107 protein-coding genes and 2 tRNA genes (2 of these 109 only partly in view) are annotated in these 114,090 nt (G+C 53.9%); 42 read left to right on the top strand and 67 right to left on the bottom strand.

From position 1 onward, the window contains the following. On the bottom strand, positions 1-368 hold the 5' portion of the coding sequence (locus FJM65_RS04820; protein WP_140620014.1) for an NAD-dependent epimerase/dehydratase family protein. It extends 607 nt beyond the left edge of the window; only the first 368 of its 975 coding nucleotides appear in the window; the start codon lies at positions 366-368; its stop codon lies beyond the left edge, outside the window. Between the two features lie 363 nt (positions 369-731). Between FJM65_RS04820 and FJM65_RS04815 the strand changes: the two genes are divergently transcribed. The 4 genes from FJM65_RS04815 to FJM65_RS04800 all read left to right on the top strand — a co-directional run bounded on the left by FJM65_RS04815 (position 732) and on the right by FJM65_RS04800 (position 3,789). Next, on the top strand, positions 732-1,955 hold the full coding sequence (locus FJM65_RS04815) for a hypothetical protein (protein ID WP_140620011.1): 1,224 nt from the start codon (positions 732-734) through the stop codon (positions 1,953-1,955). A gap of 49 nt (positions 1,956-2,004) precedes the next feature. Beyond that, a complete protein-coding gene (kbl, locus tag FJM65_RS04810) occupies positions 2,005-3,195 on the top strand; it encodes a glycine C-acetyltransferase (protein ID WP_140620009.1) in 1,191 nt (396 codons plus the stop codon). 96 nt (positions 3,196-3,291) lie between these two features. Beyond that, on the top strand, positions 3,292-3,579 hold the full coding sequence (locus tag FJM65_RS04805; RefSeq protein WP_140620007.1) for a hypothetical protein: 288 nt from the start codon (positions 3,292-3,294) through the stop codon (positions 3,577-3,579). Positions 3,580-3,582: 3 nt separating this feature from the next. Beyond that, the gene (locus FJM65_RS04800; protein WP_140620005.1) at positions 3,583-3,789 is read left to right on the top strand and encodes a protein BatD; all 207 of its coding nucleotides are present in this window, start codon (positions 3,583-3,585) and stop codon (positions 3,787-3,789) included. A gap of 234 nt (positions 3,790-4,023) precedes the next feature. On the opposite strand, the gene cdaA is transcribed toward FJM65_RS04800, so the two are convergent. Then, a complete protein-coding gene (gene cdaA, locus FJM65_RS04795) occupies positions 4,024-4,863 on the bottom strand; it encodes a diadenylate cyclase CdaA (protein ID WP_140620003.1) in 840 nt (279 codons plus the stop codon). After that, positions 4,860-5,726 (bottom strand): dihydropteroate synthase, encoded by an 867-nt coding sequence (gene folP, locus FJM65_RS04790; RefSeq protein WP_140620001.1) that lies wholly within the window; start codon positions 5,724-5,726, stop codon positions 4,860-4,862. The genes cdaA and folP overlap by 4 nt, the downstream gene beginning before the upstream one ends. Before the next feature lie 35 nt (positions 5,727-5,761). Here folP and FJM65_RS04785 point away from each other — a divergent pair, with 35 nt between their 5' ends. From FJM65_RS04785 to FJM65_RS04765, 5 genes are all read left to right on the top strand, one after another. Then, a complete protein-coding gene (locus FJM65_RS04785; RefSeq protein WP_140619998.1) occupies positions 5,762-6,316 on the top strand; it encodes a DUF1599 domain-containing protein in 555 nt (184 codons plus the stop codon). Between the two features lie 85 nt (positions 6,317-6,401). Then, positions 6,402-7,508 (top strand): BT_3928 family protein, encoded by a 1,107-nt coding sequence (locus tag FJM65_RS04780; RefSeq protein ID WP_140619995.1) that lies wholly within the window; start codon positions 6,402-6,404, stop codon positions 7,506-7,508. Beyond that, the gene (locus FJM65_RS04775; protein WP_140619993.1) at positions 7,498-8,235 is read left to right on the top strand and encodes a hypothetical protein; all 738 of its coding nucleotides are present in this window, start codon (positions 7,498-7,500) and stop codon (positions 8,233-8,235) included. Before FJM65_RS04780 ends, FJM65_RS04775 begins: the two co-directional genes overlap by 11 nt. 37 nt (positions 8,236-8,272) lie before the next feature. Next, positions 8,273-8,779 (top strand): shikimate kinase, encoded by a 507-nt coding sequence (locus FJM65_RS04770; protein ID WP_239022828.1) that lies wholly within the window; start codon positions 8,273-8,275, stop codon positions 8,777-8,779. A 101-nt stretch (positions 8,780-8,880) separates the two neighbouring features. After that, positions 8,881-9,492, top strand: coding sequence for a sterol desaturase family protein (locus FJM65_RS04765; protein WP_140619991.1), 612 nt, complete (start codon positions 8,881-8,883; stop codon positions 9,490-9,492). A 64-nt stretch (positions 9,493-9,556) separates the two neighbouring features. Here the strand turns inward: FJM65_RS04765 and FJM65_RS21150 are convergent, their stop codons facing one another. From FJM65_RS21150 to FJM65_RS04745, 5 genes are all read right to left on the bottom strand, one after another. Then, positions 9,557-9,727 (bottom strand): hypothetical protein, encoded by a 171-nt coding sequence (locus FJM65_RS21150; RefSeq protein ID WP_181163637.1) that lies wholly within the window; start codon positions 9,725-9,727, stop codon positions 9,557-9,559. Positions 9,728-9,905: 178 nt separating this feature from the next. Next, positions 9,906-12,581 (bottom strand): cation-translocating P-type ATPase, encoded by a 2,676-nt coding sequence (locus FJM65_RS04760; RefSeq protein ID WP_140619989.1) that lies wholly within the window; start codon positions 12,579-12,581, stop codon positions 9,906-9,908. A 339-nt stretch (positions 12,582-12,920) separates the two neighbouring features. Further along, a complete protein-coding gene (locus FJM65_RS04755) occupies positions 12,921-13,970 on the bottom strand; it encodes a hypothetical protein (RefSeq protein WP_239022827.1) in 1,050 nt (349 codons plus the stop codon). A gap of 307 nt (positions 13,971-14,277) precedes the next feature. Beyond that, the gene (locus tag FJM65_RS04750) at positions 14,278-14,760 is read right to left on the bottom strand and encodes a hypothetical protein (protein ID WP_140619986.1); all 483 of its coding nucleotides are present in this window, start codon (positions 14,758-14,760) and stop codon (positions 14,278-14,280) included. A gap of 87 nt (positions 14,761-14,847) precedes the next feature. After that, positions 14,848-16,986: a copper-translocating P-type ATPase gene (locus FJM65_RS04745; RefSeq protein WP_181163636.1), complete on the bottom strand. Its 2,139-nt coding sequence runs from the start codon at positions 16,984-16,986 to the stop codon at positions 14,848-14,850. Positions 16,987-17,286: 300 nt separating this feature from the next. Between FJM65_RS04745 and FJM65_RS04740 the strand changes: the two genes are divergently transcribed. Both FJM65_RS04740 and FJM65_RS04735 read left to right on the top strand, forming a co-directional pair. Then, on the top strand, positions 17,287-18,858 hold the full coding sequence (locus tag FJM65_RS04740) for a vitamin K epoxide reductase family protein (RefSeq protein WP_140619984.1): 1,572 nt from the start codon (positions 17,287-17,289) through the stop codon (positions 18,856-18,858). Continuing rightward, positions 18,842-20,161 (top strand): amylo-alpha-1,6-glucosidase, encoded by a 1,320-nt coding sequence (locus FJM65_RS04735; protein ID WP_239022826.1) that lies wholly within the window; start codon positions 18,842-18,844, stop codon positions 20,159-20,161. Before FJM65_RS04740 ends, FJM65_RS04735 begins: the two co-directional genes overlap by 17 nt. A gap of 208 nt (positions 20,162-20,369) precedes the next feature. On the opposite strand, the gene FJM65_RS04730 is transcribed toward FJM65_RS04735, so the two are convergent. The 4 genes from FJM65_RS04730 to pheS all read right to left on the bottom strand — a co-directional run bounded on the left by FJM65_RS04730 (position 20,370) and on the right by pheS (position 23,052). Further along, a tRNA-Asn gene (locus FJM65_RS04730) sits at positions 20,370-20,443 on the bottom strand. 133 nt (positions 20,444-20,576) lie between these two features. Beyond that, entirely contained in the window at positions 20,577-20,993 is a 417-nt protein-coding gene (locus tag FJM65_RS04725) for a Rieske (2Fe-2S) protein (RefSeq protein WP_140619982.1), read from the bottom strand. Next, the gene (locus tag FJM65_RS04720; protein WP_140619980.1) at positions 20,983-21,843 is read right to left on the bottom strand and encodes a 3-hydroxyacyl-CoA dehydrogenase NAD-binding domain-containing protein; all 861 of its coding nucleotides are present in this window, start codon (positions 21,841-21,843) and stop codon (positions 20,983-20,985) included. The genes FJM65_RS04725 and FJM65_RS04720 overlap by 11 nt, the downstream gene beginning before the upstream one ends. A 183-nt stretch (positions 21,844-22,026) precedes the next feature. After that, a complete protein-coding gene (pheS, locus tag FJM65_RS04715; protein WP_140619978.1) occupies positions 22,027-23,052 on the bottom strand; it encodes a phenylalanine--tRNA ligase subunit alpha in 1,026 nt (341 codons plus the stop codon). An 833-nt stretch (positions 23,053-23,885) separates the two neighbouring features. On the opposite strand from pheS, the gene FJM65_RS04710 reads away from it, so the two are divergent. The 3 genes from FJM65_RS04710 to FJM65_RS04700 all read left to right on the top strand — a co-directional run bounded on the left by FJM65_RS04710 (position 23,886) and on the right by FJM65_RS04700 (position 26,575). After that, positions 23,886-24,689: a LiaF transmembrane domain-containing protein gene (locus tag FJM65_RS04710; RefSeq protein WP_140619976.1), complete on the top strand. Its 804-nt coding sequence runs from the start codon at positions 23,886-23,888 to the stop codon at positions 24,687-24,689. A gap of 124 nt (positions 24,690-24,813) precedes the next feature. Further along, entirely contained in the window at positions 24,814-25,863 is a 1,050-nt protein-coding gene (locus FJM65_RS04705) for a sensor histidine kinase (RefSeq protein ID WP_140619974.1), read from the top strand. After that, on the top strand, positions 25,835-26,575 hold the full coding sequence (locus FJM65_RS04700) for a LytR/AlgR family response regulator transcription factor (protein WP_140619972.1): 741 nt from the start codon (positions 25,835-25,837) through the stop codon (positions 26,573-26,575). The genes FJM65_RS04705 and FJM65_RS04700 overlap by 29 nt, the downstream gene beginning before the upstream one ends. On the opposite strand, the gene FJM65_RS04695 is transcribed toward FJM65_RS04700, so the two are convergent. Further along, positions 26,572-26,802 carry a hypothetical protein gene (locus FJM65_RS04695; protein ID WP_140619970.1) on the bottom strand — a complete coding sequence of 77 codons (231 nt, stop codon included), beginning with the start codon at positions 26,800-26,802 and terminating at the stop codon, positions 26,572-26,574. The genes FJM65_RS04700 and FJM65_RS04695 overlap by 4 nt on opposite strands. Before the next feature lie 11 nt (positions 26,803-26,813). On the opposite strand from FJM65_RS04695, the gene FJM65_RS04690 reads away from it, so the two are divergent. Genes FJM65_RS04690 through FJM65_RS04670 form a run of 5 tightly spaced genes read left to right on the top strand, consistent with a single transcriptional unit; the run spans position 26,814 to position 33,819 of the window. Further along, complete coding sequence (locus FJM65_RS04690; protein WP_239022825.1) at positions 26,814-27,461, top strand: TetR/AcrR family transcriptional regulator; 648 nt, start codon at positions 26,814-26,816, stop codon at positions 27,459-27,461. 26 nt (positions 27,462-27,487) lie between these two features. Further along, positions 27,488-28,945 (top strand): TolC family protein, encoded by a 1,458-nt coding sequence (locus FJM65_RS04685; protein WP_140619968.1) that lies wholly within the window; start codon positions 27,488-27,490, stop codon positions 28,943-28,945. A gap of 32 nt (positions 28,946-28,977) precedes the next feature. Further along, the gene (locus tag FJM65_RS04680) at positions 28,978-30,129 is read left to right on the top strand and encodes an efflux RND transporter periplasmic adaptor subunit (protein ID WP_140619966.1); all 1,152 of its coding nucleotides are present in this window, start codon (positions 28,978-28,980) and stop codon (positions 30,127-30,129) included. Between the two features lie 18 nt (positions 30,130-30,147). Next, the gene (locus FJM65_RS04675) at positions 30,148-33,561 is read left to right on the top strand and encodes an efflux RND transporter permease subunit (RefSeq protein ID WP_140619964.1); all 3,414 of its coding nucleotides are present in this window, start codon (positions 30,148-30,150) and stop codon (positions 33,559-33,561) included. Positions 33,562-33,567: 6 nt separating this feature from the next. Beyond that, positions 33,568-33,819: an acyl carrier protein gene (locus tag FJM65_RS04670; RefSeq protein ID WP_140619962.1), complete on the top strand. Its 252-nt coding sequence runs from the start codon at positions 33,568-33,570 to the stop codon at positions 33,817-33,819. Positions 33,820-34,120: 301 nt separating this feature from the next. On the opposite strand, the gene FJM65_RS04665 is transcribed toward FJM65_RS04670, so the two are convergent. From FJM65_RS04665 to FJM65_RS04650, 4 genes are all read right to left on the bottom strand, one after another. After that, positions 34,121-34,825 (bottom strand): M48 family metallopeptidase, encoded by a 705-nt coding sequence (locus FJM65_RS04665; RefSeq protein ID WP_239022824.1) that lies wholly within the window; start codon positions 34,823-34,825, stop codon positions 34,121-34,123. 293 nt (positions 34,826-35,118) lie between these two features. After that, complete coding sequence (locus tag FJM65_RS04660; protein ID WP_140619958.1) at positions 35,119-35,337, bottom strand: hypothetical protein; 219 nt, start codon at positions 35,335-35,337, stop codon at positions 35,119-35,121. 16 nt (positions 35,338-35,353) lie between these two features. Next, positions 35,354-35,905, bottom strand: a complete 552-nt coding sequence (locus FJM65_RS04655) for a YkvA family protein (protein WP_140619956.1) — start codon at positions 35,903-35,905, stop codon at positions 35,354-35,356. Positions 35,906-36,109: 204 nt separating this feature from the next. After that, positions 36,110-36,724, bottom strand: a complete 615-nt coding sequence (locus tag FJM65_RS04650; protein WP_140619954.1) for a C40 family peptidase — start codon at positions 36,722-36,724, stop codon at positions 36,110-36,112. 234 nt (positions 36,725-36,958) lie between these two features. On the opposite strand from FJM65_RS04650, the gene FJM65_RS04645 reads away from it, so the two are divergent. Beyond that, entirely contained in the window at positions 36,959-37,336 is a 378-nt protein-coding gene (locus tag FJM65_RS04645) for a hypothetical protein (protein WP_140619952.1), read from the top strand. A 12-nt stretch (positions 37,337-37,348) separates the two neighbouring features. Here the strand turns inward: FJM65_RS04645 and FJM65_RS04640 are convergent, their stop codons facing one another. The 9 genes from FJM65_RS04640 to FJM65_RS04595 all read right to left on the bottom strand — a co-directional run bounded on the left by FJM65_RS04640 (position 37,349) and on the right by FJM65_RS04595 (position 48,125). After that, the gene (locus FJM65_RS04640; protein WP_140619950.1) at positions 37,349-38,191 is read right to left on the bottom strand and encodes a sulfurtransferase; all 843 of its coding nucleotides are present in this window, start codon (positions 38,189-38,191) and stop codon (positions 37,349-37,351) included. 77 nt (positions 38,192-38,268) lie between these two features. Next, positions 38,269-38,547 (bottom strand): YciI-like protein, encoded by a 279-nt coding sequence (locus FJM65_RS04635; RefSeq protein ID WP_140619947.1) that lies wholly within the window; start codon positions 38,545-38,547, stop codon positions 38,269-38,271. Positions 38,548-38,667: 120 nt separating this feature from the next. Continuing rightward, on the bottom strand, positions 38,668-39,198 hold the full coding sequence (locus FJM65_RS04630; RefSeq protein ID WP_140619945.1) for a GNAT family N-acetyltransferase: 531 nt from the start codon (positions 39,196-39,198) through the stop codon (positions 38,668-38,670). Positions 39,199-39,387: 189 nt separating this feature from the next. Further along, entirely contained in the window at positions 39,388-39,960 is a 573-nt protein-coding gene (locus FJM65_RS04625) for a sugar O-acetyltransferase (RefSeq protein WP_140619943.1), read from the bottom strand. An 821-nt stretch (positions 39,961-40,781) separates the two neighbouring features. Continuing rightward, positions 40,782-41,795: a hypothetical protein gene (locus tag FJM65_RS04615; RefSeq protein WP_140619939.1), complete on the bottom strand. Its 1,014-nt coding sequence runs from the start codon at positions 41,793-41,795 to the stop codon at positions 40,782-40,784. A gap of 135 nt (positions 41,796-41,930) precedes the next feature. Continuing rightward, positions 41,931-43,286 carry a serine hydrolase domain-containing protein gene (locus FJM65_RS04610; protein ID WP_140619937.1) on the bottom strand — a complete coding sequence of 452 codons (1,356 nt, stop codon included), beginning with the start codon at positions 43,284-43,286 and terminating at the stop codon, positions 41,931-41,933. A gap of 113 nt (positions 43,287-43,399) precedes the next feature. Then, the gene (locus tag FJM65_RS04605; protein WP_140619935.1) at positions 43,400-44,044 is read right to left on the bottom strand and encodes a DUF4369 domain-containing protein; all 645 of its coding nucleotides are present in this window, start codon (positions 44,042-44,044) and stop codon (positions 43,400-43,402) included. Between the two features lie 377 nt (positions 44,045-44,421). Then, positions 44,422-45,615: a PepSY-associated TM helix domain-containing protein gene (locus tag FJM65_RS04600; RefSeq protein WP_140619933.1), complete on the bottom strand. Its 1,194-nt coding sequence runs from the start codon at positions 45,613-45,615 to the stop codon at positions 44,422-44,424. Positions 45,616-45,689: 74 nt separating this feature from the next. Continuing rightward, positions 45,690-48,125 carry a TonB-dependent receptor gene (locus FJM65_RS04595; RefSeq protein WP_140619931.1) on the bottom strand — a complete coding sequence of 812 codons (2,436 nt, stop codon included), beginning with the start codon at positions 48,123-48,125 and terminating at the stop codon, positions 45,690-45,692. Between the two features lie 251 nt (positions 48,126-48,376). Here FJM65_RS04595 and FJM65_RS04590 point away from each other — a divergent pair, with 251 nt between their 5' ends. Continuing rightward, on the top strand, positions 48,377-48,934 hold the full coding sequence (locus tag FJM65_RS04590; protein WP_140619929.1) for a type 1 glutamine amidotransferase domain-containing protein: 558 nt from the start codon (positions 48,377-48,379) through the stop codon (positions 48,932-48,934). Positions 48,935-49,066: 132 nt separating this feature from the next. Here FJM65_RS04590 and FJM65_RS04585 read toward each other — a convergent pair whose 3' ends face one another. The 3 genes from FJM65_RS04585 to FJM65_RS04575 form a co-directional block, all read right to left on the bottom strand. Next, on the bottom strand, positions 49,067-49,609 hold the full coding sequence (locus FJM65_RS04585) for a DUF6992 family protein (RefSeq protein WP_239022823.1): 543 nt from the start codon (positions 49,607-49,609) through the stop codon (positions 49,067-49,069). Positions 49,610-49,695: 86 nt separating this feature from the next. Beyond that, positions 49,696-50,412 carry a YceI family protein gene (locus FJM65_RS04580; RefSeq protein WP_140619926.1) on the bottom strand — a complete coding sequence of 239 codons (717 nt, stop codon included), beginning with the start codon at positions 50,410-50,412 and terminating at the stop codon, positions 49,696-49,698. A gap of 92 nt (positions 50,413-50,504) precedes the next feature. Further along, complete coding sequence (locus tag FJM65_RS04575) at positions 50,505-51,131, bottom strand: porin family protein (RefSeq protein WP_140619924.1); 627 nt, start codon at positions 51,129-51,131, stop codon at positions 50,505-50,507. 556 nt (positions 51,132-51,687) lie between these two features. On the opposite strand from FJM65_RS04575, the gene FJM65_RS04570 reads away from it, so the two are divergent. Beyond that, entirely contained in the window at positions 51,688-52,590 is a 903-nt protein-coding gene (locus tag FJM65_RS04570) for a histone deacetylase family protein (protein WP_140619922.1), read from the top strand. 281 nt (positions 52,591-52,871) lie between these two features. Here the strand turns inward: FJM65_RS04570 and FJM65_RS04565 are convergent, their stop codons facing one another. The 4 genes from FJM65_RS04565 to FJM65_RS04550 all read right to left on the bottom strand — a co-directional run bounded on the left by FJM65_RS04565 (position 52,872) and on the right by FJM65_RS04550 (position 56,302). Then, the gene (locus FJM65_RS04565; RefSeq protein WP_140619920.1) at positions 52,872-53,078 is read right to left on the bottom strand and encodes a hypothetical protein; all 207 of its coding nucleotides are present in this window, start codon (positions 53,076-53,078) and stop codon (positions 52,872-52,874) included. Positions 53,079-53,255: 177 nt separating this feature from the next. Then, a complete protein-coding gene (locus FJM65_RS04560) occupies positions 53,256-53,963 on the bottom strand; it encodes a methyltransferase domain-containing protein (protein WP_239022822.1) in 708 nt (235 codons plus the stop codon). Further along, positions 53,938-55,065, bottom strand: a complete 1,128-nt coding sequence (locus FJM65_RS04555; RefSeq protein WP_140619918.1) for a type III polyketide synthase — start codon at positions 55,063-55,065, stop codon at positions 53,938-53,940. The genes FJM65_RS04560 and FJM65_RS04555 overlap by 26 nt, the downstream gene beginning before the upstream one ends. 121 nt (positions 55,066-55,186) lie before the next feature. After that, positions 55,187-56,302: an NAD(P)/FAD-dependent oxidoreductase gene (locus FJM65_RS04550; RefSeq protein ID WP_140619916.1), complete on the bottom strand. Its 1,116-nt coding sequence runs from the start codon at positions 56,300-56,302 to the stop codon at positions 55,187-55,189. A 174-nt stretch (positions 56,303-56,476) separates the two neighbouring features. Here FJM65_RS04550 and FJM65_RS04545 point away from each other — a divergent pair, with 174 nt between their 5' ends. Continuing rightward, the gene (locus FJM65_RS04545) at positions 56,477-56,854 is read left to right on the top strand and encodes a T9SS type A sorting domain-containing protein (RefSeq protein ID WP_140619914.1); all 378 of its coding nucleotides are present in this window, start codon (positions 56,477-56,479) and stop codon (positions 56,852-56,854) included. Between the two features lie 71 nt (positions 56,855-56,925). On the opposite strand, the gene FJM65_RS04540 is transcribed toward FJM65_RS04545, so the two are convergent. Together FJM65_RS04540 and FJM65_RS04535 are read right to left on the bottom strand one after the other, a co-directional pair. Beyond that, a complete protein-coding gene (locus tag FJM65_RS04540; RefSeq protein WP_140619912.1) occupies positions 56,926-57,270 on the bottom strand; it encodes a hypothetical protein in 345 nt (114 codons plus the stop codon). A 287-nt stretch (positions 57,271-57,557) separates the two neighbouring features. Continuing rightward, positions 57,558-57,629: transfer RNA gene (locus FJM65_RS04535), tRNA-Arg, on the bottom strand. A 255-nt stretch (positions 57,630-57,884) separates the two neighbouring features. On the opposite strand from FJM65_RS04535, the gene FJM65_RS04530 reads away from it, so the two are divergent. The 4 genes from FJM65_RS04530 to FJM65_RS04515 all read left to right on the top strand — a co-directional run bounded on the left by FJM65_RS04530 (position 57,885) and on the right by FJM65_RS04515 (position 60,824). Further along, on the top strand, positions 57,885-59,063 hold the full coding sequence (locus FJM65_RS04530) for an MFS transporter (protein WP_140619910.1): 1,179 nt from the start codon (positions 57,885-57,887) through the stop codon (positions 59,061-59,063). 125 nt (positions 59,064-59,188) lie between these two features. Next, positions 59,189-59,521 carry an ArsR/SmtB family transcription factor gene (locus FJM65_RS04525; RefSeq protein ID WP_140619908.1) on the top strand — a complete coding sequence of 111 codons (333 nt, stop codon included), beginning with the start codon at positions 59,189-59,191 and terminating at the stop codon, positions 59,519-59,521. A 36-nt stretch (positions 59,522-59,557) separates the two neighbouring features. Beyond that, on the top strand, positions 59,558-60,013 hold the full coding sequence (locus FJM65_RS04520; RefSeq protein ID WP_140619906.1) for a DUF6428 family protein: 456 nt from the start codon (positions 59,558-59,560) through the stop codon (positions 60,011-60,013). 34 nt (positions 60,014-60,047) lie between these two features. Beyond that, entirely contained in the window at positions 60,048-60,824 is a 777-nt protein-coding gene (locus FJM65_RS04515) for a metallophosphoesterase family protein (RefSeq protein WP_140619904.1), read from the top strand. 151 nt (positions 60,825-60,975) lie between these two features. Here FJM65_RS04515 and FJM65_RS04510 read toward each other — a convergent pair whose 3' ends face one another. Further along, positions 60,976-61,323: a histidine kinase gene (locus FJM65_RS04510; RefSeq protein ID WP_140619902.1), complete on the bottom strand. Its 348-nt coding sequence runs from the start codon at positions 61,321-61,323 to the stop codon at positions 60,976-60,978. Positions 61,324-61,367: 44 nt separating this feature from the next. Further along, the gene (locus tag FJM65_RS04505; protein ID WP_239022821.1) at positions 61,368-62,588 is read right to left on the bottom strand and encodes a PAS domain-containing protein; all 1,221 of its coding nucleotides are present in this window, start codon (positions 62,586-62,588) and stop codon (positions 61,368-61,370) included. 613 nt (positions 62,589-63,201) lie between these two features. Here FJM65_RS04505 and FJM65_RS04500 point away from each other — a divergent pair. Continuing rightward, a complete protein-coding gene (locus FJM65_RS04500) occupies positions 63,202-65,412 on the top strand; it encodes a PAS domain-containing sensor histidine kinase (RefSeq protein ID WP_140619898.1) in 2,211 nt (736 codons plus the stop codon). Then, positions 65,387-65,818, top strand: a complete 432-nt coding sequence (locus tag FJM65_RS04495) for a response regulator (RefSeq protein ID WP_140619897.1) — start codon at positions 65,387-65,389, stop codon at positions 65,816-65,818. Before FJM65_RS04500 ends, FJM65_RS04495 begins: the two co-directional genes overlap by 26 nt. A gap of 23 nt (positions 65,819-65,841) precedes the next feature. Here FJM65_RS04495 and FJM65_RS04490 read toward each other — a convergent pair whose 3' ends face one another. From FJM65_RS04490 to FJM65_RS04480, 3 genes are all read right to left on the bottom strand, one after another. Further along, positions 65,842-66,345, bottom strand: a complete 504-nt coding sequence (locus tag FJM65_RS04490) for a GAF domain-containing protein (RefSeq protein WP_140619895.1) — start codon at positions 66,343-66,345, stop codon at positions 65,842-65,844. Between the two features lie 67 nt (positions 66,346-66,412). Beyond that, positions 66,413-68,965, bottom strand: coding sequence for a PAS domain-containing sensor histidine kinase (locus tag FJM65_RS04485; RefSeq protein ID WP_140619892.1), 2,553 nt, complete (start codon positions 68,963-68,965; stop codon positions 66,413-66,415). Between the two features lie 132 nt (positions 68,966-69,097). Beyond that, positions 69,098-70,297 (bottom strand): Pycsar system effector family protein, encoded by a 1,200-nt coding sequence (locus FJM65_RS04480; RefSeq protein WP_140619890.1) that lies wholly within the window; start codon positions 70,295-70,297, stop codon positions 69,098-69,100. Positions 70,298-70,664: 367 nt separating this feature from the next. Between FJM65_RS04480 and FJM65_RS04475 the strand changes: the two genes are divergently transcribed. Together FJM65_RS04475 and FJM65_RS04470 are read left to right on the top strand one after the other, a co-directional pair. After that, the gene (locus tag FJM65_RS04475) at positions 70,665-74,480 is read left to right on the top strand and encodes a BamA/TamA family outer membrane protein (RefSeq protein WP_239022820.1); all 3,816 of its coding nucleotides are present in this window, start codon (positions 70,665-70,667) and stop codon (positions 74,478-74,480) included. Between the two features lie 75 nt (positions 74,481-74,555). Further along, positions 74,556-75,575 (top strand): DUF6268 family outer membrane beta-barrel protein, encoded by a 1,020-nt coding sequence (locus tag FJM65_RS04470; protein WP_140619888.1) that lies wholly within the window; start codon positions 74,556-74,558, stop codon positions 75,573-75,575. 81 nt (positions 75,576-75,656) lie between these two features. Here the strand turns inward: FJM65_RS04470 and ppk1 are convergent, their stop codons facing one another. The 4 genes from ppk1 to FJM65_RS04450 form a co-directional block, all read right to left on the bottom strand. Next, positions 75,657-77,762 (bottom strand): polyphosphate kinase 1, encoded by a 2,106-nt coding sequence (ppk1, locus tag FJM65_RS04465; protein ID WP_140619886.1) that lies wholly within the window; start codon positions 77,760-77,762, stop codon positions 75,657-75,659. A gap of 45 nt (positions 77,763-77,807) precedes the next feature. Beyond that, positions 77,808-78,302, bottom strand: a complete 495-nt coding sequence (locus tag FJM65_RS04460) for a SixA phosphatase family protein (RefSeq protein ID WP_140619884.1) — start codon at positions 78,300-78,302, stop codon at positions 77,808-77,810. A gap of 190 nt (positions 78,303-78,492) precedes the next feature. Beyond that, entirely contained in the window at positions 78,493-79,704 is a 1,212-nt protein-coding gene (hflX, locus tag FJM65_RS04455; RefSeq protein WP_140619881.1) for a GTPase HflX, read from the bottom strand. Between the two features lie 3 nt (positions 79,705-79,707). Further along, positions 79,708-80,433, bottom strand: coding sequence for a SirB2 family protein (locus FJM65_RS04450; protein WP_140619879.1), 726 nt, complete (start codon positions 80,431-80,433; stop codon positions 79,708-79,710). A gap of 117 nt (positions 80,434-80,550) precedes the next feature. On the opposite strand from FJM65_RS04450, the gene rfbC reads away from it, so the two are divergent. After that, on the top strand, positions 80,551-81,093 hold the full coding sequence (gene rfbC / locus FJM65_RS04445) for a dTDP-4-dehydrorhamnose 3,5-epimerase (protein ID WP_140619876.1): 543 nt from the start codon (positions 80,551-80,553) through the stop codon (positions 81,091-81,093). A 258-nt stretch (positions 81,094-81,351) separates the two neighbouring features. Here rfbC and FJM65_RS04440 read toward each other — a convergent pair whose 3' ends face one another. Beyond that, a complete protein-coding gene (locus FJM65_RS04440) occupies positions 81,352-82,638 on the bottom strand; it encodes a UDP-N-acetylmuramoyl-tripeptide--D-alanyl-D-alanine ligase (protein ID WP_140619874.1) in 1,287 nt (428 codons plus the stop codon). Between the two features lie 173 nt (positions 82,639-82,811). On the opposite strand from FJM65_RS04440, the gene FJM65_RS04435 reads away from it, so the two are divergent. Next, positions 82,812-85,043, top strand: a complete 2,232-nt coding sequence (locus FJM65_RS04435) for a T9SS type A sorting domain-containing protein (RefSeq protein ID WP_140619871.1) — start codon at positions 82,812-82,814, stop codon at positions 85,041-85,043. Continuing rightward, a complete protein-coding gene (locus tag FJM65_RS04430) occupies positions 85,043-85,429 on the top strand; it encodes a hypothetical protein (protein WP_239022819.1) in 387 nt (128 codons plus the stop codon). The genes FJM65_RS04435 and FJM65_RS04430 overlap by 1 nt, the downstream gene beginning before the upstream one ends. Positions 85,430-86,097: 668 nt before the next feature. Here FJM65_RS04430 and FJM65_RS04425 read toward each other — a convergent pair. The 7 genes from FJM65_RS04425 to mfd all read right to left on the bottom strand — a co-directional run bounded on the left by FJM65_RS04425 (position 86,098) and on the right by mfd (position 94,622). After that, entirely contained in the window at positions 86,098-86,871 is a 774-nt protein-coding gene (locus FJM65_RS04425; protein WP_140619867.1) for an amidohydrolase, read from the bottom strand. 68 nt (positions 86,872-86,939) lie between these two features. After that, complete coding sequence (locus tag FJM65_RS04420; protein WP_140619865.1) at positions 86,940-88,088, bottom strand: pyridoxal phosphate-dependent aminotransferase; 1,149 nt, start codon at positions 88,086-88,088, stop codon at positions 86,940-86,942. A gap of 59 nt (positions 88,089-88,147) precedes the next feature. Continuing rightward, entirely contained in the window at positions 88,148-88,726 is a 579-nt protein-coding gene (locus FJM65_RS04415; RefSeq protein WP_140619863.1) for a uracil-DNA glycosylase family protein, read from the bottom strand. Positions 88,727-88,844: 118 nt separating this feature from the next. Then, positions 88,845-89,261, bottom strand: coding sequence for a hypothetical protein (locus tag FJM65_RS04410; protein WP_140619861.1), 417 nt, complete (start codon positions 89,259-89,261; stop codon positions 88,845-88,847). 206 nt (positions 89,262-89,467) lie between these two features. Then, positions 89,468-90,286, bottom strand: coding sequence for a hypothetical protein (locus tag FJM65_RS04405; protein WP_140619859.1), 819 nt, complete (start codon positions 90,284-90,286; stop codon positions 89,468-89,470). 165 nt (positions 90,287-90,451) lie between these two features. Then, positions 90,452-90,859, bottom strand: coding sequence for a response regulator (locus tag FJM65_RS04400; protein WP_140619857.1), 408 nt, complete (start codon positions 90,857-90,859; stop codon positions 90,452-90,454). Positions 90,860-91,250: 391 nt separating this feature from the next. Then, positions 91,251-94,622, bottom strand: coding sequence for a transcription-repair coupling factor (mfd, locus tag FJM65_RS04395; RefSeq protein WP_140619855.1), 3,372 nt, complete (start codon positions 94,620-94,622; stop codon positions 91,251-91,253). Positions 94,623-94,975: 353 nt separating this feature from the next. Between mfd and FJM65_RS04390 the strand changes: the two genes are divergently transcribed. Next, positions 94,976-95,383 (top strand): transposase, encoded by a 408-nt coding sequence (locus FJM65_RS04390; protein ID WP_219855951.1) that lies wholly within the window; start codon positions 94,976-94,978, stop codon positions 95,381-95,383. A gap of 73 nt (positions 95,384-95,456) precedes the next feature. On the opposite strand, the gene FJM65_RS04385 is transcribed toward FJM65_RS04390, so the two are convergent. After that, positions 95,457-95,924, bottom strand: coding sequence for a VOC family protein (locus FJM65_RS04385; RefSeq protein WP_239022818.1), 468 nt, complete (start codon positions 95,922-95,924; stop codon positions 95,457-95,459). 209 nt (positions 95,925-96,133) lie between these two features. Between FJM65_RS04385 and FJM65_RS04380 the strand changes: the two genes are divergently transcribed. Further along, on the top strand, positions 96,134-96,592 hold the full coding sequence (locus tag FJM65_RS04380; protein WP_140619851.1) for a YybH family protein: 459 nt from the start codon (positions 96,134-96,136) through the stop codon (positions 96,590-96,592). A gap of 115 nt (positions 96,593-96,707) precedes the next feature. Here the strand turns inward: FJM65_RS04380 and FJM65_RS04375 are convergent, their stop codons facing one another. The 3 genes from FJM65_RS04375 to FJM65_RS04365 all read right to left on the bottom strand — a co-directional run bounded on the left by FJM65_RS04375 (position 96,708) and on the right by FJM65_RS04365 (position 100,146). Next, on the bottom strand, positions 96,708-97,778 hold the full coding sequence (locus FJM65_RS04375) for a coiled-coil domain-containing protein (protein ID WP_140619849.1): 1,071 nt from the start codon (positions 97,776-97,778) through the stop codon (positions 96,708-96,710). Positions 97,779-97,849: 71 nt separating this feature from the next. Beyond that, positions 97,850-98,476: a hypothetical protein gene (locus FJM65_RS04370; protein WP_140619847.1), complete on the bottom strand. Its 627-nt coding sequence runs from the start codon at positions 98,474-98,476 to the stop codon at positions 97,850-97,852. A gap of 260 nt (positions 98,477-98,736) precedes the next feature. Then, on the bottom strand, positions 98,737-100,146 hold the full coding sequence (locus tag FJM65_RS04365; RefSeq protein ID WP_140619845.1) for a mechanosensitive ion channel family protein: 1,410 nt from the start codon (positions 100,144-100,146) through the stop codon (positions 98,737-98,739). A 228-nt stretch (positions 100,147-100,374) separates the two neighbouring features. Here FJM65_RS04365 and FJM65_RS04360 point away from each other — a divergent pair, with 228 nt between their 5' ends. Continuing rightward, positions 100,375-100,890 carry a DUF2911 domain-containing protein gene (locus FJM65_RS04360; RefSeq protein WP_140619843.1) on the top strand — a complete coding sequence of 172 codons (516 nt, stop codon included), beginning with the start codon at positions 100,375-100,377 and terminating at the stop codon, positions 100,888-100,890. Between the two features lie 908 nt (positions 100,891-101,798). Here the strand turns inward: FJM65_RS04360 and FJM65_RS04355 are convergent. After that, positions 101,799-102,722 carry a glutamate--tRNA ligase family protein gene (locus FJM65_RS04355; protein ID WP_140619841.1) on the bottom strand — a complete coding sequence of 308 codons (924 nt, stop codon included), beginning with the start codon at positions 102,720-102,722 and terminating at the stop codon, positions 101,799-101,801. A gap of 207 nt (positions 102,723-102,929) precedes the next feature. Between FJM65_RS04355 and FJM65_RS04350 the strand changes: the two genes are divergently transcribed. After that, a complete protein-coding gene (locus FJM65_RS04350) occupies positions 102,930-103,895 on the top strand; it encodes a sterol desaturase family protein (protein ID WP_140619839.1) in 966 nt (321 codons plus the stop codon). 77 nt (positions 103,896-103,972) lie between these two features. Here the strand turns inward: FJM65_RS04350 and FJM65_RS04345 are convergent, their stop codons facing one another. The 9 genes from FJM65_RS04345 to FJM65_RS04300 all read right to left on the bottom strand — a co-directional run bounded on the left by FJM65_RS04345 (position 103,973) and on the right by FJM65_RS04300 (position 109,330). Next, entirely contained in the window at positions 103,973-104,488 is a 516-nt protein-coding gene (locus FJM65_RS04345) for a hypothetical protein (RefSeq protein ID WP_140619837.1), read from the bottom strand. Positions 104,489-104,683: 195 nt separating this feature from the next. Beyond that, positions 104,684-105,148 carry a 2-dehydro-3-deoxyphosphooctonate aldolase gene (locus FJM65_RS04340; RefSeq protein WP_181163635.1) on the bottom strand — a complete coding sequence of 155 codons (465 nt, stop codon included), beginning with the start codon at positions 105,146-105,148 and terminating at the stop codon, positions 104,684-104,686. 33 nt (positions 105,149-105,181) lie between these two features. Next, positions 105,182-105,628, bottom strand: a complete 447-nt coding sequence (locus FJM65_RS04335) for a GNAT family N-acetyltransferase (RefSeq protein WP_140619835.1) — start codon at positions 105,626-105,628, stop codon at positions 105,182-105,184. 79 nt (positions 105,629-105,707) lie between these two features. Then, entirely contained in the window at positions 105,708-106,325 is a 618-nt protein-coding gene (locus tag FJM65_RS04330) for a hypothetical protein (RefSeq protein WP_140619832.1), read from the bottom strand. Between the two features lie 97 nt (positions 106,326-106,422). Next, complete coding sequence (locus FJM65_RS04325) at positions 106,423-106,944, bottom strand: DUF6252 family protein (RefSeq protein WP_140619830.1); 522 nt, start codon at positions 106,942-106,944, stop codon at positions 106,423-106,425. A 32-nt stretch (positions 106,945-106,976) separates the two neighbouring features. Continuing rightward, positions 106,977-107,561: a porin family protein gene (locus tag FJM65_RS04320; RefSeq protein ID WP_140619827.1), complete on the bottom strand. Its 585-nt coding sequence runs from the start codon at positions 107,559-107,561 to the stop codon at positions 106,977-106,979. A gap of 126 nt (positions 107,562-107,687) precedes the next feature. After that, on the bottom strand, positions 107,688-107,996 hold the full coding sequence (locus FJM65_RS04315; RefSeq protein WP_181163634.1) for a hypothetical protein: 309 nt from the start codon (positions 107,994-107,996) through the stop codon (positions 107,688-107,690). Positions 107,997-108,547: 551 nt separating this feature from the next. Then, positions 108,548-109,102, bottom strand: a complete 555-nt coding sequence (locus FJM65_RS04305; protein WP_140619820.1) for a lipocalin family protein — start codon at positions 109,100-109,102, stop codon at positions 108,548-108,550. A gap of 9 nt (positions 109,103-109,111) precedes the next feature. Then, complete coding sequence (locus FJM65_RS04300; RefSeq protein WP_140619818.1) at positions 109,112-109,330, bottom strand: GNAT family N-acetyltransferase; 219 nt, start codon at positions 109,328-109,330, stop codon at positions 109,112-109,114. A 131-nt stretch (positions 109,331-109,461) separates the two neighbouring features. On the opposite strand from FJM65_RS04300, the gene FJM65_RS04295 reads away from it, so the two are divergent. The 4 genes from FJM65_RS04295 (at position 109,462) to FJM65_RS04280 (ending at position 114,038) form a co-directional block, all read left to right on the top strand. Then, positions 109,462-109,959 carry a YajQ family cyclic di-GMP-binding protein gene (locus FJM65_RS04295; RefSeq protein ID WP_140619816.1) on the top strand — a complete coding sequence of 166 codons (498 nt, stop codon included), beginning with the start codon at positions 109,462-109,464 and terminating at the stop codon, positions 109,957-109,959. A 174-nt stretch (positions 109,960-110,133) separates the two neighbouring features. Next, the gene (locus FJM65_RS04290; RefSeq protein WP_140619814.1) at positions 110,134-110,919 is read left to right on the top strand and encodes a TerC family protein; all 786 of its coding nucleotides are present in this window, start codon (positions 110,134-110,136) and stop codon (positions 110,917-110,919) included. Positions 110,920-111,037: 118 nt separating this feature from the next. Then, positions 111,038-113,344 (top strand): M20/M25/M40 family metallo-hydrolase, encoded by a 2,307-nt coding sequence (locus FJM65_RS04285; RefSeq protein WP_140619812.1) that lies wholly within the window; start codon positions 111,038-111,040, stop codon positions 113,342-113,344. A 124-nt stretch (positions 113,345-113,468) separates the two neighbouring features. After that, complete coding sequence (locus FJM65_RS04280; RefSeq protein WP_140619810.1) at positions 113,469-114,038, top strand: DUF4142 domain-containing protein; 570 nt, start codon at positions 113,469-113,471, stop codon at positions 114,036-114,038. 9 nt (positions 114,039-114,047) lie between these two features. On the opposite strand, the gene FJM65_RS04275 is transcribed toward FJM65_RS04280, so the two are convergent. Next, positions 114,048-114,090, bottom strand: partial view of a hypothetical protein gene (locus FJM65_RS04275; protein ID WP_140619807.1) — the end only. It continues 617 nt past the right edge of the window; only the last 43 of its 660 coding nucleotides appear in the window; its start codon lies beyond the right edge, outside the window; the stop codon is at positions 114,048-114,050.

The following is a 114,090-nucleotide window of genomic DNA, read 5'->3' as shown; positions in this document are numbered from 1 at the left end:
ATAGAGCTTGGCCAGTATACTTTCTCCACTTTGTGCTCCAGGGCCAGGTCCAGCACGTTAAAGAGGCCATCCATGTTCAGCTTCCAGGCAAACTTCGGGTTCTTCTCACCGGTAGCCGAGAGCACGGCCGCCAGGTGGTAAATCTGCTTGAATTTATACTTGGAGGCCAACTCGGCCAGCACGTTAGTGTCCAGCACATCCACCTTCTCAAAAGGGCCCGAATCGCGCAGGTCGGCTTGCTTGGGCGGGGCAATGTCTGCCGCCACCACGTTTGCCTCCCCATACATTTTGCGCAGCTCCATTGTCAGCTCAGAGCCCAACTGCCCGCAGGCGCCAATCACCAATACCGTGTCACTTGTGTTTGCCATAGCGTATAAAAAAACTTTGCACAAAGTAACCGAATTCAAGGCAATCCAAAAAATATACTGCTGAAAGAAACAGGCGCCGGGCCTTGGGGGGATGAGCGAAAAAAGGGCCGCTCCCAAAGGTATGCGGCCCATTATCAACCTACTCTAATACTAACCTGCACAAAGGTAAACCTGCCGCAGGCCAGGGCAAAGGGCTGCGTGGAGGCTTAACGAAATGTTAACTCTGCGTAAAGTATAGGTAACCTGCCACAGGGCAGCAGGCGGATTTTCTTATATTTGTAGGCAAGCGGTGCAAAACAGCGTACAGGTAGTCGGTTTTAGCCCGAAACCTTAACTTGCATTGCCATTAAAGGCCTGAAGCATATGACATTTGAGGAGTTCCTGGTAAAAAAACGGATAGACAAAGCCGCATTTGAGGCTTCGGAGTCGGCGCGCTTTGCAGCGTGGCAGGAGATGTACGCCCAAATGCACCCCAACAGCTTTCTGGTGCAGGTAAAGATGGTGATCAACGACGTGCGCCTGCGTTACCACCTGGCTGAGGAGAACATTCCGAAACCAGCGCCAGCCGCTGCCCGTCCGGCCGCCGTACGCAGGGCTGTTGCGGCTAAGCCAGTGGCAGAAGAAACCGCTGCCCCCGCCGCCGCATCAGAAGAAAGCACCCCGAAACCAAGGCCAGTGGTAAAGCGCCCTGCCGCCATACAAAGGCCAGCAACGGGAGAGGCAACAGAAAAGCCGGCCGCTGCAGAAGAGGCCAAGCCTGCCGCTCGCCCAAGGCCAGTGGTGAAGCGCCCGGTAATACCAAAGCCGGCGGCAGAGGAGACAGCATCAGCAGAAAAAGCAGAGGGCACGGAGCCAGCCAAGCCAGCTGCCCGCCCGCGTCCGGTGATCAAGCGTCCGGCAGCGCTACAGAAACCGGAGGGAGAAAGCGCAGCCGCCACGGCATCAGAAGAAAGTATAAAACCAGCTGCCGGGGAAACGCCAGAAGCCAAGCCAGCCCGGCCAAGGCCGGTGATAAAACGCCCTGTAGCGTTGCAGCAGCCTAAACCGGAGGAAGAGCAGCAGGAACAGACTTCGGTAGAGGCCCCGTTGGAAAACACACCTAAGCCGCCAAGGCCACGCCCGGTTATCAAGCGGCCAACCGCCCTGCAGCAACCACAGGAGGAAGAGCCAAAGCCTGAAGAAGCGCCAGCGCAGCCAACAGAAGAGGCCGCTGCGAAACCGCCACGCCCAAGGCCGGTTATGAAACGGCCGGTGGCACTGCAGAAGCCAAAGGAGGAAGAGCCGCAGGAGGAGCAAAGTATACCGGAAGCACCTGCAGAAGCACCGGCGCCTGCCGCGGAAGATAAGCCAAAGCCTCCGCGACCGAGGCCCGTTATCAAGCGGCCGGTGGCTTTGCAAAAACCGCCTGCCGAGGCATCCGAAACAGAGAGTACAAGTATAAATCAGCCTGAAAAAGAGCCGGAGCAGCCACAGGAGCCGACAAAGCCGGAAGAAGAACAGCCGAAACCAAAGCCGCCACGGCCACGGCCCATTATGCGTCGGCCACCGCCAAAGCCGGACGAGACCGGCGATGTCACGGGCCAGTGATCATACTTAAAAAGAGAAAAACGAGCAACGTATAACGAATAACAAAACTATGTACGAGACTTTAAAACCAGACTTAGAACAGCAGCTTGCCGAGATCAAAGAGGCAGGCTTGTATAAACAAGAGCGCATCATCACCACCCCGCAGGGCGCTGACATCGACACCACGCAGATGCACCACGTGCTGAACTTCTGCGCCAACAACTACCTGGGCCTGTCGGCGCACCCGAAGGTGATCGAGGCGGCAAAGGAGGCGATCGACACGCACGGCTACGGCATGAGCTCGGTGCGCTTTATCTGCGGCACCCAGGACATCCACAAAGAGCTGGAGCGCAAGATATCAGAGTTCCTCGGCACCGAGGATACCATACTTTACGCCGCCGCTTTCGATGCCAACGGTGGTGTTTTTGAGCCATTGTTCGACGCTGAGTCTGCGATCATCTCTGATACCCTGAACCACGCCTCCATCATCGACGGCATCCGCCTGTGCAAAGCGCAGCGCTTCCGCTACAGCCACAACGACATGGCCGACCTGGAGGCGAAGCTGCAGGAGGCGCAGGGAGCGAAGCACCGCATCATCGTGACGGATGGCGCCTTCTCGATGGATGGCACCGTAGCGCAGCTCGATAAGATCGTGGAGCTGGCCGATAAGTATAAAGCGCTGATCATGGTGGACGATTGCCATAGCACAGGCTTTATGGGCAAGACCGGCCGCGGCACGCACGAGTACCACAACGTAATGGGCCAGATCGACATCATTACGGGCACGCTGGGCAAAGCGCTTGGCGGTGCGATGGGCGGCTTTACCTCCGGCAAGAAAGAGATCATCGATATGCTGCGCCAGCGCTCGCGCCCATACCTGTTCTCTAACTCACTGGCTCCGTCTATCGTGGGGGCCTCCATCGCCGTGCTGGACCTGCTGAGCTCCACCACCGAGCTGCGCGACAAGCTGGAGTGGAACACCAAGTATTTCCGTGAGCAGATCACGTTGGCCGGTTTCGATATTAAGCCGGGCGACCACCCGATTGTGCCGGTAATGCTGTACGATGCCCCGCTGGCGCAGGAGTTCGCTGCCCGCATGCTCGACAAAGGCATCTACGTGATCGGCTTCTACTACCCGGTGGTGCCAAAAGGGCAGGCCCGCATCCGGGTGCAGCTGTCCGCCGTGCACGACAAGGAGCACATCGACAAGTGCATCGCCGCCTTTGTGGAAGTAGGCAAAGAGCTGGGCGTGATCCAGTAAGTATAGATCCGCACCAAAGTATAGAAAAGCCACTCCTGCCATGGGAGTGGCTTTATTTTTTCCTAACTTGTATCAAACTCAGGATACATCAGAAGTATGAACAACATAAAGATAAAGCCGGGGCAGGTGTTGTTGGGTACGGTGCTGTCGTGGATGGTGATCTCGTTTCTGGCTTACACCACGGCGGATATGCGCAATGAACCAAACGTGGTGTACACGCTGCTGCAGATCACGTTCTACTTCTCGCTGCTGTTGTCGGTGGAGGCGTACCTGAGCCTGCTGCTGAACCCGCAGTGGACGCGCCTGCACTTTGGCACCATTCTGCTGCTCATAGCGCCGGCGCTGCTGTACCTGATATGGTTTTTAAGCGAAACCCTGTTCTAGCCCATGGAGCTGCTCGCACGTAACCCCGAAATCTTCCTGCTGGTCACGCTCAACTACCTGCTGGTGGCCATCGCCCTTATGCACCTCATTTTTAAGTCTGATTACCCTGTTGGCTCGCGCCTTATCTGGATGGCCATACTTTGGGTTATACCCGCGCTTGGCATTGCGGCTTACTGGCTGGTGTGGTATAGGCGGCAGGGAAGGCTGTAAAGTATGAGTAAAAGAGTTTAGGAGTTAGGCTAGAAGGTTAGAAAGTATAAGTGTAGAGCCCTAGCGCCGGTATCTGACCGGTGACGCGCAGTGGGCGGCGAGTCACCAGACGCGCTTGTGCTGCACCAGGACAAATTCCTAACCTCTTTGAAGCGTCTTCTTCAGAAGCTATAAAAGCGCGTTTCCGCGGGAGCTTTGAAGATTCCCCAAGTATAAATTCTGCAAAGTATAAATCTACGCCGCGCTAACGGATTTCTCTGAAACGGCGGCGGCTGGCTTCTGGTCGGTGTCGAACAGGAACTGGTTAAGCTTCACGCGCAGGTCGGCGGAGGAGAGGTTGCGGTAGGCCTCTCCGTTGCGCACCAGCGCGATCTGTCCTGTTTCCTCGGATACCACCAGCACAATACTGTCGGTAATCTCGGTCAGGCCGATGGCGGCGCGGTGGCGCAGGCCCATGGATGCCGGGATCTCCTGGTTTTCGGAAACCGGAAGTATGCAGCGGGCTGCCTTGATGCGGTTGCCGGAGATGATCACGGCGCCGTCGTGCAGCGGGCTGTGCTTGTTAAAGATAGACATGAGCAGGCGCTTCGAGATCACAGCGTCAATCAGATCGCCCGACTCGGCATAGTACTTCAGCTCAGAGCTTTTGGCAAACACGATAAGCGCCCCGGTGTTCTTGCCAGCCAGGGATTTTGCCGCTTCAATGAAAGGCGTCAGGCTCAGTTTTTCGCTCTGCTCGCGGCGCCACGGAAAGCCCCATAAACGATCGTGGTTAAGCGAGGTGGTTTTGCCGATGAGCAGCAGGAAACGCCGGATCTCGGGCTGGAAAAGTATGATGGCGGCCAACACGCCCACCCCCATAAACTGCCCCAGGATAATGGTAAGCAGCTCCATGCCCGCGGCACGCACCACCAGGTACAGCAGGTATACCGATAGCAGGCCCAGGAAAATCTTCAGCGCCACGCTGCCGGTCAGCAGCTTGTACAGCTGGTACAGCAGCACCGTCACGAGCAGGATATCGATAATCTCGATCCAACCTATTTCTAAAAAGCCTATGCTGAATAAAAAGATCAAAGTTTTGTTTTCTCTAAAAGTATAACGGTTTGCTTAGCTTCTTTTACGTCATGCACCCGCAAAATGCTGGCACCTTTCATCAACGCCACAGTGTTCACAGCTATTGTGCCCGTCAGGGCGTCGGCCTGGTGTATGCCCAGCAATTTATAGACCATGGACTTGCGCGACATGCCAGCCAGCAACGGCAGGCCTAAGATACGGAAATCTTCGAGGTGGCGCAGCAACTCAAAGTTTTGTTCCACGGTTTTGGCAAACCCAAAGCCAGGGTCCAGGATTACGTCCTTCACCCCAAGTTGCTGCAGCCTGGCCAGTTGCCCCTGCAGCTCGTCCAACACATCCACCACTAAATTATCATACTTGGTAAGGCTGGCCATGGTTTGCGGCGTGCCGCGCATGTGCATCAGTATGTATGGCACTTGCAGCCGCGCCACCGTCTCAAACATAGCCTCATCCAGCAGCCCGCCGCCCACATCGTTAATCATGTGAGCGCCGGCGGCTATACTTGCCTCGGCCACGCTGGCCCTAAACGTATCTACAGAAAGTATGGCTTCCGGAAAATGGGCGGCAATGGCCTCGATGGCCGGCAGAATGCGGTCCTGCTCCTCCTGCGCCGATACTTCCGCTGCGCCCGGGCGGGTGCTGTAACCGCCAATGTCCAGTATGTCGGCGCCGTCGGTCAGCATTTGGGCAGCCTTGCGCACGGCCTCTTCTGTAGAGCTTAGGCGGCTGCCAGGATAGAACGAATCGGGGGTTAGGTTGAGGATGCCCATTACCTGCGGCACCTCCAGCGAAAGAAGCTTTCCACGGCAGTTTAGTGTGGATTTTTTCTTAAAAAGCGTATCTTTCGAATCTAATGTTGGCATGCGGGTCAATTATTTTTAAAATTAAAGCTAAAAAGTTGATTAGTCAAACACTGCAGGAATATAATAGGGTAGTACAGCGCTGCAAGGATACCTTTGTGAAGAAAACCCGCGACTACGGCACCGCCTGGCGCGTGCTGCGGCTGCCTTCCATCACCGATCAGATCTTTATCAAAGCCCAGCGCATCCGCTCTATCCAGGAGAAGGGCAAGCAAATGGTGGCCGACGACATCAACGGTGAGTTCGTGGGCATCATCAACTACTGCGTGATAGCCCTGATGCAGCTGAACCTGCCGGCCGATGCTCCGCTGAGCCTGTCGGCGGAGGAGGTGGAGCGCGAGTATACCCGCCACATTGAGGAGAACATAGAGCTGCTGAACGCCAAGAACCACGATTACGGTGAGGCCTGGCGCGACATGCGCGTGAGCTCCATCACCGACATTATCCTGATGAAGCTCTACCGCACCAAGCAGATCGAGGACAACGAGGGGCAGACGCTGATCTCGGAGGGGGTGGAGGCCAACTACCGCGACATGATCAACTACGCTGTGTTCGCGCTGATTAAGTCTGGCTTTGCGGAAAAGGTAGACTAAGAATCGAGCTGCAAGCCCGCACCAGCGGAAGCTGCTTTTAATTCTCTAACTCCCAAACTTTTTAACTCTCTAACTTACAAGGTTAATGAAGTTCATAAGTAATCTTTTCTGGCTGTTTGTGGCTGTTTTGTTCATCTTCTCCGGCCTGATCAAGATAAACGACCCGGTGGGCACGGCCATCAAGTTGGAGGAATACTTCGAGGTGTTCTCCACAGACATTGCCCCCTTCTTTAAGAGCTTTGAGCCCTACTCGCTGTTTCTGTCCATCTTTCTGAGTGCGGCGGAGATTGTGCTGGGCGTGGCGCTGCTGGTGCGCTACCAACTCAAACTGGTGCTGTGGCTGCTGCTCATCATGATCGTGTTCTTCACCTTCCTCACCTTCTACTCGGCCTACTTTAACAAAGTAACCGATTGCGGCTGCTTCGGCGATGCCATCAAACTCACGCCCTGGGAGTCGTTTACAAAAGACGTGGTGCTACTGATAATGATCCTGGTGCTGCTGTTTACGCAGCAATACCTGCAGCCATTTATGCGGGCCTCTTCGGGTGCTATCATCACCATCATCACGGCGGCCCTGTCGGTGGCAGTAGGCTGGTTTGCCTATGAGCACCTGCCGTACATCGATTTCCGCTCATACAAGATAGGCAATAACATTCCTGCCCTGATGAAGCCGTCGGAGCCGCTACGCTACAAGTACATTATGACCAAAAACGGGCAGGACGAGGAGTTTGAGGAATACCCGACCGATACCACGTATACTTTTAAAGAGATGGTGGCCATAAACCCGGAGGCGGGGCCAAAGATCACCGACTTTAACGTATGGAACGACACAGCCGACCTAACCCAGGAGGTGCTAACGGGCAAAAAGCTCTTGATTATTGTGCAGAGTGTGGCCAAGGCCAAGCAGGATAACTTTGATAGTATAAACGCACTGGTGAAAGCCGCTGAAGCCGCAGGCATCACGCCGATGGTAGTAACCAGCAGCAGCGCCGCTGAATTTGAGGCCTTCCGGCACGAGGTAAACCTGGCAGTGCCCTACTACTTCGGCGACGGCACCGTGCTCAAGACCATCATCCGCTCCAACCCGGGCCTCGTGCTGCTGCAGGACGGCACCGTAAAAGGCAAATGGCACCACAACGACACGCCAAGTATAGAGGAGGTGCAGGAGCTGCTGACAGAGAATGAGGAGTAGGCTGCTTGTTGCGCTGTTTATACTTTCGTTGGCTTCCTGTAGAGAGGAGAGTACAACGTATGAAGGATGTGAGTACGAAACGAGCGACCCGCAGCTACAGGTATACAACGACCTGCTCGTTGAGCTGGTAGAAAACGAATTCTATTACCTGTACCTCGGAGAAAAGGCGGAAGCGCTGAAAGATGAGTTAGATAAACTTAATGACCCGGATTCTGTAGCTGCTTTTAATGCGAGTAATCCGACACTGCAGAAGCTGAAGCAAGAAGTGGCAAAAGATACGTCAGGGCATAAGACGATCTATATTAGCCACAAGAATCATAATAAGTATGTATTCGAGGATTTTATTGCCGCGCTTTGGGGAAGGCAGGGGACAGATAGCCCTATGAGGCAGATGCTGAGAAAGTATGATGCAGACAGTAGCACTGTGTTTTTACGTCTGTATGACTCTCAACTAAAATATAGCGCTTCCGATTTCCAGGCCTGTACTTTCAAAATCGGTTCTTTAGAGGGCGCTGAGTTGATTTGGGACCTGGAACCTGAGCAGCAACAGGATGCCATCGGCCAGGTCAGCTTTTCCGAAATCCAATGGAATAAGCAGCAGAACAAAGGAGTTTTGTACTACGAGTTCATCTGTGGCACAAAGTGCGGAAAGGGAGAGCTGATAGAGTTTGAGAACGTGAATGGCCGCTGGACGATAACTGAACGTACGATGCTATGGATCTCTTAAGAATAGCTTCTTTAACTTTCTAACTCTCTAACTCCTGATGCGAATCTTCCTGATAGGCATGATGGGCAGTGGCAAGACCACGCTGGGGCGGCAACTGGCAGCCAGGCTCGGCTATACCTTCGTGGACCTGGACGAGTACCTAGTGCAGCGGCAGGGACAAAGTATAGCGCAGATTTTTGAGCGGCAGGGGCAGGAGCACTTCCGGAGGCTGGAGCGGGAGGCGCTGGAGGAGGTGGTGCAAAAGTATACTAAGGCCGTGATCTCTACCGGCGGCGGGGCTCCCTGCTTTTTCGATAACATAGATTTTATCAACCAGCACGGCATCAGTTTATACTTAGAAGTGCCCGTAGTGCAGCTGGTGCAGAGGCTCTTAGCCCAAGGGCTGGCACAGCGCCCGCTGTTGGCAGGCAAAAGCCCCGAAGAATTAAATTCCTACCTTTCCGAAACATTAGTTCTCCGAAAGCAGTTTTACGAACGCGCTACCCATACCTGCCCCGCAGCAAACGCCTCTGCCGAAAGTCTGGTGCAGGTGGTTAAACAATAGCGCACGGGCCTCGTTAGTATGAGTGTGTGCACTGCAACTATGGCCCAACATCAAAATTTAAAGTAGTTTTGCATCGTTAACAGATACAGCAAAATCTAACTATGAAACCTAATCACAAAGGAACCGCACAGCTGTTCAAAAACCCGGTTCTGGAGAAGATGACCAGAACGCACATTGCCATTCCTATCGCTATTTTCTTAACAATAGCAGCAGGTCTGATCTACTATGGCATCACCCATAGCTTTATCAGCATACTGGAGGCGATAGGCTTCTTCTTCCTGGGGTGGTTCATCTTTACCCTGATCGAGTACCTGGCGCACCGCTACGTGTTCCACATGGGTACCGACACGCCCCTGAAGGCCCGCATGCAGTACTTGTTCCATGGCAACCACCACGAGTACCCGAAAGACAAGAAGCGCCTGGCCATGCCGCCGGTGGTAAGTATACTTTACGCCTCAGCCTTCTTCTTTATTTTTAAGGTGATTTTCGGCACGTTTGTGTTTGGTGTGGTGGCCGGTGTGCTGTTTGGCTACGCCATGTACCTGCTGGTGCACTACGTGGTGCATGCTTATCCGCCGCCAAAAAACATGCTGAAAGAGCTCTGGATCAACCACAGCATCCATCACTACAAAGACCCGGAGGCAGCGTTCGGCGTATCGTCGCCGCTGTGGGATTACATACTGGGCACTATGCCGAAGCGCGCCCGCAAATAAGGGAACAGCAAGTATAAAAAAGGAGCCTCTCGGGGCTCCTTTTTACTTTTCGTATACTTTTGCTTTATCTTCTGAACTTACGGAACAGCCAGGAGATGAGCACCACAATCAGCACGATGATGATGAGGGCGGTCCACATGCCGGCTTCAAAGATATCGCCTACCAGCTCGCAGCTACTCATGGTAAAGGTTAGCAGCACCAGCAGCGCCATCAGGTATGTTCTTATGTTTTTCATAGTTTTATCTTTTCGTTTGGTATTGCCCTAAGCTTTTATAAAGTATGGCAACCGTACAGCCTGGGTGTAATATGATAATATTGCCATTTATAGTTACTGCAATTGCCTGCAAAAGGTTAGCGGCTGCGGACGGGCAAGTCTAACCAGGAGGGTGGTTAAATGATCAGAGGCAGGAAGGCTACGCTGCTAGCGGGTCTGCGTTTTTGGCCTGGCGCGCGCGCAGGTATACTTTGCCCAGCTCGCTTACCAGCAGCGGCAACAGCCCCAGAAACAACACCGCCGCCCAACCCTGAGCATCCAGCATGCGCAGGTTAAAGGCATCGCGCATGGCAGGCACTAACACCACCGCCAACTGTAGCAGTAGCCCCAGCGCCACGGCCCCCAGCAGGAACAGGTTAGAGAACAGCCCCACCTGGAAGATCGACTTAAGCGGGTGGCGCATTGCCAGGGCATAGTATAGCTGGCAGGCCACCAAAGTCATAAAGGCCAGGGTGCGGGCGTTCTGTACCGTCTCCACGGGTACGGCATCGTCAAAAGGGCTGAGGCCGTGCTCATAGTACCCGAACCAAAAGGCAAAGATGGTGATGCCCCCGATCAGAAAGCCGCCTGCCACCGCGCGCCAGCCCGCTATGCCGTTAAAGAAGCTCTCCTGCGGGTCGCGCGGGCGCTCCTTCATAACGTCCGGGTCGCCGGGGTCCATGCCCAGGGCCACGGCAGGCAACGTGTCGGTCAGCAGGTTTATCCAAAGCAGCTGTGTGGCAATCAGCGGGGCCTGCCAGCCAGCCAGCAGCGTCAGGAACATGGCCACTACCTCGCCTAAGTTACAGGTTAGCAGGAACAGGACCGACTTACGGATATTGTTGTATATGTTGCGGCCCTGTTCAATGGCGGTTACAATGGTGGCAAAGTTGTCGTCGGTCAGGATCATGTCGGAGGCGCCTTTGGCTACGTCGGTGCCTGTAATGCCCATGGCCACGCCAATGTCGGCGGCGCTTAGAGAGGGCGCGTCGTTCACCCCGTCCCCCGTCATCGACACAATATTGCCATGCGATTTAAGGCCGCGGATAATGCGCACCTTATGCTCCGGCGACACCCGCGCAAACACCCGATAGCCCTGTACCCGCTGGTTAAACTCCTCCTCCGGCAGCTCGTCTATCTCCTGGCCGGTGGTAGCCTGGCGCATGTTGTCGGCTATGTTCAGCTCGCGGGCAATGGCAAAAGCTGTGTTCTTGTGGTCGCCGGTGATCATGATGGTGGTGATGCCTGCCATGCGGGCTTTCTGCACCGATGCCTTTACCTCCGCCCGGGGCGGGTCTATCATGCCTACCATGCCCAGCAGGATCAGGTCCTTCTCCATTTCCTCAGGTTCTATCACGGTGTCTACGGGCTTGTAGGCGGCCCCCAGGGTGCGCAGTGCCTGCCCCGACATACGCTCAGTGGCCTGGTTAAACTGTTGGCGGTGTTGTTCGGTAAGGGGCACCACCTGGCCGCTCTCCAGCACGTGCGTCGCTATCTTCAGCAGGTTGTCAATGGCGCCTTTGGTATATACTGTATACTTGTCGTCCTCCTCGTGCAGCGTCGACATCAGTTTGCGGTCCGAGTCGAAAGCGAACTCGCCCACGCGCCTGCTGTTGGCCTGCAGTGCCTGGCGGTCTATGCCCAGGTCGTCCGCCAGCAGGAGCAGGGCAATCTCGGTAGGGTCGCCGGTGCCCTCGTTATGCTCGTAGGTGGCGTCGGAGCAGAGCACCATCGCCTTGGCCAGCTTCTCAGCGCCTTCTGAGGCTTCGTTCTGGTTGCCATGGTTTACTTCTCTCTCGCCCTCCAGGCTAAAGTAGCGCACTACCGTCATTTTGTTCTGCGTAAGCGTGCCTGTTTTGTCGGAGCAGATGATGTTCACGGAGCCCAGCGTCTCCACGGCAGGCAGCCGCCGCACAATGGCGTTGCGCTTCGACATGCTGGTAACCCCGATAGAGAGCACAATGGCCACAATGGCTGCCAGGCCCTCAGGTATGGAGGCGACCGCCAGCGACACCGAGATCAGGAACATCTCTACCAGATCGCGGCCCTGCAGCAGCGCCACCACAAAAATGAGGGCACAGATGCCGATGGCCAACTTGCCAAGTGTTTTTCCCAGTTTTTCGAGCCGCGCTTCCAGCGGGGTGGTAACTTCTTCCTCGGTGTCGATGATGCTGGCAATCTTGCCTACCTCGGTTTGCATGCCGGTGGCCACTACCACGCCTACGCCGCGCCCATAGGTTACCAGCGTAGACATGTAAGCAGAGTTGTGGCGGTCGCCGATAGGGGTTTGCGGGTCTGGCAGCGTCTGGTCTGCATCTTTGGTGGCGGGCATCGACTCGCCGGTAAGCGCTGATTCCTCTATCTTCAGGTTCGCCGACTCGATCAGGCGTAGGTCTGCGGCAATAAAGCGGCCCGCATCCAGTATCAGAATATCACCGGGCACAACATCTTCGGAACGGATTTCTTTGGTGGTGCCCTCGCGGCGCACCAGTGCTTTGGGCGAGGCAATTTTCTGCAGCGCCTCAATGGCATTGCCCGCTTTCACCTCCTGTGCCACCCCCAGCACCGCATTCAGCAGAATAACCACAAGTATAATGATCGTGTCGGTATACTCGCCCATCAGCGCTGTAATCACCACAGCGGCAAGAAGCACATAAATGAGCCAGTCCTGCAACTGGGCGATAAAAAGCTGCAAGATGGTTTTCTTCTTTTTGCCCTTCAGGGCGTTGGGCCCATACTTCTGCAGCCGCGCCTGCGCCTCCGCCTCCGATAGCCCCTGTGCAGGACTCACCTCAAATGCAGCAAGACTTTCTTCTATAGATTTCGAAAACCACATATAGAAACAGGTTTAACGCGGAGCATGGTATGGCGTATGCTTTTGCTAAATTTCACGCTGCCGCCACACGGTGGGGCTGCACCTGCTAGGTACGTTTTTTTAAGTATAAAGTGTAGTTCACCTAACTGCTAGAAGCTGAGCAGGTATGGTTTTGGTGTTCCAGGCGTGCAGCTCCTTTTCTGAGGGCTATACTTCAACTAGCACGATATGGATGAGGTGCACGGGGACCACCTAGCATTATCTCTCTGTGCAGTTGATTGAGGATGCCATTCATCAGTATAGGATGGCTAGTTCAAACGCCGCGCATTGCGTCCCCTTCGTGCGATAGCGCTGGTACTATCAGATTACTTTGTGCTGCACAGTGGCTTCCGCTTCCCAGAGGCACAGGGTTTTTCCGTTCGGTAATGTATAGATCCGGGGGGTGTTGCCTTTGCCCAGGTCCTGGGTGGTATTCGTGTTTAACTCTTTGTATTTGATGTGGCCCTCTTCCTGCCATACAATGCTGGTATGGGTGCCGTCCTGCGTCAGGGCACAGCTTCTGCCGGTAGCTACTTTCTGCTCCGGCTGGTTTTCCTGGCAATAGAAAATCTCGCCTTTGCGCTGCCATACCGAACTTACCTGTCCTTTAGCGTTGAGAGCGATGCCGCCGCCGTCCATGGGGCAGCCTTCCAGTTTCCAGGTGCCCTGGCCAAATTTTTCAGGTGCCGTGAACGTGTTGTCCTTGTCTGTGGAAGAAGTATGGTAAATGTCGCGCGAGCCGTTAAGCCAGTTCCGGAAGGAGATGGTCAGCTTGTTGTGGTTAAAGGTGATGTTGGGTTTGCAGCACTCGCAGACCGATTCGTCAGGGGAGGCATACACCAGCTTGTTTGCTGCCCAAGCGGTTTTGCCGCCATGAAGGGAAGAGAAGTATACTTTGTTTTTCTTGTTTCCGCGGGTATCCAGCCACACGGCATAAAACCCGTCTTTGTCGTCGGCAGTGAGCGCCATCAGGCCTTCTGGTGCCGAGCCGTCCAGGTCATTGGCTTGGGCCACTGTGGTCCATTTACCTGTGCTGTGGTTTAGCTGGTAGGCGTGTATGTTGCCGGCTTTGTCCATGGCAGCAATAAGGCTGTAGTTTCTGGAGGACGCGATTTGCGGCCCCCGCGACATGCCCAGGTGCATATCCGGAAGGACGGCTACCTGCTCCGGTTCCGAAAAGTGTTGCCCGTTATCGGTAGAAACCATACAATAGATTCCGTCTCCCTGCCCAAACACCACCCGTACCGTGCCGTTGGGAGCGATCGCCGCATTGGGCTGTTTTCCGTTAACCACGGCACTGGCAGCGGTGGCCGTGATGATACAAAAGACTGCCCATACAAGGAGCAAGCAGGTTTTCAGGTATTGCTTCATGATAACACAGGGTTAGAGTATTCCAAGGCTTGACAGTAGCAGGCTTGTAGGTGATGAAACCAAAGATATACATTTAAGCAGCCGGGCGAAATTTTTCAGGCAGGATTTCAGGCGTCATCAGGCTTAGAGAAAAGCGCAAGTATACTTAGGCGCTTGCCGGAAGCTTGACATACACCGGGTGCAGCGCCAAAAGGCTACGTGGCGCAGCATCGATCTTCCCGGGTGCACCATGTATCGGATTCAGCATGTTTCGGATAGCTCATGGGAGGTTCCGGTGTGCCGAAGCGTATGTGTAACCTTCATCCTTTTATTTAGGTGTGTTTCCCATGTTCTTCATCATCTGCTGATAACAACTCTCATCCATCATCCCCTTTTGGCGCATCTGCCGCATCATGCCCTGCATCATCTGGCGGTGCTGGGTCATCATCTGCGCCATTTGGGTACAGTTAGCGGAGTCTTCGGCGCAGGCAGCTATCATCTGCTGCATCATCGTGCGCATGTTTTCACGGCTCATGCCACCCATCATGGCGGTGTCGCTCATCATCATACTTGTATCCCCCATCATGCGGCCCCGGCCCATCATGCCTTGTCCCATCATCATGCCGCCCTGCGGATGGTTGCGCATCGCCTGCATCATCTCCTGGCGCATTTCGGGGTTGTCCATAATGGTGGCGTATACTTCCTTGCGCTGCGCCTCGTTATCCATTACCTCCTGCACGGTTGCCTCCCTTTGGCAGCTGCTCGCTGTTAGTATAAGCAGGAAAATACTTGGTACTATTAATTTTTTCATAGCTGTAGGTTATTTAAAGTTTGTTAGTGATTTGTACGATTTGCATAAAGTATAGTATGAATTTTTCCCGCGGAAGTATAGCCGGGCTTACTTTATCTTCTTGCGCAGCAGCTGCGCGTTGATGGCCACGATCACGGTGCTCAGGCTCATCAGCGCAGCCCCCACAGCCGGCGAGATCATGATGCCTTGGTTATACAGGATACCCGCCGCCAGCGGCACGGCCACCACGTTGTAAGCCGTGGCCCAGATCAGGTTCTGTATCATCTTCTTATAAGTGGCCTTGCCGAAAAGTATAAGCGAAGCGATGTCCTGCGGATTGCTGTTCACCAGTATGATATCGGCTGTTTCGGCGGCCACGTCGGTACCCGAGCCAATGGCAATGCCCACGTCGGCCTGCGCCAGGGCAGGGGCGTCGTTCACGCCGTCGCCGGTCATAGCCACGAATTCACCTTTGGCCTGCAGCTCTTTTACCTTCTCCTGTTTCTGGTGCGGCAGCACGTTGGCCAGGTAACCGTCCATCTGCAGCTTGTCGCTCACGCTTTTGGCCACGCGCTCATTGTCGCCGGTGAGCAGCAGGTTTTTGATGCCGTTCTCTTTCAGCACCTGTATCGCCCCGGCAGACTCTTCCCGGATCTGGTCGCGCATGGTGATGTAGCCAACCGGTGCTCCATCTACTAAAGTATAAACCACTGTTTCCACACCCTCCTCGGCCTGGCTGGCAGGTACCTGTATGTTATACTCCTGCATATAGTTTGGCCCCACTACCTTCACGTCTTTTCCTTCCACCTTGCCCTCCAGCCCTTTACCTGGCAGGTAGTTAAAAGACTGGGACGGAGGGACAGGTATACCATCCGCTTTCACCTTCCTAAGTATGGCCTGTGCGATGTAATGCTCGGAGTTCTGTTCCACCCCGGCTGCCAGACGCAGCATTTCCTTTTTATCGATAGCATTCTCAAAAGTGACGACAGAAGCGATCTCATGGGAGCCCTGGGTGAGGGTACCGGTCTTGTCGAAGATGATGGTGGTGATCCTGCGGGAGTTCTCGAAGGCGGTGCGGTTGCGGATAAGCAGGCCGTTGTTGGCCGAAACGGCCGTAGAGATGGCCACCACCAGCGGCACAGCCAATCCCAGCGCATGCGGGCAGGAGATAACCATCACGGTTACCATGCGCTCCAGGGCAAAGGCAAAGTCCTGCCCAAGTATGAGCCACACAGCCAGCGTGCCGAAACCTGCGGTGAGGGCCACGTAAGTCAGCCACTTGGCGGCACGGTCGGCCAGGCGCTGCGTCTCCGACTTGGTTTTCTGCGCCTCCTGCACCAGGGTGATCACTTTGTTCAGGTAGCTCTCTTTGCCGGTATGCTCCACCTTCACCCGCAGCACCCCGTTGCCGTTAATGGATCCGCCGATTACTTTATCGCCTTTGCTCTTTTTAACGGGCTTGCTCTCGCCGGTCAGCATGCTTTCGTTCAGGTGGCTCTCGCCGTCCTCCACCACGCCGTCGGCCGGTACCTTCTCGCCGGGTTTCACCAGTATCAGATCATTTTTCTTCAGCTCCTCAATCCGCACTTTCACCGTCTCCCCACCGCGTATCAGCATGGCCTCGGCCGGCATCATACTTACCAACAGCTCCAGCGCCTTGGAGGCCCCGAGCACCGAGCGCATCTCGATCCAGTGGCCCAGCAGCATGATCACGATCAGCGTGGCCAGCTCCCAGAAAAAGTCCATCCCCTGCAGGCCAAAGACGGTGGCGGTGCTGTAGAGATAAGCCACCGTGATGGCTACCCCGATCAGCGTCATCATGCCCGGCGCCCCTTTCTTTACCTCTTCTACCAAGCCCGTCAGGAAAGGCCAGCCGCCGTAGAAATAAATGATGGAGGAGAGCGCAAAGGCAATGTACATGGCGTAAGGCACGTCCAGCGAGAAGCCCAGGATGTGCTGCACCATCGGGCTAAGTATGATCACAGGTATGGCTAAGACCAGTGATACCCAGAAGCGCTTCTTGAAGTCAGCGATCATCATGCGGTGGTGGTCGTGGCCGTGCTCCCCGTGCGCCGCATGGCCCATGTGCTCTTCATGCGGTGGGGGCGTGCCTTCTCCGTGCGGCATGGCTTCGTGGTGAGCGTGTAGCGTTTTCTCCTCCAGCTTTTGGGCTATGTTATTGGCTTCGTTTTCAGCCTGGCTCTTAGAACCATGATGGTGCTGGTGATGCTCGTGAGGATGCGTCATTTCATCAACTTATGGTGTTGTTCTAACTTATTGAACGACGTAGAGCTTTTAAATGATGCTGGTCATGTATTGCTGCGAAAATGTCGGGAGGCAAAGTATAAAATACGAAGGTGATAAATAAGCTGGCTACGCTTCAGGAGAGAGGGCTATACTTTCATCTGTAAAACCATTACGGCACAGGATGGGTAAACCTAAGGATGATGCCGGAGCTAATGCATTTTTGTGTTGCCCAGCTTGTTTAGTATCAGTTTGTTACTGCCGAATCGGTAAAGAAAGTATAAAATTTAGCACATACCTGTAATGGATAAGAAGCAAGATAAGCACAACGGTAATGGGCAGCACCAGAGCGGCGGCATGGGCATGCGCGGCGTAACCCGGCCCATGGCCGAGAAGCAAATGCGGGAGCATAACAAGGAAATGCACAAAGGCGAGGGAGATGGCGATAATGGCAAGAGCCACGAGATGAAGATGGACCCGGAGATGCGCCAGAAGATGCTGCACATGCACCACATGCAAACGCTCTGGGTTTACTGGATGATCGTTATACTTGGTTTTTGGGTGCTGATCTCTCCCTTCACCTTCGACTACGGGATTGGCACCGTGGAGCCCTCCGGCGGCCGGTCGGTGTGGCTCTCGCTGGAGCAGCGCATCCAGTTCATGAAGTGGAGCGACATCATCAGCGGTGCTTTGCTCATCTTCTTCGGGTGGCGCGGCCTTACGCCTAACCGCCCCATCAGCCTCTGGATCTGTTGCTTTGTGGGCATCTGGCTCACCATGGCGCCCATACTTTTCTGGTCGCCCTCGGCGGTGGCTTACCTCAACGATACGCTTGTAGGAGCCCTCATTATTGCGCTCACCATCCTTATTCCCGGGATGCCCAACATGATCATGTATATGAAAATGGGACCAACCGTGCCACCGGGCTGGAGCTACAACCCCAGCAGCTGGCCGCAGCGCTGGATCATGATGGTGCTGGGCTTCCTGGGCTGGATCGTGTCGCGCTACCTGGCCACTTTTCAGCTAGGGTATATGGATTCGGTATGGGATCCTTTTTTCGGGCCGCAGAGCGAACAGGTGCTCAATTCCAGCATGTCGCACTCGCTGCCCATTTCCGATGCAGGCCTGGGGGCCATTGCTTATACTTTTGAGTTCCTGATGGGGTGGATGGGCAGCCCTGCCCGCTGGCGCACGATGCCGTGGATGGTCGCTGTGTTCGGCATCCTGGTCATTCCGCTGGGGCTGGTGCACATCTTCCTGGTGATAAGTCAGCCGGTGATGGTAGGGGCCTGGTGTACCTTTTGCCTTTTGGCCGCCGCCATCATGCTGCCCATGATCCCGTTGGAGGTAGACGAGGTGGTTGCCATGATACAGTTCATGAAAAAGAAAATGGCGAAGGGCGAAGGCTTCTGGAAACTGTTCTGGGAAGGCGGCACGATAGAGGGCGGTGAGAAAGAGGAGCATGCACCGGAGCTGATGAAGTTTCCGGAAGAGCCGGGCAAGGTATACGCTGCCTCTGTTTGGGGGATGAGCTTTCCGTGGACGCTGCTGATTTCTACCTTGCTTGGGGTGGCGCTGGTGTTTGCGCCGGGTATGTTTGGCGTGCCGATACAGGATACTGTGGCGGATGTGCTGCACCTGACAGGCTCGCTGGTTGTGGTGGTGTCGGTGATCTGCATGGGGGAGCCGCTGCGCATAGGCCGCTACCTGAACGTGCTGCTGGGGCTTGCGGCGGCGGCGGCTCCGTGGTTCCTGGGTGGCCCAACGGCCCTTCATATCACGGGGCTAGTGCTGGGGCTGGCGGTGGCGGCACTGGCTATACCTCTCGGACCGAAAACACAGCGCTATGCAGGGTGGGATGCCTACATCAAGTAAAAGCGTGCAGCCTGCCGAGCAGCTGCTGTCGGACGAGGAACTGGTAAAACGAGTTCGCCACCTGCTGCACCGCAACATGATCAGCGGGGAGCGGGACGGCTTTGCCTACCACTTCACCAAGCCCTCCCCGGAAACTTACCCGTTCCAATTTTTTTGGGATACCTGCTTCCATGTGTTCACGCTTGCGGCTTTGGGCGAGGTGGACATGGCGAAGAAGCACATGCGCAGCCTGTTCCAGATGCAACGGCCCGACGGCTTTGTGGGGCACATGAGCTACTGGAAGCGCCTGTGGCCGGGGCGTATTACCGACCTGCTGCAGCTGCGCCCGGAGGACGTGCTGAAGCTCCATAAGCCGCACATGTCGGCGCTGGTGCAGCCGCCGCTGGCCGCACAGGCCGTGCTGCGCATCTACCAAGGCGACGAGGATCTAGGCTTTGTGAAGGAAATGCTGCCGCGGCTAAAGAAGTTCTACCGCTGGCTGGCCGCCAACCGCGACTTTGAAGGGGAGGGGCTGCTCTCCATCATCTCGCCCTTTGAGTCGGGGATGGACTGGAAAGCCAGCTACGACCCGGTGCTGGGCTACGACAGGGGCAAAGCCGGGCCGCTGCTGTTCTGGAAAGTGCTGCAGGTGGATGCCCATAACTTCCTCAAGAATTATAACCTGCCCGAGCTCTACAAAAGCAACAAATTTATTGTGAAGGATGTGGGGTTCAACACCGTCTATGCACAAAACCTGGAAGCGCTGGCGGAGCTATGCGCCATACTTGGCGATGAGGACGAAGCCCATTTCCGGGAACAGGCAAGTATAACCGGGCAGAGCATTTTGCAGCGCATGTTTGACGAAAAAGACGCGGCTTTTTACGACCTGCACGGGCATCATTTCGACAAACTAAAAGTACGCACAGGCACTCTCTTTTTCCCGGTGGTGCTCAAAGCTGTACCCAAGGAAGTATGCCAGCGCGTGCTGGAGCGGCACCTGCTGCATAAAGACGGTTTCCATGTGCCATTTCCAGTGCCTTCGCTTGCCATAGATGAACCCGCCTTTAACCCTAACGAGTCGCTGTACCTTTGGCGCGGCCCCACCTGGGTCATGTTTAACTGGTTCATACAGGAGCATCTGCTGGAGAAAGGCTATACCGAAGAGGCCGGTAACCTGTTGCAAAGCGTGAAGCAGCTTATCAGCAAGAGCGGTTTCAGGGAGTACTACGATCCCTTTACCGGCGCTGGCCACGGGGCAGAGGACTTTACCTGGTCGGGGCTGGTGGTGGACATGATGGAGCGGCAGCGGCAACACAATGCCTGAAGTTTATACTTTAGGGGCACGACGTTTAGTTTTCCGGCAGATTATGCTGGTTGTTATGCTTCCAGAAGATAGATCAGGGAGTTCGGCAAAGGGTCGGGAAAGTCATCATACTACCAAGAATGACAGTATTTAGGTGCTTATGTATGCAAATCGTATGCAAATAAAAAAGCCACTTAACGGTTTTACGCGTAAGTGGCTTTTCTTTAAGCTCCCCCTCCTGGGCTCGAACCAGGGACCCCCTGATTAACAGTCAGGTGCTCTAACCAACTGAGCTAAGGAGGAATGTTATGTTATCGTCGGCAACTGTCTCGCCGTTTGATGATGCAATATTACGGCAGTAAAGCTTAATACGCAAGTATGACTCTAAAAAAAACTTTCTGCCGTATTTAAGCTCTTGTAAATCAAAGTATAAATTTTAATTGGTGATATAGAGCGTAGAGGCCACCAAGGAGGTTCTGTATTGCCGCAAGGCCGAAATGGCCGGTCCGCCAATCACCTGGCCCTGCAAATTATACTGGGAACCGCAGCAGGGGTCAGTTATGTAGAGCCGCGATTGGTCTACCTCCAGCACACAGTCAGAGCTAGGGTCGTAGGTGCAGGTACGCTCAAAGGCAAGGTAGCTGCCGGCGTTCTGCCGCACCACAATAATGCCGTTGTAGCCATCTGGCAGGTAAGCATAGCCGCCATCCTGGAGCAGGTCGGGGTACAGCTGGCTGTTTACACTGATCTGCGCGTTTACCGGCACGTTGGGTATAACAGGGCTGTTGTTATTGCTGTTGTTGCACGAAAAGGCAAGTATGGACAGTATGAAAAGTATGAGCTTAGTTCGCATAAGTATAAAATCCTTGGCCCGACTTGCGGCCACAGTGCCCGGCATTCACCAGTTGCTGCTGTATATGGCTCGGCCTGAACCTGGCCTCATACTGAAAGGCCTCAAACATGGAGGTGGTTACGGAATAATTGGTATCCACGCCGATCAGGTCCATGAGCTCAAAAGGGCCCATTCTAAAGCCACTGGCCTGCATCAGCTTGTCAATGGTTTCTACGTCGGCCACGCCTTCCTCCAATAGTTTCAGGGCTTCTGTGTAATAAGGTCGCGCCACGCGGTTCACGATAAAGCCCGGCGAGTCCTTTGTCATCACGGCAGTCTTACCTAGCTTCCCTGCGAGTTCTTTTATAATGTGCGCTACTTCAGGAGAAGTGGCGGCACCGGAAATTACCTCCACCAGTTTCATGATGTGTGCCGGGTTAAAGAAGTGCATGCCCACCACGCGCTCCGGGTTAGGCACGGCTGCGGCAATCTGCGTTATCGGGATAGAGGACGTGTTAGAGGCAAGGATGGTAGCGGGCGTGTTGATATTGGCCAATTCCTGAAAGATGCTCTGCTTCACCTCCAGCCGCTCCACCACCGCCTCAATAACCACATCGCAGCGCAGCTGTAGCATGTCGCCGGTATAAGTCAGGTTTTTCAGGGCGGCTTCTTTATCAGCATTCGTTAGCTTCCCGCGCTCCATACCTTTATCCAGGTTCTGAAGGATACGTTGCCGCGCCTTCTCCAGCGCCTGTGCCTCAACATCAAAAACCATCGTTTTATACCCTGCCTGCGCGCATACCTGGGCAATGCCCTGGCCCATGGTGCCGGCACCGATTATGCCTATGGTTTTGATGTCCTCCAGTTGCATCTGTTTAATTGTTAAATGGTTGGATGGTTAAATTGTTGTTTCTGCAGCTGAGCAAAAGCTTTATACTTTTAGCAGGATCATACTCGCTTAAACGATGTTTATCCCAGAACGGCAACAGGTGAAAAGTTCTGGAAGGCCTTACTACCAGCGAAGCACAACAACTAACAATTTAACAACCAACAATTAAATAACCCCCTCAAACTGGCGCAGGAAACGCACGTCATTTTCGGTGAAGAGGCGCAAATCCTTTATCTGGTACTTGAGCATGGTAATGCGCTCAATGCCCATGCCGAAGGCAAAGCCGGAGTATACTTCCGGGTCGATGCCTGAGCTTTGCAGTACGGCAGGGTCTACCATACCAGAACCTCCGATCTCTACCCAGCCGCTGCCTTTGCAGATGTTACAACCCTCGCCTTTGCAGATGAAGCAGGTAATATCGATCTCGGCGCTTGGCTCCGTGAACGGGAAAAACGATGGCCGGAAACGGATCTGCGTGTTCTGCCCGAACATCTCTTTAGCGAAGTAGTACAGGGTCTCCTTCAGGTCCTTAAAGCTCACGCCCTTGTTTACGTATAATCCCTCTACCTGGTGGAAAACCATATGCGCTCGCGCTGAAATAGCCTCGTTGCGGTACACGCGGCCCGGCATAATGCTGCGCAGCGGCGGCTGGTTGTTCTCCATCAGGCGCACCTGCACGGTAGAGGTATGGGTACGGAGCAGTTTCTCCTTGTCTTCACTCAGGAAGAAGGTATCCTGCATCTCGCGGGCCGGGTGGTTCTCGGGGAAGTTCAGGGCAGAGAAGTTGTGCCAGTCGTCCTCCATCTCCGGCCCCTCGGCCACGTTAAAGCCGATGCGCTCAAAAATGCGCACGATCTCCTGGCGCACCAGCGAGAGCGGGTGGCGTGTGCCCAGCGTGTTCGGTACGGTTGGCAGTGTAAAGTCGAAGCCTGTGTCGCCGGCAGTATCAGCGGCGCTGGCCAGTTGCTCCTGTGCCTGGTCGAAACGCTCCTGGGCACGGTTCTTCAGGTTGTTCAGCTGCTGGCCCACCTCCCGGCGCTGCTCCGGCGCTACCGTTTTCAGGTTGTTAAACAGGTCGGCAATGCGGCCCTTGCGGCCAATATAGGCTATGCGGAATTGCTCCAGTTCGGCGGCGTTGCTAAGCGGTGCCGCTTCTATCTCTTGTGCTACTTGTTGTATGTTCTCCACCATAATATGCAAAGATAACAATTTGACGTGTTTTCCCTCTATTTAGGTAATGCTGAGTTAGTATGCAAACAGAGGAGTTTGGAGGGGGGAGCTGAGGCGCGGAATCAGAACCTGCTGTTCTGGACTTCTGGGTCCAGAACTTTCTCTGCTGCGGACATCCTGGTCTTCGTGGCTGCAGCGCCGGGTCCAACCACCCCTGCCCCTCCTTGTCTAAGGTGGGGAACTCTGTTCAAGCTCCGTCAGCCGCGGCTATCAAAAACTGATCCCAGCCTTTGGGTTGAGCGCCTTGTGAGATCCGGTGCCGCCTTAGCGGCAGCCGTAGCGCAGCGGAAAAGAGGGCCCCTACCCCCGGCAGGAGGGAACACAGCGCGATGCCCGAAGGCGAGGCCTCCCGGCCTTGGAGGGAGCCAAGTAGGAGATGCAACTTTAGATTTGTAAGACTGCGCATCAGCAGCGACTAGAAAGGATAGCTTGCCTCCAGTTGCAGGAAGCAATGGCTATAGAAGTTATAAATACACAGACAGGGGTTCTCAGCAGGAAGGTTCCGGACAGGGGTGTCCGAAACAGCAAGAGTATAGCTGTATCAAGTTGCAGAAAGCCGTAGCTAAAGTATAAAGGCACCCCGAAAGCCTTCGGAGCGCCAGTAATAGCAAAATATAAAACGCTAGAAACGTAATCTCTCAATGCCATCGGTAAATTGCGGAACCACTATATACTTTGTAGTTTACCGCCGCAAACCTGCAGCTTACCGACTAATGACCCGCCCCCGCCTATTAGCCCTGGACGCGTGGGCACAGAGGCAGTATCTTTACAGCATAAACTTAAAGAAAAGGACTATGGAAAACAGAAATCAAAACTTCGGAAACAACTGGCCGGAGCGCCGGGGGGGCACGGGCGGCAAAGTAATGGCTGGCCTGCTGCTGATAACAGTGGGCGTGGTGATACTAGCCTCCAAGCTGAACATTTTCTTCTTGCCCGGTTGGGTATTCTCCTGGCAGATGCTGCTGATTGTGCTGGGCCTGTTCATTGGCTTTAGGCATAACTTCCGGAAGTCGGGTTGGCTGGTGATGGTGCTGATAGGCACCGTGTTTCTCGTAAACGATCTAGTAGCGGGATTTAACCTGCGCATCTACTTCTGGCCTATCCTGCTAATAGGTATAGGTTTGTGGGTGATGCTGAAGCCGCGCCACCGGTACGACAGGCGGGTTAACCCAAATTCGCCCAGACCAGCTGAGCCAGCCGGTGACTATACTTACAACGACAGTGCGCCCGGCGCGGAGGAGGAGCCTGTTTACTCTGCCGAAGACATTGTGGACGCCACTGCCATACTTGGAGGCATCAAAAAGCATATCATCTCCAAGAACTTTCAGGGCGGCGAGGTAGTGAGCGTGTTTGGCGGCACAGAGCTGAACCTTACCCAGGCCGATATTCAGCACCCGGTTGTGCTGGAGGCCACGCAGATCTTTGGCGGAACCACGCTGATCATCCCGCCGCACTGGCAGGTAAAATCAGAGATGGTGGCCATACTTGGCGGCGTGGAAGACAAGCGCCCGGTGCTGCCCGACGGCTACGACCCCAACAAAGTGCTCATCCTGAAAGGCACCACCCTTTTCGGAGGCCTCAACATCAAGAGCTACTAAATAGATAATTGTTGATTGTTAATTGCTGTATGTTGTACTTGACAAACAGTGGCTGCTCATACTATAACCGAAGTACAAAAGCCGAATAAAACAATCAACAATCACCAACCAACAATTCATTGCCATGCCTCAGAGTCGGGTTATACTTGCTTACCTTGGGTGGGCGCTGCTGTGGGCGGCGGTGCAGGCGGTGCTGCTGTGGTCGGTGGGGTTTAGCGTGCAGGTGGCCGCTACCGATGCCCTGCTGACCAACCTGCTGCTGACCGTGGGCGGCTACGCCATGGGAACCGGGCTGCGCTACTACCAGCCAAGTATACGGGAGGCGGCTTACCTGTTGGGGTGGAGCATGGGACTGGGTGTTATTTGCATCATGCTGTTCTACTGGGCCGCCACCAGGCTCTTTGCCGGCGATGAAGTATACCTGGGTTTTGTGGAGGCCACGCTGGCCGTGCGCTTTGTGTTTACCTGGCTGATGGTGCTGCTGCTCCTGCTCCTGAGCTGGTTCTGGTTTTATACCTTGGAGCGCCAGCAGGACGAGCAGCGCAAGGCTGCCGCCGAGAAACTGGCCCGCGAGGCAGAGCTCCATACCTTGCGCCAGCAGCTACAGCCGCACTTCCTGTTCAACAGCCTCAACTCCATCTCGGCGCTGGTGGTGGCCCGGCCGGAGCAGGCGCGCACCATGATACAGCAGCTCTCAGACTTTTTGCGCGGCACCCTGCGCAAGGACGACCAGCAGCAGGTGAGCCTGGCCGATGAGCTGCAGCAGCTGGAACTGTACCTGGAGATAGAGAAAGTACGATTCGGGCACCGCCTGCAAACTGCCGTTGAAGTACAAAATGAAACAATGAACATGCGTCTGCCGGCCCTGCTGCTGCAGCCCGTGGTAGAGAACGCCATCAAGTTTGGGCTTTACGACACGGTGGGCGACACCGTGATAAGTATAAAAGCCACTGCCCAGGACCACCACCTGCTGCTGCAGGTGCAAAACCCCTACGACCCCGCCACGGCACGCCCGCAGCGCGGCACCGGCTTCGGGCTGAGCTCCGTGCAGCGCCGCCTGTACCTGCTCTACGCCCGGCAAGACCTGCTGCAGACGCGTCAGGAGGAGAACCAGTTTATCACCAGCATCAAAATCCCGCAGAAAAATGATGAAGTGTTTAGTTATAGACGATGAGCCGCTGGCCCGCAGCATTGTGGTGGAGTACCTGCAGAAGTACCCCGAGATAGAGGTGGTGCAGGAGTGCGGCGACGGGTTTGAAGGTATAAAAGCCATACAGCACCACCAGCCCGACCTGATTTTCCTGGACATACAGATGCCCAAGATTAACGGCTTTGAGATGCTGGAACTGGTGGAGCAGGCGCCGGGCGTGATCTTTACCACCGCTTTTGACGAGTATGCCCTGAAAGCCTTTGATGCCAACGCCATAGATTACCTGCTCAAGCCCTTTAGCCAGCAGCGCTTTGATGCGGCCCTGCAAAAGTGGCTGGAAAAGCGAAGTATAAGCAACCCGGAAAGTAAGCCCGACCTGAACGAAGTGCCCGCCAAGCAGCCCGAGGAGCAGCTGCGCATCGTGGTAAAGGCCGCCAACGACATCCGCATCATTCCGGTAAAGGATGTTTTGTACCTGGAGGCTTACGACGATTACGTGAAAATCCATACTTCAGAAGGGCTCTTCCTGAAGAAGAAAACCATGAGCTACTACGAGCGCGTGCTGGACCCGAAGCAGTTTGTGCGCGTGCACCGCTCCTACATCATTCCCCTCACCCAACTCACCCGCATTGAGCCCCTGGAGAAAGACAGCCATGTGGCCCTGCTGAAAAGCGGCGTGCGCATACCCCTGAGCCGGAGCGGCTACAGCAAGCTGCGCACCGTGCTGGGCATTTAAGGGTAAATTTTTTTTATAGGATTCCTGCTTTTTGGCAGCGGCAGGGCCTGGCGGCAGCAAAGTGCTTTTCGTCGGGTATAGGTATGGATTTGGAGCATAAAAGAGCCTCTTAGTCCGGAAAACACCTGGCCGGTGGGATGGTTATACTTTTGTAAGTATCCTATACAACAGGAAGATAGGCGGATGATATTTAGCATGGAAACTTTTGAAACAAAAAATGTTTCCATAGTTTTGCGGCATGAGCAACCAATGTATGGAAACGGAGGAGAAAACAGAAACGGAGCTGCGGATCTTAAAATCATCGTTCGAGCTGTTCCGAAAGCGTGGCTTTAAAAGCGTATCGATGGATGACATTGCGCAGCACCTGGCTATGTCCAAGAAAACGCTGTACAAGTGGTTCCGCAACAAGGACCAGGTAGTGCACGACGCCACCCAAAACTATTTGCAGAACGTGCAGAGCGAGTGCGAGTGCCAGCTAACGCAGGCCGGCAACGCCGTGGAGGAGCTGTTTCAGATCATGGCCCTAACTAAGCAGGTGTTCTCTGAGATGCACCCTTCCATTTTCTACGATCTTAGAAAGTACCACCCCGACAGCTGGGCGCTCTGGAAGCAGCACAAGAACAGCTTTATGCTGGGCAAAGTGAAAGCGAATATTGCGCGCGGCATGCGGGAGGGGCTGTTCCGCAACGACCTGGATGTTGAAGTGACCGCCCGCATGCGGCTGGCCCTGATCGAGCTTCCCTTTAACGCAGAAGTATACCCGCCCCACGAGTTTAATGTAAGGCAGGTGCAGCTGGCCGTGCTGGAGCACTACATGCTGGGCATGGCCACGCTAAAAGGCCACAAACTGATAAACAAGTATAAGCACATCACCGAGGAAGAATAGCACCATCTACTACCACACATAAAATTATGAAGAAACAGATTAGCCTGATAATTGCCCTGCTGGCCATACTTCACGCAGGCTTTGCGCAGGAACCCATGCGCCTGAGCCTGCAGGAAAGCATAACGTATGCACTGCAAAACCGCGCCAGCCTGCAGGCCACCCGCAACGAGGAACGCATTGCCGACGCAAGAGTGGGCGAGATCCGCGCCACTGGTCTGCCGCAGGTAGACGGTTCGGTGGAAGTTGGAAATAACTTTATCCAACAGAAAACGCTTGTTGACCCCAGTGCCTTCTCACCGGCGCAGCTCGACCCGTTCGTGATCACGCCGGAGCAGCTGGCATCGGGGCAGCCGATTACGCTGGAGCCCACTTACTCACGCCCGGAGCCTACAGAGGGCGGGCTGCAGGCCATTACCTTTGTGCAACCTTACAGCGGCACGGCCACCATCACCGGAAGCCAGCTGCTCTTCGACGGGTCCTACCTCATCGGCCTGAAAGCGGCTAAAACTTACACCGAACTTTCGCGCAAAGCCACCACCCAAAGCGAGATAGACGTGGCGGAGCAGGTAAGCAAGGCCTATTATGGCGTGCTGGTGAACGCGGAGCGCATGGAGCTGCTGCGGCAGAACCTCATCCGCCTGGATACTTTGCTGTTTCAGACACAGGTGATGTTTGAGAACGGCGTGGCCGAGAAACTGGATGTGGACCGCCTGCGCGTGCAGCGCAACAACCTGAAAGTGGAGGCCCAGAAAACAGATCGCCTGATGCAGCTGAGCGAGAACCTGCTCAAGTTCCAGATGGGGCTGCCCCAAAACCAGCCAATCGTGCTTACCGACGAGCTGGCCGAGGTAGACATTGATATGAGCCAGCTGCACCCGCAGGACTTTAACTACAGCAACCGCATCGAGTACTCCGTGCTGGAAACGCAACGCGACCTGGCCGAACTGGACCTGCGCAACCGGAGGTCCGGCTACCTGCCTAAGCTATACTTAAACGCCCGCTACGGCTACATGGGCGTAGGCAAATCATTCTCGGATGTGATGGATGTGCGGGCCGGAGCTAACAACACCACCAACCGCAACTGGTTCGACTTCGGGTATGTGGGGGCACAGCTGCAGGTGCCCATCTTCGACGGCCTGCGCAAGCACTACCAGGTGCAGCAGGCTAAGATTGCGGTTGAGAACACCAAGCTTGGCTTTGAGACGCTGCGCCAAAGTATAGACCTGGAGCTGAAACAGGCCTCCACGGAGCTGACCAATGCTCTGGATGTGCTGGATGCGCAGCAGGAAAACCTGGCGCTGGCCCAGGAAATCGCCCGTGTGGCTAAGATCAAGTTCCAGGAGGGCGTGGGCTCTAACCTGGAGGTGGTAAACGCCGAGACCGACCTGCGCGAGGCCCAGACCAACTACTACGGCGCCATGTACGATGCCCTGATTGCCAAGGTGAACCTGGCAAAGGCCACCGGCACCCTATACACAAAATAAAACGATCGAAAAACCAATCTATCCTACCAGACATGAACCGAATTATAGCCATAGCATTTTTTGCCTGTACCCTGAGCCTTGCCGCCTGCAACGGCAAAGAGGACAAGGAAGCCCAACTGGCCAAGCTGAAAGAGCAGCAGACGGACCTAAAGGAGCAGATAGCCGAGCTGGAGGCCGAACTGAAAGCCGAAGGCAAAACCGTGGCCGCACAGAAGAAGACTGTGCCGGTATCGGTGATGGCGCTGGAGCCGGACACATTTCGGCACTTCCTGGAGGTGCAGGGGCGCGTGGACTTTACGCAGAACGTGATGGTGAGCGCCAAAGTACCCGGCGTGCTCACCAGCGTGCGCGTGGAGCGCGGTGACCGCGTGTCGAAAGGACAGACCATGGCCACCATTGATGCGCAGGTGCTGGAGCAGAACATCGCTGAGCTGAAAACCCGCCTCGACCTGGCCAAGATAGCCTATGAGAAACAGAAAAACCTGTGGGACCAGCAGATAGGCACGGAGATGCAGTACCTCACGGCCAAGAACAACAAAGAGGCGCTGGAGCGTAGCCTGGCGGCCCTACAGCAGCAGCGCGACCAGTTCAACGTAAAGGCCCCGATCAGTGGCGTGGTGGACGAGGTGGTGCCAAATGCCGGAGAGGCCGTGGCCCCGGGCATGGGCATTATCCGGGTGGTAAACCTGCAGGACGGAAAGATAGTGGCCGAGGTGTCGGAGGCATACCAGAACAAGGTGAGCAAGGGCGACCAGGCCATAGTATACTTCCCGGACCTGGACAAGGAAATAGAAACGACCGTGGAAGTGGTGAGCAGCTTTATTAACCCGACCAGCCGCACGTTTACGGTAGAGCTTCGGCCTAAAAGCACCAGGGAAATAACGCTGCGCCCGAACATGGTGGCGGTGGTGCGCATCCAGGATTATAAGAACGATGGCGTGCTGATGTTGCCGGTGAACCTGGTGCAGAAAGACGAAAAGTCGGCCTATGTGTACGTGGCCGGAAAACAGGGAGACAAGTATGCGGCCACGCGGCGCGAGGTAACGACAGGCAGGAGCTACGGCGGCAACGTGGAAGTGCTTAAAGGCCTGGCTGCAGGCGATTTGGTGATTACGGCAGGCTACCAGAGCGTGAACGAGGGGCAGCCCGTGGTGTTCGCGGAAAACAGCCTGACGCAAAAGTAACCGCTAAAGTATAAAACTATGAAAGAGTTTAAGCCAACCAGCTGGTCTATCGACAACAAGACCAGCATCTATATCATCACCATCATCATTACGCTGGCAGGCATCTTCTCTTATGTAAACCTGCAGAAGGAGAACTTTCCGGACATCGTGATCCCGACCGTGATGGTGGCCACCATACATCCGGGCACCTCGCCGTCGGATATGGAAAACCTCATTACCAGGCCCATTGAAAAAGAGCTGAAGGCCATAAACGGCGTGAAGGAGATCACCTCCAACTCCATGCAGGACTTCTCCATCATTACCGTAGAGTTTAACACCGATGTGGAGGTGCCGGAGGCCAAGCAGCAGGTGCGCGATGCCGTGGACAAGGCGCGCGCCGACCTGCCCACCGACCTGGACCAGGAGCCGAACATCCAGGAGATCAACTTCTCGGAGTTCCCGATCATGTACGTAAACGTGGCGGGCAACTATAGCCTGGATCAACTGAAAACCTATGCCGAGGACCTGCAGGACCGCTTTGAGGCTTTCCCGGAGATAACTCGCGTAGACATGGTGGGCGCCCTGGACAAGGAGGTGCAGGTAAACGTGGACCTTTACAAGATGCAGGCCGCGCAGGTGACGTTCAGCGACATTGCCACAGCCATTGCCCGCGAGAACGTGACCATCTCCGGGGGCAACGTTACCGTGGGCGAGGCCAGGCGCTCGGTGCGCGTAACGGGCCAATACGTAAACCCTGAGAAGATAGGCGACATCGTGCTGAAGTCGCTGGGTGGGGCTAACATAAAGCTGCGCGACATTGCCGAGGTAAAAGAGGGCTTTGAGGAGCAGGAAAGCTACGCGCGTTTGGGCGATAAGCCTGTGATCACGCTGAACATCATCAAGCGCAGCGGCGAGAACCTGATCGAGGCCTCCGATAAGATACGGGAGACGATAGAGGAAATGCAAGGCGCTACGCTGCCCGCTGACCTGGACGTGACCATCACCGGCGACCAGTCCACTACCACGCGCCATACCCTGAACGACCTGATCAACACCATCATCATCGGCTTTGTGCTGGTAACCATCATCCTGATGTTCTTTATGGGTACCACTAACGCCATTTTTGTGGGCCTGTCGGTGCCGATCTCCATGTTCCTGGCGTTTATACTTATGCCTACCTTCGGCTTCTCGCTGAACATGATCGTGCTGTTCTCGTTCCTGCTGGCGCTGGGCATTGTGGTGGACGATGCCATTGTGGTGATTGAAAACACGCACCGCATCTACCATACTTCCAACCTCAGCATCGTGAAATCTGCGAAGGTGGCGGCCGGCGAGGTGTTTGTGCCGGTGCTGGCGGGTACGCTTACCACCGTGGCGCCGTTTCTGCCGCTGGCTTTCTGGCCGGGCATTGTAGGCAAGTTTATGTTCTTCCTGCCCATCACGCTCATCGTTACGCTCATGTCGTCGCTGCTGGTGGCCTTTATCATCAACCCGGTGTTTGCGGTGTCGTTTATGAAGCGCGATGCGGAAAACGTTAGTACGCCGCGCTCCCGCCGCATTTTCTGGATCGTGGCAAGTGTGGCTATCGTGGTGGCGGCCTTAGGCTACATCGTGGGCTGGTATGGCACTGCCAACCTGATCATGCTGTTTGTGGTGCTGGTGCTGCTAAACAAGTATGTTTTTGCCGGCTGGATAAAAGGCTTTCAGGAGCGCGTGCTGCCCCGCTTTATGTCGGGCTACGAGCGGCTGCTGCGCTGGATGCTGGTGGGCTGGCGCCCTGTCTGGGTGTTCTCAGGGATCATCGCGCTGTTATTCGTTTCGGTTGCCCTGACCATAATCCGCCCGCCTAAAGTGGAGTTCTTCCCGAGCAGCGATCCAAACTTTGTCTATACTTACATCAACATGCCGGTGGGTACCGACCAGGCCGTGACAGACTCTGTGACGAAGCTGGTGGAGAAGCGAGTCTACAGCGTGATCGGGCGGGATAACCCGGATGTGGAGTCGGTGATCTCAAACGTGGCCATCGGTGCCGGCGACCAGAACGACCGCTCTACCACCGCGCAATCGCATAAGGGCAAAATAACGGTTGCCTTCGTGGAGTATAAAGACCGCCAGACCGGCAAAAGCTCCGGCGCCTACCTGAACGAGATCCGGGAGGCGGTGAAAGGTATACCCGGCGCAGACATCACCGTGGATAAAGAGCAGAATGGCCCGCCGGTGGGCAAACCTATCAGCATAGAGGTGGCCGGAGAAGACTTTGAGGGCCTGATCAAACTATCGAAGCAGGTGGAGCAGTACATAGACCAGCAGAACATTGGCGGGATAGAGGAACTGCGCTCCGACCTGGAGGACAGCAAGCCCGAGATCGTTATCAACATAGACCGGGAGCGCGCCAACCGCGAGGGCATTAGCACAGGCCAGATAGGGCAGGAGATGCGCACCGCTATCTTTGGCATGGAAGCCTCCAAGTTTAAGCGCGACGAGGACGAGTACCCGATACAGGTGCGCTACGCCGAGCCGTACCGCGATAACATCGACGCCCTGCTGGACATGCGCATCACCTACCGCGACATGAACAGCGGCCTTATCCGCCAGATACCCCTCTCCTCAGTGGCAGACCTGGAGTACTCCACCTCTTATGGCGGCATTAAGCGCAAAGACCTGAAGCGCGTGGTTACCCTGGAGTCGAACGTGCTGAATGGCTACAACGCCAACGAGGTGGTGCAGCAGATCCAGGAGTCGCTGCAGAACTTTGATACGCCGGAGGGCTACGAGATAAGTATGGGCGGCGAGCAGGAAGAGCAGCAGGAGACAGGCCAGTTTCTGCTGGTGGCGCTGGTGGCTGCTTTCTGCATCATCTTCCTGATCCTGGTTACGCAGTTTAACTCGGTGTCCAAGCCGTTCATCATTCTGTCGGAGGTGCTGTTCTCGATCATCGGCGTGCTGCTGGGCTTCTCCATCTTTGGCATGGATGCCTCGGTGGTGATGACAGGCGTGGGCATTGTGGCGCTGGCGGGCATTGTGGTGAAGAACGGCATCCTGATCGTGGAATTTACGGACATTCTGCTGGACGAAGGGCGGGAGCTGAAAGAGGCGATTGTGGAGGCAGGCAAAACGCGCCTGAACCCGGTGCTGCTAACAGCCACAGCTACCATACTTGGCCTCATCCCGCTGGCGCTGGGCATAAACCTCAACTTTTATACTTTGTTCACCGAGTTTAAGGCCGGGTTTTTTATGGGCGGAGATAGCGCCGCTTTTTGGGGACCTTTGGCCTGGACTATTATCTTTGGCCTCGGATTTGCTACCATCGTTACGCTGCTGATCGTGCCAGTGATGTATTTGCTGAACGAGAAGCTGAAAGACCGCGTGATAAGCAAAGAAAAGCGCGGCGCCCTGAAGCTAAAGCAGCAGGGGCAGCCCGTAAACGGAAAAGTTAGAGAATACACAGTTTAAACTACTATGATTGCTACGAACACTGCTATTGAGCGGGAGGTTATCCGCATCATTAGCAAAACAAAAGAGATAAAAGCCGACCGCCTGTGGGCCGACCGTCTGTTGCAAGACTTTGGCTTTGATATGGTGGATGTGGTGGATATCATTCTGGAGCTGGAGAAAAGCTTTCAGATCATCATTCCGGATGAGGTGCAGATAGACAAGGTGCGCGACTTTGTGGATGCCGTTGCGCTGCACGCCCTCAGCCCGGCAGAGTGACCTAACCAAGTATAACCCTCTAAAAGCAAAAGCGCTGCAGTTAGTTCTGCAGCGCTTTTTTGATGTTCTGTCCGTTTACTGCACCAATACCAGCTGGTCCGTGCGCACTCTCTTTCACTTATCTACAGGCAGATTCCCCTCCTGGTAGGCGTTAGGGTGAGGTTTAAGCTGTATAAATAAGGCATGCACATCAGCCAATAAGGCAGCACTATACTATGGAGCAGCAGCCGGGGCCGTTGCCAGTTTGTTATCATGCCGTAAGTATAACTCTATTTTGTAAAGTAGGGCAATAGGCAGTGCTTTAGAAGATGGAAATTCGGTAAGCCTTCAGTTTTTTGTCGAGGCCTTTGGCATCGCCGCACACCTTGTCCAGCAGCGACCAGAAGCGGGGGCCGTGGTTCTTCTCCACGGTGTGGGCCAGCTCGTGCAGGATCACGTAATCGCAGAGAGCGTCTGGCAGGCGCATCAGGTGCAGGTTCAGGTTGATGTTGTTGGTGTGCGAGCAGCTGCCCCAGCGGCTCTTGGCGTTCTTGATGAAGACGTTCTGGTAGCTAAACCCGAACTTTTCGGCAAAGTAGGCCACCCGCTGCGGCAGGTATTCCTTTGCCTCCTTGCGGTAAACCTCCTCAATGGATTTCCGGATAAACTTCTGCACATCCGGGTCGCCTACTTCCTTAAACGCGGGGTAAAACACGTCGATGTAGCCACTTTGGATAACGCAGCGCATATCGTAGCGGGCATGGGTAAGCAGGCGCAGCGTGTGGTTCCTGGTCCTGAACGCACTGTTGTGGTCGTAGGCGGTTACCTTTTGCTCCTGCTGCTGCATGCGCGCCTGGTGCTCCTTGATCCAGTCGGCTTTGGTATAGATAAGCTGCTCCGCTTTCTCGAAGCTGATGTGCGGCGGTACTGCCACCCGCACCCCTTTTAACGGGCGTACGCTGATGCTCAGTCGCTTAGCTTTGTCGCTCCGCTCAAACAGCACCTTGCCTATACCGTCGATATGCAAGTTGACGGATGTAAGACGTAAGAATGATGAAGACACTGGCTAAAAGTTAAAGTACAAAATTCTATGTCCCAAAGATAGGTATTAATTTAATTAAAAAAAGACTAAGGCAGAAGCTTTTATCTCTTTTAATTTAAATTAATGTATTTGTATTGTGATATATTTTAGGGAGTTAGGCAAAGGAATGCGGCGCAGAAAGGCCTCAGGTATGAATAGGGAAAGCTGAATAAAGTACAAGAAAAACAGCATCGGCAGAGGCGCTGTGGCCTGCCGATGCTGTGGTTTTAAAAGGTTTTTTACCGGACGTTGCCGCCGGTGGGTAAATCATCGTTCGGGTTTTTGGGCTCGCGGCTGCTGTCGGTGGTGGCGGCGCGCTCGCTGGCCTCATGCGTAGAGGTGGCAGTGCCTTCGCCGCTGGCGTGGTGCCCTTCGGAGGAATGCCAGTCGCGCGGCTGCTTTTGCTGCTTCTCGGGCTTTTTCTCCTGCTTCTTACTGTTCTCCTTGTTCGTTTCCATAGGTGCGTTTGCTTCGTTAAATGGTCGGGTTCGTGTTAGTTTGCACATCGCCGGCAGCGCGGTCGCTATACTTGGGCGTGCCGAAGGATATGTCTGCCTCGTGCTTTTCGGGGCTGGCGGCGGGCTCCTGGTCGTTTACCTTTATGGGGCGCGTGGCCTCCCACTCCTTAAACTTATCCAGCTCGGTTTTGATGCTGGCCATAAACCAGGCCAACAGGCTGGCGTCGTCCAGCAGGCCGATCACCGGAATCACGTCCGGGATCACGTCTATCGGCATCAGAAAATAAAGCAGCACGGCCACACCGCCTACCAGGGTAGCCGTAGGAATGCCTTTGTACTCGCCGGAGCTGGCTGCTTTTAGCATGCGCGTAAGCAGCTGCAGGTTTTCCCATACTTCGCCTGCAATGGCCCCCACGCCTTTTTTGGCCGTGGCCTTTTTCAGCGTTTCGCTTATTAGTTTGGCCACCTCTGACGGGTGCTTCAGGTAGCCTTCCGCTTTTTCCAGTATTTTCTTGAAGATGGCGCTTTGTGCCACTTTTTTGCCTTCCGGGCCTCTGTTCTCTGTCATGCTTCTGCTTGCTTGTTCGTGTGTTGCTTTTCCTGGGCTACTGCCAATTCAGGTGCAATTTGCTTAAACATACGGTAACCTTCCTATACTTGCTCCCTATAAAATTGTTATGGTTTGGGCATAAAAAGCTGGCAGGCAGCGGGCAACCAGCTCGCCATGCGTTGGCGGAACAGTGCTTGGCGTATAGCCTCGCGAAGGAAAGGCTTAATTTACCCTGCCGGCGGCAAAGTAGCGGTTGCGGAAGTATGGCTCAGAAAGAGAGCTAACCATTACGCCTTTGCTGGTAGCCGAGTGAATGAACTTATTGTTTTTCAGGTAGATGCCCACGTGGAACACGGGACCTTTGGGGCTGCGGCGGAAGAACACCAGGTCGCCGGTGCGTACGCTGTCTTTCCTGACGTGGGTGATGTTGCGGAACATGGAGTTGGAGCTGCGGTTCAGCCGAATGCCGTATACTTCGCGGTAGAGGCTGGTGACGAAGCCTGAGCAGTCGGTGCCGTGCTTGCTGCTGCTGCCGTAGCGGTAAGGGGTGCCAATCCATTTAGAGGCGGCCTCCACCAGTGCGCGGTAATCGGGGTTCCTGAACCGGAGGCCCAGTTTCTTTACGAAGTACTCCTCGGGCGGTGTAACCGGCTCTTCGTCCGGCTGCAGGGGGCTTGCCTCCAGCGCGCGCAGCATGTCATCCGGTGAGTTGATGGCATAGGGCGTAACGGCAACCGGCAGGGCAGCCTGCTCGGGCGCAGCAGGGGCTACTTCGTAAAAGTACGACAGTACCGTAGCCAAAACAGCCAACGCGCTAAGTATGATCGCCTTTTTCATAGAATGATATTTTGCCGAGCCGCCAGGGCAGCTTAAGGGGCAGGCTAAAGCTCCTGATTTTGGTGCAGTTAGCTTCCGCTGTCCGGTGCAAAATTACACCTTATCTGCTTAAGTGCCAAACAGTCTGATAGCTGCAAAGTATAAGCCAAGGCAATTTTAGGTGGCCGGGGGCAACATTGTGGCACTGCAGGCAAGTATAAGGGTGGTATAGGCAGTACTATTTTAGCTAGAGCTATGGAATATAAAGTTGTGGAGCGCTCGTTGTTTGCCCGCATTGCCCGCCTGGTGCTGAAGAGCAGCAACGTGGCGATGGTGCTGGGCAAAACGATTCACCTGAGCGGCGTGAGCCGGGAAGCCTTTCTGAAAGATGAGGGCTGGGTGGCGCATGAGCTGTGCCATATCCGGCAGTTCCGGGAGCATGGCTTTTTTCGGTTTCTGTGGCTATACCTGCAGGAGTCGTGGCGGGTGGGCTACTACAACAACAAGTATGAGGTGGAGGCGCGGCTGGAGGGCATGAAGCACCGCCGCCACCTGAACCCCTCACGCAAGGCCGCCAGCGCCATTACCCCCACAGAGGCCCCACTGCCCATCGACACAAAAAAGGTAGAATAGCGCAGCTATACTTTACTCCTCTCCGGTGCCAATCGTGCGCCCGCTCCTCGACCACTCGCTCCAGGAGCCGACGTATAGTTTGGGCATCTCCAGCCCGGCATAATCCATGGCCAGCAGCGTGTGGCAGGCGGTAACGCCGGAGCCGCAGTGCACCGTCACCTTCTCTGGCTTTCTGTTACCGAGGGCGTTTTCATACTTTGTGCGCAGCTCCTCCTGCGGCAGGTAAAAGCCTTTGCTGTCGAGGTTGGAAGTATAGGGGATGTTTACCGCACCCGGGATATGGCCGGCTACCAGGTCTATGGGCTCTACCTCGCCGCGGAAACGGGCGGCGGCGCGAACGTCTATCACCAGGTTGTCGGGGTTTTGGGCGGCCTGCTCTACTTCTTCTACGGTAGCCATGGGCAGCTGCCAGCCGTGTTGCGGGTAAGGCGGCTGCGGGTGGGGCTGCTCTGTTTGGCTGCTAACCGGCAGGCCGGCCTCTTTGGTTGCCTCATACCCGCCATCCAGCACCTGCACGTTTTGGTGGCCCAGGGCACGCAGCATCCACCAGAAACGGGCCGCGGCGTTGGCCCCGCTCATATCATCGTACACCACCACCCGGCTCTCAGGAGTTATCCCTAGCTGCCCTAGAAATGCTGCAAACTCCGCAGGGCTTGGCAGCGGGTGCCTGCCACCCACTGCAGGGTTATCCGTTGGCCTTGCCAGGTCTGTTTCCAGATCGGCAAAGAGGGCGCCCTGCAGGTGCTCGTTTTTATACTTGTCGCGGGCGGTGGGGCCGGAGCGGGCATCAATAAGTATAAGGTTTTCCTGCGGAAGGAGCGGCGCCAGTTCCTGTGGCTTGATGATGGGCTTCATAGTTTTATAGGCTTAGGTTTAAGAGCCAAGCTCCGGGACAAGTATAAACGCTGGCCCCGGAGTTTGAAATAGATGATTTACTCGCCTCCGGCAACTACCGTCCATTGGCGCACCTGCCACTCGCGTATCAGGCCGTTCTTTACATACGGGTCGTTTTGGGCAAAGGACTCGGCTGCCTGCGGGCTGTCGCCTTTAAAGATCAGCACGGCGCCGTCGGCTGGCTCTGCCAGGGCGCCGGCCATCACCAGCTCGCCTTTTTCGTGGGCCTTGTTGATCATGTCCAGGTGCTCGGGGCGGTATGCGCCGCGTTTTTCGAGGTAGTCTTCCGTGGTTTTGTAGAAAAGGATGTAGTACATATATAGGTATGGTTATTTTAAGTTGATCTCTTGTAAACGGCGCTGCAGTTTGCGCCTGCCTTTGTAGCTAAGCATGATTTAGTGGCTGGTCTACTGCCGTTGCCGTTGCAGAAACACCTTTTAATAGGGCTTACTGCCATCAATCGAGGACAGCACTTTTTCATAGGCTTTCCGGGGGCTTCCTCTAAAGTATACTTCGCCGCAGTACGTATAACCCGACTTTTCAAAAATTTTCAGCATCGGCACATTGTCAAAGTTCGTGTCTGCCTTAATGCTGTGTATACCTTTACTAGACGCCAGTTCCTCTATAAACTGAAGAAGCTTTTTGGCCAGGCCCTGCCCCAAATACTGTTCTGAAATAGCCACTCTGTGAAACACCACAAAGTCTGCGTTTGTCAGCCACTTGCCCCGGATGTTGTCATACTCGGGCTCGTCGTTAACCAGCACGGCCACGTAGCCCGCTATGTCCTCGTTGGCGGTTAGCACGTAGCCGGCATCCGTTTCTATGTCTTTCTGTATCACCTCCGGGTTAGGGTAGCCATCTTGCCACTGGTTGCTGCCGTCTGCTTTTCTGCGGGCGATGGCTGCCTGCAAAATAGCCCATATGTGAGGGATGTCAGAAATCGTGGCTTTTCTAAACTGATACTGCATGTGCCTGGCTCAGGTGTTTTGGTACGTACGGTTAACCGCCGTTGAAATATGTTGGCAAAGGCATGAAACCGGGAGCCATGCTTTGCGCTGCCTTCCGGTTTTAAGCGAGTGCGGTAGAAAAGTAGCGCATCAGCCATACTTTTGCAAGTTTTGTGGTAGCGGCTGGGAAAATTACCGGCTTATGGGGCGCTACTGGCGGCTGGGGTCTAGTTGGCGGATAACTTGGCAAGGGTTACCGGCGGCAAAAACATCTGCAGGAATGTCTTTGGTCACCACGCTGCCGGCACCTATCACGCTTCGGTCTCCTATCGATACGCCGGGGCAAATAACGGCGCTACCGCCTATCCATACATCCTCGCCAATTACGATAGGCTTTGCGTACTCGCGACCCGAGCTTCTTTCCACATGGTTCAGCGGGTGCGTGGCGGTGTATACTTGCACGTTTGGGCCAAACATGGTGCGGCTGCCGATCGTTACCGGCGCTACATCCAGCACAATGCAGTTAAAGTTAAAGAACACCCGTTCGCCAACGTGCATGTTATAGCCGTAGTCGCAGTAAAAGGGCGGCTGCAGCCACAGGTCTGGCGCTGCGTTAGGAACGAGCTCTCTCAGGATGCGGCTTCTTTCCGCTGTGTCGTCTTCCCGGCTATCGTTCAGGGCTTTTAGGAGCAGCCGCGCTTGCAGCCTGTCCTCTACCAGTTGCTTATCCAGTGGGTCATACATTTCGCCGGCAATCATTTTTTCTTTTTCTGTCGGTGTCATGCCGCTTTACATTCTTTAGGGTAAGTGTACGCGCCGCCTATACCAAAAGCCATGAGGCTAACTACAAAAACTTCTTTACTGCCGCCCTGTACTTCTTGTCTCCATGTTACCTGTTGCGATACCGTCTTTCAGGGTAAGGCGTATAACGTCTCGGCTACTAAAAGCGGCATGTTGGGAAGATGCATTTTCAGTTGAACCGGCTGTTTTTATGGAAATAACTGCAGGAAAATAGTTCTTTAAAAAGCCATTGTTGTGCGCTGGTTTTTCTCCTTCTCAGAAGTGTTTTTTAATAAATATGGTGAGTAATAAACAGATACCAATTATGGTAAGATTAATAACTGCTCGTACTAGCCATTTTTGCCTTGAAAAGTTATGATGGAACAATCTAGTTATTAGGACCGCTGCTCCCATAAACAAAAACCAGGTTGTAAAGAAAAAGGATGTTTTTCCTCGGACAAGAGTAGTGACAGCATCGTGTATGAGCCCGCAAAAGATAAAAGTTAAGAGAAAGGCAATTGTGACAGGAAAATATATTTTTAGCGGCTTGAAAATATATTTCCCTAAATAAAATCCGAAAATAGGATTCCAATGATTCCAAAAAGTGGAAAAATTTTTAGATCCAAGTGAGCGGTAAAGGTTATTCCTTAACGACCTTGAGTTTCCTATGGCTACTCCGTTTCTTTTTTTAATGTATTCAGTTAAGGTTATCTTCATCTATGGTTCTTAAGCTTGCGTGCTAGTGCAGCGAGTGTGTGAGACTTAGCCGAGTATGGAGCCTGTGCCGCAATATTTATGATCTCTACCTCTTAACTTGAAGTAGATTACAGACTATTCTCTCTCCTGTACTGAAGCATTTCTTCTCTGGACTTAAAGAATCTCACCGTGGAATTTGGCTTATTGATGTAGAACCTCTTATCACGGCTACTAAAGTTTGCCTTCTTCCTCAGGTCAGCTAAAGATTCCATTCCCAGCCTCGCACGCTCCTGGTTTTTTGCTTCCTCTGCCTCAGGACTAAACGGTAGCTCCTGTGTACCGCTTGCTGTTCCTCTCACTACCGTGGAACCAAATTTCGCTTTTTCAAAGTATTCCGCGTGGTAGGCGTAGATATGAGGGGATAATTCACCATTCTGAACAGCTGTCAGTAAAACAGGCAGTATATCTCTTCTTCCTCGCTGGACTGCATGCCGCAGCAGGATGTTATAGAAAACAGCTCCATCTGGCTTCGTGGCACCCACCAGATTCTCAGAAGGGAAGCCGTTCCTGGCAACCAGTCTCAAGAACGCGTCCGTGTTTCGATTGGTGATATAGTCAATGGAGTCAACATAAGCGGCAAGCAGCGCAGAGTCTGTCTTATTGGAGGCTAGCTCAGCCCTTATCCTGTAATAGTGTTGGTCAGAGGCCACCATGGCCAAGAGGGTGTCTCTGTAGCTCTGGTTGATTTTGTCAGTGCAGTTGCTAGCCGATCTTTGGTACTGCTTGGAAAACTTCTGCCATTCCTTTGTGCCCATTAGGGAGATGAACACTTGCTGCTCTTGAATTTCATCCAAGGCTATACCCTTGCACTTGAGTTTTCCCAAATAGGTGAAGGCGTCTTTGTTTTTGCCAGTCAATGTTGCACAGACAGCAGCATTGTAGTAGGCGTTGGCGGTTGCTGCGGGTTGAAGGCTAAAAGCCTGTTTGTACTTTACAAGCGCTTCTGCAAAAAGAGAATCAGTAACAAGTACTTCTGCCTCGTTAATTCTTGCATAGTAGGCGGTATTCGTTTGTGCATTCGCCTGAAGGGCAACCGCAAGTAAAAAAAAGACTAAAGTGATTTTGTGAAAAAGTCTGTTCATAGGTATATTTTTATTTGTGTTTATGATATGCAACGGTCAAGTATAAGCTTAGTGCGGGATTATTAGCACTTTCCTTTCGGTTTGACAGTATGCTATTAAAATTAAGTTAGTTTAAAATTAGCACTTACCCCCACATCATCGCTTATATAAAGTTGTATGTAGTTTACTTCCTTTAATGATATTACCATTCATATTTATAATCATTTTATCACCATTAAACTCAATTTTTAACTCATTGGTATAGGTTAGTTTCAAAAAATTACCCTCTTCAGCTAATAACTCATCATCTAAAAATAAGTGACCATTAACTTCTTGTAACAGAATTTTATCGCGTTTAATACCAAGATGTTTGGCGAGTTCTTCTTTATCGAAAATATAAGTTCCAATTTGACTCTTATATGAATCTGGATTAGCTAGTTCATCTTCAGATGGTAGTTTTACATCTATATTTCTGATAGTAAGATATAAATCACGTAATAATTGAAGTATAGGGGTGTTTCCCCAATTTGAAGTTATTCCTATGAAGTCTCCGGATTCTGGCATTCTAACAATTACACTCTTAGTACCATAACCACTACCTGCTGCAAAATGTAATTTTTCATTCCCAAAATATTTAATGCTCCATGCATAACCTTCAAATTCATTTTCGCCACTTTGTACATAAGATTGGAACATCATGTCTACATACTTTTTACTTAGAATTATATGGTCTTCCAACCCTTTAACAAACTGAAAAAGATCTGAGGGGCTAGAGTACAGTCCACCCCCAGCATTATCTCCATAATGCTTACTTCTTTGAGTAAATTCTAATCCATCCGAAGTTATTCGGTATGGTACTGCCAGATTTGAAATAACATTTCTGCCACTATAATAGCCTGTATTCCTCAAGTTTAACGGTTGTATAATATTTTTAGTAATAAATGTCTCGTAGCTCATGCCGCTTACATTTTCAATAATAGAACCCAATAAAATAATACCAGCGTTGGAATATTCGTATCGTTCTCCAGGGGTAAAAAGAAGCGTTTGTTTCTCAACAAGTTTGACTTGTTCCTTAAATGTCAATTCTTCATGTGATTGAATACCAGATTCTCTCGGAAGACCCGAAGTATGGGTCAATATATGATGTACTGTAATACTATCTGCCCAACTTGTTTTTAAACTAGGGATATATCGTGTAACTGGCGCATTTATATCAATCCTGCCCTCCTCGACTAAAATTAAAATTGCCGTAGCTGTAAATGTTTTTGAAATTGAATTTATCGAGAATCTTGTATCTGGTGTATTCTTGATTTCGAAGCTTCTGTTGGCAAACCCATAGCTTTTTTCAAAGGTATTATTATTGTCTATTACCACTTTAACTGTACCTGAAAAGTCATATACTTTTTCGTATGCTTCTATTGCTAAATTTAGCTTTTGATTCAAATTTTTATCCTGACAAAATCCAATATTTAAGTTTGCCAAAAGAAATATAATAATGATGATATGCTTCATAATTTATAGATTTTATACAACGTAGTTCGTGCAGCCGAAGCCCGTAGCGTAGCAAGGGTTAAGGCTGAACAGGGTTGAGTGTTGACTTTCTATAGGGCCTGCAAAGAAGAAGGTTAATTTACGCCTCTGCTATTTCTAGCACCTAAATAGTCATCAATCTCTCTTCCATAGTTGGTTTCTCTTTTGTCTTCTGTCATCAGACTGAATAGCTCAGCTGCTACTTCTTTCCCAAACTTTTCTTTATTCAAGTTCAAGAGATAAATGCCGAGGTATGACGTGTTTGGGTTATGCCGAATGAAGCCCAGAAGCTTATCATCTCCAGAGGATTTAAGGACTCTCTCAAAATCCTGTTGTGTTGCTGAGCCTGTTATCTTAGCCTTAAACAGACTTCCTTTTTCCCCTTCCAGCCTAACATCACTGTTCTCAAGCCAGAGCATTGCCGCATCTGATAGTTTATAACCTTTGAAAGTGCCATCGGCATCGTAGAATGGCTCTTTGAAACTAACCATAGTTTGCAGTACCTTATCTTTTAATTGGCCCCGAAACTCAAAGCGCTCCTCTTTGACAAGAGCTGAATCCAACAAAGGTGTTAGGCTGCTTCCCTCATTGTTTTTCAGGTATATCCAAGTACCATCTGCCACTCCCTTTACAGTGCCTAACATTTTATAGCTTCCCAAGGGGGAAGTATGCTTCCTGCCTGCACAGTAGCTTAATATTAACAGACCAAAAAAGAGGGCTGGTAGTAAAAGTTTGTTCATAGATTTCAAAAGTTGTTCATACTTTAGTTTACACTCAACTACCTGCTAAACGGAACCCTATTCCGTTTATCTGCCCTATGTGCGGAGGTGGTTTAGCACATCTCGCAAAAGGCATATACAATATAGTATAAAAGTACAAGAGCGGCAAAGCTTTGTTTTATCTTGATAAAGTATAGGCAATAAGGGCTTTGCAGCACTTTTACAAGCTTTAGAAGCTCTTTGCCTGGCCGCTGAAAGGGAGGTGGCGAGGGCCGGCTTTGGTTTTATTCGTTTATAAACGTTCATATCCGCATAGCCTGCGGCTATATGCAAAAGCCCCCGCCAGGAACTGTGGCAGGGACTGTAACTCATCTATCCTAACTTCACTAAATTCATACTTAACCTGCCACCGGGGCAGCGCCATACTTGGTCGGCTTTTTTGGCTTGCTCTTTTTGCGGAGTTTGTTAACCCAGATGAGCGTGCCAGTAATGGGCAGGCTGGTAGCCACCAGGCAGGCGATAAAGTATAAGATCTTGGAAAAAGTGCCGTAAACGTTGCCCACATGCAGCGGCTTTATCAGCGACACGATCTGCTCGTTCAGGGGCTTGTCAGCGAATTTCTCTACTTTCAGCGGCTCGGCGCTGTGCTTGTTCAGTTGTACTTTGTCGGAGGCGGCCAGGGCAAAGAAGCCGGTCTTGCTTTTCTGTGCTACCACGGCGGTGGTATCGTCGGTGGGCAGCGAGAGGCGCAGGTCGCCGGGGTAGGGCAGCAGTTGGTTGGCCTGGGCAAGGTATTCTTCCGGAGTGGCTGTGGTTGCTGTGGCGGCAATGGTCATCGGTTTTTCTTTGCGGCCCTTAAACACCTCGGCACCCATTACGCTGCCCAGCCCGTCGCGGTACCACCCAAACGACCAGCAAAGGCCGGTAAGCGCCATGATCAGCAACAGAACGGAAGAGTAGAAGCCCAGTGTGTTGTGCAGGTCGTGGTTCACGCGCTTCCATCTGGCGTTGGTTTTTATCCTGAAGCCCTGCTTCCAGTTCTTGCGCTTCACGGGGAACCACAGCACCAGGCCCGTCAGTACCAGAAGCGTAAAGATGATGGTAGAGGCCCCCACGATGATCTTGCCCACATTGCCTTCTATCAGCAGCCAGCGGTGCAGGCGCATCACAGTGCCGAAAAACTCAGAAGTGGCGCTTTCCGGGGTGCCCACTACCTGGCCGGTATAAGGGTTTACAAAGTAGGTGGCCGGTCTGCCGCCGCCTTTGCCTCCCGCAGCTTTCCTGCCAACTGCTTCAGCCGCCGGAGCAACGCCGATGCTGTAGGTGCTGGCTTTATCCGCAGGTATACTTATGCTGACAACCTTGCCCTGCAGCTCCTGCTCCAGTTGCTTTATAAGTGTGTTGGTGGCGATAGGCTGCGCATCAGTCGGCACTGCTACTGTATACTTCTCCGGAGCCATCAGCTGCTCTACCTCCTCCCGGAAAGTATAAATAGTGCCCGTAAGGCAAACCACAAACAGCACCAGGCCGCTGGCAATGCCCAGCCACAGGTGCACATCGTTAAACAGTTGTCGCAAAGTATACTTTTTCATGGTGCAGGGGTTGTGTAGGTGTAGGTATAAGGCAAAGCCGCCGACAGCAGACATCGGCGGCTTTAGCTTGCTATTTAAAATTTGTAAGTGACGATACCGGAGAAGTTGCGCGGCTGTATTCTGTCGATGAAGTTGGAGCGGTAGGCGTCATACCCTACCTCGTCGAACACGTTGTTGAACAGCGCCCGCACGCCCCAGTGCTTCTTAAACTCGTAGCCGATCTGGGCATTCACTAGGGTGTAAGCTTTGTTGTACCACGGCGCGGTATTCGGCTCGATGTCGTGGTACTGCACACCCTCCACAGTCCAGTCGTTGTAAGGGCGCTTGCCCAGGTAATAGGCGCCGGTGCCCAGGCTCAGGCCCTGCAACAGCCCGTTGCGGAAGGTGTAGTTGGCGTAGGCGTTAAAGGTATGCTTGGGCGTGTTGTTCGGCGCAGAGCCCGGCACAAAGGTGGTATGCTCTTTATACTGCGCATCAATGTAAGCATAGCCAGTCACGATCTCCAGGTTCTCCAGCACACGCCCCGTCAGCTCCACTTCCACGCCTTTGCGCTCGTCGTTGCCGCCTTTTATGTAGTAGCCGGTTTCCAGCACCGTGCCGTTCTCATCCACGGTAAAGGCCTTCAGGTTCATGTTTTTGTTGTTGATTTTGTAGAGCGTCAGGTTGAAGCGCAGGCGGTCGTTCAGCCACTCCGACTTGATGCCTGCCTCCAGCTGGTCAATGCGCTCGGCACCAAGCGGGTCGCCGTTTGCGTCTACCACGGCGGCAGAGCGCGGGTTGGTGCTGTTGGTGTAGGAGCCGAAGATGTTCAGCCCGTCGGTTACCGTAAACATCACCCCGGCCAGCGGGTTCCAGAACTCGGTGGTGGCGCTGGTTTCGCCTTTGCTCCTGGTTTTGTTGGTGCTGTAGCGCACGCCGCCGTATACCCTGGCCCAATCCGTCAGCTGGATCACATCCTGCAGCGTGGCGCCAAAGCGGTAGTCGTACGACTGCGTGCCGCCGGTGCGCTCAAAGGCCGGCAGGTTCTCCGGCAAGGTATGGCTGATGGTAGCCGGGTCGAACACGTTGATCTGGTCAATTGCGATGGAGTTGTAGGTTGGCTGGAACAGGTCGATGTAACGGTAGTCCACGCCCACCTGGAAAGTATGGTTGGTCTTGCCGGTCTCCAGTTTGCGGCCCACCAAATCCAGCTGCAGCACGGTGCTGTTATCCTCGCGGGTTGAGTTGTGGGCAATGGAGCGGCGGTACCAGTTGGCCTGGTCCACGTTAATGTTGTTCGCCTCGTCTGTCTTCAGCGCCGAAAGCCCGGTTTTAATGGCATCGGCGTTGTAATTGGAGTTGAAGAAGGCGGCGCGCAAGTATAAATTGCTGCTCAGGTTATAGTTGTAACGGGCAGTATAGGTGCTGTGCTGCACATCGGTTTTATCAGACTCAAAGCCGAAGTAGCGCTCCCGCGGCAGGTCATAAATGCGGTTCTCGGAGTTGTCCGCCGACAGGTTTACGGTGCCCGGGTCTATGTTCTGCGCCTCGTCAAAGTAGTCCATCTCCAGGGTTAAGGTGCTGCGGTTGTTTGGCCGCCACTCCAGGCTTGGGTTGATGTAGAACGACTCGTTGCTCATGTGGTCGCGGAACTTGCCGCCGTTCTCATAGGCCCCGTTCAGGCGCACGGCCACTTTATTGTCCTTGTCCAGCACCCGCTGCACGTCAAAGGTCGGTCTGATGAGCCCCCAGCTGCCGGCACGCAGCGACAGGCTGCCGGTGTTCTCGAACTTCGGTGTTTTAGTAACGATGTTCACGATGCCGCCCGGGCCGCCCAGATCGGTAGAGGCGCCCATGGTAACGGAGCTGGCGCCCTTTAGCACCTGCACGCTCTCCACGCCCTGCATATCCGTAGAGAAGCCCTGGCCACGGAAGTCGGTCATCACGCGCACCCCGTTCTTCAGCGTCGGGATGCCCCGGAAACCGCGCGAAGAAATGCTCTCCCTCACGCCGCCATAGGTAGCATAAGTATAAACCCCCGGCACGTTGCGCACGCCCTCTACCACCGTTAGCGCCCCCTGTTGCTCAATCAGTTTCTCGGAGATCACGGAAATGCTCTGGATCTGCTCGCTTGGCTTTAGCGGCAGGCGGGTAATAGCGTCCAGTTTTTCCGGCTGCTTGTCGCGCACGCCAAACACCTCCACCTCCGATACCTGCCGGGCATTAGGCGATAGCGTTAGCGTCACGGATTTTGCCTGGCCCTGGGCAAGCGTTACACTCTGTGCGTTACCCTCGAAACCCAGCAGCATGGCGCGCACCCGGTAGGTGCCGTCTGGCACATGGCTGATCTCAAAATAGCCCTCATCGTTTGTGGTGGTGCCGTAGCGGGTGTGCTCCAGCACTACGCTGGCTCCAGAAACTGCCGCCCCGTCTGCGCTCAGCACGCGGCCTTGTATGGTGTTTGATCTTTGCGCCCATGCCAGCTGGCACAGGGTGAGAAGTAACGCGAGTAAAGTATAGTTTTTCAGCATGTAACAGGTTTGTTAGCAGCGCTCCCCAGCCAATATTCTTTTAGCTTAGCAAACGCTATATTTATTTAGACTTATTATAAATAGTGGTACAAACTTAAGGTGCCAACATCAAACCCACAAGATAATTTTAGAAAATATTAGCGGAAGCTATTATAACAGGAGGGAGCGTTGCGGCACCGGGGCGTTAACAAAAGGCGCTTTTAACCGTTATCTACTTAAGAAATGTTTAACCACAAAAGACAAACTTAACAATGGCGAATAAATTAGAAGGAAAGAAGATAGCGATACTGGTAGAGGAAGGATTTGAGCAGGTGGAGCTGACAAAGCCGCTGCAGGCCCTGAAAGACGCGGGCGCCGAGGCGCATATCATCTCACCAAACAAAAACAACGAGATAAAGGCCTGGAACCACACCGACTGGGGCGACAAGTTTAAGGTAGACAAAAAGCTGAACGAGGTAAAAGCCGACGACTACAACGGTTTGCTGCTGCCGGGCGGCGTGATGAACCCGGACAACCTGCGCGCCAACAAGGAGGCTGTTAGTTTTGTGAACAAGTTCATGGAGAGCGGCAAGCCGGTAGCGGCCATCTGTCACGGCCCCTGGACGCTGATCGAGACGGGTAAGGTAAAAGGTAAGAAAATGACCAGCTACCATACCTTGCAGACCGACCTGAAGAACGCCGGCGCCGAATGGGTAGACCAGGAGGTGGTAGTGGACCAAGGCCTCGTAACGAGCCGCAACCCGGACGACATCCCGGCTTTCAACAAGAAAATGGTGGAAGAATTTGCCGAAGGAAAGCATAACCGCTAAGCCGGTTTATACTTTATACTTTGCCGCGAGCCGCACTTTATACTTAAGGTGCGGCTCGCTTTGTTTTTATACTTTGGCGTAGGCAGGGCAGCTGTAAAGTATAACCGGTCGAGGCGTATATTTTTTTCCAGGTTACTGCTGCACCAGCCTGAAAAATGGCTCTGTGTAGCCCTCCAACAGCACTACCAGCACCAGGTCCAGCACAAACAGGAAGGCGCCCTGCAGCAGCACCGATTGGCTCCAGCCCTGCAGCTGTTCGTTGCCGGTAGCCCAGCGCGCGCGCTCCTTCAGGTAGAGGCCCAGCAGGAGGTAAGCCACATCCAACCCCACGTTCAGGTAGAGCAGGCTTTTGTACAGTGTGTGCAGTTGCAGGCTGTCAGGTAGCGGCAGGCCGGCGCTGGGCCGGGAGAGTATAGCGTAGAGGGCGTAGCTGGCAATCAGCAGGTTTACGATGTTCCAGTACACGTTCATCTGATGAAAATACCGGCGGCTGCGGCTGGTTCTGGTAAGCTTAAAGCTACTGAACAGGATGTTGAGAATGGCCCATCCGCCCAAAACGAGCATACCTGCCTTTAAGGTGCCTGTTTGCGACTGGTTTAGCTGGGGCAGGCTTTGGGCACTGGCCGTCAGGCAAAAAAGCAGCAGAAGAGGGAGCAGGTATAAAACTTTTCTCATAAGTAAACGGTGGTTTATGAGTAGGAACGCACAAAAACAGGCTTTAGCATACACAGGGTGTAGTTTGTGCCGCTGCTAATGTCCGATCAGGGCTGCTTGGGCTTGGCCACCAGGTCCAACCCAATGTTCACCTCGTTGCGGATGGTCTGGTCGCCTAGCGATTTGTCGGAGCGGTAAACAAGGCCCCACTGCGTGCGGTCGATGTTGAAGTTGGCCTTGGCGCGCAGCAGGCTGTCTTCCAGCGTTACCCGTGCCGGAAAAGCCACGCTTTTAGTCTGGTTGCGGATGGTGAGGTTGCCGGTAATGCGGTGCGAGGGATGCTGCACGCGCAGTTCGCTGTACACCACCGCATCGCTGGTGCCGGCCTCGGAGCTGTCGTAAGGGGCGATTCCGGTCAGCTCGAACACGGCGGTAGGGTAGCGCTCTGTGTCAAAAAAATCGTCGGAGCGCAGGTGGTTTGTGAGTTTCTTGTTGCTGGCTTCGTCTATGGTTTTGTCGGCGGAGCGCACGGTGGTCATGCTAAGCACCACCTTGCCCCCGGTAATCAGGCTATCCGTCATGTAAAGCTCCCCTGTCTGGATGTCGATCAAACCGTTGTGGCGGCCGGTCATTTTGGCGCCGATCCAGGTTACCTTGCTCTGGGCGGTGTCCAGGGCAAAGGTGTCGGTGGGGGTAAGGGTGGTTTTCTTCACTACAGCCTCGCCAATCTCTGCCTCGTCGGTCTGCACAGTGGTGTCGCAGGCGCAAAGCATCAGGAGCGGCAAAGCCAGCAGTAAGGTCAGGTATCGGCGCGTTTTACGCATAAATTCAGGATTATATGGCAGTATGTACGTTATCTGGAAGCTAAAACGATACCAGGTATGCTTTAGCGTGTGCGGCGGCAGCTTTGCTTTTTTTAGAAGGAGATGCCGACGTATACCTGTATCACGCCGTTCTTAATGTCCTCGTCAAGGCTGTTGCCGTCGCTGTCCTCTTTGCGCAGGTCGGCAAAGCCGTGGGCATAGCGGGCGCCAACCCGGAAGCGGTCCAGTTGGCCTTCCAGCCCGGCGGCCAGGCCGTAATCAAAGGTGTTGTAGGGCTCCAGGTCTACTTCCTCGTCCTCTACCTTAGCCGATACCATCACCCCCACCTGCGGCCCCATGTGCACGCTAAAATTGTCGGAAATGTTAAAGACCGCCAGCACAGGCACCTCCAGGTAATCCATCCTGAAAACCGAATCCTGGCGCTCATAGCCTTTGCGCGAGTAAAGCAGCTCCGGCTGCAGCGAAAAGAAGCTGCCGAAGCCAAACTGCGCAAAAATACCCGCATGGAAAGAAGTATGGCTGTTGGACTCCCCAAATTTGTCTTTGTCGCCGCCATGGATGCTGGCAAAGTTTACGCCTCCTTTTATGCCTATGCCTGAGTTGGGCGAGCGGCTAAGCAGGTTGTGGTTCTGCATAATGTTGCTGGGCACATCGGTATTCTGGGCAAACACGGTAGCCGACCAAAGTGCCAGCAGCACAAGTAAACATGCTTTTTTCATAGTTTCTAGTTCTTTCTGAGCCTCCGCTGACGCCGGAGCGCTGTTTATATATGATTTATACTTTATTTCTGCGCTCAGGTTGTAGCAGTAGTTCCTGATGAGGCTAATTACGGCGGTTCAGTGCCTGTTGGGCTACTAGAGAAGACGCATAGTAGGAGAAAAGAACAGGGTCTTTAATTGTGATATTCCGATAATATGAAAATTAATATTAACAAGAGATGTGCATGTAGCAACATGTATGGCACCTGTGGATAAATTCCACACTATTTTATTTTTTAACTAAAATATCAGAAAATGAAGTTGCTTTTCCATAGGAATTCACAATGCTTGGTGGATAAACAAGGGTAATCAACAAAGTTATCCACATTTATGCGCTTAAAAATGCTGTGAAACTTAGCTCCAGCCAACGCTCATAATTAGTTTCGCAAGTTATCCACCAAGGCCTTTAAAGATCGGCTAAATTGCACTAATCTGGTGGAGGTGTGGCAGTAGAGCACTAATTGTTTTTTGTTGTTTTCGCAAACCAAGGCCTGCGTTATTTTGTTAGTTTTGTGCTATGCTGAAGATTGCCTGGTCCGAAATTTTTGCCCACAGCCTGCCCGAAGGCCACCGTTTCCCGATGGCCAAGTATGATTTGCTGCCCGAGCAGCTGCTGTACGAAGGCACCATTGCCCAAGAAAACCTGTTTGCCCCCGAGCCGCTGGCCGAGCAGTTTATACTAGATACCCACGACACAGAATACTGGCAGCGCCTCAGCAACCTGCAGCTCACGGCTTCTGAGATCCGGAAGACGGGTTTCCCGCTGTCGGAGCAGCTGGTGCAGCGCGAGGTAGTGATTATGAACGGCACGGTGCAGGCCAGTTTGTTTGCGCTGGAGTATGGCGTGGGGATGAACATTGCCGGCGGCACCCACCACGCCTTCACCGACCGTGGCGAGGGCTTCTGCCTGCTCAACGACATCGCCATTGCCGCCAATCACCTCCTCAAGTATAAAAGTATAAACAAGGTGCTGGTGGTAGACCTGGACGTGCACCAAGGGAACGGCACGGCGCAGATCTTTGAAAATGAGCCGCGCGTGTTCACCTTCAGCATGCACTGCGGCCACAACTATCCTTTCCATAAAGAGAAATCGGACCTGGATGTGCCGCTGGAGGCGGGGACGGATGACAAAACATACCTGAAGCTGCTGAACGACTACCTGCCGCGCCTGATCGATGAGGTGCAGCCGGAGTTCGTTTTTTTCCAGTCGGGGGTGGATGTGCTGGCGACGGATAAGCTGGGCAAACTGGGCATGAGCATAGACGGCTGCAAAGCCCGCGACCGCGCGGTGCTGGAGTTGTGCCGGAAAAACAACCTGCCGGTGACGGTAAGTATGGGCGGCGGCTACTCCCAAAAAATCGCGCACATTGTGGAGGCGCACGCCAACACGTTTAGGCTGGCGCAGCAGCTCTTTTTCTAGTTAGAAAGTTAAAAAGTTAGAGAGTGAAACCTGTACATAGGCAGGTTATACATGCGGTGGTAAAATCATACTAATACTCATGTCAATTAGTTCGTGCGCAGTACCTTTTACAAATCTATAGGCAGATTCCCCTCCTCTGGGCTAGCCAAGACGAGAGTTTTGTGCTAGCGAGCGCAGCTCTTAGGGGTGGGTTCTAGGCTGTTGGTAAACTGTGGGGCAAACCCATGCGCATTACTCAATCGATATTGATATAATCCCTCTAATCCATAAAATCACCGGCCTTAATCCCGCTCCCGCAGCTTGTCCTCGTCGTGCCTTTTAGTCGGAAAGATGAGGCGGAGGATGAGGTAGACGATCGGGGCAAGGGCCAGTGTGAGGATGACCATAAGGATTATCTTCAGCGCCTTGAAGAAGAGGGAAATGGCGATAGCCGAGAGAATAACGGAGACCGCAAAAAGTATCCAGAAGTTGATGGTTTGTTTGCGCATAATTGGTTCTTCTTTTTAGCCGTAGCCCTCCTTTATACTTAAAACATTTTTCGATTAACCCACCCCTGCCCCTCCAGGGAGGGGAATTTCTGCAAAAATAACTTATTCCCCTCCTCGGAGGGGCTAGGGGTGGGTTAGAGTTTTGATAACAGTTGTAGATCGCATTTTGCGTTTAACTTATACATTGTGCAGCAGCAACTGCCACCGGAACGCCCACATCCAGCGCAGCTCATACTTTTTTATGCCCGCCTGCCGCACCAACTCCTCGAGCTCCTGCCGCCGGAAGGCCCGCCACACCGAAAGCGGCGCATCGTTCTTTACGAGGTATGAGCGGGAGAAGGCCGCTGTAATATACTTGATGGAGTAGTAGGCTAGCCAGTGCCGGTGCAGGTCGTTGATGATGACGGCCATACTTGCCTGCCGGTGCAGTTGCCGGAACATGTGCACGAGCTGTGCATCGGTGAAGTGGTGGCAAAAGAGGCTGCAGACTGCCACATCATACTTTTGCAAAGCGAATTCCTCTGAGAACACATCGTGCTGCTGCACCTGCACTTCCGGGAAGTCGCTGCAGTGGCGGCGGGCGTACTGCACCATAAAATCGTTCGCATCCACACCCACCAGCTCTACATTTATACTTTTGCTACGCGCCCAGCGGGCAATGCTTTTCAGGGTGTCGCCGCCGCCGCAGCCAATGTCGGCGATGCGCAGGCGGGGCGGTTTATACTTGGCCACCAGTTCGTCCAGCGCATCCAGCACCACCTTATGCCCGCCCAGCCAGTTGTTGATCACCTCCAGCTCCGCCAGGTTCCGCCGCAGCTCCTCGCCTGTCAGCGTCAGGTCATCCATCAGCTCCGGCTCGTTAGACCGCTGCCTCAGCATGTGCATAGTGTACCTTCAGTAACATCGATTCGAGGGTAAGGCCGGGGCCGAAGGCGAAGCTTAGCACTGGCTCGTCCTTCTCTTGGGGCGTGAGCGTCTGCATCAGCTCCTTCAGCACAAACAGCACCGTGGCCGACGACATGTTGCCGAAATCGCGCAGCACCTGGTAGGCAAAGCGGTTGTCGTGGCGCGTCATGCCCAGTTCCTGTTCTATCACCTCCAGAATGCGGCGCCCGCCGGGGTGTATGGCAAAGAGCTTTATCTCGGAGATGGTAGTCTTCAGCCCCTGCAGCAGCCGCTCCGTCAGCTGTTTTATACCTTTCTTAATGAGGTCGGGCACGTAGGAGGAGAGCGTCATCTCGAAGCCGGTGTCGCCGATGTGCCAGGCCATGTCGCGCTTGCCCGCCGGGGCCAGGTCGCAGTGAAACGACTGCAGCTCCAGGCTCACCTGCTGGCAGGGCTGCCCCTGCATCAGCACCGCCGCCGCGCCGTCGCCAAACAGCGCGTTCGACACCAGGTGGTCCTGCTCCGGGTTTTTCTGGAAATGGATGGTGCAGATCTCAGTGCACACCAGCATCACCTTCGCCTCGGGGTTTGCCCTGCAAATGGAGTCGGCAATCTTGATGGCGTTAAAGGCGGCATAGCAACCCATAAAGTTCACCGAGGTCCGCTGCACGCACGGCGAAAGGTCCAGCCGCTCCACCAGCTCAATGTCCAGCCCCGGCGCATACATGCCCGTGCAGCTTACCGTAATCAGGTGCGTCAGCTCGCTTAGCTGCGTCGGCCCTGCCTGCTCCAAGCAATCACGTATGGCTTTTTCCGACAGGTCCACGGCATGGCGGCGGTACACATCCATGCGCTGCTGCACCGTGGGGAAAGGCTCCAGGGTAGGGGTGTTGGGGTAAAAGGAGAAGTGGCCGTTCTGGCGGGTGTAGTCTTCCAGCACACTGTAGCGCTGCCCAATGCCCGACACACGGTACAGTGCCTTCAGCTTGCGGGTATCCTGCTCGCCGAACTGCAGGGCGGCAGCCATAAAATCCGCCACCTGCATCTGCGGTATAACATGCGGAGGGTTAGCCGTGCCGATGGCGCAAATGTAGCTTTTCATGTATCGGGATATGTTTCGGTATAGTATGTTTCAGGAGAAAGTATGCCGATGATATGCCGCACACGGAAAACGAAACATGCACTTAAGTACGGAAGCAGCAGCTGATAAGATTTAAGCAGGGTCAGAAAGGGCGACCGTGCGTTCTCCGCATAATCAGCTGCACCGCGGGCGGCACCGCCTTCAGCAGCCCCACCGCCGCCTCCGACAGCAGCGGCCCGCCAAACAGCTGCTGCACCGTGCGGCCCAGGCGCAACCGGCCGGCAAACTGCTTCTTCCAGGCTAAAGTATACTGTTGCTCCAGCTCTTGCCGCGTGCGGCTCCCGCCAAAGTATAGCAGCACCTGGTCTGTCGCGATTTTGGCAGCATGTATGGCCATGGCCATGCCGTTGCCGCACAGCGGCGTGATCATGCCGGCCGCGTCGCCGCACATCAGCATGTGGTTCTCCAGGCAGGTTTTGGTGGCAAAAGAAATCTCGTTGATCACCTCGGGCTGCGGGTAAAGAAATTCGGCCTCGGAAAAGATGCGGCGCAGGTGCGGGTTGCGGTAAAGTATGGCCTGCTCCATAGCAGGTATGGAGCCATGCGCTTTCAGGTTGTCGCGGGTGGTGAGGTAGCAGAAGCAGTGCTTGCCGTCTTCGATGGCTGAAATGCCGGCATAGCCATTTTTAAAGTTGTGCAGGGCGATCAGGTCGCGCGGAAAGTCATGCCTGATGTGGTACTTGACACCGATGTAGGGCGAGCGCACCTGAAAGAAACTGCGCTGCAGCTGGCGGTCGAGGTTGGCGCGCTTGCCAAACGCACCGATGGCTACCTCTGCTTTTATACTTGTGCCGCTGCTTAGCTGCGCTGTAAACCGGTTATCAGCAAAACTTACTTGTTGCACCGTTTGCCCCAGCAAAAACGTTACGCCCTGAGCCTCTGCCAGTTTGTACAGGTAGTTGTCCAGTGTGTAGCGGCTAAGTCCAAACCCGCCTAAGTCCAGTTTTGCGTGCAGGCTGGCGCCGGTGGGGGAGGTGAGCATAAAGTTGTTGATGCGGGCCGGGTTAAGGGTACTGATTTGGGCACCTACCCGGCGCAGGTAAGGCAAAGCTTCATTGGAGACATACTCGCCACAAACCCGGTGAAAGGGGTATGCGCGCTTCTCGACAACTGCCACCTGCAAGCCGGCCCGGGCCAGGCCTAATGCACTTACCAAGCCCGCCAGCCCCCCGCCAATCACCACAACATCTTTTTTCATCTAACCTGCCTGTGCTGTATAAACTAAGATAAATTCAATTTGGAAGCCGCAAATTTGGTGAACAGCCCCTTTTTTAGGGGTATAATACAGGAACAAAAAACTGCCTCAAGCGTTTTATAAATGGAACGACTTTTGTCAGTAATAATTCGGATCACATTCCGGCGAATATTTAATATGAAGCAACTTTTACTTACCGTTTTTACATGTTTTACTGTGCTGTTTGTGCAGGCCCAGGCAAAACCTCCTGCACAGGTGCAGGCAACGCAGCAGGTGGAGAAAAACCCACTTGGCCTGGAGCAGGAAGAAAGCATTTCTATTTATCCTAACCCCAGCAATGGCGTGTTTACCATATCTGTTTCTAACCTGGAGGCAGAGCAGGTGGAACTCACGATCCTGAACGTAATTGGTAACGAGATTCACCGCGAAACGTTAAGGCGCAGCGAGCCAAAGCTTACCCGCACGATTAACCTGGATCGCTATGCCAAGGGGCTATACTACGTAAAACTGGAGGCAGATAATTACAGCGCCGTGCGGCGTGTGGTGATAAAATAATCTTGGTGTTTGCCAAACAAACGGCAGCTCTGGTCAGCAGGGCTGCCGTTTTTGTTTAATGGGAGTTTCTGTTATTTCTTTTGCTCCGGAAGTATGGTTTTAGGCACGTAGCCTACATACTGCACCGTATCCCGGCGGATGCGGGCTTTGGCAAATAAAGTATGAGTTGTGTCGAGCACCTGTATACTTTGTGACGTGTCGAAATAGGCTAGGGGGCTGGCCTTAAAATCCGGTTTGCTGTAGAGCTTTCCGTTGATCAGGGACTTGGTGCTATAAAGCACATCGGCGGGAAGGGGCATTGCTTGCCCTGTTTCGCTGGCAACGGTGGCCTTTTCCTGTTCCTGCAGCTCCCCGTTGTTACTGGAGCAGGCGCAGAATAAAAAGGCGGCAAACGTGAGGCATCGGGTGTATAGCATGGTGCGCCAGAAATGTAGTATAGTAGTATATATATGTAATCGTGCGCAGAATGTTACACACCTGCAAAACATTTGTAGCTTGGTGCTAGAGCGTTGCGTTTTTTAACTGTTTGTAGCACAAGCAAAGCGAGGGCATACTAGGTGCAGAGAAACCTGCATGAAGTATAAATCTTTGTTCAGGCTGGATGGATAGGGAAATGGCTGGGAAATTTTATCTGGGAAAGCAATGTTTTACGGCCAGGAGAGCGGTGTATAGTATGGCTTGGCGCGCAGTGTCAGCGGTTTTGTGGCCCTGCCAGGAATCGAACCTGGATCTAGAGTTTAGGAAACTCCTATTCTATCCATTGAACTACAGGGCCTTGGTCTTTAGCTGCGGCAGAAGCCACTGCTACAGCCTGAAAAATGTTGTACACCGGAATGTATACTTTGCATGGCAGGTTAGGGCATAATAAGCCATACTTTACCACGCGCACAAATATAAGACATTGGCAACATCATACAAGGCAGAACTACGAGTAAAGTTGGCCTCAGGTACAGTGGACATTGGAAAACAGTTGGCGCAAAGTTTACATATATATCAATAGATCTAAGGCTAACCCGATATCAAAGCAACAGTGAAGCATATCTCCAAAACAGTGTGGGTTTTGTCGCTGGTAAGCTTGTTTACCGATACAGCCAGCGAAATGCTCTACCCCATCATGCCAATTTACCTGAAGTCCATAGGCTTCTCTGTTGTGCTTATTGGTATACTTGAGGGTGTTGCCGAAGCCACTGCAGGACTGAGCAAAGGCTATTTCGGAAAGATGTCGGATGCCTCTGGCAGGCGGGTGCCGTTTGTGCAGGTGGGGTATGCCTTCAGCGCCGTGTCAAAACCGATGATGGCCATATTCGTGTTTCCCCTCTGGATTTTCCTTGCCAGAACCATCGACCGGTTCGGGAAAGGCATTAGAACAGGAGCCAGAGATGCTATCCTGTCGGATGAGGCGACGCCGCAAACAAAGGGCAAGATCTTCGGGTTTCACCGCTCCATGGATACCCTGGGGGCTGTTATCGGCCCGGCCCTGGCGTTGGTATACCTTCACTATCACCCGGAGCATTACAAAGCGCTTTTCTTTATAGCGTTTGTGCCGGGGCTGCTGGCCGTTGGCACTACCTTCCTGCTCAGAGAGAAGAGATCTCCTGCACCAGCAACCAAGGCGCCGACCTCGTTTTTCTCATTTCTGCATTACTGGCAAGAAAGCCCCGCAGCTTACAGAAAAGTAGTTGGCGGCCTGCTCCTCTTTACGCTGTTCAACAGTTCTGATGTGTTTCTGCTGCTGCAGGCAAAGGCGGCCGGGCTGGATGACACAACGGTGATCGGGGTCTATATCTTCTATAACCTTGTCTATGCCCTGTTTGCTTTCCCGGTAGGTGTGGTGGCAGATAAGGTCGGGCTCAAGACGATCTTCATCATTGGGCTAAGCTTGTTTGCAGCCGTATACTTCGGGATGGCGGTAAACACGAACCTGTACTTGTTTTACGGCCTGTTCCTGCTCTACGGTATCTACGCCGCCGCCACCGAGGGCATCTCCAAGGCATGGATTTCCAACATCACAAGTAGGAAAGACACCGCAACGGCGATCGGAACCTACGCCGGCTTCCAGAGCATCTGCACCATGCTGGCAAGCTCGCTGACGGGGCTTATCTGGTTTCAGTTTGGGGCTACGGCGGCCTTCTTAACCACGGCAACCGTTACGGTGCTGGTGATCCTCTATTTCCTTAGCCTTCCGCAGCCAGCCCAGGCAGTTAACTGACAAGGATTTTATACTATGATTGGCCTTCCTCTACAAACCCATACTTTAAGCTTTTGCCCCAAGAGCATTTATCTCTTGCTGTTTTGAAATATTCATCGTAATATTACGATGAAAAGATCGGGACAATGGGATTAACAAAAACGGAGCATTTTACGGCGGAGCAGAACAAGGTCGCCGTCCTGCTGAAAGCTTTGGGCCACCCGGCAAGAGTTGCCATTATCGGGCACCTGCTAAAGGCAAAATCCTGCGTGTGCGGCGATATAGTGGTTGAACTGCCGCTGGCGCAGGCAACTGTGTCGCAGCACCTGAAGGAGCTAAAGAAGGCCGGCATCATCAAAGGCACGGTAGCGGGCAGCGCTATCTGCTATTGCCTGGATGAGAAGGCATTCGACTACCTGAACCGCTATTTCTCTGCTTTGCTGTCCGGTGTCAGAGAGCAGGATACCACCTGTTGCTAACAAGTATATTCATTGTTGTAGTTAACCATACTTATCATGAAACTATCAGAAGTAAAACAAATACTGCAAACTGCGGAGGCGGTGGATTTTGAACTGGAGAACGGGGCAAAGGTGCCGGCGCACTTCCATGTAACGGAGGTAGGCGTGGTTGCCAAGCGCTTCATCGACTGCGGCGGCACGGTGCGCAGCGAGAAGGTGGCAAACTTTCAGCTATGGGATGCCAACGACTTTGAGCACAGGCTAAAGCCGCAGAAGCTGCTTCACATCATTGGCCTGTCCGAGAAAGCGCTGGATATGGAAGACCTGGAAATTGAGGTGGAGTACCAGGGGGATACCATCGGCAAGTATGGCCTTGGCTATAACGGAAAGAGCTTTGTGCTGCTTTCGAAAACCACCAACTGCCTGGCCCCCGATAAGTGCGGCATCCCGATGGAACAGCTTAAAGTAGTGGCAACAGGTAACGCCTGCACTCCCGGCGGTGGCTGCTGCTAAACTGCCGCTATACTTGCTAAATATAAGATAAGCAATGAGTAAGATAGCGCTCTTCAGCGACATCCACGCCAACCTGCCCGCGCTGGAGGCTTTCTTTGCGGATGTAGACAGCAGGAAGCCGGACTTTATCTACTGCCTCGGCGACCTGGTAGGCTACAACATCTGGCCGAATGAAGTGATCGACGAGATCAGGAGGCGCAACATCCCCACCATTGCCGGCAACTATGACTTTGGCGTTGGCAGGGAAAGCAGCGACTGCGGTTGTGCCTACAAAACGGAAGAAGAAAAGGCCAACGGCGCTATCTCCATCTCCTTCACCAACGAAACCATCAAGCCCGAGCAGCGCCGCTACCTCCGAACGCTCCCGGCCCACATCAGGGTAGAGTACCAGCTAAACAGCCACAAACTGAACCTGCTGCTTGTGCACGGCAGCCCCAGAAGGGTAAACGAGTACCTGTTCGAAGACCGCGAGGAGAAAAGCCTGCTGCGCCTGATGCAAAACGCCAATGCCGACATCCTGTGCTTCGGGCATACCCACAAGCCGTACCACCGGATACTGAGATCAGGAGAGGGGGAGAAGGACTGCTTTCGCCACGCCGTCAATATAGGCTCGGTGGGCAAGCCTAAGGATGGCGATAACCGCGGAGGCTATGTGATGCTTACCTTGGTTGAGAGCAGCTCCGTGCTGGACAAGGACAGTATACAGGTAGAGTTTATCCGGTTTAAGTATGACTACGAGAAAGCGGCCCGTGCCATAGAGGATAGCGCGCTGCCGAATGCCTTTGCCGATAACCTGCGCAAAGGCTGTTAAACAGCTACAGAAATGAGCGTAAACAACTGCATGCCTGCTGCCAGTCTTACCCGCTTTTTATGATTTTATACTTCCGGCAACTTCTGCGACGCCCTTCCAACTACAGCTTGTAACCGATGGAGCAGGGGAAAATCACAAAGTATAAAATTGCTTACTGATAGCGCATTTCTAGGGAGGAGACTATTTTCAGGAACTTATCAGACATCTCTCCCAACTCTGCCAAACCGGCGTGCGCCTGTTCAATCTGGCCGCTTTTGTATTTTTTTATCAACTCATCGGAAAGCACAGAGAAATCCCGGTGCAGCCGGTGTAGGTGCTGCATCTCCGGCTCCTTGCCATACTTTACTTGCCCGACGGAAGTAAACCACAGCGACACGGGGTTCTGGCTCTGAAAAAAGCTGCTGTCGTCGCCTGCCCCGTAAAGCACAGTCCGCACTTTAGACTTGCAGAAAATATGCTTTACCCTGAGTTGTTGGAAATCCAGGCGGGCTAACTCCATACGGCTTGTTCAGGTTTTACTGTGGTAGTATAGAAACGCAAAGTTTATTCTTCGTTTTTAGTGCTGCTGCGCTCTGCTAAATCGTAGCCGCAGACCATGATGCCAGTTACTTTCTGGTTCTCGTCGTAAATAGCCTGGTAGATAAAGGTGAGGTGCATCTGCTCGGGCTTGCCCGTGTTATAGCGGTCCACCATCACAGGAATGCCCTCTGCCACAAAGTCCTTACCGGTAGTATACACCTCGTCCAGCACCTTTACAAAGCCCTGCTCTGCTACCTCTGGCAAGGCCTCTGCAACAGTTTTGCCTATTAATTCTTTGTTGGGCATCAGCTGCTGGTACTTTTCGTTAAGCAGCCGGTAGCGGTGCTCCGGGCCATGAAGGATGCAGAAGAACACAGGCGCTTTCATGACGAGGCGCTCCAGCACTTTGCGCTCCGCCTCGGCTTTGGCATACGCCTGCTGCACCTGCTCCGAGAGCTCCACCATCTGCCCATGAGACTGCTCCAACTCCAGCACCAGCTGGCGTGTGGCATCGATGTCGACCGCGCTGCCTATCCACAGGAGTATATTGCCGTGCTTGTCTCGCATTGGGATGCTGCGCGACAGGAACCACCGGTAACGGCCGTTTTTGTCTTTGATCCTTACCTCAGCCTGAAACTCGGTGCCCTCCTGCATTGCCTTCTCCACTATCTGCTCCACTCTTAGCAAGTCCTCCAGATGAATTGACTCCTGCCAGCTATGCTGCTCCAGGGTTTCTGCGGAAGTGCCCGTGTAGTCGTACCAGCGCTGGTTATAAAAGGTGGCCTTGCCGTCGGGGGCAGCAGTATAAATCAGCTGCGGCAATGCGTTCATCATAAACTTATACTTAGACTCCTCTAGTTCGGCAGCCCGCTTGGCAACTTCCCTTTGCGTTACATCGCTGGTTTTCTGGATTACGTAAAGCACGTTGCCGTCGTCGCCCAAAACAGGTTTGTGCACCGCCTCCCAGTAGCGCTTCTCAAATCCGCCGCCCCGCGAGGCAGGAATAGGAATGTCGTAGCGAATGGTAGGGAGGTAGTCCGGCTTCTTGGTTTGTATCGCCCGCAGCAGCGACTCGCGCAGCAGCAGCATGTTCTTAGACTCCTGTTCGGTGGGGTTGTCCGGGAACATTTCCAGGAAGTCTTTCCCGATAAGCCCCTCCCGCGTCTGCATGGTTGTTTTCAGGTAATCGTCTGTGGCTTCCAGTACTTTCAGGTCCGGTGAAAGGAAAACCACTGTGTCTGGCAAGTTTACAAGTAGCTTATATGAGTCCATTGCTAGGCGATGTTGTGCAATTTATACTGTATCAAAGGTATGTTAAATAAACGGCACTAAACGTAAATTTCTTTACACGATGCTATACTACACGGTTAAGCGGCTTTTGTTTTCGGAGCGGTAAAAAAAATGCCTCCGTCCCTGCTTTTCCTGGTGCCGGTGCCGCCGGCATTGCGGTTCTTACCCGACAATACACCCCACAATGCAAGTATAAGTATGGGCCACCAGCCGCTGTTCCTGTTCTGTAGGGCGGTTCTTAACTTTCAGCTTTCTGGCCCACCTGTGCAAAGTAGGCTAAGTGCAACACCATCTGTTACAGCAGATGGCATGCCCCGAAAGTGGCAAGTATAATTAAGGTATATACTTTGAAATATTAGTGCATTTGGCTGTGGTGCCATATTTAATTTGCTTGCTATCTTTAAGAGTGGTAAATAAGCTAAGCTTTAGAGATGTTTCTTTACAGCGCTGTTTGGCATAAAGTATAAAGCAGCCCAAACGTAAAGCCGGGTGCCGGCTGCCTGTGCCCAAGGTCAAAAGCAATAAGTATACTTTGTAGTGATGGTAAGGAGACTCAAAATGTAGGACTATGCCCTGGAATGACGAGCGTGAAAACAATTTCTTTTTGGCCCTACTGGAAAACAGCACAGACCTGATCTCTATCATCGATGCAGAGGGGCGGTATAGCTTTGTGGGCGGTTCGGTGCTAAACATTCTGGGTTACCAGCCGCAAGAGATGGTGGGGCGGAGCGCCTTTGAGTACGTGCATGCAGAAGACATAGGCTTTACCACGCTGGCGCTGGCCGATGCCGTGACTAAAGCCAGCGCGCTGTTGCCCCCGTTCAGGTTCAGGGCCAAAAGCGGGGAGTGGCGCTGGATTGAGGCCTCTATCACAAACAAGACGGACGTAGATCAGATAAAGGGCTTTGTGACTAACTCGCGCGACGTGACAGACTACGTGATGGAGGAAAAGCTGAAAGACAGGAGCCAGGCACACTACGAGTCGCTGTTCTACAACCACCCCGACGCTGTGTTTGAGCTGAACGCAGAGGGCGTGTTTGTGCGCGTCAACAAAACGGTGTCGCAGGTGCTGCAGTACCCGGACGAGGAGATTCTGGGCTCGCATTTCCAGAAGTTTGTGCACAAAGACAACATGGCCACGGCTACGCAGGCTTTTATAAACACCATGGGCGGCAACTCAGAGTATCTGGAGCTGTCGGTGGTGCGGCCAAGCGGCGAGGTGGGCACCCTGGGCATTACCGTGTTTCCCGTGCTGATCGAGAGTCAGGTGGTAAGCCTGCAGGGCATCGCCAAAGACATCACGCTGCAGAAAAAGTATACCCTGCTGGTAACCGAGCAGGCTGAGCTGCTCAACAACATCATGGAGCGCATCCCGCAGTCCTTTTACTCCCTCGATAAAGATTGGAGCTATACTTACGTTAACTCCTACTACGCCTCCTATGTGGGCAAAAGCAAAGAGGAACTGATCGGCAGCTGTATCTGGGAGTTGTTCCCGGAGTGTATGGAGACCCAATTTTACCAGGAGTGCAATAAAGTGGCGCAAAGCGGGTTATCAGTGAGCTTCGAGGAAACGGTGGGCAAGCGAGACGATTCTGTCCTGAGTTTCCAGATATACCCGTTAGCCAAGGGCGTGTCGGTGCACTTTGAGGACATAACCGAGCGGAAGCGGGAAAGCGACAGGCTGGAGAAGCTGGCGCTGGTGGCCAGCAAAACCACCACGTGCGTGATGGTGATGGATGCCGCCTGCCGCATGGAGTGGGTGAACGAGGCTTTTGAAGACCTGACGGGGTTTACCTTGGCCGACTGCTTTGGCCGCGAGCCGCAGGAGCTGCTGGCCGGGGAAGAAACCTCTGCTAAAACCCTGAAAAAGCTTAAAAAGAAGCTTGGCAACGGGCAGGCGTTTAAAGGCGAGGTTCTGAATTATGCCAAGGATGGGCGCAAAATTTGGTTTTACCTGGAGATTACACCAATTTACAATAAAGCAGGGCAGGTGGAAAAGTTTATTGCCATCCGCACCGATATAACAGAGCGTAAACAGCGGGAGCAGGACCTGATGCGCCTGGCGCAGGACCTGTTTCAGCAGAACCGGGATCTGCAGCAGTTCAGCTACATGGTGTCGCATAACCTGCGAGCACCGGCGGCAAACCTCATCGGCCTGACCGATATTCTGCAGCTGGTGGGCAAAAACTCCATTATGTTTGATGAGGCGCTGCTGCGGGTGCGCGAGTCGGCCTTTAAGCTTGATCATGTGATCCGGGACATGAACCAGGTGCTGTCTGTTCGGGAGGGGAGCATGTCGTTGGACTTGGAGGAAGTGGACCTACGGCAGCTTTTTGATGAAGTGATCGCGGCCATGCAGCACAAGCTCTCCAAAATCAGGCATACCGTTGAATTGGAGGTGCGCAACCAGGCCGTGCTCCGGACAAACAAGGCATACTTGTTCGAGGTGCTGAAGCAGCTGATCTCCAACGCCATCAGGTTCCGGAAAGCACAGGAGCCGCTGCACCTGAAGCTCTCGGCTGTGAAGACCAAGAAGAAGGTGGAGCTGACGGTAACGGACAATGGCATCGGCATGGACATGGAGCTGGCCAAAGACCACATCTTTAAGCTGTACAAGAAGTTCCATAGGGGGTACAAAGGGCGCGGGGCGGGCCTGTATCTCGTAAAAACATACTTAGACGCCCTGCACGGAAGTATAAAAGTAGTTTCGGAGCCCGGCTGCGGCACTACATTCAGTATAAAATTTAAGTCAAATGCTAAAGAAAGCATACATCATTGACGACGACCAGATAACGCTGTACCTGACGCAGCTGGTTTTTACGCTGTCTACCCCGGAAACGGGGTTATCGGGCTTTGAAAGCACGCACGACGCGCTGGCGCAGCTGGAGGCGGACGTACTGGCAGGCAATTTGCCCGACCTGGTGTTGCTGGACCTGAACATGCCCTTTATGGGTGGTTGGGAGATGCTGCAAAAGCTGGAGAAGCACACCGCGGCTTTTCGGGCGCAAGGCTGCCGGTTATACGTGCTTTCCTCGTCGGTATGGGAGCAGGACCGTACCCACAGCACTACCTGCCCCCTGGTGGCTGGCATGCTGCAAAAGCCTTTCTCGCAGGAGCAGCTGGAGGCCATCGTAAAAGCTGCTGCGCCACAGGATAGTTACCAAAGTGACGGTGAGCCTATCTAGCCCGGCAACGTATGCAGCCACCGCTAACGCGTTGCGGCAGCTTGCGCTTCTATTTGCTGTATAACGTATGCTGCCAGTTTCTGCAAGGCTAGCTCATCGAGGCGCGAGAAGTCCCGGATCTTGGTATCGGCTACGCCCAGAGCGCCCACTCTAAGGCCGCCCGGCGAGACAAGGGGAGCTGCCGCATAAAAGGCCACGCCAAACTCCCCGTGGGCAAAGGGGCTCATAAAAAGGCACGGCTCTTCCCGTATATTCCTGAAAACAGTTACCTCATCCCGAAGTATGGCAAAACAGCAGAGGCTTTTCTCCCGGCTTACTTTCGTGAGGCCGGGCAAACCTATACTAGCCTGGGTCAGCACCTCCTCCTTCGCCACAAAGTTCAGGAAAGCAATGGGCATTTTAAAGATATGCGCCGCCATGCCTACCACATGGCTGTAGACTCCGCCTTTTTCTATACTTGGAATGCCTAAGTAGCGGTGCAGCTGCACGAGCCGCTGCGACTCAGGGTCTTGTGCTTCAGGTGTCATGGGAAGAAAAATGGCAGGTGTTTCTGTAAAAAGAGATTTGGCTGGCGAAAGCAGGTGTGGCCTGCCGCTACTGCCGTGGGCCGGGCAGGTAAATCAGGAATGTGGTGCCTTTCTCTACTTCGCTACTCACTTCTATGTGCCCGTCCATCGCCTCCAGGTGGCACTTTACCAGGTATAAGCCAATGCCGCTGCCCTCCTTGTTCCGGTGGAACCGCTTGTAAAGCTTAAACACATGCTCCCTGGCCTGGTCCATGTCAAAGCCGGAGCCGTTGTCGGAAAACGAGATGAGCGTGCCCTGCGCATTGTGGTAGATGCAGGAGATGGTTACCTGCAGCGGCCTTAGCGCCGACCTATACTTAATGGCATTGGAAAGCAGGTTATGGAATATGCTGTACAGGTATGCCCTGTTGGCCTCCACCACAACATCTTCGCCAAAGTCGCAGGTAACTTCTGCGGCACTCTGCAGCAGCAGCTCGTGCAGGGAGGCCTGTGCCTGATCGATCACCTCGCGCAGGCTAATCGGGCTAAGCTCCAGGTTGCCTTTGCTGTCGCGGATGCTCAAAATGGTGTTCATGTCCCGCAGCACTTCGTCCAGTTTGCGTGCGCTTTCCTTCAACTTGTCTATCGACGCATCAAACACAGGCGAGTCTTTCCCGATGGAGGCCAGGATGTTGGTGAAGCCAAGTATGTTTGCCACCGGCGAGCGCAGGTTGTGCGACACGATGTAGGAGAACTGCTGCAGGTCGCTGTTCTGCCGGTACAGGTCGCGGGCCAGCTTGCTTAGCTCCTGCTCCGATCTTTTCAGGTCAGTAATGTCCGTCTGGATGCCAACATACCTGGTCGCGGTGCCGTCAGTGTCCAGCACAGGGCTCACGTCAATGGAGAACCACCGCTCTTCGCCAGACTTGCGGTATACGAGTATCTCCTCTTTAATGGGCTGCTGGCTTGCCAGTTTCTCCACAATCCGGTTTAGGGTAGCCTGATCTGTGTGGGGGCCTTGCAAAAGCCTGAACGGTTTGTTGCCCAGCGCCTCGTCTAGCGTATAGCCCGTGAGGTGGCTGAAAGCCTCGTTTACCCATTCCATCTGCCCTTTCTCATTCATAATGATAACAGAGTTGGTGGTGCGGCTGGCCACCAGCGACAGCATGCTTATCTCCTCCTGCGACTTTACCCGCTCTGTAATGTCAGACTGAATGAAAACATAGCGGTCCACCTGGCCACTTTCATCCAAGATCGGGTTTACCTGCACCAAAAGCCAAAGGTCTTCCCCGCTTTTCTTGCTCCGCAGGATCTCAAACGACACCGGCTCGCCCTGCTGCATTTTGTGCATAACGGCCTGCAGAGAGCTTTGGTCGGCGGTGGGGTTATGCAGCAAGCTGAAGGGGGTTTGGCCGGCGGCTTCTTGCAGGCTGTAGCCGGTAAGGCTAACAAAGCCCTCGTTTACCCACTCAATCTTAAAGTCCTTGTTTAGGATGAGGACGCCATTGGTTGTTTTGCTGGCCACCAGCGACAGCTTCTCCAGTTCTTTTCGGGCTTCCACCTTCTCGGTGATGTCTGTGAAGTATACGGAAATGCCTTCTTCCGAAGGAAACGCCTTTACCTCCACCCACTTGTGCAGGTGCGGGTTGTATGCCTCAAAATGCACTGCCTTGCCGGTATCTGCCGCATACTGGTACTGCCGCTGAAACTCCCCGAAGATCTCCACCGGAAAAACGTGCCAGATGTTCTGGCCCAGCTGTACTTTTCTGTCCAGGTGCAGGAGCCGCTCTGCTTCGTGGTTGATGTAGGTAAAGCGCCAGTCTCTGTCCAGCGTAAAAAACGCGTCGGTGATGCTCTCGAAAATGGTGTTGAGTTTGTTTGCCTGCAGCTGTATGGTTTCGTAGGAGCGCACCATGGGGGTGATGTCCTTGGCAATGGTCTGCACAAAAGCCACTTTGCCCCCGATCATGACCGGCTGCTTCACGGCATCATACACGCGCCGCTCGGTTTGGGAGGAAGTATACAATACCAGCTCAAAGCTGCTGGAGATGCCCTGCAGCGCCTGGTGCAAGGCCGCCGCGCATACTTTGCCCATCTCAGGGGGAAGGTAAGGCTGCAGCTGCCGGTGCAGAATGGCCTCTGGGGCAAGTCCGAATGCCCTGTAAAAGCTCAGGTTGCCTTCCAGCACCTGCCCGTCGGCATCCTCCAGAAAAATAACATCGGGGTTGTTGTTGAACAGGGATTTATACTTCTGCTCGCTTACCTCCAGCCGGTGCTCATCCAGCTTATGGGCACTGATGTCGCGGAGGGTGCAAAACGCCAGCTCATCGCCCTCCGACCACACGGCAGACCAGCGCAGCGTTACCAGGTGCCCCGCTTTATGCACCATGCGGCTCTCGAAGGCAACAGCCTCGCCGCCGCCTGTAAGCTGCGCCATGTGCAGGGCCGTTGCCTCCAGGTCATCTGGGTACGTGAACTCGGAGTAGTGGCGGTCCGTCAGCTCTTCGCTGGTGTAGCCCAACGTGCTCACGCTGCCGTTGCTGGCATGCACAAAGCGGCCCGCTGCATCGATAGCACACATCAGGTCAGGAGAGAACGCGGCCATCTTCTCCAGCATCGTGTCATTAATTTTTGAACCCATGGCGATAACGTGCGTCTTATCGATGCCTTTTTTGCTACTAACTTATGAAATCACGGCGCTATCTAAGTATAAAACGGGTTATTTTTTTACGAACTGTGTTTGGCAGATGTCGGTACCGGGGGCAAGTATAAATCAGGCGCTGGTGATGGCGTACACAAAGCCAAGTACGGTAAGCACCAGCCCCAGCATAAAGATGGTATAGGAAATGCGCAGGATTTTATACTTGCGGCTAAGCACCTCGCCCAGGTAGTAAATGTCGGTGATCATGTTGTTGTAAAGCGACTTCTTATCGCGCATGATGTCGTGCATACCGTTCTGGAACTCCTCCAGGGGCAGGTTGGTGAAGTTGCCGAAAAAGAGCAGGTTCACTTTCCGGGTGTCGAGCTTTTGGTTGCGCTTCTTTTTAAACGTGAAGCTGGTTACCTCGGGCTGCGCCGAGATAATGGCAAACACCACCGAGCCGAGCGTGGTGAGCAGCAGCGTGCCGATCGGGATAAGGAATGTGCGGTGCGTAGTATAGTCGATGCCGATGGTGGAGGTTTTGGCGCTCAGGTAGGTAATAATCACCGAGATGATGATGGCGTTGAGGCTGATCATCATGTTGGCCTTGTTGTCGGCTATGGCGCTGAGGTTAAGGTGGGTGCGGTAGGTGTTGCGGAACATGGTTTCGATGCCCCGCTTGGGCTGCGCCAGCGTCTTGTTGTGCTTTTTCTCCTCCTTTTTCTTCTTCTCCAGCTCTTTGCTCAGGCGGCTGCGCTGCTCCTGTATGTTCAGGCCGAGCTGCGAGGCAAACTTGCGCTGCGCCTGGTTGGTATGGAAGGTGGTGGAAAGCAGGAAGTCCATCTGGAACTGCTCCCATTCGCTATCCGAAAAAAACTTGTCCCGGAAGATCTCCCACTCCACACGCAGCAACTCGGCGGTGGCAAAAAAGGTGTCCTTGCCTATGTTCGACATGTCGGCGTCTACCAGCAGCTCCTGCAGCAGGGTCTCGGGCTCGCGGCCATGCTGGGTGGCGCGTATGGTGTCGGCAATCAGCTCGATGCGCTCCTGCGGGTACTGCTTTTCCTGCAGCCACTCCGTCGCGATCTGCACGCTTTCCTCCTCGTGCCCATCATAGGTGTTTACATAGCCCGTGTCATGAAACCAGGCGGCCAGGGCCAGGTCCTGCAGCTGGTCTTCCGTGATGCGGCTCCGCTGGCCCAGGTCCTGGGCTTCGGCCACGGTTTCAAAGGTGTGCTTATAGTTGTGGTAAACAAGTTTCTTCGAGAGTCTGTCTTTATACAGCCTGAAGACATACTCCCCGGCTTGCTTTACAAGTGTCTGATCTTCCATAATCGGTTAAGTAGCTTGCCGACACAAGTATGGCTTTTGTCGGCGGCGTGCCAAATGTGAGGCATCTGGTAATCTGCGGTTACGGCAAAAAACAACAAATTGTTAGTGAAAAGAGTAACAGCGGGGGTGTCTGGCAGTATAATACTAGGTAACAACTAAAAGCCAAGCCAACTCGTTTATCAATTCCTGTTCTGCCACGCCCATGGCAAACGCCGTGTACGGATGAGGCGGCACAGTGCCGTTTAAGCAGCTGTGCGCCCCTGCATCACCCTTCCTTTGGCAAAGCCTGTATGTCACGGCAATGCCGGCAGGCTGGCATCCGCAGCGGCGTGCTATGTCAGGAGGCACCCTTAGCCAACAAACCACTATGATAAAAACGATGCAGAGTATACACCGGCCACTAAAACGCTACGGGTGGTGTGTGCTGTTAAGCCTCTTTCTCTCCGCTTGTATCTCCACAGAGCCGCACTACAGCAGCCAGGCCCTTAATTGGGAACAGAGTAAACCTGAGCCCGGCAACGATGTGCTTTATACGGTGTATCTGATCGGGGACGTGGGGGCGCCTATGCTGGATGGCGAGCCGTCGCTGAAGCTGATGCGCAAGATGATGATGGAAACCGGCGAAAGCAGCGCCACGATCTTTCTGGGTGACAATGTATACATGAACGGCCTGCCGCCGGAGGGCAGGTACGACAGAGAAGTATCGGAAGACCGCCTGACGGCACAGCTGGATATTTTAAGGGGCTACCCCGGCGAGAAGTACATGATCCCCGGCAACCACGACTGGAACCACAGCGGGCGCGGCGGCCTGGAGTTCGTGATGCGGGAGCAGCGCTTCGTGAACGAGTACCTGACCGACGAGAACATTGTGGTGGGCGGCGATTTTTACGTGCCCGGCGACGGCTGCCCCGGCCCCTATGAGGTGCGGCTGAGCGATGACCTGGTGATGATTGCCCTGGACTCGGAGTGGTGGCTGCACCCTTTTAACCGGCCCTACGGCGACAACAGCAACTGCGGCGCCGCCACAGAAGGAGAGATGCTGGTGCAACTGGAAGACATCATCGAGAAAAACAGCGGCAGCGACATTTTGGTGGTGGGGCACCACCCGCTCATGACCCGCGGCGAGCACGGCGGTTTCTTCACGCTCAAGGATCATCTCTTTCCGCTAACCATGCTGTACAACTGGGCTTACCTGCCTTTGCCGGTTATCGGCTCCATCTACCCGTTCGCGCGCAAGTATGGCGGTATTCTGCAGGACGTGCCGCACCCCCGCTATCAGGCCTATATCCAGGGCTTGCTCGATATCTTTAACAAGTATGACAACGTGGTGTATGCCGCCGGCCATGAGCATGCGCTGCAGTATTTTAAGTATAATGACCTGGCGCACATCATCAGCGGGGCCGGCTGCAAAACCGACTACGTAAAGCCTGGCGGCGGTGCCGACTATGCCCAGAAGATAAAGGGCTTCGTGAAGACGACTTACCACCAAAACGGCGAAGTGTGGGCCGAGTTCTGGGTGCCGGAAGGAGAAGGCGAAACGGGCAAAGTAACCTACCGCACGCTGCTTTATACCAAAAAGCCCCGCAAAGAGCGTGCACGCCCATCCGACGACACCAACTACGCCGACAGCACCATCACCCTGGCCGCCAACTCCGCCTACGAGGCCAGCGGGCTGCACCGGGCGCTGCTGGGCAAGCACTACCGCCGGGAGTGGAGCACGCCTATAGAGGTGCCCCTGCTGGACATGAAACAGGAAGAAGGCGGCCTGACGCCTTACCAGAAAGGCGGCGGCAAGCAGACAGCGGCCTTAAAGGTGCGCACGCCGGAGGCCAAGGAGTATAGCCTGCGCACCGTGGATAAAGACCCCACCATGTCGTTGCCGCCCTACCTGCGCGAAACGGCTGCCCGCACATTGTTGCAGGACCAGATATCGGCGCAGCACCCATACGGCGCCCTGATCATCCCGCCGCTGGCCGATGCCGCAGGCGTTTACCACACTAACCCCAAACTCGTCTACATCCCCAACACGCCTTACCTGCGGCAGTACCAGGATGAGTTTAGTAACACCTTGGCTTACCTGGAGGAAGACGCCGATGAGAACCACGAGGAAACAGCCAGCTTAGGCTATGCCAAAAACCTGGTGGGCACCGACAAGGTGCTGGAGGAACTGGAGCAGGACAACGACAACGAGGTGGACCAGCAGGAGTACGTGCGGGCGCGCCTCTTCGACATGCTCATCGGCGACTGGGACCGGCATGAGGGGCAGTGGCGCTGGGTGGAGGAGGACAAGCCCGGCAAAGGCAAGCTATACACCCCGGTGCCCGAGGACCGCGACCAGGCCTTTTTTAAAGCCGATGGCGTGCTGCCGTGGCTGGTTACGCGCAGGTGGGGCATCCGCAACATACAGAACTTCGGGTATGATTTCCCGGATGTGGTGGGGCTTAACCTGAGCAGCCTGACGCTGGACCGCACGCTCACATCAAAAGTGACCCGGGAAGAGTGGCTGCGCATAGCCGAAGACATCCGGCAAAGTATGACCGACGAGGTGATAGCGCAGGCAATGCAGCAGTGGCCCGAGTCCATACGCAAACTATCGGCGGCAGAGATAACGGAAAAGCTGCAGGCAAGGCGCGAGAAACTTCCGGAAGTAGCGGCGCAGTACTACGACTTTCTGGCTAAGTACGTGGACATTACGGGCAGCGACAAGCATGAGCGCTTCCTGATAAACCGCCTGAACGACCAGGAACTGCAGGTAATCGGCTACAAAACTTCCAAAGAGGGCGAGGTGCGGGAGGAGATCTTTAACCGCACCTTTTACACTGACCAGACAAAGGAAGTGCGCATTTACGGCATGGGCGGCCTGGACGAGTTTGTGCTGTCGGGGGATGTGGATAAGAGCATCCTGGTGCGCATCATTGGCGGAGACGATGAGGACGTGATCACGGACAGTTCCCATGTGCGTGGCCTGAAAAAGTATACCGTGGTGTACGACACGGAAGAAGGCAACCGCCTCAGCTTCGGCAGCGAAACAAAAGACAAAACAAGGGCCGATGAGGAAGTGAACCTCTATGACCGGGATAATTACCAACTGCCGTACATCGCGCCGCGCCTTTCAGCAGCCTATAACGTGGACGACGGGGCAGTGCCTGGCATCGGTGTGCTGTGGCGCACGCAAAAATTCCGCAAGAAGCCTTATGCGGCCGAGCACCTGCTGGAGGGCAAGTATGCCTTCCGGACCGACGCGTATGACCTGAAGTATGCCGGCAGTTTCCGGCAAGTGCTGGGCTACTGGCACCTGGCCCTGGACGCGCAGCTGCAAGGGCCGGAGTTCAGGCGTAACTTCTACGGGCTAGGCAACAAAACCGAGGAGGCAGCCGGCGCAGGCGATGATTTTTACAGCGTAAACTATGAGCGGCAAACGCTAGGGGCGGCGCTGGTGCGGGAGCCGGTGGCCTTTGTGGAATTTGGCTTGGGTCCAACCTACGACAGGTTCGAGGTAAAAACGCCTTCGGGGGAGAATTTCCTCCTGAGCCAGGGGCAGCAGGGGCTGCTGCAAGAGGGTACTTATGACGCTTTAACGCAGCAGTTTGAGCCGCTGCACTACCTGGGGGCAAAAGCCTTTGCCAACCTGGAGGTAATCGGTGGCGGCAGCACAGCAGCCAATCCCCGCATTGGCATGCGCTGGTACAATACCATCAGCTACAACCATCAGCTGGGCGGCCAAAAGCTGCACTTCACAAACATCAGTTCGGAGTTCCGCTTTTACATCACGCCTAACTTCCCGTTCAAGCTTACCTGGGCAGGCCGTTTAGGGGCCTCGCGCAACTACGGCGATTACCGGTTTTACCAGGCCAGCACCTTGGGCGGCACCGAGAACCTGCGCGGCTTTAGGCGCACCCGTTTTGCCGGCCGAAGCAGCGTGTATGCCAACGGCGAGGCGCGGCTGCACCTGATCGACTACAATGTATACTTTACACCTATCAGGTTTGGATTGCTGGGCCTGATGGATGTGGGGCGCGTGTACATGGACGGCGAGCCTGAGGGAGCCTTTTTCCGGAACATGCACGTAGGGTATGGCGGCGGCGTGTGGCTCGACCTGCTGAACCGCACGGTGCTGTCGCTGAGCTACACCAATGGGCACGAACAAAGCTACTGGATGCTCACCTCCGGCTTCTTTTTTTAACACAAACAGGTGCTTACAAGTATAAAGGGGCAAGCTGGAGCAACAGCTGCTGAATTTTTTACACGACAAGAAACTATGAAGAAGAATATTTTACTGTGCTTTATACTTGCCTTCAGCGGGTTTATACTTCCTGCGCAGGCGCAGGGGCCTGATGTAGAGGCAATTGAAGAATACGCGGCGCCGGGTGTGCGTGGCATGGGCAAGCCGCAGGGCGTAGTGGTTAGCTATGAGCGCCTGCCCAATTTCGATATAGACTCTGAGTCTGATGACCCGCGCGTGGGCAACGGCTCGGGGCACATCAAGCGTCATAACAAATTTCAGGTGCGTGCCTTTGCGCCTGTGCTAAACAAGCCCCAAAGCAAACTGATCGTTGGCTTTGACTATGAACTGGAGGAGTTTAACTTTGATGGCCTGACGAAAAACTCTTACGGGCTGTACCGCTACCTGGAAGACAAGAACCTGAAAAGCATTGGTTTGCAGGCGGCTTTCCTGCACTCCCTCAACGAGCGCAACTTCTACCTGGTCCGGATAAAAGGCGAGCTGAACGGAGACTACACCCGCGACGACATCAACATCTCCGATTACCTGAAAACCACGGTGGACCTTGGCTATGGCTGGAAGAAGTCGCCGGACTACGCCATTGGCGTGGGCCTGCAGTGGGGCTATACTTTTGGCCGGCAGCGCGTATACCCCGGTATCCTGTACAACCGCACCTTTAACCCGAAATGGGGCGTAGAGTCTATTTTTCCGGCTAACCTGCGGCTGCGCTACAATGCCAACGAAAAAACGCTTTTTTATGCCGGCTACCGGCTAGAGGGGGCCAGCTACAACATGTATGTGGATGAGGCCCCGCTATCGGAGTTCGTGGACCTGGAGCTGCGCCGCACCGACATAAAAGGCTTGGCGCGCATGGAGCGCGAGATTTACGACTTTCTGTGGTTTGCCGTGGAGGGCGGTTTTCGGCAGTACTACAGGCACCGTGTTTTTGATGAGGTAGGCTCTGTGGATGATCTTATTAAAAATGACCTGGCGGGCAGTGGCTACGTCCGGGTCGAGGTTTTCCTGGTGCCACCCAGAAGGTTCACTCAAAAGTAGCGGCGGCAGCTACAGCAAAAAGCCCCGGCCATACTTAGAAGTATAGCCGGGGCTTTTTTGTGGATGCGTGTTTCTCCGTTTCTACTCTTTGCAGGCAGGCGGCATGTCCTGTGGCACCAGCTCGCGCAGGTAATCATAGGTGGCATACTGCGCGCGCACGTTGGTAGCGGCGGCTGGCTTCACGTAGCTGTTGTCTACGGAGCGGGTTTTGGTGTCGTCCTGCAGCTGCAGGTCTATAATGTGCCGTACCTGCTCCACCAGGTCCTTCTGGTACAGCGGGAAACCCACTTCCACGCGTCGGTCCAGGTTACGGGTCATCCAGTCAGCGGAAGCTACGTATAGTTGCTCATCGCCGTTGTTATGGAAAAGGTATACCCGTGCATGCTCCAGGTAGCGGTCCACGATGCTGCGTACCTCAATGTTCTCGCTTATTCCCTCTATGCCCGGTGCCAGGCAGCAAATGCCGCGCACCAGCAGTTTCACCTTTACGCCAGCCTGGCTGGCCTGGTACAGCTTCTTGATCATGCGCGTATCCTGCAGGGCATTCATCTTCAGGGTCATACTTGCGGGCAGGCCTTTGCGGGCGTTTTTAATCTCTCGGTCAACAAACTTTATAAAGCTTTGGCGCATGTTGATGGGCGCTACCAGCAGGTGCTCAAATTTCTTGTCGGTTTGCCGGTCTATAAAGAAGTTGAAAACCTGCTCCACGTCTTTTGTCAGGCGTTTGTCTGAGGTAAAGAGGGCGTGGTCGGCGTAAATCTTGGAGGTAGCCTCGTTGTAGTTGCCGGTGCTCAGGTAGGCATAGTTTACCAGCTTCCCTTCCTCGTTGCGGGTGATGAGGCCTATCTTGGAGTGCACTTTCAGGTCTGGTACGCCGAAGATGACGTTAGCGCCAGCCTTCTGCAGCTTGCCCGCCCAGTATATGTTCGACTCCTCATCGAAGCGCGCCTTCAGCTCCACCACCACGGTTACCAGTTTTCCGTTTTTGGCGGCCTTTACCAGTGCCTTGGCAATTTTCGATTTGTCGGCTACGCGGTAAAGCGTGGCGCTCATGGCCGTAACTTTGGGGTCGTTGGCAGCCTCCTCAAACAGGCGCAGCACATAGCTAAATGACTGGTACGGGTAGTGCACCAGGTAGTCCTTCTTTTGCATGGCCGCAATTATACTTGGCTCTTTTTCCAGCTCGGGGTGTATGAGCGTGGGCTGCGGCTTATACTTCAGGTCGGGCAGGTTAAAGTCCGGGAAACCAAAAAAATCGCGGAAGTTGTGGTACTTGCTGCCCACGACCAGTTCCTCCTCCGTAATGCCAGTATGCGCCATCATGCGGTCCAGGAGGTCCTGCGGTGTTTCGGGGTCGTAGAGCAGGCGGGCCGGATAGCCGGTTTCGCGCTTTTTCAGGCTCTTCTGTATCTTGGCCATCAAGCTACCCGATACCTCTTCCTCAATATCCAGCTCCGCATCCCGCGATACCTTAACAGCATGGGCGGCAAAGGACTTATACTTTGGGAACAGCAGGGGCAGGCAGAACCGGATGGCATCATCAATGAACATGACGTAGCGCTGCTCGTCTACGGTAGGTAACTTAATAAAGCGTCCTCCGTGCTTCTTTGTCGGGATCTCCAGCATCGCGAAACGCTCCGGTTTGGCATCGGCCTCAGCCGCTTCCCACATCTTCACGCCCAGGTACACGGTTTGGTCGCGCAGGAACAGGTGCGTCTCCGTCTCATCGAGGTTGATGGGCAGCAGGAGCGGCTCCAGCGTTTCCTTAAAATAGTCTGTGATCCATTCCTTCTGCTCGGGGTTCAGGTTGTGCTCTGTTAGCATGTGGATGTCGTGCTCGCGCAGGGCCGGCAAGATGCCGTCGCGGTATACCTGGCCGAACTCCTCCTGCTGGCGGTGCACCTCCTGCAGTACCTGGCCCAGCGTCTCCTGGGGCTCTTCGTCCAGCTTGCTGCGGGTTTTGGGCTTCAGTTTGATCAGGCGCTTCAGGGTGGCTACGCGCACTTTAAAGTACTCGTCCAGGTTAGACGAGAATATTGCCATAAACTTAATGCGCTCTAGCAGGGGCACGTTCTTGTCTTTTGCCTCCTGCAGTACTCTATAGTTAAAAGCCAGCCAACTCAGCTCCCGGTTAATGTAAGGGGTAGCTGCGGTTGCCTTCAGGGCTTTTTCTTTCTCTTTTACCATGATGGGTTGCGTTCTTCTGCCACCGGAGGGGCGGCAAGGGTAATATTATTTATGGTTCTTGGGAAAGTCGAGGAACAGTTGCCTGGAGTTGTCCTTCGAGATGTCGTACCAGCTCTCGCAGTCGAACTCCAGCCCTACCACGCCTGCAGTGGGCAGGCTGCCAACAGGCTCCATCGAGAGCATATCGGCAAACTCCGAAATAGCCTCGTTGTGGCCCACCAGCATCAGGGTCTCGATGTCGGACGGGGCGCCCTGCACCACCTGTAGCAGGTCTTTTTTGCCAGCGCCGTATACGTCGGTGTTCACCTCAATGTCATCAGGGTCGTAGCCAAGCTCCCGGCCTACCAGCGTCGCTGTGCTGATGGCCCGTACCGCCGGGCTGGAGATGATCAGCTGCGGCTTTACGCCACGCGAGGCCAGCTCGTGCCCCATCAGCGGCGCGTCGTGGCGTCCCCGCTTGTTCAGGGGGCGGTCGTGGTCGCTGAGCTCATCGAACTTCCAACTGGATTTGGCGTGCCTAAGGATATAAAGCGTTTTCATACATTTTCTGTTTCTCAGGGCCAGCAAGGGCCTCCCAAGGCCACAGTTGTGGCTTTGCTACTTACTGAAAGTATGGCTAAATGGTTGTGTGTGTCTGGCTAAGTATGGCAGTGGCAATGGCAGCGCTCAAAGCAAAAGCCCGCCGCTGCGGGGCAGGGCGGGCTTCGAATAGAATAATGGGTGAGCCTGGCTACACGTTGTTTGGGTAGCGCTGGAAGTGGATCTCGGCCACACGGCGCTGCAGCTCTTCGCGCAGCGCCTCAATATTAAGCTTATCGGTGGCGGAGATAAACAGAGCCGGCGCGTGTTCTTTGGCCATGTAAGTTGCCTTCAGGTCCTCTACGGAAGGGCGCACGTGGTGGCCGCCTTCTTCGTTCATGCCCTGCTGCTCCTCCTGCAGTTCCTGCTCCCGCTTCTTCAGGTATTGGTCTAGCTTGTTAAACACCAGCAGCACCGGCTTGTCGGCAGAGTTGATGTCTTTCAGCGTTTGGTTCACCACGCCAATATGGTCCTCAAACGAAGGGTGCGATACATCCACGACGTGCACCAGCAGGTCGGCCTCGCGTATCTCATCCAGGGTAGACTTAAACGACTCGATGAGCTTGGTAGGCAGCTTGCGGATAAACCCTACTGTATCGGAGAGCAGAAAAGGTATGTTATCCAGCACGACTTTGCGCACGGTGGCATCCACGGTGGCAAACAGCTTGTTCTCGGCAAACACCTCGGACTTCGACAGCAGGTTCATCAGGGTTGATTTGCCCACGTTGGTATACCCCACTAGCGCCACGCGCACAATGCCCGCCCGCGCCTTGCGCTGTTCAAAATTCTGTTTCTCAAACTTGCGCAGGCGCTCACGCAGCAAGGATATTTTGTCGCGCACAATACGGCGGTCCGTCTCAATCTCTGTCTCACCCGGGCCTTTCATGCCAATACCACCCTTTTGCTTGGAAAGGTGCGTCCAGAGGTTGGTGAGGCGCGGCAGCAGGTACTGGTACTGGGCCATCTCTACCTGGGCGTGTGCCTGGGCGGTTTTGGCGCGCAGGGCGAAGATGTCAAGTATAAGCAGGCTCCGGTCCACGATCTTCACCTGTATCTCGCGCTCAATGTTGCGCACCTGCGAGGGGCTCAGGTCATCGTCAAAAATCACCATATCCACCTCGTGCTCCTTTACAAAAGCCTTTATCTCCTCTAGCTTGCCGCTTCCCACAAACGTGCGCACATCGGGCTTATCCAGTTTCTGCACAAAGCGTTTCAGCGTCTGCGCCCCGGCCGTTTCAGCCAGAAAAGCAAGCTCATCCAGGTATTCCTCCGTCTGCTCATCGGTTTGGCGATAGCTTGGCACCGCCACCAGCACGGCGGTTTCCTGTGGTTTGGAGGTTTCGTAATATTTCTTTTTAGCCATTCATTATTTCTTAAGCGTCATGGTATAGGCGGCCAAAGCTTCCACCTCTTCATCGGTCAGCTGGCTGCCAAAGGCCGGCATCAGGCCCCAGCCCTCTGCGATTACGTTTACCCGCTTGCTTTGGCTCAGGTTGCTTGCCTGCAGGTTAGTGGCGCCGCCAAGCCCTTTGGTGCCGTCGGCGCCGTGGCAGGTCTGGCAAAGCTGGGTATAGATTGCCTGCGCGTTTGCCAGCTGCGCCTCGCTCATAGACTCCACTATGGTCTGCTGCACCTCCTTCGACTCGCTCAGGCTGGCATCGCCCATTTCGGCGGAGTCTGTTTCGGGTGTGGCCGTTGCCTCCGTCGTGGAGCTGGCAGCGGTTGGTTTCATCTTCAGGCTTTTCGTTTCGGCTACCCCGTACAGGTACAGGAAGAGCAGCAGTGCGAGCACCGTTAGCGCTTTGTTCTCGCGTTTTATGCCTACAATACCCAGCGGGATGGCCGCTACTACCAGTACCACTTTGGTGATAAGCCAGGCGGGCAGATCTCCCTGGTAACGGAAGAGCAGGTAGCCGCCGGTAACAAGTATAAGCGTGCCAAAGATGATGTCCAGCACACGTGTTTGTTTACGCATTTTTGCCAGCGCCTTGTGCTTGTTAAGCAGGAGCAGTACCGCCTTTGCCCCAAACAGGAGCAGGAACAGCACCACGACCAGTACGTGCGTGTGCAGAAACGCAACAGTTGCTTGCATGTTTTATACTTTGGTTGAAAGAGCGTATGCAAATTACGTTAAAATTTCTGATGCTGCCCGCAAAATGGCTAACTTGCCGGCCATTAACGCCACTTTAGCCATATTAGATTACACAAGATGGATCACAAACTTTTCGGAATTGAGGGCCTAATAGAGTTTCAGCCGCGCATCTTCCGCGACGACCGGGGGTATTTTATGGAAACGTTCAGCATGAAGTGGTTTGAGCCGCTCGGCCTGAAACCGAACTTCGTGCAGGATAACCAGTCGATGTCGAAGAAAGGGGTGCTGCGCGGGCTGCACTTCCAGAAGCCGCCGCATGCGCAGGCAAAGCTGGTGCGGGTAAGCACGGGCAAGGCACTGGACGTAGCCGTGGATTTACGCCAGAACTCGCCTACTTACGGCCAACACGTTGCCTGCATACTCGACTCTGAAAAGCACAATGTATTTTACATACCGGAAGGCTTTGCGCATGGCTTTGTGGCGCTGGAGGATGATACCACCTTCCTTTACAAGTGCACCGACTTTTACGCGCCTGAAACGGAAGGCGGTATACTTTGGAACGACCCTGCTTTAGGTATAGATTGGGGCATAGCCGAGCCGCTGGTATCGCCGAAGGATGAGGTGCTGCCGACGCTGGAGCATTTCAGTTCACCTTTCTAGACCGGTGATGAAGGGGATTCGACTGATTTAACAGGATTTTAATTTACGAAGAAGAGGCAGCAGCTTTATAGTTGCTGCCTCTTCTGTTGAGGCCTGTTCGTTTTTCCTTTTGCAGATCCTGTAAACTCCCTCTGCTCTGTTTATCTGGGCTCAAAAAAATAGAGACGCAATACGTTGCGTCTCTACAAGGCTTTAAACTTATCAAGTCTTTATTGACACTAATCAGGCAAAATCAATTAAATCGCCTTCTTTACTGGTTTATAGCTCCTCCACCAGCGTCTCCAGTCCCATGCCGCGCGAGCCTTTGATCAGCACATAGCTATCGGCTACCGGGTTCTTGCGCAGCCAGGTTTGCAGCTCCGGCTTCGTCTCAAAGTATAAAAAGCTGTCCTTCACCCCGGCGGCGTATTGCATGTCCTTACCGCAAAGTATAACGGTGTCGAACGGCTGCTGGGCTACTACTTCTCCCAAGGCGCGGTGCTCAGCCTCGCTCTCTGCGCCCATCTCAAACATATCGCCAAGTATAACCGCTTTTTTGGGTGCGTTCATACTTCCGAAGTTGCGCACGGCGGCGGCCATGGAGGTGGGGTTGGCGTTGTAGGCGTCCAGGATGATGGTGTTGCTGCCCTTCTGCAGCACCTGCGAGCGGTTGTTGACCGGACTGTAGTTGGCGATGGCCTCGTTGGCTCTCTGCAGCGGCACGCCAAAGTACTTGCCGATGCAGACTGCGGCAGCCATGTTCTCGTAGTTGTAGCTGCCCACCAGCTGCGTGTGCACCACGTTGCCTTCCTCATCCTTGTACACCACATAAGGCGAAGCCTCCAGCAGTTCGCTATGATAAAAATCTCCTGGTGCCGGGTAAGTTACTTTGCTCTCGATGCGGCGGCTCATGCGCATCAGGTGCTCGTTGCCGGTGTTGATGAACACGGTGCCGCCATGCTCCAGCAGGTGCACGTACAGCTCACTCTTGCCGCGGGCCACACCCTCCAAACTGCCGAAGCCCTCTAAATGTGCTTTTCCGATGTTCGTGATCATGCCGTGCGTGGGCATCGCTATGGAAGACAGCAGCGCAATCTCGCCGATGTGGTTGGCACCCATCTCGATAATGGCCATCTCGTGCTCCGGGGTGAGGCGCAGCAGCGTGAGCGGCACCCCAATGTGGTTGTTCAGGTTGCCCTGCGTGTAAAGCGTGTTGAACTTCTGGCTCAGCACCGCATGTATGAGTTCTTTGGTAGTGGTTTTGCCGTTGGAGCCCGTGATGCCGATCACCGGTATACTTAGCTGCCGGCGATGGTGGCGGGCCAGGTCCTGCAGCGCTTGCAGCGTATCCTCCACTACAAATACATTATCCGAGGCCATACTTGGGTCATCCACCACGGCATACTTGGCACCTTTCTCCAGCGCCATCTGCGCAAACTTTGCTCCTTTAAAGTTGGGGCCGTTCAGGGCGAAAAACATACTTTGGTCCTGCGCGGCGCGGGAGTCGGTGCTGACGTGGCGGCACTCCAGGTATTTTTGGTATAGAAACTCGATCGTATTCTGCATGAAATGCTTTAATTTTAGCTTGATTCTGGTGTTTCCTGTAATAACAAGCGGCTAAACTAGTCGTGGCTTTGCCTGTTGGCAATATACATCCAATTAGACAAAAACGACAGTAGCGGTCCTCCCGTTCACCAAAATAGCACAAACCATACATCCACTAAGAAGAAGCTACCTGCATGAGAGTACCCTTTGCCCTTCTGATGGCCTTTTGCTGGGCCACGACTGCCCTGGCGCAGCAGCCGGAGCCGCTTCGCTTCCGCATCAGCCAAAGCATACCTGTCACGACGCCGGCCGGCCAACTGGCGAGCCCCTGGAGCGGCGGGCTCAACGCGCCGCAGTTCTCCACCATCGACCTGAACCAGGACGGGCAGGAGGATTTGTTTGCCTTTGACAGGCAGCTGCAGAAAGTGTTTACCTGGCTGGCGGTGCAGGAGGCAGGGCAGTGGAAGTATGCGTATGCGCCAGAGTATGAGGCTTTGTTTCCCGATGACCTAAGCGACTGGGTGCTGCTGCGCGACTATAACTGCGATGGCCTGAAAGACATCTTTACCAGCTCCTTGCTCGGCATCCGGGTGTTCGAGCAAAAGGAGGATATTGCGTTCGCGCTGGTGACGGAAGGCATCCATTATGGCAGCAGAAACGCCAACATACAGATGAACAGCGCCGATGTGCCCGCGATAACAGACACGGATAACGACGGAGACCTGGACATACTTGTGACCAACTTCTCGCAGGGTACAAAACTGGAGCTTTACCGCAACATGCAGGCAGAGCAGGAGGAGGCCTGCGGCACGTTAACTTTTAAGCTTCAGACAGATTGGTGGGGCGGCATAACCGAGTGCGAGGGCTGTAATGACTACAAATTCGGGGAGGCGTGCAGTAGTAACGAGGGCCATAGTGTAGCCAGCCCCATGCACTCCGGCCACGCCGGCTCCTCGCTTCTGCTGCTGGACCTGGACGGTGATGGCGACAAGGAACTGGTATCGGGTAGCGTGAGTTGCCCAAACCTGGTGCTGATGGAGAACAAGGGCAACGAAACAGATGCCCTGATGACGGATGTAAACCCGCTTTTCCCCGAAACGAAGCCCGCCGTGCTGAACATGTTCCCGGCCGCATACTACGAGGACGTTACGTTTGATGGCGTGCCGGACCTGCTGGTGACGTCGCAAGTGTCTCAGGAAACCCATAACATGGACTTTCAGCAGTCGGTTTGGGTGTATCAGAACAAAGGCACCGAAAACAGGCCAGCGTTTGATTTTGTGCAAGGCGATTTTCTGCAGAACCAGATGATTGACCTGGGGGAGGGAGCTTACCCGGCTTTTGCGGACTGGGACAACGACGGTGACCTGGATATGCTGGTGGGAAATGATGGCAGCCTACGGGATGGCGTGTACGGCGGCTCGCTGAGCTTATACAGCAACACCGGCACCGCCTCGGAGCCTGCCTTTACACTTGTTACAGATAACTACCTGCAGCTCCACGACCAGCAAGTATATCACATAAAACCCACCTTTGCCGATCTGAACGGAGACGGCGCTACAGACCTTGTACTTACCCTCAGCGGCGTGCAGCCAGGCTCCTCGCGCATCGTATGGCTCCAGAACCTGGCCGCCAAAGGCCAGCCGCTCAGCTACGACATGGCTTACCTGCAGGTGCTACAAAGAGTGGCAGAAGGCGATGCACCTGCCTTTACTGACCTGGACGGAGACGGCGACCTGGACCTGCTGCTTGGCAAAGCCGCCAGCAACCTGGAGTTTTACCGGAATACCGGCACTGCCACAGCGCCGGCTTATACTTTAGAGAACACAGAGTTTGGCGGCATAGGCTACGACTTTGAGCGCCGCTACCTGCATCCTTTTGTGTATGATGTGGACGGAGACGGTGCGCCGGACCTGCTGACTGTGGACGAAAGCGGCGAGCTGCGTAGTTACCGCAACATCATAAAAAGCCAAAACGCTGGACTTGATGCCGAAACCGAGGTGCTGGAGAATGAGCTTACCGCACAGGTACAGGCTACCCGGCTTGGGAACGGGCTAAGTATAACAGCTGCGCCTTTAGAAGGAGACAACACGCTGTACCTGGCGCTGGGCAGCAGGGGAGGTGGTTTATACTTGCTGCAGCAAACCGCAGGAAACGCAGCCGGCCCCGGCGAAAATGCCAGGCTGGCGCTGCAAGTATACCCTAACCCGCACGACCAAGCGCTGGCGGAGCCGGTAAAAGTGCAGGCTTCGGAGCCGGTGCAACTGGACGTATACAGCATCGTTGGCCAGCGTGTGTACCGCACACAGCGCGGTAAGTACAGCCGCAGCCATGCAGTGCCAACGCAGGAGCTGCAGGCGGGCATCTACATCATCAGGGCAAGTTCTGAGCGTGGAGCATCGGCCGCTGTTAAACTGATGGTGCGCTGATGCAGGCTTTTCTATACCTGGATCTAACGCAAAGCACCGCCTTCCATCAGCCCGTGGCAGAGCAGGTGCGCCAACGCTTTCCGCAGGTAACGGTGCTAGACCTGGATGCCCGCTCTGATGAGTTGCTGCAACACTACGCCCTGCGCCTGTTGCGCGAAAGCCACCGTGCGGTGGTATGTATAAAAGCGGATGGGGAGGCAACCGAGCTGGCAAGTATAATGCCGCTGCTGGAGGAGCTGTTCGAGGAAGAAAAACGGCGGCTAGTTATCCTGACTGGGCTGCAACCGCGCCTCCAGCGCATTTTCGCCGCCCGCCCGCATGTGGCGTTTAAAGTAGTGATAGAAGAGGAGGTAGTGGGGGAGGTGAAGCGCTTCTTAGAAGTGTAACTCGCTTCGACTAAAATCTGCCAGGCTGCCTTGGGGCTCCAGACCGATTTTATATCCACAGCTATACTTTAGTTATACTTTCTAAAGCTTCCTTAGCGCAAGCGTCCGCTTGTACCTCGCTATAGCCACCGCTTTCCGCAACTTTAACTAAGCCACCCTTACTATCTGCCGTTTCATCCTCAGTCTTACAAACCTAAAGTTGCATTTCATACTTGGTTCCCTCCAAGGCCGGGAGGCCTCGCCTTGGGGGTAGGGGCCCTCGATAAGGGTATCGCGCTGTCTACATTTCCTTTGCTCCTGCGTCGCAATGCCGCCAAGGCGGCACCGAAAATCTAGAAGGCACTCTTGGGGGAGACCCCCACCCAAAGGCTGGGATCATTTTTAGATAGCCACGGCTCGGGCTATGGAACAAGTATAATTCCCCTCCTTAGACAAGGAGGGGCAGGGGTGGTTGGACAGGGCTGGGGTGAGGTTAATTCCCCTCCTCTGGACTACCGAGAACGGGAGTTCGAAGGTAGCGAGCGTAGCTCTAAGGGGTGAGTTCATACTTTTGCAGAAATTTCCCCGCCTTAAACAATTCGCAGATCCCGCACTTGTTTCGGGAGAGAGCCAGGGGTGGTTTGACCCCGGCACCGCAAGCCACTTGCGCTAGGGGCCAACAAATCTTATCACTCTAAACTAAACCTGTCAGCATCCAGGTGCGCCGGGAAAGCCTCTTTGAAATCCTCCAGCTCCTTTTTACTTAGGGTTAACGTATGAATGCCTTCCACCTCGGCTGTTTCCAGTAGGGGGTAGCCTTTGGGGTGGATGATAGCCGAATCGCCGGAGTAGGGATAGCCGTTGCCGTCGGTGCCGACGCGGTTTACCCCCACTACATAGGCCAGGTTCTCGATGGCGCGGGCCTGCAGCAGCGTGCTCCAGGGCTGGCGGCGCACTTTGGGCCAGTTAGCCACATACAGCAGCAGGTCGTAGGCGTTGTCGGTGTTGCGGCTCCAAACCGGGAAGCGCAGGTCGTAGCATACCAGTGGGCATACTTTCCAGCCGTTCAACTCCACCACCAGCCGCTCTTTGCCGGCAGTATACGCATGGTGCTCCTTGGCCATCCGGAACAGGTGCTTTTTATCATAGCTGGCGTAGCTGCCGTCGGGGCGCACCCAGTACAGGCGGTTAAAGTATTGCGTGCCCACCCGCACCATCACGCTGCCCGTTAGCACCGCCGCGTGGCGCTGCGCCTCCTGTTGCATCCAGTGCAGCGTATCAGTCTCGGCTTGCTCCGCTACTTCTGTGGCGTTCATGCTAAACCCGGTGGTAAACATCTCGGGCAGCACGATCAGGTCGGTTTGTGGGGCAGCAGCGGCCAACTTCTCCGAAAACATACTTCTGTTTGCCGCCGGGTCCTGCCAGTGCAGCTCCGTTTGTACTATGCTAACGCGTAGGTCCATTATCGTAATTTGAGCAAATTAGAAATGAAAAGCAATAAGTTAATAATTAACCAATCAAGCAATAAAGCTTACAATTTAGCCAGCTTCTCTGCGGCTGTCCTTAATGTCTCCTCGCTTTTGGCAAAGCAGAAACGCAGGTACTTATGATCGGTTTTGTCATGGTAGAATGCCGACACCGGTATGGCGGCCACGCCTGTGCCGGTGGTCAGGCGCTTGGCAAACTCCAGGTCATAAGCGTCGGTGATGCCGCTATACTTTGCCAGCTGAAAATAGGTGCCCGCCGAAGGAACCGCCTCGAACCGTGTTTGCCGCAGCAGCTCCACAAAAAGGTCGCGTTTAGCCTGGTAGAAGTCCGGTAGCTGCAGGTAGTGTTGCGCTTCCTCTATAAAATCGGCGATAGCCAGCTGAAAGGGAGTAGCGGTGCAGAATGTGGTAAACTGGTGCACCCTGCGTAGCTCAGCGGTTAGCCGGGGCGGAGCAATGGCATAGCCTACCTTCCAGCCGGTGGTATGGTACGTTTTCCCGAACGACGATACGACAAAACTACGCTCGCGCAGCTGCGGGTGCTGCAACGCGCTGTAATGCTGCTGCCCGTCAAACACCATGTGCTCATACACTTCATCGCTTAGCACCAGTATATCGCTGCCGCTGGTTAGGCTGGCCAGCATGTCCATATCCTGCTTTGCTATAACGGCGCCGGTGGGGTTATGCGGTGTGTTGATGATGACCATGCGGGTGCGGGAGGAGATGCGCTTCTTTACCTGGTCCCAGTCCACGGAGAAGTTTGGCAAGGCCAGCGGCACGTAGATGGGGGAGCCGCCGCACAGCCGGATAACCGGTGCGTAACTGTCGTAGCATGGCTCCAGCAACACTACTTCATCGCCTGGCTTTACTACCGCCGTGATGGCCGCGTTCAGGGCCTCCGTGGCACCAGAGGTAACAGTTATTTCCGTGTCGGGGTCAGGCTGATAGCCATACATTCGCTCCGTTTTCTGGCCGATCTGGTGGCGCAGCTGCGGCATGCCGGCCATCGGCGCATATTGGTTAAAGCCCTCGCGCATATACTTCGTCACCAGGTCCATCAGCGGCTTGGGGCAATTAAAGTCCGGGAAGCCCTGCGAGAGGTTTATCGCTTTATGCTCGTTGGCCAGTGCCGACATTACCGTAAAAATGCTGGTGCCTACATCAGGCAGTTTGCTTGTGGGGTAGTTTATCATACCGTAGGCTGGCTTTGGGTGTACACAGCGCGCTGTGGCAGTTAAATGTACGCATATTTCTAGAGAATACGGTGCACCAGCTGCTGCACATAAGGTATAGCATCAGCCTCGAACCAAGGGTTGCGGCGCAGCCAGAACTGGTTGCGTGGCGAAGGGTGCGGCATGGGCATATACGTTGGCAGATACTCGTGCCAATTGGCTACTGTTTCGGTGAGGGTTGGCCTTGCCTGGCTACCCAGGAAATAGTCCTGGGCATACTTGCCGATGAGCAGCGTGAGCTGAATGTCGGGCAGGAGGGCGAGCAGCTGCTGGTGCCAGTGCCGGGCACACTCAGGGCGGGGCGGCAAGTCGCCGGATTTGCCTTTGCCGGGGTAGCAGAAGCCCATGGGAATGATGGCGACCTGGGAGGCGTCGTAAAACACCTCTGGCTCCAGCCGCAGCCACTGCCGCAGGCGCTTGCCGCTCTGGTCATCCCAGGGAATGCCGCTGGCGTGTACTTTGGTGCCCGGTGCCTGGCCTACTACCAATAACTTCGCTGTGCTTGCGGCGGCCAGCACGGGGCGTGGCCCCAACGGTAAACTATCTTCGCAGATGCGGCAGGCGCGCACCTGCTGCAGTAAACTCTCCAGTTGCTTCATCCCCACAAAATTACAAAAGTATAAACTTAGGCAAAAAGAAGGGCAGGCAGTGCAAGTATGGTATAAAAAGCGAAAGCCGGCTATACCGGCTTTTGTCATCTTTTCTGGTGTGTTCGGGCTAATCCTCGTAGTCTTGCCAGAAGCCATCGTAATGGCGGGTTTGCCTGCGGTTTGGATGTGGCATGAGCGGGTCTTCGAACCAACGGTCTTCCACGCGCTGGTTGCTGGGGTCGAAGTGTACGTCGCGCTGGCGCCAAATAGGGTGTGGCGGATACTGCTCTTCCATGCGGCGGAAATGCTCTGGGTGCGGCTGGTGGTGGCGCTGCTGCTCGGGTAGCCACTCTTCGCGGTGGAAGCGGCGGTCTGGCCTCATGCGCTCCTCCTCTGGCTGCCACTCCGGGTGGCCTGGGTAAATGGCCGGTACGGGCTCCCCCCAGCGGCTTCTGAAATCATGGAAGTGCTCCGGGCGCGGCGGGCGCGGCGGATGGTGCTCCCGGTGGTGCGGGTGTCTTGGGTCTTGCTCTTCGTGCTGCATGCTTGTTTCTCTTAAATGGTAAAAAAATGACCTGACAAACCACAGGTAATTTCAGTGTACGCTGTGATAGTCAGGAGGTTCCTTTTTAAGATAAGCATAATTTGGGAGAAATAAAAACAGGAGGGCCGGCTCAGCGCCAGCTCTCCTGCTCATTAACCAAATTAATCTACTTCCAAATCTACCTAATCAGGTATGCTTATACGGCCCTAGCGGCGGTACCGTTGGTCCCTGTCTATATCGTTATAGTAGTTGTCGTTGCCGGAGTCGGTTTCATCGGCCCAACGAGGCCCGCTCTCGTAGCCCCTGCTGTAGTAGCGGTCGCGGTAAGGCTCTGAGCCATAGCGCTTATGCGAGTCCACGCGGTCTGCGGGGCTGGGCTGGTGCTGGTGGCGCGGCTGGTAACGCGGGTCGTCCGAGTGCCAGATGTCATTCCAGGTGTCTTTTACCCGGTCCATAAAGCCGCGGTGCTCGCGTGGGTAAGGAGCTGTCTCGTCGCTGTCGGGGGTATAACGGCCCTCGCGGTACCAGTTGTGCGAGCCACTGCCGTAGCGGAAGTCATCGTCTTTGTAGCGGCTGCGGGTGCCGGGCCCCTCGCGCCAAGGCTCGTTGCGGCGTTCGTTCATGTCGCTGCGGTTGCTTTGCAAAGGTGCGCCGGGTGCTTCAGGGCGTTGCATGTAGTGGCCGCTGCGGTTGCCGTGGTTCAGGTAGTGCCCCTCTTCGCGGTAGGCGCTGCCGGGCTTGCTGCCGTAGTGGTCGGCTAAATGCGCGTTGCGCTCGCGGGCGTAGGTCGAGTGCTGGTCGTGCTGGTAGCTTTCGCCATACTTATGCTCTGGCTTGTCCTGGGCACCGCGCGGGTTTGGGCCGGTATGGAAGTAGTTTCCCTCACCCCACTGGCGGGTATCCTGGCCGCGGTAGCCGTAGCGCTGGGTATGCTGCTGCCCCTGCTGTTGCTGGTCTTTCTTATACAGGTCACGCCCGATCTCGTGGTTCTCGTTATTGTCCGGTGTCATTGGGTTGTTTGCCATAGCTGTATCTTTATTTAGATGTTTCACAATGTATTAGCCCACAAACTGTGGTACTTAGTTTACGGTAATGCTATGGCTATAGTTAACGGGCCGCATCGGCCATAAAAAAGCAGCGGCCCCCTTAGCTAGTAAGGGAGCCGCTGCCGTAGCCGGTTTAGCAACAGGTTAAAAGTACTCCTGCAAAATTTCGCGCACGTCGGCCTCCGCCAAGGGCTTGGAGTAATGCTTGCGCACATCCGGGAAAGCCTTGAGTTTCTCCAGGTCGTAGAAACTGGCCGAAGAGGTTAGCATCAGGAGCACGGTTTCGCCTTTCTGCTCTTCCGAGAACTTCTGGTACTCTTCCAAAAACTCAAACCCATCCATTACCGACATTTTGATGTCTACAAAAATAAGGTCGGGGCGAGGGTAGCCTTCCACACCGGCGAAGGCATGCTCCAGGTAGTCCAGCGCTTCTTCGCCATTCATCACTACCCTGATGTCGGGGGCTGCCTGCAGGCGGGCCAGCAAGCGGTGGTTCAGGTAGTTGGTTGTCTCGTCATCGTCTATCAGTAGAATCGTGTTCAGCTCTTTCATGGTGGCCACCTCGTGTAGGAATCTTTGGTCTGTTACTTAAAGTAGATAAGGGAAACTTTGTTCAAAGGTATTTGCGGCACTGCCGCAGAAAGTGGTGCTCCCGCAGGGTATAACGCCTCAAGTCGCACTTTTATTTAACCCATACGCACCTATGTGCACTGGGGATCGGTGAAGTATACACTGTCCAAGATAGTTTATATTTCTGGAAAGGCAAAACATCCCTCCATACAAGGCTATACGAAAATTTGCTGGTTTGAAGATAGACCGATGTTTAAAAGATTATACTTTGCCGCCGCACCAACAGCTACCGTCCCTGAAGCCAGCTATTTATGAGGATGCCCTGCCAAAGTATGACAGGGCATCTTAAACAGATTCATACTTCGGGTTTACTTTAGGCTGAGACCAGCGCTTTCACGCCAAGCCCCTCAAAAACTTCCTTGGCATCTTCTATACTTTGGATGTCCTCCACGATCACGATCAGCTTGTCCTTGGCTTCTTTCAGGCGCGAGCGGCGCGGGTGCTGCTGCACATACTTTAGGATGTTGCCGAAGGTATCAGACTGGAAATACTTGTCGTTGTTCTCGCTGGGCAGGTAGCCTTTCATTACTTCCTTCTTAATAGTGAGCTTCTCGAAGCCCAGCTGCTGCGCCTGCCAGCGTAGTTTCACGATCTCCACCAGCTGCTGCACCTGCTCCGGCATCGGCCCGAAACGGTCGGTTATACTTGCCGTGAGTTTCTCCAGCTCTTCCATACTTTTCACGCTGTCGAGTTTGCTGTAGAGGTTCAGGCGCTCCGAAATGTTGCTCACATAACTCTCCGGTATCAGCACCTCCATGTCGGTTTCGATGTTGCACTCCCGCACCGGCTCTACGAACTCGGCCAGGTTATCGCCCAGGAACAACTCCCGGAATTCAGTTTCTTTCAGCTCCTTGATAGCATCGTCGAGCACCTGGTGGTACATCTCAAAGCCCAGGTCGGTGATGAAGCCGCTCTGCTCGCCGCCCAACAGGTTGCCGGCCCCGCGGATGTCCAGGTCTCGCATCGCGATCTTAAAGCCTTCGCCCAGGTCGGAGAATTCTTCCAGGGTGCTCAACCGTTTGCGGGCGTCGCTTGGCAAACCGGCCACAGGTGGCGTAAGCAGGTAGCAATAAGCCTTTTTGTTGGATCTACCCACGCGCCCGCGCATCTGGTGCAGGTCCGAGAGGCCGAACATGTGTGCGCGGTTGATGATGATGGTGTTTGCGTTCTCGATGTCCAGGCCCGACTCGATGATGTTGGTACTTACCAGCACATCATACTCGCCGTTCACGAACTTCATCATGCGTTTTTCCAGCTTCTCCGGCTCCATCTGCCCGTGGGCGTAGGTTACCTTGGCGTCGGGCACATGGCGCAGGATCATGTCGGCAATCTCCTCTATGTCCTTGATGCGGTTGTGCACAAAGAAAACCTGCCCGCCGCGCTTCATCTCGCTTACCACGGCATCGCGTATCAGCCCCTCATCAAACACGTGCAGCTCGGTTTTTACCGGCTGGCGGTTGGGCGGCGGCGTGGCAATCACGCTCAGGTCGCGGGCGCCCATCAGCGAGAAGTGCAGCGTGCGCGGAATCGGCGTGGCGGTCAGCGTGAGGGTATCCACGTTCACCCTCATCTCCTTAAGTTTGTCCTTCGTCTTTACGCCAAATTTCTGTTCTTCGTCAATCACCAGCAGGCCCAGGTCTTTGAACTTCACGTCCTTGCTCACAATGCGGTGCGTACCGATGAGGATATCCACCTTACCTTCAGCCACACGTTTCAGCGTTTCCTTCGTGTCCTTGGCGGTTTTAAAGCGGTTGATGTAGTCTACGGTTATCGGGAACTGCTCCAGTCGGTCGCGGAAGGTGCGGAAGTGCTGCATGGCCAGGATGGTGGTGGGCACCAGCACGGCCACCTGTTTTCCGTCGCAAGCCGCTTTAAAGGCGGCACGAATGGCGATCTCTGTTTTACCAAAGCCCACATCGCCGCACACCAGGCGGTCCATCGGGTGCGGTTGCTCCATGTCGGCTTTCACGTCCTCAGTAGATTTCGCCTGGTCCGGGGTGTCCTCATAGATAAACGACGACTCCAGCTCGGCCTGCAAAAAGCCATCCTTGGAGAAAGCATAGCCCGGTGCGGCCTTGCGCTTGGCGTAAAGAGATATCAGCTCATGGGCAATGTCTTTTACCTTACTCTTTACCTTCTTCTTCCTGTTCTCCCACTCCGGCGAGCCCAGCTTGCTCATACTTGGCGGACCGCCCTCTTTGCCGCTATACTTGCTGATCTTGTGCAGCGAGTGGATGCTGACGTACAGCAAATCGTCGTCGCGGTATACCAGTCGGATAGCCTCCTGCAAACGTCCGCCCACTTCTACCTTCTCCAGGCCGGCAAAGCGGCCGATGCCGTAGTCTACGTGCGTAATGTAATCGCCGGGCTGCAGCGAGCGCAGCTCTTTCAGCGTCATGGCCTTGGTTTTGGAGTGCCCCTCCTTGGCCTTGTGCTGGTAAAAGCGGTCGAACAGCTGGTGGTCGGTGTAGCAGGTGATTTTAAGCGTTTGGTCGATGAAGCCCTCGCGCAGCGAAACCGGCAAATGCTGGAAGCGCACGTCGTGGTCCAGCTCATCGAAGATCATGGTGAGGCGGTTGATCTGGCGCGGCGAGTCTGTGGCGATCAGGTTTACAAAACCAGCGCCCTGGTGCTCGTGCAGGTCTTTTAACAGCCGGGTAAAATCTTTGTTAAAGGATGGCTGTGGCTTGGCCTGTAGCTGCAACACCTCTGCGAATTTGAAGTGAAAGCGCTTGCCGATCTCCACCACTGTAAAGTTATCCAGCAGCTTCTTGAACTGCTTCTGCGTCTGGAACAGCTGCTCCGGGTCCGACACGATCTGCGTGCCGCCGCTGCCGGCCATCATCTTCTCGAAGTTGTACGAAGCCTTGTCGAAATACTCGTCGATCACATCCAGCGTCAGGCGCACATCCTTAAACCAGATGTTGGTGTTTTTGGGCAGGAAGTCCAGGAAAGCCTCGCGGGTCTCCTGCAGCAGCTTCGTCTGCACGTTAGGTATGATGGAGATAGCCTTCTTCGTCTCCACCGACAGCTGCGTGTCCGGGTCGAAGGTTCTTATACTTTCAATCTCATCGCCGAAAAGCTCGATGCGGTACGGTAAGTCATTGGCATAGGAGAACACGTCGACGATGCCGCCGCGCACGGCGTACTGGCCTGCCTCGTACACAAACTCGGTGCGCTCAAAGCCATACTCGGCCAGCATCTCGCTCAGGAAACTTACGTCCAGCTTGGCACCTACTTTCGCGCCCAGCGTGTTCTCCACCAAAGATTTTTTGTTGATAACTTTCTCCGTCAGCGCCTCCGGGTAGGTTACGATCAGCTCACCTTTATCGGCTTTGCTGTTGAGACGGTTGAGCACCTCTGCCCGCATGAGGATGTTAGCGTTCTCGGTATCATCGAAGCTGTAGGGCCGCTTATAGGAAGTCGGGAAAAGCAGGATCTCCTTTTGGTCGCCGAGCAGGTTTTTGAGGTCGGTATAAAAATAAGCAGCCTCCTCTTTGTCGTGCATCACAAAGAGTTGGTGCTGCGGATTTAAAGTATAAACTGCCGACGCCATGACGGCGTCCAGGCTGCCTGCCATGCCCTTGAGCTGCAGGCGGTATGGCTCTTTGGCCTTGAGGCGTTCGGCAATGGTCTGCACCACGCTGTCGAGGCGGTACAGTTCTAAAAAATCAGTTACTTTCATTCAGGTCTATTACAAAACAGCAAAGGCAGAACACAGGACTTTTACCAAGTCGTGTTCTGCTATGTCTTCCTTACAAAGATACTACAAGTTAATGTCTTATCAGAACAGTGTGGAGGAGGAGAAGGTTGCGCAATTTTATCTGAATCAGGATGTACAGAATCAGGCTATACTTCATCAGCTGTTCTTGTTCCATCGCTCAGCCTTTCTCGCGGACAGGTCGCGACCTGTCCCTACAGAGGATTTCTGATTCAATCAGATGGAGATTGCTGCCGTATACTCATTTCATGAAATGGCCGGATCGGAAACGGAACAGGTTAAATGGGTTTGACTACAGCAGGGACGCGCTATACTTTATGACCTCCTGTGTAAAGGATAAAGCGTGTGTATTTGGTGAGGTGGTGAACGAAACAATGCAGCTAAATAAGTATGGCTGTATAGCAGAGCAGCAATGGACCTGGCTTAAGGAACAATATCCGTATGTGGTGCTTCATGCTTTTGTGGTAATGCCGAACCATGTGCATGGTATCCTGGAAATTGACCGTGATGCTGTAGGGACAGGTCGCGACCTGTCCGCGCTAGGACATGCAGCTGAAACAGAAACGCCTCTCTCCCTATCTCTCAAAAGCAAATCTCTGTCTCAACTAATAGGGGCCTACAAAACCACGACAACTAAACTAATAAGGGCAGCAGGTTTAACAGACTTCTCCTGGCAGCGCTCCTTCCACGATCACATTATCCGGAATGAAAGAGCTTATAATTAGATCAGAGATTATATTCTGAGCAATCCGGAGAAATGGCCTGAAGATGTATTCTATCAGTAAGTTTGTATAGCACCTACTTTCCCAGCCTGTCATTATTCACCTCGATCCAGTGCCCGTCCGGGTCCTGGAAGTAGATTTGCTTCACGCCGTCCACGCGCACGGTGGGGGCTTTGGCGGTGCCGGGCCAGTTGGTGTAAGCTACCTGGTGCTTGTCGAGGTTGGCGATGAAGTCCTCGATGGATGCCACGCTGAAGCAGAGGTGGTCGTTCTTATCGCGCGGAATGTTCTGGGCCGCTCCCTGTATGAGGTGCAGCTGACCGGCGTCTCCCAGAGAGAACCAGGTGTGAAGGCCGTCGTGGAAAGGCTCCGGGATTTGCTTTAGCTGGAGCACGTCTTCATAAAAGGCGGTACTCTGTCCCAGGTCGTGCACATACACAGCAATGTGGTTGAGCCGAAGCGTGATGGGGTTTGATTGCGCGCTCCCGGAGAAGCTGACCATACTTAGCAGGCAACAAAGACAGGCCGTAACAAACTGTTTCATACAAAGAGGAATAAGTTTATAAACTCGTTATGAGGAGCAAGCATGCCGGTGGCCGGAGTGGTCTTGCCTATGGGCATACTTTCCATGTTTTCTAAATTAAGGAAAAAAATAGAAGAGGCGATAGGGGACTGCCTAAATTCCTGTAAAGTATATCTGGAATTTTGCATATTTACACAGCGAAATTTATACTTCCAATTCCACTGCACAAAATGAAACTACTGAACACTATTAACTGCGCTATACTTGCGGCGGCGCTACTTGCAACCAGCTGCAACACCCCTGAAGCTCCTGTACAAGAAGAGCCAAAGGCAGATTTTACGCAGGTTATTCCCACATTGCAGGCGATTACAGCCGATTGGAATAAAGGTGATTTAGACGAGTTTATTACCGTTTATGACAGCGCGGCCACGTTTATGCTGCCGAAGGGGCCAATCGGGGTGAGCGAGATGAAAGGGTATTACCAGGAGGCTTTTACCGAGACCGGCACGCCTACCTCTACCTTAAGCTTCGACAGCCTGGAGATGCGGCCATTAGGCAACAGCCATGCGCTGGTAACCGGGCGTTATATCCTCACCAGCCAGGACTCGACGGAGCAAAGCGGCCGCTATACCCTGGTGCTGGAGCACTCCGACAGAGGCTGGAAAATACTGCACGACCACTCGAACTAATCCGTTTTATACTTTAATCAGGCCTCACAGCGTCTTGTTAGCTATAAAGCAGCGGCTATTCCTTCAGACGCTCAAAGATTTTGGAAACACTGTGAGGTCTTTTGAGCCGACTTTCTTACTTCAGCAGCACCCGGATCATCTGCGGATCATTCTGCAATGTGCGGAGGTTTTGCTTTAGCTGCTCCAGTTCCCGGTTCAGGTCTTCTCTGGCCGATTTAAACTTCTGGTCCATCTGCTTGGGAGTGCCGCCAAAGCGCGAGTAAAAACCTGCGTTAGGGCCGAATAAGAAATCCTGAAGCTCTGCCTTTAGCGCATCTACCTGGTCAGTCAGGATCTTGACGTAGTACTGCAGCTGCTCCTCGGGCAGTTGGTGCAGCGCCTGGCCCTGCTCCTGCATAAACTCCAGCTGCAGCCGCAGCAGCTCAAAAAAATCGTCGTGGCGGTAGGCCTGGGTTACCCGTTTCATGGCTTCTTCTTTCCAGGCACGTTTCGTTTCGTCCAGCTCCCTGTCGGGGTGCAGTTGCTTGGCTAGCTCGGTATACACGCGGCGGCTGGCCTTGCTGATGTTGCTGAGCTCGGCCTTTGCCTGGGCTTCTTTGGCTAGCTGCGCTTTTGTTTTGCGGCTTTTCTGGCGGTTCTGCTTCTCCTGCTCCCGTTGCGCCATCTCCCTGTCCAGATCAGCCTGTATGCGCTCGTAGTCATCCAGGCTCTCAAAATCATCTTCTGTTCCCGGCTCATCCTCCGCTATACTTTCATCCAGATCTGGCGCGTCTTCATCAGAATAAGTTGTTTTTTCTTTGTAAGTGGATTCCGCGTACCTGTCGTGCAGCTCGATCATGTCCCGTCGCTCATAGTTGGTTATCAGCTCAAAGGCGATATTCTCTATCAGGGCGGCCAGTTTTTCCTTTTCGCGGTAACTGAAAAGTGCCAGTGCGTAAGCTTCATCCAGCGTTCTTGCCAGCTCTACGCGCTTCTCCAGCTGTTGCTCTATAATAGGCCGCAACTCCTTTTCGATGCGTTTCTGAGCCAGGTTTATACTTTGGTGTTTAGCCGCAAGCTCCTGCTTCAGTTGGTCTATCAGCGCTGTCTTTTGGTTAAACTCCTGCTGCAGCTTGTTCAGCTCATGCTCGCCGGGAGAGGTGATTTGGGGCGTGATCTGGCGGGCAAGTTGATGGGATTGGGGCATTAGAGTATGGTGCAGTTAAACTTATGGATAGAAGCAAGGCGCTGTAGCTGGCAAGTTACTAATATCACTCCTTACTCCTGCGCATCGAAAGGTATAAAGCGGCCGTTTTGCAACACGTAGAGCGTGGTGCGGTTGTCTTGCAGCACCGAGATGCCGTCTGCTTTGAGGTTGGTGATTTTCTGCCGGCGCGGGTTGCGCACCAGCGAGTCTTGGGGGGCCAGTTTCAGCTGCAGGGAGCTGTAGCGGCGGCCGTTTAATTGCTGCGCCGGGTAAGTTGCCACCTTCACTTCCTGTGGCTTTTGGGTGTAATCCAGGAAGGCGAGAAGGTGGATAGAGTCGTTCTGCAGCACCTGCACCGCATAATCCGGGGTGCTGTTGCCGTTCAGGTTGCCGCGCAGGAATAGCGGGTTGTCTACCTGCAGGCGCTTGTTTGCCATCGCCTGATCGGTGAGCGTGGCTACTTCCGTTTCAGGCTGCCGCTGCTCCAGCAGGCTTACTAATGTGTCGGGTAGTGGCTGCAGAATGGTGCCCTCTTCGGCTGCCTGGGCTACACTGTCGATGGTGGCTTTGGTGCCGGTGTCTACCTGCTCTTCTATCAGGTCCTCATCGGCGGCGCGGTTATAGTTGCCGTCAGCGGAGTCGGAGCCGCAGGAGGCCAGGAAAAACAGGGCTGCAAGTATGATAAAGTATGTTTTCATAAGTGTCTGTTTTAAAGTATGATTTCATACCGCGCAGCCAGCGGGAAAGTTACAGTGAGCCACAACCATTACCTACGCCAGCCGCTTCTCGGAACTGCTCTTTAAAATAGTGCAGGCATGCCTGTTTTGCTGCAGGCGAGTATGATGGAGGCTAACCCCTGCAGCGTGCGCACCTGGCTTGTACCGGCAAGTATAAGCTAACATATAATCAGCCTACGAAGAGGCCTTGGGTTGTTCCAGAAGACTCAAACAGGTGAAGCCTAGGGGCTTTTAGCGCCCTGGTCTGAGAAGCCGCCGGCAGTTGGAACTCCTTCAGGGGTGATGAACTGCACTTGCTGCCGAGGGTATACCGGGATGATCTTGCCGCGGTATTCAGGTTTGGCCGTTTCTTTGGGCAGGCGCACCGATAGTTCGCTCTTCCATTTGCGGCGTTCGCGGGCTCCCACCAGGTAGCGGACGATGATGTTAGTCCAGGACTCCTCCAGTGAGATGAAGACCTGCGGCTTATCGGCGATGTTGTAATCCAGGCCGGCGCGTTTCAGAATGGCGGCATAGTTTCGGGCGGGCGCTACCATGTAGTTGCCAAGCAGCTCCTCGGCTACACCGCCTATCACCTCCACTGAGAGCGGAATGTCTGACTCGTTGGCCACGGCAAAAGCCAGCTCATCCCATACATAAGGAAAATCGCGCGTCAGGTTGATGACAGTGCCAGTCAGGATCTCGTTGTTGGGGAAGGTGACCAGGCGGCCGGTGGGCTGCTCGGCCTGCACGAAACCGGCTTGGTAGGGCGCCCCAATCTCCCACACGGTGGTGGTCAGAAAATCAATACGAAAAACATCCCCGAAAACATCGCCTACCCGCACCCGGTCGCCCACACGGTAATAGCCCTGGAAGGAGTTGAGGAGCCAGCCTGTAAAGCTCTCTATCGGCGTCTGCAGCGACCACGACAGCGCCAGGCCAATCAGGCCCAGTGAGCCTACCAGCGCCCGTATATCGCCGGCCACTACGCTAATGGCAATGCCTATGGCCAGCATCCATACCGCTATTGATAACAAGGAGATTATAGCATTGGAACGCTCCCAACGGCCCAGCGCCTTCTGAAGGAGCATCCGCAGCAACCGCACCGCACCCCAGGCCAGCAGCAAGGTGGCCAGCGCGATGAGCATTTTGGGCAGGTTATAGAAAAAACTGTCCCACATGCCCTGCAGCGCCCCGATGGCTTCGCCGGCCGCTTCCTTACCCGACAAGGCTGCAGTGGTGTCTTCTGCCGCTGCGTTTTGCGCTACGGAGTCTGTGGTGAGCAAGTCCTCCACGGCTACTTCCTCAATAATGGCCACGGTATCAACGGTATCCTGCCCGCTGCCCTGTGCCAGCCCTGCCTCGCCGGGCGCAAACAGCAGCATGATAAAGCCTGTAATGGCCACCGCCAGGATAGATGCCTGCTTAAAGTTCTTGAGCCTGTTCTTCGCGCCCTCTACCGCCGAGCCGCTTGTTGCTCTTCTCCTGAACCTGGTTTTGCGCCTGTTCCTAATGGTAGCCTGGGTGCGGCGGCCGGTGCCGTAGGTTTGTGCCGGCTCGGTGGTGTAGCGGGTTCGGCCGTACGTGTTTTTCAGGGGCTGCGTGTGCGAGTCTGCACCCGTGTTCCTGCTGTTGTAGGGGGATGATGGCATGGGCGTTTGTTTTTTGTGCTGTCGGGCTTCGGTTTATACTTTCTCTCCCTATACGGGAGAAAGCAACAGCAGAGGCCATGGCAGCGGTATAGAAGCCCGGGGTGCAGTGGCAGCTGCCTTGGCCTTGCGTTACTGTATATTTATACTTTCTGTTGATAATCAGAAATATACTTTATACCTGCGGTGGCTTTTTACGTATTCCTTCTTTGAACTTAAAGTATAAGGAGTATGAAAAAATCAAACTTTGTAAGCTTGTGCGTGATGTTATTCGGCATTCTGCTGTCGGTGGGAGCCTATGCCCAGGAAACAAAAGCCAGCCCTGCGGCCACCGCTACGGGTAAAATCGGCGAGGCAACCGTAACCGTTAACTACAGCAGCCCGGGTGTGAAAGGCCGCACGATTTGGGGCGAGCTGGTGCCTTACGGCGAAGTATGGCGTGCCGGGGCCAACGAGGCCACTACCGTTATGTTCGACAAGGATGTGCTGGTAGAGGGCGAGGCGCTGCCGGCGGGCACATACAGCTTCTACGCCATTCCCGGCGAAAAGGAGTGGACGGTAATCTTTAACAAGGTTACCAAGCAGTGGGGCACGGAGTATGACGAGAGCCAGGACGCCTTGCGGGTACAGGTTACGCCACGGGAATCTGCGCAGATGAACGAGCGGCTAAAGTATGAGGTAAAGGACGACGAACTTGTGCTGGGCTGGGAGAACCTGGAGGTTCCGATAAGTGTGCAGGCGCAGTAAGGGTTTTTCAAGCCTATAAGGAGCGGCAGTTGCAATAAAGCGGCTGCCGTTTTTTTATACTTTCATCATTACTTTTCTGGCCCAAGCGTCCGCTTGTGCCTTATAGGTTAGCCTCCGCTTGCGCGGGCTTGCAGCCAGTGTTTTTTATACTTTGGCGATACTTAATACTTACTTCTGTTTATACTTCTATAGCCACCGCTTTCTGCAATTTGAACCAGGCTATTCTTTATGGTTAACGTTCATCCTCAGTCTTACAAGCAAGCCTATCGTTTCACCTCATACTTTAGTGCCCTCCCAGGCCGGGAGGGCTCCCTGAAATGCTTCGGGGTAAACTCTCTCAGGCATCGCGCTGTCTACGTTTCCTTTGCTCCTGCGTCGCAATGCCTTCGTCACCGGAAATCTAGAAGGCGCTCTTGTCGAGGGCCCTTCCCCCACCCAAGGGCTGGGATCAGGTTCGATAGCCACTGCTGACGGAGCTTAAACAGAATTCCCCTCCTTGGACAAGGAGGGGCAGGGGTGGTTGGGCCCGGTACTGCAGGAGCGCGGACAAGGATGTCCGCAGCAGTTAAAGTTCCGGACTGGGAAGTCCGGAACAGCAGCGTGAGGCCGGAAAGATAGCCACGGCTAAGCTGTCATTTCGACCAGCGGGAGAAATCTAGGGCATAAATATGTGTTATACTCCCTCTCCTGTTTTGGGGTTAGGGGCCCTCGATAAAGGAGAGAGCTGGGGTGAGGTGAACTCCCCTCCTCTGGACTACCGAGAACGGGAGTTCGAAGGTAGCGAGCGTAGCTCTAAGGGGTGGGTTAATCGTCCGCAGAAATTCCCTCTTCTTAGCCAAGTCACGGGGCCGGGCTTGTTTCGGGAGGGGGTAGCGGTGGTTAGACCCAGTACTATAGCCAGACGCTGCCTACGTCCTCAACTCCTGCCGTCCATACTTCTGCAGCTCCTCCCGCCTGAACCTATCCAAAAAGCTTTGGGCATCTACGATGTTTGCCTCTTGCCAGGCCAGCATGCGTGCTAGAGTTTGCCAAAAGGCTTTGCTGCTGAGGCCGCTTTTGCGCATTTCGGTTAGCGAGAGCGAGTCGTGGGATTTGGAGAGCTTGCCGCCCTCGGGGTCTGCTACCAGCGGGTGGTGCACAAAATTTATACTTGTAAAGCCTTCTGCCTTGAGCAGCTGCGCCAGATACAGTTGCGCTGCCGTGGAACTTAGCAGGTCCTCGCCGCGCACAATGGTTTTAATACCCATTTCCAGGTCATCGGACAGCGAGGCGATCTGGTAGGCAGGGATGCCCTCTTTGCGGCGCACCACAAAATCCGGCATTTCTTCGGAAAGGTTTATCGTACACTTTTTCAGCAACTGGTCCTGAAAGGTGACTTGGGTGCCCGTGGGGATGCGGAGGCGCCAGGCGATGTCGGGCTGGTGCAGGGGCAGTTGTTCGTGGCGGCAGGTGTGCAGGTCGCAGGCGCTGGAGGGCAGGCTGGCCAACTGCTTGCGGGAGCAGGGGCAGGCGTAAACCACACCCTGCTCCACGAGCTGCTGCAGCAGCGCGTGGTAACGGGGCAGGCGCAGGTGCTGCGAGTATTGCTTTAGAAAGTCATCGGCATCGGCGGGCCCTTCATCATAATCCAAACCCATAAAGTGCAGCGTCTCGAAGATGTCGTGCAGGTACTCAGGCCGGAAGCGGGCATTGTCCAGGTCATCAATCCGAAGTATAACCGTGCCGTTCTGCTGCCTCGCCAGCGCCCACGTAATAGCAAACGAGAGCGCGTTGCCCAGGTGCAGATAGCCGCTGGGGGTAGGGGCGATGCGGGTTTTCAAGGGTGGCGTCATGGTTTAGACTCTTTGGCTGTAACTATGGCAGGGTGAGGCAGTAGCGGCGGCAACTTCTGTTGCCCGTAGCTTCTGCAGCTGTGTTATCTTTTAGTTGCCAGCCCCGCTTAAATAGGACTGGAGTATAAATTTACGTAAATTAGGCAATTATGCAGTGTTCGTTCTGGCGCAGCACTGCTTGTTTTACCATTTACCCGCCTTCTGTTTATGGAGATACTATTCAGTAAAATGCCCAACCCTTTTACTTACTTTGTGCCACTCTTCGCGCTGCTGATAGCCGGCGAGGCCTACATCAGCTACCGTGAGGACAAAGAGCTGTATAGCCTGAAAGACTCTGTGGCCAGCACGCTGGTGGGGTTGGGCGCCGCCGTGCTGAATACGCTTACCAAAGCTTACCAGATCGGGCTGTTCTTCCTGTTCTACAAGCTGTTTGAGCCGCTGCGCGTGGAGTTTCTGGGCTACGAAAACTTGGGCTGGGCCTGGTGGGTGTGGGTGCTCTGCCTCGTCGGCGACGACTTTAACTTTTACTGGCACCACCGCTTCTGCCATACCATCCGTATTTTTTGGGCCGCGCACCTGGTGCACCACTCCTCCGAGAAGTTTAACCTGGGTACGGCCTTCCGCAACGGCTGGACCATCTTCCTGTACAAACCTATTTACTGGATCTGGATGCCTATACTTGGCTTTAACCCGGTGATGATCGCGCTGTGCATGTCGTTTAACTCTATTTACCAGTTCTTCCTGCACTCCACACTGGTGCCCAGGATTCCGGTGTTCGGGCAAATATTTAACACGCCCTGGGTACACCAGGTGCACCACGCCCGCAACATCGAGTACCTCGACCGCAACCACGGCGGCATCCTCATCATCTGGGACAGGCTGTTCGGCACGTACCTGGACAAAAACAAGCACCTGAAGACGGAGTTCGGTGTGCTGCACCCGCCTACCAAGCACGACCCTATCACGCTAAACTTTCATGAGTTTAACGATATCTGGAAGGATGTGCGCAGCGTGAAATCGTGGAAGCACAAGTTTATGTATGTATTCGGCCCTCCGGGCTGGAGCCACGACGGCAGCCGCAAAACCTCTAAAATGCTGCAGCAGGAGTGGGAGCAGCAGCGGCAGCAACAGCAGACCACGGTAGCACCCGAAGAATCGCAGTTGGTGGCGTAGGGCTGCTTTTAGTATAAGCTGGCTAAGCGGAAAGTCCGGCAAAGTATAAAACCATACTTTGCCGGACTTTTTTATACTTAATAGTCTGCAAAAATATACTTATCCTTGCGCAGTTTTCGGAAGATGGAGCGGGCCAGGTGGTTGTTCAGCGTATCGAAACCTGCGAAGATGCCTGATACTGTAGAGTTAGCGTACCATACGGGCTCTAGCGAACCCAGGTCGATCAGGTAAGTATGGTAAGTGGCGTTAGGCTCTGTGTCGGCGGTGGTTGTGCTCACATACTCGTCGTGTACAGAGGTGTATGAATTGGTGGTAAGCCAGTAAGCGCTTTGCTTCACCAGCAGAATGCCATCTACACCGGTGGCGCGTATCTTTTGCAGGAACTCGCTGTAGCTCACATCGGTGTTTATCTCAAACACATCCGACGATTTTACCAGCCTTGCTTGTGTGGCGGGTGGCGCAATATTGCGGGCCAGCGTTCTTTCCATTTGCCTGCGGTGCCGGTGGTTCTCGAGGTTGTTGAACTTGCCCCGGATGTGCTGCTCGTAGGTGAGCGAGTCCAGCTGGCTGATTTCGGCCGTGGTGTTTACCACCACGACAGCATACCATTGTGTATTGCTGGGGCTTTTTAATTTGGGCTGTGGTAGTGTAGGTAGAGGCGCAGCCGGAGAGCAGCATAAAGCAGAGCGCGAGCAGAGGTAGTGTTGTTTTCATTATGGTTGGGAGGGCTTTGGTTTGAAAATATACCTTAAAATAGTATAATATTTCATCAGAAACAATCCGCTTTACTACTCCTTTGCTGTAAAGCCAACCGGAATGAGCAGTTCGCCTTCGTCATACATGTTCAGGTATAGGCTCAGGGTGTCGGTGCCGCCTTCCCAATACACTTTGTACAAGTCCAGCAAGCCGGCGTCACCCATCAGCCCGTTTGGGGTTTTAAATGTGCAGCAGCTGCCTTCGCGGTAATAACCTACAGCCTCGCCGTTAGGGCCCAACAAGGCGTTCAGGAAGCGTCTTTCGTTCATGGGACCGCTCTGATCGTGCACGCCGCCTACTTTTATCGCGTTCTGCTGCTCAAAGCCGTAAGTTTTGTCGTCTGCCTGGGCGGTTAGTTTATAGGTTCTGTCGTCCAGGTACTCCACGGCGGTGGTGCGGGTGTCGCCGGTGATCTGGTTGCTGCCAGTGGCTTGCTTTTGCGTGGCGCAGGCGGTAAGCACTGCCGCGGCACTAAGGGAGAGTATAAGTTTTTTCATGTGGGTAGGTGGTTAGGGTGATGTTTTTATACTTTATACTTTGGCCAGCGGCATCCGCATCTGGTACAGGTCGAAGCCCGGGGCCCAGAAGTCTTTTTCTGTCTTCTCCAGCGCAAAGCCTCCTTTCTCATAAAACCTGTACACCAACTGCGTCGTCCGGACAATGAGGGTGTGCATCCCTGGCTTACTTTGCACAACGCGTATCCGGTGCTGCAGCAGCTGCCGGCCAATGCCTTTGCCCTGGTGCGCCGGGTGAATCACATCCCAGGAAATGCGGGCCACCCCCTCCTCCGGGAAATAATTGATGCCTCCCCCGCCAATCAGCTCCCCGTTCTCCTCTACCACAAAATACTCCTCCCGGCGGGTATCCAGGTACTCGGCAAAGTCTGCCCCCTCGGCCTCGGCAAAGTAGGTGGGCGTGTTGAGGCGCAGCAAGGCCAAAAGCTTTGGCTTGTCTGCTGGTGAGTAAGGACGAATCATACCTTTATACTTTGTTGTGAGAGTTGGTTCTTCCTTTTTTTGCTCTTTTGGTTTTGAAAATGATGGGGAGGCATACGCCTTACACCGTAAGCGTGGCCGGGATCATTTTAGCGGCTGCTCTCCCATAGAGAATCAACAGAACGATAAAACTGACATTAGCCACCACAAGTAAAGCAACCGCTACGCGCTTTAGCGTTTTGTTCTCCAGTTTCTCTTTATCCTCTTCAAAATACTGATCAACAAAGCTTAAAAAATGTGCCGCAAAAGCATCGTAGTTGGCAATGCTCTCAGACGTTCTGCAAGGAACAATATCAATCTTCTTGCTATCCTTGAACTTGAGAATGAGGAAGTGGCGGCCTATCCCGGATGTTAATAAAGAGCCTTCCACTAGTTCATAATACGTTAGGTCATTGAAGCGGTGCTGCTTCCCATCAACGGTTAGCCTCGCGGTAACTTTGTCTAAGGCGACATCAGTGGTTTCCCAGAAGAGGTACTTTCTGTTATAGATCAAGAAAATAGGAGCTATTACCAGAGTTGCCAGGGGCAGCAGCGGGTCACGGTAAAGAAAGTCTGGAATGTGTGCGCGGAGTGCAGGGGTATACAGAAGTCCCATCAGAAAGAACGGTGCCAGCATCACCGCTATCGAGGACAATACTACTACCGTACGGCTTCTAAGAACGTCAAATGTATACTTCATCTATACTTGATCATGAGTTGGGGAGGGCTGGGTTTGGCGGTGTAGCGGTTATGGTAAAAGTGTGGTAGGCAAAGGGCACGCTTTACTTATGTGCTTGCTAGAAGAGCTTCTTGTCAAACCGGCCCTCCGTCACGCGGATGGTGTCACAGCCGGGCTTTGCCAGCGTGAACTCGAACGTGCCCGCAATGATGCCGTTGGTCAAGTCCAGCTTTGTGATCTCCAGTTTGCCGGTCCTGCTTATTTCCGAATTATTATTTCTATAATCACAAGCAGCTGATGCAAAGCCAGCAGCCCCCATTTCAGGATTGTTAAGGCTATAGGTTCCCTCATGGTCAAGCTGAGTCATAAAGAGCGATAGATACTCATCTGTTTCATGCTTATAGGCAATAATGTTTAAATCGCCTCCCTGATACTCAGGGTCATAGACTACATCTAAGCTCGACTGGTACAAGTTGGGCTTTCCCTTTGGCAGCCACACTTCCCCGTTCACCAGCGCCCCGAATGTGTTCTTGCCCTCCCTTGTGGCGGGCGGGAGCTGGGGCTCGTTTTTGTGCTTTTTACAGGATGAAAAAGAGAGAAGGGCCAGGAAGAATAACAGTGGTAAAATGTGTGTTTTCATACTTTTCTGCTTATGTTAGAAGTTTTATCTTATTATAAGAGAATCCCTAAGCCCAATTGCATAACGCGGTTGTGCGTCTGTACATCGCTGCTATTAACAATGCGGTTTATGCCGTTACTGTACCTGCCGAACACCATGAGGTTTTGGAATTGATATTCCGCCCCAAATGCAATGCTAAAGTCGACACGATTGTAGTTAAATACTGTCCCGTTCTCTCCATCTTCCGGAAGAGAGTCTTTATTCAGGAGGTAACTGAGTTGAGGTCCTGCTTGTAAATAAAGCCCTTTCCATAGCTTTAGCTCTGCAAGTAATGGCAGTTGAAGATAATTGAGGTCAACTTCTAGGTCAGCTGCGGAATTGTTATTGTTAAGTACATATCCTTGTTCAGAATAAAGTAGCTCGGATTGGACATTCCATTTGGCAGCTAAAGGCAGTTCACTTACAAGGCCCATATTATATGAGGTGCGGGTATCCTCCAGTGAGAAATCATTATAACCTCGGCCAGTATAATCAGAAACATTAATGCCGCCCTTCAACCCGAAACGCGGTTTTTCCTGTGCCTCGGCCATGCTTTGGATTAAAAATAAAGCTAAAAATAAGAAGTATAATTTCTTCATATCTATGGTCTTTGGTGGTTTCAAAAATAGAAGGGTGGTTGTTTTTTAGGTGTCGCACATCGGCTGGTGCAGCCGATGTGCGAGGCGATGCTAGGCATAAAGGCTGAATTGTGTTGGATAACGTTATTATTTCCTAACGAAGTTCAAGCTTTCTATATCACTATAGTCTTGTTCAGGTACGATTAACAGAATCCTCTTTCCAGTTCCACAGCCACAGGACTCACAGAGTGAATCTAATTCTGAATTGTTGTCAAACTCTACGTTTAACACACTAATCCCCTCATCTTCCAAGTATTTAGTGACCGCAAGAACTGTTTCCGTATTTGTGTTATTTTCGCCTGTTCCCCAAGGGTCTGAACACTTTGTTTGTTCCCAGTAAAATTGAGTAGAGCTTTCTTCTTTCTCACAGGAAATTGCCAGAACTGCGACTAACATAATAGTCACTTTACAAAAACAGCTTTTCAGACAAGTTTTCATTTTTATAATTTACTAAGTTATGCGGTCCAAAAATAGTGACTTAGACAGCCTCCGCCCCACTGCCCTACATACAGAAGTGATTTCACCTAACAGGCGCACTTTTTTGAGGAGCTAATTTCGAGAGCAGGAAGTAGGTAACAGCATACACTACACCCCATGAAGCCAGGTCAATGGCAAACTTGGCGTTCAGTACACCTTCCTCTACCAAATCATACTTAAACCCAGCCAGGTGGTGCACAACTTTTACCAGTAGGTAAGTTATAAATAGTGGTGCAAGTGCGGCTTGTGTAGTACCTATCCTCATGTTTGTTTTCTTAAAGAGCTACAGGGGCTTCTTTTGTAGATGATCTAATTATTAAGCTTTTACAATATAATAAACTCTGGATAAAATATAGCATCGATACCAAAGTTTATACTTTCAACTTTAATGGATGCCCCTCTAAACAAAACCAGCTGCCAAAGTATAAATACCCTTGGCAGCTGGTGTAAGTATAAATCCTGAAGTATAGTTACTCTTGCGTAAAGCAGCTTTGGTCGGTCATGAGGAGCTTCTCTACCGGAAAGCCTTTCTGGTCGGCCAGTTGCACGAGGCGCTCCAGCACGTCCTGGTCCAGGGTGGGAGTGCGGGAGAGGACCCAGAGGCTCTCGCGGTCGGGGGAGCCAACCAGGACATAGGCATAGTCAGGGTCCAGGTCTAAGATCCAGTAATCGCCCCGGAAAGGCCAGAAGAACTGCACGCGCAGTTTGCTGTTGCCGCTGCCCTCCACCGGAAAGCCTTTGCCCTGGGCGCTATCTTCCTTTCCGTTCGGCCCGCCTTTGCGGCAGGTGTTTTTTACCTCCACGTAGCCATCCGGGTTCAGGCTATACTCGGCGTACACACAGTGGCAGCCTTTCTCGAAGCGCTGGGGCAGGCGTGCGATCTCGTACCAACGGCCCATGTAGCGGTGCAGGTCTACGGTTGGCACCGTTTGCAGCGGAGCGTGTTGGCGGCTGCAGCTGCTAAGTATGGCCACACCAGCCAGCACGGCGCCGGCGGTAAGCAGTAGTTTTGTCTCTTTTTTCATAGTAGTAGGTTACAGCTGCCTGGCCATCAGGTAATGCGGAAAAGAGCCAAACAGCGGGTATATTTTCTCAATCATTTCATACCCGTTGCGGCGGTAAAAGTTTACGGCATTTTCGCGGGCCTGCAGCGTTATGCGTGTTGCGGCCAACTGCCGGGCGCGCTCCTGCAGGTACTGCAGCAGTACGTAGCTGAGGCGCTTGCCCTGGTTTAGGAGTTCAACTATAAACAATCAACAATTTAACCATGCAGCCATTTAACAATCCCACTAACCCAACAATCAACTATAAACAATCAGCAATTAAGCAATAACTTTGTCGGCTCAATTAAGTAAATCAATCTTTAAAGTATAAGCATAAAACTATGGCATCTTTCGACATTGTAAGCAAGGTAGACCCGCAAACCATGGATAACGCCGTGAACGTGGCCCGCAAGGAGATCCTGAACCGCTACGACTTTCGCGACACCAAAGGCAGCATCGACTACGACAAAAAGAACAACGTGGTGAACATCACGATGGAGAACGAAATGCGCGTGCAGCATACCGAGGACGTGCTCATCAGCAAAATGGTGAAGCAGGGCCTCGACGCCACCGCCCTCGACTTCTCCAAGGAGGCGTACCAGTCGGGTGCCATGCTGAAGAAGGACATCAAGGTGAAGGCCGGCATCGAGAAGGATACGTCCAAAAAGATCATGAAGATCATCAAAGACAGCAAGCTGAAAGTATCGGCTGCCATGATGGACGAGACCATCCGCGTGACCGGCAAAAAGATAGACGACCTGCAAGGTGTGATCGCCCTGCTGCGCGGCAACTCTGAAGAAATAGGCATGCCCCTGCAGTACGTGAACATGAAAAGTTAAGTATAGATTGCTAATTGTTTGTTGTTGATTGTTGGGTGCAAAACGTCAGTGTTGCCATTGATCAATAATATAGGATGAAGTGCAGAAGGTAAATTCATCTCATGATAAATAGGCTGCATACTGGCTACACAAACAAAACAATCAACAATAATCAATCAACAATAAACCAAAACTATGGAAATTTTCGCCAATCCGGATACCTGGATAAGCCTGCTCACCCTGACCTTTATGGAGGTGGTGCTGGGTATCGATAATATTGTGTTTATCTCGATTGTGGTGGGCCGCCTGCCGCACGACCAGCAGGCCAAAGGCCGTACCATCGGTTTGGCGCTGGCCCTGATCTTCCGCATCATCCTGCTGCTGTTTATCTCCTGGATCGTGAGCGCATCCGACCCGCTCTTCTCTATTAATCTGCCGTTTACGGCGGCGGATTTTGCCGTGTCGTGGCGCGATATCATCCTGTTTGCCGGTGGCTTGTTCCTGCTGGCCAAGTCTGTAACCGAGATCCACAACAAGCTGGAAGGCGAGGAAGAAGAGCACGGAGAGGCCAAAGTGCACGCTACCCTGGGCAAAATACTGGTGCAGATCGTGCTCATCGATATCGTCTTCTCCTTCGATTCCATCCTGACGGCGGTTGGCTTGGCCCAGGAGGTGATCGTGATGATCATTGCCGTGATCCTGGCCATGGGCATTATGCTGATCTTTGCCAAGTATGTGAGCGACTTCGTGAACAAGCACCCGACCGTAAAAATGCTGGCCCTGGCCTTCCTTATCCTCATCGGCTTTATGCTGGTGGTGGAGGCGCTGCACCAGCACATCCCGAAAGGTTATATTTACTTCGCGATGTTTTTCTCGCTGCTGGTGGAGATGCTGAACATGCGGCTGCGCAAGAAAACCATACCGGTGCACCTGCGGCAGAACGAGGTGCTGGAGCCTGAAGAAGAGGAGAAAGTGGCTTAAAGGCACAGCATTCAAGTATAAAATAAAAACAGCACCGGCGCCCCTGCTACAGGCGGTGCCGGTGCTGTTTTATGTGCAGATTTTAAGTATATTAGCTTCATTCTATACTGCCAAACCTATGCGCCAGCGTGCTTCTTTTGTTGCCCTTTTGTTCCTGCTCCTGCTGGTGGGGCTGTCGCTGGTGAGTTTGTGGCTGCTGCGGCCGCCGGCGCCTGTGCCGGCCAGTGCCCCTGCTTCGGAGTTTTCGGCGGAGCGGGCAATGCAGCATGTGCGGCAGATTGCCCGGCAGCCGCACGCCATGGGCACGGCCGCCCACGCCGAGGTAAGGCGCTACCTGCTGCAGGAGCTGGCGCAGCTGGGGCTAAACCCGCAAGTGCAGGAAAGCGCGGCTGTGTACCAGCAATCGGTAGGGCATGTTTATAATGTACTGGGCAGGCTGAAAGGCAGCGGTGCCGGTAGCAAGGCTATCCTGCTGATGGCCCACTACGACTCGCAGCCAAACACCCCCGGAGCCGCCGACGACGGTGCAGGCGTAGCCGCCATCCTGGAAACAGTACGTGCCCTGAAAGCCGCTGCCCCGATGCAACATGACGTGATCGTGCTGCTGACGGATGGCGAAGAGTATGGGCTGTTTGGCGCGACCGCTTTTCTGCAGCACCCGTGGGCGCAGGAGGTGGCACTGGTCCTGAACCTGGAGGGACGGGGCAATGCCGGGCCAAGTATGACTTTCGAGATGAGCCCTAAGAACGGGTGGCTTGTGAAGCAGTATGCAGCGGCGGCGCCTTATCCTTACTTCAGTTCGCTGGCTTACGAAATATACAGCCGCATGCCCAACAATACTGATTTCACAGTGTTTAAAGATGCTGGCTACGCGGGCCTGAACGCTGCTTTTATCGAGGGCTTTGCCCATTACCACAAATCCACCGACACTCCCCAAAACCTTAGCCTGCGCAGCCTGCAGCAGCACGGCAGCAACCTGCTGGCGCTTTCCCGCCACTTCGGGCGCACCTCCCTCAGCAGTACCAAAGCCAGGGACAGGGTGTTCTTTAATGCCATAGGTGGTTGGGTGGTCAACTATAAGTCCAGCCTGAATTTGCTTTGGGTGGCCTTCACCACGTTGCTGCTGTTTGTAACGGTGCGTGTGGCGCTACGGCAGGAGGTGGTAAGGGGCTGGGGCATTGTGTCGGGCGTAGGTTTATACTTGTTTACGCTGGTAGTCATCGTGCTGCTTTTTTACCCTCTAAACGAGGGCGTGTGGCAACAGCTGCCCTTTGCGCAGCGGCACAACGGCGTGTATGGCGAAAGCGGTTTTTTTGCTGCCTACCTGCTGCTAGCGCTGGGGCTTTTTCAGCTTTTAGGCTGGCTGTGGCTGCGGCGGGTGCGCCTGCTGTCGCTGGTGCTGGGCGTGTTCATCCTTCAGTTTGTGCTGCTGATAGCGGTATACCTGGTCGTGCCTAATGCCGCCTACCTGTTCCTGTTCCCGCTGCTGTTTAGCGTGGGGGCGCTGCTGGCGGTCATGCTTTCCGGCGGGCTGGAGCTGCAGCGCATGGCTCCCAAACATGTCTTTATACTTTTGATAGGCGCTGCGCCGGCTGTTCTGCTGTTGCTGCCCATAGCCGAGGTGGTGTTTATGGCTTTTGCGCTGCAACTGCCCTACGGTATGGTGGTGCTGGCACTGCTGCTGGCGGGGCTGCTACTGCCTTTGCTCGCCTTTATGGAGGCGGGGCTGCGCTGGAAAGGCGTGCCGTTGCTGCCGCTGTTGCTCCTGCTGGCTGGCGGTGGGTTGTTGGCTAATGCTGTGGCGGGCGAGCGCCCTTCTGCGGAGCGGCCGCTGCACAGCCACGTCAGCTATTTTCTTAATGCCGATGCGGGGAAGGCTTGGTGGGCCTCGCGCTTCCAGCGCACCGATGCCTGGAACCGCCAGTTTTTTACAGCACCAACCCAAGGCCCGTTGCGGCAGGTATACCCCAACGCGTCAATCCCATACATGCAGAGCCAGGCAAAGCCTCTGAACCTGCCAGCGCCAACAGCTACGGTGCTGCAAGACTCTGTTGCCGGAGAGGAGCGGCGGCTGCGCCTGCAGCTGCTGTCGGTGCGTGGGGCGGCGCATCTGGAGGTAGCGGTGCAGGTGCCGGACACTGCCTCGTTGCAAAGTATAAAACTGGCTGGGCAGCGGCTTTCGCTTACCCCTGCAGAAACCGCTGCAGGAAAAGTATACTTTACGCGTTACTACGGGTTGCCCGAGAGCAAGCAGGCGGTGCTAGAGCTGCGCCTTGCTGCAGGCGTGCCGCTCACCCTCTATCTCTACGACCAAAGCATAGGGCTGCCGCCGGAACTGGTGCCGTCGGCGCGGCCGGCCTACGTGGTTCCCGACCAGGGCCGCGACAGCAACCTAACGGTGGTGCGGAAAAGTTATACTTTCTGATGCGCTTCTGGTAATTGATCCAGCCAAATTTATACTTTATGATGAATCTTATGAGTAGCCCAACCAAAGCGGCGGCCTGTGCAGTATAGGGTATAACAATCCAGTACTTGCACCCTGACAACTCATGTTTTTAGATAAAGTTATCACCTTTACCCTCGGCACCGTTTTTTTATTGGTACTGGCCTGCCAAGGCCCCTCCGAAGAGCAGAAAACAGCTCTTCAATCGCGCAGGAACACTGGTTTGCTGCACCAGCCCGCCTTCTGGGACTATGCCGCCAGCAGCAATATGCTGCAGGTGGAGATTGCGAAAGTAGTGGCCGAGAAAGGCAGCACACAGCAGGCCAGAAGTATGGCTTTAGAGGCCGTGGCGTTTCATGGAAATGCGCTGAAGGAGCTGCAGCAGCTGGTACGGCATCATCAGAAAATTCAATTACCCGATAGCCTGGGCGGTGCCGACCTGGGGCTGGTGCTGGAGTTTAAGCTTTTGGAAGGGGAGGAACTGGATACGCACTACCAGGAATTTGTGCTGAGCACGCATCATGCCCAACTGAGCAGGTATGAAGAGGCGCTGCTAAAAGCAGAGGAGCCAAAAACGCGGGACTGGCTGATGAACATGCGCGCGCACCTGCAGGAGGAAACCAGCAACGTAGGCAGTTTGGCTACCACTGAAGACGTGGTGGAAGAGGTGTTATAGCAGAGAATTTTACCGCCAGAGTTCGGAGGCTTTGCGGGCCATCCGGAAGAAA

It is taken from the genome of Pontibacter mangrovi (assembly GCF_006385705.1).
GTDB lineage: Bacteria > Bacteroidota > Bacteroidia > Cytophagales > Hymenobacteraceae > Pontibacter > Pontibacter mangrovi.
Note: the sequence above shows the minus strand (reverse complement) of the source record. Positions and strands in the feature narration are given on the sequence as shown.

Coding starts and splice junctions, on each gene's coding strand:
- FJM65_RS04815 (WP_140620011.1), top strand. CDS start 732: ATGACATTTGAGGAGTTCCTGGTAAAAAAACGGATAGACAAAGCCGCA.
- kbl (WP_140620009.1), top strand. CDS start 2,005: ATGTACGAGACTTTAAAACCAGACTTAGAACAGCAGCTTGCCGAGATC.
- FJM65_RS04805 (WP_140620007.1), top strand. CDS start 3,292: ATGAACAACATAAAGATAAAGCCGGGGCAGGTGTTGTTGGGTACGGTG.
- FJM65_RS04800 (WP_140620005.1), top strand. CDS start 3,583: ATGGAGCTGCTCGCACGTAACCCCGAAATCTTCCTGCTGGTCACGCTC.
- folP (WP_140620001.1), bottom strand. CDS start 5,726: ATGCCAACATTAGATTCGAAAGATACGCTTTTTAAGAAAAAATCCACA.
- FJM65_RS04780 (WP_140619995.1), top strand. CDS start 6,402: ATGAAGTTCATAAGTAATCTTTTCTGGCTGTTTGTGGCTGTTTTGTTC.
- FJM65_RS04775 (WP_140619993.1), top strand. CDS start 7,498: ATGAGGAGTAGGCTGCTTGTTGCGCTGTTTATACTTTCGTTGGCTTCC.
- FJM65_RS04770 (WP_239022828.1), top strand. CDS start 8,273: ATGCGAATCTTCCTGATAGGCATGATGGGCAGTGGCAAGACCACGCTG.
- FJM65_RS04765 (WP_140619991.1), top strand. CDS start 8,881: ATGAAACCTAATCACAAAGGAACCGCACAGCTGTTCAAAAACCCGGTT.
- FJM65_RS21150 (WP_181163637.1), bottom strand. CDS start 9,727: ATGAAAAACATAAGAACATACCTGATGGCGCTGCTGGTGCTGCTAACC.
- FJM65_RS04760 (WP_140619989.1), bottom strand. CDS start 12,581: ATGTGGTTTTCGAAATCTATAGAAGAAAGTCTTGCTGCATTTGAGGTG.
- FJM65_RS04755 (WP_239022827.1), bottom strand. CDS start 13,970: ATGAAGCAATACCTGAAAACCTGCTTGCTCCTTGTATGGGCAGTCTTT.
- FJM65_RS04750 (WP_140619986.1), bottom strand. CDS start 14,760: ATGAAAAAATTAATAGTACCAAGTATTTTCCTGCTTATACTAACAGCG.
- FJM65_RS04745 (WP_181163636.1), bottom strand. CDS start 16,986: ATGACGCATCCTCACGAGCATCACCAGCACCATCATGGTTCTAAGAGC.
- FJM65_RS04740 (WP_140619984.1), top strand. CDS start 17,287: ATGGATAAGAAGCAAGATAAGCACAACGGTAATGGGCAGCACCAGAGC.
- FJM65_RS04735 (WP_239022826.1), top strand. CDS start 18,842: ATGCCTACATCAAGTAAAAGCGTGCAGCCTGCCGAGCAGCTGCTGTCG.
- FJM65_RS04725 (WP_140619982.1), bottom strand. CDS start 20,993: ATGCGAACTAAGCTCATACTTTTCATACTGTCCATACTTGCCTTTTCG.
- FJM65_RS04720 (WP_140619980.1), bottom strand. CDS start 21,843: ATGCAACTGGAGGACATCAAAACCATAGGCATAATCGGTGCCGGCACC.
- pheS (WP_140619978.1), bottom strand. CDS start 23,052: ATGGTGGAGAACATACAACAAGTAGCACAAGAGATAGAAGCGGCACCG.
- FJM65_RS04710 (WP_140619976.1), top strand. CDS start 23,886: ATGGAAAACAGAAATCAAAACTTCGGAAACAACTGGCCGGAGCGCCGG.
- FJM65_RS04705 (WP_140619974.1), top strand. CDS start 24,814: ATGCCTCAGAGTCGGGTTATACTTGCTTACCTTGGGTGGGCGCTGCTG.
- FJM65_RS04700 (WP_140619972.1), top strand. CDS start 25,835: ATGATGAAGTGTTTAGTTATAGACGATGAGCCGCTGGCCCGCAGCATT.
- FJM65_RS04695 (WP_140619970.1), bottom strand. CDS start 26,802: ATGGAAACATTTTTTGTTTCAAAAGTTTCCATGCTAAATATCATCCGC.
- FJM65_RS04690 (WP_239022825.1), top strand. CDS start 26,814: ATGAGCAACCAATGTATGGAAACGGAGGAGAAAACAGAAACGGAGCTG.
- FJM65_RS04685 (WP_140619968.1), top strand. CDS start 27,488: ATGAAGAAACAGATTAGCCTGATAATTGCCCTGCTGGCCATACTTCAC.
- FJM65_RS04680 (WP_140619966.1), top strand. CDS start 28,978: ATGAACCGAATTATAGCCATAGCATTTTTTGCCTGTACCCTGAGCCTT.
- FJM65_RS04675 (WP_140619964.1), top strand. CDS start 30,148: ATGAAAGAGTTTAAGCCAACCAGCTGGTCTATCGACAACAAGACCAGC.
- FJM65_RS04670 (WP_140619962.1), top strand. CDS start 33,568: ATGATTGCTACGAACACTGCTATTGAGCGGGAGGTTATCCGCATCATT.
- FJM65_RS04660 (WP_140619958.1), bottom strand. CDS start 35,337: ATGGAAACGAACAAGGAGAACAGTAAGAAGCAGGAGAAAAAGCCCGAG.
- FJM65_RS04655 (WP_140619956.1), bottom strand. CDS start 35,905: ATGACAGAGAACAGAGGCCCGGAAGGCAAAAAAGTGGCACAAAGCGCC.
- FJM65_RS04650 (WP_140619954.1), bottom strand. CDS start 36,724: ATGAAAAAGGCGATCATACTTAGCGCGTTGGCTGTTTTGGCTACGGTA.
- FJM65_RS04645 (WP_140619952.1), top strand. CDS start 36,959: ATGGAATATAAAGTTGTGGAGCGCTCGTTGTTTGCCCGCATTGCCCGC.
- FJM65_RS04640 (WP_140619950.1), bottom strand. CDS start 38,191: ATGAAGCCCATCATCAAGCCACAGGAACTGGCGCCGCTCCTTCCGCAG.
- FJM65_RS04635 (WP_140619947.1), bottom strand. CDS start 38,547: ATGTACTACATCCTTTTCTACAAAACCACGGAAGACTACCTCGAAAAA.
- FJM65_RS04630 (WP_140619945.1), bottom strand. CDS start 39,198: ATGCAGTATCAGTTTAGAAAAGCCACGATTTCTGACATCCCTCACATA.
- FJM65_RS04625 (WP_140619943.1), bottom strand. CDS start 39,960: ATGACACCGACAGAAAAAGAAAAAATGATTGCCGGCGAAATGTATGAC.
- FJM65_RS04615 (WP_140619939.1), bottom strand. CDS start 41,795: ATGAACAGACTTTTTCACAAAATCACTTTAGTCTTTTTTTTACTTGCG.
- FJM65_RS04610 (WP_140619937.1), bottom strand. CDS start 43,286: ATGAAGCATATCATCATTATTATATTTCTTTTGGCAAACTTAAATATT.
- FJM65_RS04605 (WP_140619935.1), bottom strand. CDS start 44,044: ATGAACAAACTTTTACTACCAGCCCTCTTTTTTGGTCTGTTAATATTA.
- FJM65_RS04600 (WP_140619933.1), bottom strand. CDS start 45,615: ATGAAAAAGTATACTTTGCGACAACTGTTTAACGATGTGCACCTGTGG.
- FJM65_RS04595 (WP_140619931.1), bottom strand. CDS start 48,125: ATGCTGAAAAACTATACTTTACTCGCGTTACTTCTCACCCTGTGCCAG.
- FJM65_RS04590 (WP_140619929.1), top strand. CDS start 48,377: ATGGCGAATAAATTAGAAGGAAAGAAGATAGCGATACTGGTAGAGGAA.
- FJM65_RS04585 (WP_239022823.1), bottom strand. CDS start 49,609: ATGAGAAAAGTTTTATACCTGCTCCCTCTTCTGCTGCTTTTTTGCCTG.
- FJM65_RS04580 (WP_140619926.1), bottom strand. CDS start 50,412: ATGCGTAAAACGCGCCGATACCTGACCTTACTGCTGGCTTTGCCGCTC.
- FJM65_RS04575 (WP_140619924.1), bottom strand. CDS start 51,131: ATGAAAAAAGCATGTTTACTTGTGCTGCTGGCACTTTGGTCGGCTACC.
- FJM65_RS04570 (WP_140619922.1), top strand. CDS start 51,688: ATGCTGAAGATTGCCTGGTCCGAAATTTTTGCCCACAGCCTGCCCGAA.
- FJM65_RS04565 (WP_140619920.1), bottom strand. CDS start 53,078: ATGCGCAAACAAACCATCAACTTCTGGATACTTTTTGCGGTCTCCGTT.
- FJM65_RS04560 (WP_239022822.1), bottom strand. CDS start 53,963: ATGCACATGCTGAGGCAGCGGTCTAACGAGCCGGAGCTGATGGATGAC.
- FJM65_RS04555 (WP_140619918.1), bottom strand. CDS start 55,065: ATGAAAAGCTACATTTGCGCCATCGGCACGGCTAACCCTCCGCATGTT.
- FJM65_RS04550 (WP_140619916.1), bottom strand. CDS start 56,302: ATGAAAAAAGATGTTGTGGTGATTGGCGGGGGGCTGGCGGGCTTGGTA.
- FJM65_RS04545 (WP_140619914.1), top strand. CDS start 56,477: ATGAAGCAACTTTTACTTACCGTTTTTACATGTTTTACTGTGCTGTTT.
- FJM65_RS04540 (WP_140619912.1), bottom strand. CDS start 57,270: ATGCTATACACCCGATGCCTCACGTTTGCCGCCTTTTTATTCTGCGCC.
- FJM65_RS04525 (WP_140619908.1), top strand. CDS start 59,189: ATGGGATTAACAAAAACGGAGCATTTTACGGCGGAGCAGAACAAGGTC.
- FJM65_RS04520 (WP_140619906.1), top strand. CDS start 59,558: ATGAAACTATCAGAAGTAAAACAAATACTGCAAACTGCGGAGGCGGTG.
- FJM65_RS04515 (WP_140619904.1), top strand. CDS start 60,048: ATGAGTAAGATAGCGCTCTTCAGCGACATCCACGCCAACCTGCCCGCG.
- FJM65_RS04510 (WP_140619902.1), bottom strand. CDS start 61,323: ATGGAGTTAGCCCGCCTGGATTTCCAACAACTCAGGGTAAAGCATATT.
- FJM65_RS04500 (WP_140619898.1), top strand. CDS start 63,202: ATGCCCTGGAATGACGAGCGTGAAAACAATTTCTTTTTGGCCCTACTG.
- FJM65_RS04495 (WP_140619897.1), top strand. CDS start 65,387: ATGCTAAAGAAAGCATACATCATTGACGACGACCAGATAACGCTGTAC.
- FJM65_RS04490 (WP_140619895.1), bottom strand. CDS start 66,345: ATGACACCTGAAGCACAAGACCCTGAGTCGCAGCGGCTCGTGCAGCTG.
- FJM65_RS04485 (WP_140619892.1), bottom strand. CDS start 68,965: ATGGGTTCAAAAATTAATGACACGATGCTGGAGAAGATGGCCGCGTTC.
- FJM65_RS04480 (WP_140619890.1), bottom strand. CDS start 70,297: ATGGAAGATCAGACACTTGTAAAGCAAGCCGGGGAGTATGTCTTCAGG.
- FJM65_RS04475 (WP_239022820.1), top strand. CDS start 70,665: ATGATAAAAACGATGCAGAGTATACACCGGCCACTAAAACGCTACGGG.
- FJM65_RS04470 (WP_140619888.1), top strand. CDS start 74,556: ATGAAGAAGAATATTTTACTGTGCTTTATACTTGCCTTCAGCGGGTTT.
- ppk1 (WP_140619886.1), bottom strand. CDS start 77,762: ATGGTAAAAGAGAAAGAAAAAGCCCTGAAGGCAACCGCAGCTACCCCT.
- FJM65_RS04460 (WP_140619884.1), bottom strand. CDS start 78,302: ATGAAAACGCTTTATATCCTTAGGCACGCCAAATCCAGTTGGAAGTTC.
- hflX (WP_140619881.1), bottom strand. CDS start 79,704: ATGGCTAAAAAGAAATATTACGAAACCTCCAAACCACAGGAAACCGCC.
- FJM65_RS04450 (WP_140619879.1), bottom strand. CDS start 80,433: ATGCAAGCAACTGTTGCGTTTCTGCACACGCACGTACTGGTCGTGGTG.
- rfbC (WP_140619876.1), top strand. CDS start 80,551: ATGGATCACAAACTTTTCGGAATTGAGGGCCTAATAGAGTTTCAGCCG.
- FJM65_RS04440 (WP_140619874.1), bottom strand. CDS start 82,638: ATGCAGAATACGATCGAGTTTCTATACCAAAAATACCTGGAGTGCCGC.
- FJM65_RS04435 (WP_140619871.1), top strand. CDS start 82,812: ATGAGAGTACCCTTTGCCCTTCTGATGGCCTTTTGCTGGGCCACGACT.
- FJM65_RS04430 (WP_239022819.1), top strand. CDS start 85,043: ATGCAGGCTTTTCTATACCTGGATCTAACGCAAAGCACCGCCTTCCAT.
- FJM65_RS04425 (WP_140619867.1), bottom strand. CDS start 86,871: ATGGACCTACGCGTTAGCATAGTACAAACGGAGCTGCACTGGCAGGAC.
- FJM65_RS04420 (WP_140619865.1), bottom strand. CDS start 88,088: ATGATAAACTACCCCACAAGCAAACTGCCTGATGTAGGCACCAGCATT.
- FJM65_RS04415 (WP_140619863.1), bottom strand. CDS start 88,726: ATGAAGCAACTGGAGAGTTTACTGCAGCAGGTGCGCGCCTGCCGCATC.
- FJM65_RS04410 (WP_140619861.1), bottom strand. CDS start 89,261: ATGCAGCACGAAGAGCAAGACCCAAGACACCCGCACCACCGGGAGCAC.
- FJM65_RS04405 (WP_140619859.1), bottom strand. CDS start 90,286: ATGGCAAACAACCCAATGACACCGGACAATAACGAGAACCACGAGATC.
- FJM65_RS04400 (WP_140619857.1), bottom strand. CDS start 90,859: ATGAAAGAGCTGAACACGATTCTACTGATAGACGATGACGAGACAACC.
- mfd (WP_140619855.1), bottom strand. CDS start 94,622: ATGAAAGTAACTGATTTTTTAGAACTGTACCGCCTCGACAGCGTGGTG.
- FJM65_RS04390 (WP_219855951.1), top strand. CDS start 94,976: ATGACCTCCTGTGTAAAGGATAAAGCGTGTGTATTTGGTGAGGTGGTG.
- FJM65_RS04385 (WP_239022818.1), bottom strand. CDS start 95,924: ATGAAACAGTTTGTTACGGCCTGTCTTTGTTGCCTGCTAAGTATGGTC.
- FJM65_RS04380 (WP_140619851.1), top strand. CDS start 96,134: ATGAAACTACTGAACACTATTAACTGCGCTATACTTGCGGCGGCGCTA.
- FJM65_RS04375 (WP_140619849.1), bottom strand. CDS start 97,778: ATGCCCCAATCCCATCAACTTGCCCGCCAGATCACGCCCCAAATCACC.
- FJM65_RS04370 (WP_140619847.1), bottom strand. CDS start 98,476: ATGAAAACATACTTTATCATACTTGCAGCCCTGTTTTTCCTGGCCTCC.
- FJM65_RS04365 (WP_140619845.1), bottom strand. CDS start 100,146: ATGCCATCATCCCCCTACAACAGCAGGAACACGGGTGCAGACTCGCAC.
- FJM65_RS04360 (WP_140619843.1), top strand. CDS start 100,375: ATGAAAAAATCAAACTTTGTAAGCTTGTGCGTGATGTTATTCGGCATT.
- FJM65_RS04355 (WP_140619841.1), bottom strand. CDS start 102,722: ATGACGCCACCCTTGAAAACCCGCATCGCCCCTACCCCCAGCGGCTAT.
- FJM65_RS04350 (WP_140619839.1), top strand. CDS start 102,930: ATGGAGATACTATTCAGTAAAATGCCCAACCCTTTTACTTACTTTGTG.
- FJM65_RS04340 (WP_181163635.1), bottom strand. CDS start 105,148: ATGAAAAAACTTATACTCTCCCTTAGTGCCGCGGCAGTGCTTACCGCC.
- FJM65_RS04335 (WP_140619835.1), bottom strand. CDS start 105,628: ATGATTCGTCCTTACTCACCAGCAGACAAGCCAAAGCTTTTGGCCTTG.
- FJM65_RS04330 (WP_140619832.1), bottom strand. CDS start 106,325: ATGAAGTATACATTTGACGTTCTTAGAAGCCGTACGGTAGTAGTATTG.
- FJM65_RS04325 (WP_140619830.1), bottom strand. CDS start 106,944: ATGAAAACACACATTTTACCACTGTTATTCTTCCTGGCCCTTCTCTCT.
- FJM65_RS04320 (WP_140619827.1), bottom strand. CDS start 107,561: ATGAAGAAATTATACTTCTTATTTTTAGCTTTATTTTTAATCCAAAGC.
- FJM65_RS04315 (WP_181163634.1), bottom strand. CDS start 107,996: ATGTTAGTCGCAGTTCTGGCAATTTCCTGTGAGAAAGAAGAAAGCTCT.
- FJM65_RS04305 (WP_140619820.1), bottom strand. CDS start 109,102: ATGAAAAAAGAGACAAAACTACTGCTTACCGCCGGCGCCGTGCTGGCT.
- FJM65_RS04295 (WP_140619816.1), top strand. CDS start 109,462: ATGGCATCTTTCGACATTGTAAGCAAGGTAGACCCGCAAACCATGGAT.
- FJM65_RS04290 (WP_140619814.1), top strand. CDS start 110,134: ATGGAAATTTTCGCCAATCCGGATACCTGGATAAGCCTGCTCACCCTG.
- FJM65_RS04285 (WP_140619812.1), top strand. CDS start 111,038: ATGCGCCAGCGTGCTTCTTTTGTTGCCCTTTTGTTCCTGCTCCTGCTG.
- FJM65_RS04280 (WP_140619810.1), top strand. CDS start 113,469: ATGTTTTTAGATAAAGTTATCACCTTTACCCTCGGCACCGTTTTTTTA.